Origin of the sequence: Aeromonas sp. R6-2 (assembly GCF_040908155.1) — a bacterium.
Classification (GTDB): Bacteria; Pseudomonadota; Gammaproteobacteria; order Enterobacterales; family Aeromonadaceae; genus Aeromonas; species Aeromonas schubertii.
Genome location: NZ_JBFODE010000028.1, coordinates 1 through 111,939, shown reverse-complemented (window position 1 = coordinate 111,939; position 111,939 = coordinate 1). Strand labels below are relative to the sequence as shown.

Here is a 111,939-nt window from a genome sequence, read left to right as displayed (position 1 = left end):
ATTCCGTTCATCACCGAGACCATCTGGAAGTCGGTGGCCCCGCTGGCCGGCATCCAGGCCGACACCATCATGGTGCAAGCCTTCCCGGCGTTTGACGCCGCCAAGGTGGACGACGCCGCCCTGGCTGACCAGGAGTGGGTCAAGGAGTTCATCGTCGGCATTCGCAACATCCGCGCCGAGATGAACGTGGCCCCGAGCGTACCGCTCGAGGTCCTGCTGGTCTGCAACGCCGAGGATGCCCGGCGTGCCGCCGACAACGAGACCTTCCTCAAGACCCTGGCCAAGCTCGCCTCCATCCGCGTGCTGGCCGAGGGCGAGGCTGCGCCCCTGTCGGTCAAGAAGCTGGTGGGTGACACCGAGCTGCTGATCCCCATGGCCGGCCTCATCGACAAGGAGGCCGAGCTGGCCCGCCTGGCCAAGGAGATCGCCAAGCTCGCCGGCGAGTGCGGCCGCATCGAAGGTAAACTCGGCAACGAGGGCTTCGTCGCCAAGGCCCCCGAGGCGGTCATCGCCAAGGAGCGCGAGAAGCTGGCCGACTACCGCAGCCAGCTGGTCAAGCTGGAAGCCCAACAGGCGGAAATCGCCGCCCTGTAACACGGTCGACCGAGAGAGCCCCCTCACCCGAGGGGGCTTTTCATTTGCGGTACAGGATCACAGTTCCAAGATGGTGCCTTGCCCGGCGGGGCAGGTTTTACAAGCGCAATCTCCCCAAATTCATTAGAATGCCAACGCGCTTCGATACAGGAATTGTCACATCCCTATGGAATTATTGATCCTCATCGGATTGATCCTGCTCAACGGCCTCTTCGCCATGTCAGAAATCGCCATCGTCACCGCCCGCAAGGCCCGCCTCGCCCGGCTGGCCGACGAGGGGAGCGGCGGTGCCCGGATCGCCCTGCGCCTGGCTGAAGATCCCACCAACTTCCTCTCTGCGGTGCAGATCGGCATCACCAGCATAGGGCTGCTCAACGGTATCTACGGGGAGTCCGTGCTGGCCAAGCCGCTCGCACTCTGGCTCACCGAGCTGGGCATGGGTGAGCGCGCCAGCGCCATGGTCGCGACCGTCTTCGTGGTGGTGGTGGTGACCTATATCTCCATCGTCATCGGCGAGCTGGTACCGAAACGGATCGGCCAGATCAGCGCCGAGCGCATCGCCTGTCTGGTGGCCCGCCCCATGCTGGGGCTGGCCATGCTGACCCGCCCCTTCGTCTGGCTGCTGTCGGCATCGACCCACACCACCCTGAGCCTGCTGCGGGTACGCCAGGATGGCGCCAACAATGTCACCGAGGAGGAGATCCACGCCATGCTGGTGGAGGGCTCCGAGGCCGGAGTCATCGAGGATGAGGAGCATCGCATGCTGCGCAACGTCTTCCGCCTCGACGAACGTACCCTCTCCTCACTCATGGTGCCGCGCAGCGACATTCACTTCCTCGACCTGGAGCAGCCTCTCGAGGAGAACCTGCGCCGCATGACCGCCGAGCAGCACAGCTACTACCCGGTGTGTGAGGGTTCCCTCTCCAACGTGGTGGGGATACTGCACGCCACCCGTGTGCTCGATGCCTTCGTACAGGGCAGGCCCATCGAACTGCGGGCCATGGTGCAGCAGGGCAGCCTGCTGCCGGAGACCCTGCACGGCTTCGAGCTGCTGAACCACTTTCGCACCCACTCCGAGCCCCTGGCCCTGGTGGTCGACGAATACGGTGAGCTGCAGGGGCTGGTAACCCAGCGCGATCTGCTGGAGGCGCTGGCCGGTGATTTCCCCGACAACGCCAGTGATGAAAACTGGGCGGTGCAGCGTGGCGATGGCAGCCTGCTGCTCGACGGACTGATCCCGCTGCCCGAACTCAAAGACAACCTCTCCCTCTCCCGCCTGCCGGAAGAGGAGAAACACCACTACCATACCCTTAGCGGTCTAATCATGTTTCTGCTTGGCCGAATTCCCCGGACCGGGGAGGTGCTGAACCTGGAGCAATGGCAACTGGAGATCGTCGATATGGATGGCCTGCGCATCGACAAGGTGCTGGCGACCCGACGCTCGGAACCTACGGAGCAGTCACTGCCATGATGGAGCAGTTCTCGCATCTGATTCATGCCTTCATGAATCTCGACCTGGTCGCCCTGTCCGACCCCCAGCTGGCCACCATGCTCTGCGTGGTGCTGGCCCTCTTCATGATTCTGGAGAACGGCTTTCTGCCCACCGCGTTTCTGCCCGGCGACAGCCTGCTGGTGCTGACCGGGGTGCTGATCTTCCAGGGGGTGGTCTCCTGGGCCGTGCTCCCCATGCTGATCGCCTGCTCCTTCTTCGGGACCTGGCTCGGCTACATGCAGGGGCGCTTCTTCGGCCACACCCAGATGTTCCACCGGCTGCTCTCCCATATCGACAAGCCACACCAGGAGAAGGCCTACTACCTGCTCAACAAGTACGGCATCCTGACCCTGATCACGGCGCGCTACATCGCCTTCGTGCGTACCGTCTACCCTTGCATCGTCGGTGCCGCCGAGATCCCCCAGGGGCGCTTCCTCATCATCAACCTCGTCAGCGCCATCATGTGGTGCACCCCCCTGGTCGGCTTTGGCTATTACATCAGCCACACCAAGCTGGCCGAGACCTATCAGGATCAGTTCCTCAGCTTCATTCTCTACCTGCCACTGGCCCTGTTGGTGCTGGGGCTGGGAGCCATCATCTGGCGCCAAATCCGCAAGCGTCAGGGCAAGTGATCCCCCGCGCCGGCAGCCTTGAAAAAAAGGTGCCGGCGCTCTTGTTTTCCCCCGGCAAAAATGAGTGAATCTAGCCCCTTTTCGGCCCCCCTTTTCCCGGCCCAGGAGTCATTGCTGTGTTCACTCTGCGTCTGGCACGCCCGCTCGGTGTGCTCCTCTCCACTCTTCTGCTGGCCCCGACCCTGTGGGCCAAACCGGCCACCGATCCCGGTATCAAGTCAGGCAATGCTCTGGTGATGGACGCCCGCAGTGGTGCCGTGCTCTATCAAAAGAACCCCAACCAGGCTCGCCCCATCGCCTCTCTCACCAAGTTGATGACGGCCCTGGTGGTGCTCGACGCCAGACAGGATCTCGACCAGCTGCTGACCATCGACGAGAACGACAGGGACAGGGTCAAGAGCACCCACTCACGGGTACGAATGGGCACCAAAGTGAGTCGCCGCGACGCCCTGCATCTGGCCCTGATGTCGTCGGAGAACCGCATGGCCTCGGCCCTTTCCCGCCACTACCCGGGCGGCCGCACCGCCTTTGTGCGCGCCATGAACAGCAAGGCTCGCCAGCTGGGCATGTTCCACACCCACTTCTACGACTCAACCGGCCTCTCTACCCGCAACGTCGCCACCGCCCGGGACCTGGCCAAGCTGGTAACCGCCGCCTACCGCCAGCCCCTGATCCGCCAATTTACCCAGGATGAGGATCAGGAGATGCGCTTTGCCAAGCCGGCCTACAGCCTGATGTTCAACAACACCAATCCCCTGGTGAAGAACAACGACTGGGATGTGCGCCTCTCCAAGACCGGCTACACCAATGAGGCGGGGCGCTGCCTGGTGATGCGTGCCAAACCCGATGCACGCGAGCTCACCATAGTGCTGCTCAATGCCCAGGGGAAGCTGACCCCGGTCGGGGACGCCAACCGCATCCGCAAGTGGCTCAAGAGCCAGGGATGAGCCAATGAGAAGAGGCCCCTCGGGGCCTCTTTGCTATCTTAATCGTCGTCATCCCAATGGCGATGTTTGCGCTTCTTCTTGTGGTAGTGGCGATGATCGCCATGACCCTCGTCACGATCGCCATTCTTGGCTCCGATCGCAGAACCCGCCCCGCCACCGATACCGGCCCCGATCAGCTGACCCGTGTCGCCCCCCAGACTCTTGCCGAGGGCGGCACCACTGAGGGCCCCCACGGCACCACCGAGGGCAGCTTCGTTCTTGTTACCCTTCTTGGCACCTATGCTGCCACCGGCTGCGCCTCCCAGCGCTGCCCCGATCAGGGCGCCGGTATCGCCTCCCAGATTCTTGCCGATCACGGCCCCCGCCGCCCCTCCGGCGCCACCGCCGAGCACTGTGCCCAGGGTTTCGGAGGCCTGCGCCGTTCCCAGCATCAGCATCAGGGTGAGAGGAAAGATACGCTTCATGAGTTGTCACCTGGTTATGAGTTTTGGCTCACTATGACAAATGGCCTGTGCAAAGGTGAGCCAGGCCCCCGACGCTCGCGACAACCCGTGTCACCACCTTACCTAACAACATGATTTTATTGTTAATGCCGATTAATTACCGGCCTGGGGAAGGAGACAGAAGTTGTCTTGAATGGATGCAAATGGGGCAAAAATTCTTGCCCTTGCCCCTTCACCTCCTTAGGCTGGGGTCGCGATTTCCACTCTGGAGGACTCCATGAAGCTCATCATCCCCGCCGCCCTGCTGGTGCTGCTCACCGGCTGTAGCAGCCAACCCGCCCCCGAGAAACCGGTGGGCATGGCCAATCCCGCCTCCGTCTACTGCCTCGATCAGGGGGGCAAGCTGGAGCTGCGCGACGAGCCGGGTGGCGTGACCGGCTACTGCCACCTCTCCGACGGTCGCGTCGTGGAGGAGTGGGCTCTCTACCACGCAGAACACGGCAAATAAGCGTAACGCTGACATGCAAACGGGGGCCAAAAGGCCCCCGTGTTGTTCTCTGCTCCCTTACTCGGCCAGGGCGGCCGCCAGATCGGCGATCAGGTCGTCGGCATCCTCCACCCCTATGCTCAGACGGATGAGATCGTCGCTGACCCCGGCCGCGGTGCGGCTCGCCGCATCCATGGCAGCATGGGTGGTGCTGGCCGGGTGACAGGCCAGACTCTCGAGATCGCCAAGGCTCACCGCCTGGGTAAACAGGCTCAGGCGATCGAGGAAGCGTGCGGCGCGGGCAAAGCCACCTTCGAGCTCTATGCTCACCATGCCACCGAAGCCCTCGGCCACCTCTCCCAGCACGGCGTGACCGGGATGTGTCTCCAGCCCCGGGTAGATGACCCGCTGCACGCCCGGGTGGGCGGCGAGGAAGGCCGCCACCTTGCCCGCATTGTGCAAGTGGGCGTCCATGCGCAGGGGCAGGGTCTTGACCCCGCGTTGCAGCAGGTAGGCCTCCTGGGGACCTATGGGAGAGCCGATATGCTTGAGCGCCACGGTGCGCACCCGGCTCATCAAGGCGCTGCCGCCCGCCACCACCCCGGCGATGATGTCCCCATGGCCGCCCAGATACTTGGTGCCGCTGTGCATCACCAGATCCACGCCGAGTTCGAGGGGCCGTTGCAGGTAGGGGGTGAGGAAGGTGTTGTCGCACACCGTGATGGCGCCAACGCGCCGGGCCGCCTCCACCACCAGACGCGGGTCGATCACCTTGAGGGTCGGGTTGGTCAGGGTTTCGAAGAGTACCAGCTTGGTGCCCGGTCTCAGGTTGGCATGCAGATCCCGATCGCTCTCGTAACCGGTCACAGTGACCCCGGCACGGGTGAAGGTCTGCTTGAGGAAGGCTTCGGTGCCGCCATAGAGGGGACCTATGTAGGCTATCTCGTCACCCTGGCTGGTGAGGGCATAGAGGATGGCGCTCACCGCCGCCATGCCGCTCGCCACCACCAGCGCCTCATCCGCCCCCTCGAGGGCCGCGAGTTTTAGCTCCAGCTCGGCGGTGGTCGGGTTGGCGAAACGGCTATAGATAAAGCCCGGATTCTGGCCGCTGAAGCGGGCTCGCCCCTCTTCGGCGGTGAAGTAGCTGAAGGTGCTGCTCTGGTAGAGCGGGGTGGTCAGGGCGCCGGTCTGGGGATCGAGACGCTGCCCGCTATGCACGCTCATGGTTTTGAATTTCATGGTATGACTCCGGGGGATTCCCTGCGCCCGTCCATGGCGGGGAACTCAATGGTACAAGTTGATAACCTTGATCATACAATTCGAAACATCAACCACGAAACAACAAATAATTCTTATTTATTCCGTATCCCCGAATGTTATTCGATATCTATCCCTCACCAAAGGGCGCCGGCTCTCCCGGCGCCCTTGCCTACGATTATTCCTGCGCCTTGATCCACTGGGCGTTCTTCTGCTCCAGCACCGACATGGGCAGCATGCCGTACTCCAGCACATGGTGGTGGAAGCCCTTGAGATCGAAGCGGCTGCCGAGGGCCTCCTCGGCGGCGGCCCGCATCCGCAGCAGGGTGAGCTGACCGGCTTTGTAGGAGGTGGCCTGACCCGTATAGGCCATGTAGCGCGGCACTTCCGAGCCGACGTCCCCATCTCCCAGGGCCGAATTTTCCTTCATGTACTGCACCGCCCTGTCATGGCTCCAGCCGTACCAGTGCAGACCGGTATCGACCACCAGCCGCATCGCCCTGAGCATCTCCTCGTTGAGACGACCAAAGTACTGGAGCTGATTGTTGAAGGCCTCCGATCCTTCGACCTTGGGATCGCCCTTGGCAGGGTCAAACAGTCCTCTTCCCTGATAGAGCCCCATGTCGTGATCGGCCAGATACTCGGTATAGAGAGCCCACCCCTCCGCATAAGCGGTGTAGTGGGAATTGGCCACATAGGCCGGGAAGTCGGGATCCTTGGCGGCCAACTCCTGGGCAATGGTGATCTGGAAGTGGTGGCCGGGCGCCGCCTCATGAGCCAACAGGGTGCTGATGTTCCAGCTCTGCAACCCGAACGGGTAGAAGGTGTTGAGGAAGAACTGCCCCTTGCGCCCGGTCTGGGGATTGCCGTCCTGATACCAGGCTACCCCACCATAGGGGGCCTCGTCGTAAGAGACAGGCACCACCTCGTAGTCGAGCCTGGGGATAGTCTTCTCGGCGTCGAAGAAGTCGGGTAGTACCAGTGCCGCCTTCTCCTTGAAACGGTTGTACTCGGCCAGCGCCCGATTGTGCTCGGCCAGGGCCGCCTGCCGGGCCTCGCTCAGGCTGCTACCGGGGTTGTCCGGATTGACGCTGGCGCTCCACACCTCATAGGGATTCTGATAGAAGAAGCCCGGCTGGTTAAGGTAGCGGAAGAAGGCGTAAATCTCGCCACTCTGTTTGGCTGCGGCCACATCGCTGCTGGCACACTTGCCCACCGTGTGGCACACCTGAACCATGGAGCCGAAGATGCGCTCCACCTCTCCAAGACCCAGTTTGTGCACCTCTTCGGGGGTCATGGTGGTGGTGGTATGTTTCTTCAGCAGCCAGCGATACCAGTTGCGTCCATCTGTCATACCGCAGAAGCCGTCGTCACACTCACCGCTACCGATACGGACCCCATAGGCCCCCCCGTTGCGATAGTCGAGATAGTCACGCAGGGCCACGAAGTGTTGATTGATGCGCTCCAGCACCCCCTTGTACTCCTCGCGCAGGGTGCTATCTATCTCTGCCGGCATGGCACTCCAGCCATCGTAGAGACCGCTCAGCTGCTCCCCCTCCAGCTTGCTGGAGAGCTGTTTGACCACCCGATCCACCAACTCGTCCGGCAGGGTATTGCCACGGGCGCTGCCAAGCTCAAACTGATGCTTCACCTCGACCAGATAGGTGTCATAGGCCTTGAGCCAGGTCAGATGCTCCTGATACCAGGCGGCCGGATCGCCGGCGCTGCGTGCCATCGCCTGCGGAGCCGGTCTGTCGTGGCGATCCAGATCCTGGCGCCAACGGGCCTCGGTCACGGCAAGTTGCGCCGGTGTGGTGTCGTCGAAGTAGTCAAAGCCACTGGCGGTGCGGGGGGCGGCCCGACGCCCCTGCTGCGGCCCCTCTCCCACGTCACCGGCCAGATCGGCGACCCGGTTACGGAAGTGATGGATGGGAATCTGGGACTGGGGCAGGCTTGCCCCCTCGATCGCCAGGGAGAGATCCCAGCTGATCATGTCGTAGAAGAGGCGATCCCGCTCCCCCAGCACGGAGGGATCCAATCCCTTGAGTCGATCCAGCAGCGACTGATCCAGCCGTTGCCTGGCCGCTATGCTGTCGGCATCGATGGCAAAGCCATAAGGATCCAGCTGGGCGGACTGAGTGACCGCCTCCTGCATCACGGTGAGCAGAGCGGCGCGGGTAGCCACAGGATCGGCCTTGGGTGCCGAGGAGTCGTTGCTACCGTTACAGGCAAGCAGGGGCAGGGTGAGGGCGCAGGCGAGCGCCACCCTGTTGAGGGTAAGAGTCATGGTGTGCATCCTTGTTGGTCTTGTTATGGGTTGCCTGCAAGCGTGCCGATCATGCCTGCTAACGGATGCGGTTTTTGTGACCTTAAAGACAAAAAATAATCATATTTTTCATGATGTTCCGCTCATGAAAACCTATTCAAAAAAAGAACAGGGGCCCGCCGTGGCGAGCCCCCTTTGACTCTATTTATTCAATAGTTATGCAAACATCATGATCCCTGATGATGGAGTTGGGACTGCTGGTAATTCTCGAGGCCGAGCCGATCGATAAGATCGAGTTGGGTCTCAAGCCAGTCCACATGTTCCTCTTCATCCTCGAGGATATCCTGGAACAGATCCCGGCTCACATAGTCCTGGATCGACTCGGCGTAGAGGATGGCCGCCCGCAGATCCCCAATGGCGGCAATCTCGAGATCCAGATCGCAGCGCAACATCTCCTCCACATGCTCCCCGATCTTCAGCTTGCCGAGATCCTGCAGGTTCGGGATCCCCTCGAGAAAGAGGATCCGCTTCACCAGTTCGTCGGCATGCTTCATCTCGTCGATCGACTCGTGATACTCCTTGTGACCCAGCCCCTTGAGGCCCCAGTCATCAAACATGCGGGCGTGCAGAAAATATTGATTGATGGCGATAAGCTCGTTACCGAGCACCTTGTTGAGATGAGCGATGAGTTTGCTGTCACCTTTCATGGCATGACCTCCCTGTGAATCAGACAAGGATAGCCAAGAAAGCGGGGTGAGGCGTCTCAGGCCACTTCGTAGTAGAGAGGCGCTTTATCGCGTTCCTGCGCGATGATCTCCATGGCCATACGCACACATTTTCCGCACTGGGCCCCCACCTCCAGCTCTTGCTTCAGCTGGCGAAACTCGCGCTTGCCCGACTGCACCGCTTTGCGGATTTGGGAATCTGTGATGCCCCGGCACAAACAGACATACATGGTGGCAGGATCCTGAGTCAGAACAGTGAACTGCCAAAAAAGTTAAATGAGAATGCTTTGCAATACAAATAACCATTGGTAATAAGTCCCTTGTCACTCCTCCTCCCCTTGGGGAGAATGCAGGCAAACGGAGGATTCCATGCTCAAGAAACTCTTTGGCGCCCTGTTTGGCAGCGCCGATAGCCACCAGCCCGCGGTCACCCCGACCGAATACCAGGGTTATCTCATCTACCCCGAGCCCATGGCCGAAGGGGGGCAATACCGCCTGGCCGGGCGCATCACCAGAGAGATCGACGGCGAGCTGAAAGAGCACCGCTTCATCCGTTCCGATCTCTTCGTCAATCCCGACGACGCCCGCGACTTCATGCTGCGCAAGGCGCACACCTTCATCGATCAGATGGGTGACAAGATGTTCGAACCCCGGAGCCAGCAGTGACCCTGCGTGAGGGGCTGCGCCAGGCCGGCGAACGTCGCCTCGTCTGGCTCGAGGGGGAAGAGCAGGAGTGTATCGCCAAAACCCGGGAGTGGCTGGACGGCCACATCGTCTGGCTGGGTGAGGGCCCTGCCGAACACTCCCCGCTGCCCGCCGCCAAGGCGCTGCAATACCTGGGACAGGAGTGCGACACCCTGGTCTGCAACGCCTTCAGCGGCTTGCACCCCGACGCCTTTGGCGCCCTGAGCGGTACCCTGCGCGCCGGTGGCCTGCTGCTCCTGCTCACCCCGCCCCGCGCCCAGTGGCCCGCCTATGCCGACCCGGATCGGCTGCGCCTCATCGCGGATCCCGTCGATCTTCCCCGCTGTGGCCAGGGTTTTATCGAGCGGATCGTGCGACTGCTGGACCAGGATCCCGCTCTGCACCTTGAACCCTCCGAAGAGAGGCCCGTCTGGCAGCCCCTGGGACCCGGACATCCACGCACGGCGGATCAGGAGGCGGCAATCCAGGCCATTGGTCAGGTGCTGCGCGGCCATCGCAAGCGCCCATTGGTGCTGAGCGCGGATCGCGGCCGGGGCAAGAGCAGCGTCCTCGGCATGGCCGCTGCCACACTGCTGGCCGAAGAGCCGGGGCTCAGGATCGGCGTCACGGCCCCCGCTCAGGCCACCCTCTCGACCCTGTTGCTGCACGCAGGGGAAGACAGGCGTCTGCTCTTCTTCAGCCCGGATCGCCTGCTCGAGGAGAAACCCGAGCTGGATCTCCTGCTGGTCGATGAGGCGGCCGCCATCCCCGCCCCCCTGCTGGAGGGGCTGCTGGCCCATTACCACCGCATGGTCTTCGCCACCACGGAGCACGGTTATGAGGGAACCGGCCGCGGCTTTCATCTTCGCTTCAAGCGTACCCTGGACAGACGCACCCCGGGGTGGCGCGAGCTGCATATGCAGGCGCCGATCCGCTGGAGTGACCACGACCCGCTCGAGCCGCTGATCAACCGCCTGCTGGCCCTCTCGGCGACCCCTCCGGAGCCCGCCATCACGGCGCAGCCCCGCTGGGAGAAGGTGGCGGCAGCCAGCCTGAGCCACGACGAGGCGCATCTTAACGCCCTCTTCGGACTGCTGGTGCTGGCTCACTACCAGACCACCCCAAGCGACCTGCGCGCCCTGCTGGAGTGCCCGGATCTCGACATTCACCGGCTCAGCAGCGGCGACAGCCTGCTTGGGGTCGCATTGGTGATGCGCGAGGGGCCCATTCCCTCTGCGCTGGCCGAGCAGATCTGGGCCGGTCGCCGCCGCCCCCGTGGCCAACTGCTGCCCCAGTCCCTGCTTGCCCACTCGGGAGTGTTGGCGGCAGCCGAGCGCCGCTTCGCCCGCATCATGCGCATCGCCATCCATCCGGCACTCCACCGTCATGGATTGGGGGCCCACCTGTTGACGGCCCTGGAGCAACACTACCGATCTGAGGGATTCGACTATCTGGGGAGCGCTTTTTCCGCCGGGAGCGATCTGCTCGCCTTCTGGCGCGCCTCGGCCATGAAGGTGGTGCGTATCGGTCTGCAGCGTGACGCCGCCAGCGGCTGTCACTCCTTGCTGATGCTCAAGCCGCTCAATCCAGCCCATGAGCCGGAGATAAGACAGTGGCAACGCCGCTTCCTGCTCGGCCTGCCCAGCCTGCTGGCCGGGGAGTTGCGCACCCTCCCTGCCGAACTGCTGGCCCTCAGCCTGCCGGACCATCCTCTTCCTGAACTCCCTGACCTCGACTCCTGGGAGCGCGAGGAGCTGTGCTGTTTTGCTCACCACCACAAGCCCTTCGAGCTGTGCCAGGGGACCCTGCAACGCTGGCTATTGCTCCGCCATGCGGAGCTCATGCTCTGGCCGAGGGACGATCAGGCGTTGGCAATAGGCGCCATCTGGCAATATCGGCCATGGGAAACGCTGGGGCGCGAGTTGGGCATGGTCGGGAAAGGGGCGCTGATCAAGCGACTCAGGACTCTGGTGGCGGCGAGGATCGCAGCAGATCCAACCCGGGGATAGATATCTATCATATTGTTGATAAACCATTTTCCCTGATCTTTCTCACATCTTCCTCACTCTCGACTGTTCCCTTTCGGCAAACGGCCGATAATCCCCAAACAGGCTCCTATACTGGAACACAGAGAGCCTGCAGTCAGGATCGAGGCAGTTAGGGAGTGAGCATGACAGAACAGGGGAACAGATCGCGCAGCGCGATCCTGACCGAAAGCGGAACCAACGAACTCGAGATCATCGAGTTCCATCTGCATAAGCTGCAGCCGGACGGCAGCCAGAAGGTGGCCTACTACGGCATTAACGTCGCCAAGGTACGCGAGGTGATACGGGTGCCGGATACCACGGACTATCCCAACGCCCAGCCGCACATGGTCGGGGTCTTCTCCCTGCGTGATCGCCTCATCCCCCTGGTGGATCTTGCTGGCTGGCTGCGGGTCAAGACCCGACCGGAGCATACCGGCAAGGTAGTGATCGTCACCGACTTCAACCGCATGGCCAACGGCTTCCTGGTCGACAGCGTCAGCCGTATCCACCGGGTATCGTGGGAAGACGTTGAGTCTCCCAGCCAGTTCCTCGAGGCCGGTGAGAACGACTGCGTGGTGGCCGTGGTGCGCCGCGATGGCAACCTCATCATGATCCTCGACTTCGAGAAGATCATCGCCACCATCAACCCCGAGCTCAGCATGGAGAAGTACGACGTCACCCAGGATCGCCGGGTGGTGATCAACGATCGCATGGTGGCACGCCGGGAGGCCAAGACCATACTGGTGGTCGACGATTCGGCCTTTATCCGCAAGCTGATCGAGAACACCCTCAGCACCGCAGGCTACAACATCATCACCGCCAAGGACGGGGGCGATGCCCTGGAGATGCTGACCGATATCGAGCAGCACGCCACGGCCGAGAACATACCGCTGCCCAACTTCCTCAACGCCATCGTCACCGATGTGGAGATGCCGCGCATGGACGGCATGCACCTGCTCAAGCGGCTGCGTGATAATCCGCTCTTCAAGGAGATGCCTATCGTGATGTTCTCGTCTTTGATGAGCGACGATAACCGCTCCAAGGCGCTGCAACTGGGGGCGAACGATACCATCACCAAACCCGAGCTGGGACGGATGGTGGGAATGATAGACGGGCTTGTGGGAATATCCGATTGAAACCCTGAGTGAATTCAGGTTATTAGAGCGAGACTATCACATCCAGCATGACATTATCAGTCTTGTAAAAAACGTTTCCCAGACTAGACTGTCGTAAACCGGAGGCCCTGAAAACCCCCGGTTTTTTTGTGCCTGCCAACTACCATTCAGTTGAAAGGACCCCACTCCATGCGTATCGAAGAAGACCTGAAACTCGGTTTCAAGGACGTACTGTTCCGCCCCAAGCGCTCCACCCTGAAGAGCCGTTCCCAGGTCAGCCTGACCCGCCAGTTTACCTTCAAGCACACGGGTATCCAGTGGCAGGGGGTCCCGGTCATCGCCGCCAATATGGACACGGTCGGCAGCTTCTCGATGGCCCGTACCCTGGCCGGTTTCGAGATGATGACCGCCGTGCACAAGCACTACAGCCTGGAACAGTGGCAACAGTTTGTGGCCCGCAGTGACGAGTCGGTGTTGCGCCACGTGATGGTCTCTACCGGCACCTCCGAGAGCGACTTCGCCAAGACCCGCGAGATCCTGGCCCTCTCCCCCTCCCTGCGTTTCATCTGCGTCGATGTGGCCAACGGCTACTCCGAACACTTCGTCGCCTTCGTCAGCAAGATGCGCGAGGCGTGCCCGAATCACGTCATCGTGGCTGGCAACGTGGTCACCGGCGAGATGGTCGAGGAGCTGATCCTGGCCGGTGCCGACATCATCAAGGTGGGAATAGGGCCAGGTTCGGTCTGCACCACCCGGGTCAAGACCGGGGTCGGCTACCCCCAGCTCTCCGCCATCATAGAGTGTGCCGACGCAGCCCACGGCCTCGGCGGTCAGATCATCGGTGACGGGGGTTGTACCTGTCCGGGGGATGTGGCCAAGGCCTTTGGCGGCGGTGCCGATTTCGTCATGTTGGGTGGCATGCTGGCGGCCCACGAGGAGTGCGGCGGCGAGATCGTCGATGTGGACGGCACCCCCTTCATGAAGTTCTACGGGATGAGCTCCTCAAGCGCCATGGACAAGCACTCGGGGGGCGTCGCCGAGTATCGCGCCTCGGAGGGTAAGATGGTGCTGCTCCCCTATCGCGGCCCGGTTGAGCACACGGTGCGCGACATCCTGGGGGGAGTGCGCTCCACCTGCACCTATGTGGGCGCCGCCCAGCTCAAGGAGCTGACCAAGCGCACCACCTTCATCCGGGTTCGTGAGCAGGAGAATAACGTCTACGGCAAGGAGTAGACCGGGACATAGAGCGAACCCGACCGGCGTGCTACCCTGCACGCCGGTTTTTTATTGCGCCGGAGTCAGCATGGCTTTTAACTTCGACATCTTCTGCACCGTGGTCGACAACTTCGGCGACATCGGCGTCACCTGGCGGCTCGCCCGCCAACTGCACGACGAGGGGCATGGTCCGGTGCGCCTCTGGGTGGACGATCTCGCCAGCTTCTCGCGGATCTGCCCAACCATAGATCCGGCGCAGGAGAGCCAGAGTGCCGGTGGCATCACCATACAGCACTGGCATGCGGACGCCGATCTCGCGCCGGCACGGGTCGTCATCGAGGCCTTCGCCTGCGAACTGCCCGCCCCTTACAAGGCACGCATGCAACACATGGCCCCGCCACCGGCCTGGCTCAATCTCGAGTACCTCAGCGCCGAGGAGTGGGTCGAAGGGTGCCATGCCCTCCCCTCACCCCAAGGGCGGCTCAACAAGCACTTCTTCTTTCCCGGCTTTACCGACAAGACGGGAGGCCTGCTCTGCGAACGGGATCTGATGGCGCAGCGTCAGGCCTGGCAGAGTGACAAAGACGGTCTTGCCGACTACTGGGAGAGCCTGGGTCTGCCCCCTCCAGGCAGGGATGAGCTGCGTATCAGCCTGTTTGCCTACGAGAGCGAGGCCATCCCCTCCCTGATCGAGGCCTGGCGCCAGGGCCCGGCCCCCATCACCCTGCTGGTGCCGGTCGGGCGCGCCCTGCCCCAGGTGCTGGCCACCCTCGGAGTGGAGAGTGCCCACCCCGGCGATCGGTTTGACGACGGCGCCCTGACCGTCGTGGTGCTCCCCATGACGGACCAGGTGGGCTATGACCGCCTGCTCTGGTCATGCGATCTCAACATAGTGCGCGGCGAGGACTCCTTCGTGCGGGCCCAATGGGCGGCCCGCCCTTTCCTCTGGCACATCTACCCCCAGGAGGAGGAGTACCATCTGGTCAAGCTGGAGGCCTTCCTCGATCGTTACCTGGCAAGCCACCCTCAATCCCGGGCAACGTGGATAAGAGGCCTGATGCTGGCCCTCAACCGGGAAGAGCCCTGTCAGGCCCTCTGGCAGGGATGGGATGCACAGTGCAACGGCTGGCAGGAGGAGGCCAGCCTGTGGCCCGATCGCCTGCTCGCTGGCGGCGATCTCGTCACTCGGTTAGTGAAATTTTTGGAAACGAAGATATAATCTGGCAGTTTTTATCCGTCCGTTTCACGAACAGGAAATTTTTTACATGAAAACCGCACAGGAAATCCGCGCTGGTAACGTGGTCATGGTCGGCACCGAGCCCATGGTGGTTCAGAAGACCGAGTTCAACAAATCCGGCCGTAACGCTGCCGTGGTCAAGATGAAGCTGAAAGGTCTGCTGACCGGCAGCGCTTCCGAGCCCGTTTTCAAGGCTGATGAGAAGATGGAAGTGGTCATGCTGGAGCGCAAGGAGTGCACCTACTCCTACTTCGCCGACCCCATGTATGTCTTCATGGACACCGACTACAACCAGTACGACGTTGAGAAAGACAACCTGGGCGACGTGCTGAACTACCTGGTAGACGGCATGGAAGACGTATGCGAAGTAACCTTCTACAACGAGAAGGCCATCTCCGTCGAGCTGCCGACCACCATCGTTCGCGAAGTCGAGTACACCGAGCCGGCCGCCCGTGGCGACACCTCCGGCAAGGTCACCAAGCCGGCCCGTCTGGCTGGTACCGGCTACGAGCTCTCTGTTGCTGCCTTCGTTGAGATCGGCGACAAGATCGAAATCGACTCCCGCACCGGTGAGTTCAAGCGTCGTATCTCCTGATAGCGCCTGACTTCGGTCGATGAAAGAGCGAGCCACCGGCTCGCTTTTTTTATGGTCCCGCGGCCCACCTGGCCGGCCTAAAGAAATACGCTCCCTGGCCGCTATCTGAAGGTGTTGGAGGACTCCTCATGCCGCTTCGCCCCTATCTGTTACTGCTCCTGCTCGCCTTCACCGCCCACGGTGCCGGGCAAGAGGAGGCTGCCCGGGAGGCGCCTCCCGCCACAGCCCAGGACACCCGCCAGGAGCCGGCATCGGCCGATCAGACCCTGCGCCTCGACTGGCAACACAATCCGGCCAGCAAGACCATAGAGCAGGAGCAGGTGCTGTTTGCCGAACACACCAGCGGCACCTATCTGGGGCTGGTGATCCTGCTCCCCGAGTGGCAGGGTACCGGACGCCTGTGGCAACTCTCGACAGCCCTGACGGCCCAGGGGTTTGATACCCTGTTGATCCTCCCTCGCTCCGCCCAGCCCCAACTCAACCCGGCCGGGGAGCAGAAAGACCAGGCGCGCGACGCCTTTCGCCAGGATCTCGCCGCCCGCATCAAGAGCCTGAGCGAAGCCAAGCTGCAGGAGGGGGGCTTTCGCCTGATCCTGGCCCAGGGGACGGCCGCCGCCTGGGCCAGCAATCTGATCGCCAGCGAGCAGCTCCCCGCCCCCGATGCCCTGGTGCTGCTCGATGCCTACTTCCCCGAACAGGGTGCCAATACGGTGCTGGCCAGGGACGTGGCCCAGAGCCAGGCCCCCATTCTCGATCTCGTTGAGGAGAGTGCCGCCGGCTGGCCCCTGGTCGCTGCCGAGGCGCGCCGGGTCGAGAGCCGGCGCAGCAACAAGCTCAACTACCGCCCCTACGCCCTGATGGAACGGGCCGAGATCCCGGAGCGGTTACAGGGGTGGTTGCGCCATCTTGGCTGGCTCTGACGCCGCCCCCTTGGCATGATGGAGCCTCACCCCAAGGAGGCTCCATGCAGATCGTCTTTCTCGACCGCGACACCCTGGCACCCTCGGTGCAATTGGCTCGTCCCGCCCTGCCCCACACCTGGATCGAATATCCCGCCACCGCCCCTCATCAGGTGGTCGAGCGGCTGCGCGGTGCCACCATCGCCATCGTCAACAAGGTTCGTCTCGGCACCGCCGAACTGGCCGAGCTGCCGTCCCTGCGACTCATCGCATTGGCCGCCACCGGTGCAGACAACCTGGATCTCGACGCCTGCCGAGCCCACGGCATCACGGTCTGCAACGTGCGTGGCTACGCCGGCCCCTCGGTGCCCGAACACGCCCTGGCCCTGATGCTGGCCCTGGCGCGTAACCTTAAGGGGTGGCAACGGGCCCTCGCCCAGGGGCGTTGGCAGGAGAGCGGCCGCTTCTGCTTTTTCGATCACGGCATCATGGATCTGGCCGGACGCCGACTCGGCATCATAGGGCGTGGCACCATAGGACGGGATCTGGGACGACGCGCCGAGGCTCTTGGCCTCGAGGTGTACTACGCCGAGAGCCTCTCGGGAGGAGATCCGGCACCGGATCGTCTGCCATTGGCGCAGCTGCTGCGAGACTCAGACATCATCAGCCTGCACTGCCCACTCACGGCGCAGACCCGTCATCTCATTGGTGCCGCCGAGCTGGCCGCCATGAAGCAGGGGGCCCTGCTCATCAACGTGGGACGCGGTGGCCTGGTCGACGAATCGGCCCTGCTCGACGCCCTGCGCAGGGGCCATCTCGGGGGGGCCGGGTTCGATGTGGCCAGCCAGGAGCCCCCCCCGGCGGATCACCCCCTGATGCAGGCCCTGGCCCTGCCCAACTTCCTGCTCACCCCTCATGTGGCCTGGGCCAGCGAAGGGGCAATGCAGCGTCTGGCCGACCAGGTGATCGAGAACATCGACGCCTTCGCCGCCGGCAGCCCCCTGCGCCGCCTCGCCTGAGCACAACAACAACAAGACCACCCTAGGGTGGTCTTGGTGCGTGCCTTAGCGTATTCCCCGCACTTCCCGGATCATCTCCCAGGCGCTCTGGATCTCCTGGGCCTTCTGTTTGGCCATCTCCATCATCTCCGGGGGGAGCCCCTTGGCTGCCAGCTTGTCCGGATGGTGCTTGGCCATCTCCTTGCGGTAGGCCTTCTTGACCTCCTGATCCGAGTCTCCCTCGTTCACCCCGAGCAACTGATAAGCATCCTTGAGACGATCCCGGGGCGGCTCACGACGCGCCTGCTGCCCACCCCACTGCTGCTGGCCGCTCCCGTGGCCCTGGCCATGGAAGAAGTTACGCTGCGCCTCGGCCATGGCCAGGATCCGATCCAGTTCGAAGCGACTGAAACCCAACTCCTCGGCCACCACCTGCAAGATGTGGCGCTCCTCCTGGGGAACCTCCCCGTCGGCAAACGCCGCCTGCAACTGCACCTCGAGAAAGAAGCGCAAGATGTCGCGCTGCCCCATGCAGGCGTCACGAAACTCGGCCAGGGTCGCACGCAGGGGAAAGTCTGCCGCCTTGCCCTGGCGAAAAGAGTCCTGGGCCCGGGTTCGCAGCTCGCCGGTGAGACGCATCCGGTCCATCAGATCGGAGGCGACCCGGATCTCGCTCTCGGTGACCTGGCCGCTCGCCTTGGCGATATGGCCCATGACCGAGAAGGTGGCATGGAAGAAAACCGCCTGCTGGGCCTCGGTGGGACGGCGACGGAAACCGCTCTGCAAGCCCATGCCGGTGTCGAAGCGATGACCGATCCAGAGGCCGATGAGGAGCCCGAACACGTTGCCGAGCAGGAAACCAAAGAAGGCGCCGAGCACCTTGCCCCAGATACGCATAAGAAGTTACCTCGTGGCCTCGCGGGCCAGCAGTTCACTGTCGAGTTGAGCCAGTCGCTCGGGCGTGCCGATATCGCGCCAGTCTCCAGGAAGATGGGTTCCCCCCACCCGTCCCGCCGCCATCGTCTCGCGCAGCAGGGGAGCCAGCTTGCGCGCACCGGGGGTCAACCCGGCGAAGAGGCGGGGATGATAGAGGCCGACGCCGCTGAAGGTGAGGCCAGGCCTGTCCACCACCCTCTCCCCCAGCAGGGAGAAGTCACCGCCCGGATGCTGGGGGGGATTATCCACCAACCAGAGGTGGGCGAGGTCTTCCCCCAGAGAGGGCGCGGTAAACTGGCGGTAGTCGACATCCAGCCAGGTATCCCCGTTCACCACCAGGAAGGGCTCCTTGCCAAGCAGCGGCAAGGCCTGCACTATGCCGCCTGCGGTCTCCAGGGCCGTCGCCTCTGCCGACCAGACGATAGAGACCCCCAGTCGGGAACCATCGCCGAGAGCCTCGACCAACTTGTGGCCAAGCCAGGCGTGATTGATCACCAGCTCGGTCACGCCGGCCGCCTTGAGGCGCTCGATATGGTGAACGATGAGGGGCCTGCCCCCTACCGCCAGCAGCGGCTTGGGCAACTGATCCGTGAGGGGGCGCATCCGCTCGCCACGTCCGGCGGCCAGTATCATCCCCTTCACGGCTGTCGCTCCGACACGGCAGCCAGGGCCGGCAGCACCCGCGCCTCCAGCCAATGGCCGAAGGAGGCCAGCTCGGGGTAGCGAGCGCACACCTCGACCACATAGTCGAGGGTACGGGGAATATCCTTGAGATAGCCCGACTTGCCATCCCTGTGATGCAGCCTGGCGAAAATGCCGGCGGCCTTCAGATGGCGCTGCATCCCGGTGAGATCGGCCTGACGGCGGAAGGTGGCATAGTCGGTGCTGCCAAGCAGGCCCGTCTGTTCCAGCACGGCAAAACCATGGCGCATCCCCGCCTCGATGACGGCATCGGGCCAACGCACGTAACAATCCTTGAGCAGGGAGACCAGATCGTAGGTGACCGGCCCCTGCACCATGTCCTGAAAGTCGATCACGGCCAGGGTGGCGCTCTCGGGCATACGGCCACCACACACCATCAGGTTGCGGCTGTGAAAGTCCCGATGCATCACCCCCTGCACCTGGCCAAGATTGTTCTCGGTGAGCAGATCGAAGGTGCGTCCCAGCAGGGACGACTCCTCTTCGCTCAGGGCCAGTCCCAGGTGGTGGTCAAGCAGCCACTCGGGCAGGATGCTGTTTTCCCGCGCCATAAAGGGGGCATCGAAGGGCTCCAGCTCCAGCTCGACCCGGGCCAGCCGGGGCAGCAGGTCGATGGCGAGGGCATACCAGGCGGCCACGCTCTGCTCGTCCAGCACCGAGAGCAAAGAGAGATCGCCAAGATCCGTCACACAGAGCAGGCCCTGTTCGAACTCCACCCCCTTGACCTCGGGAGCAAGCACTCCGGCTCGCAACAGTGCGGCGGCGTTACGCACAAACTCCCGGTTTTTCTCGGTGGCAGGTGGTGCATCCACCCAGATGAGGCCTGCCCCGCGATAGTAACGTCGGAAGCTGGCATCGCCCGAAATCAGGATGAGCTCGAGGCCGGGCTGTGCCGTCAACTGACGGGCCCAGGCGGTAAGAAGTGAAGCGCGATCGATCATGGAAACTAGGACCAAAGTGGGTGGCCTAAGCGGGAGGTTACCCTGGCCGCGATAATGCTTTATGATTGCCGGCTAACATAAAGCAATGACATGCAATGTCAACATGGTGGATCCTGTCGTAAAATGCGTGTCCTGTTTAGGCTGTTTCACATTCGCAAATCGAGTCTTCATCCCATGACCAAACGGATTGCGGGCATATCGGGCCCTCTCGCCCTGACCCTGGGGCTGATCCCTGTGCTCACCCCCACGGCGGGCTGGGCTGCCTCCCTGCCGACCCCACCGGCCACCGGCCTGCTGGACGGTCTCTGTTACGACTATGTACCCAAGGTGGAGAAGACGCCGGCCGGGGTCGATGCCAACGCCCTGCCGGTGGAGGTAGACGCCGACCGTCTCGACGCCAAACAGGGCGGCACCGCCGTCTATCAGGGGGATGTCAAGGTCCGTCAGGGGGTACGCAAGTTCGATTCCGACTATGCCCAGCTGGACCAGAAGACCCGCGACGTCATCGCCATCGGCAACATCTACTACAACGATGGCCAGATCACCGTCACCAGCGACAAGACCCTAAAGTCCAACCTGAACACCAAAGAATCAGAGTTGGAAGAGGGGCGTTATCAGGTGCACGGCTCGCCGGTCCGGGGCTCCGCCAAGCGGGTCACCATGACCAACGACAACCAGAACATCACCCTGGAGGGAGCCCAGTACACCACCTGCCCTCCTGGCCAGGAGGTGTGGACCCTCAAGGCCGGCAGCATCGATATCGATCAGAATGAGGTGTTTGGCGAGGCCTGGAACGCCAGTCTCTGGCTCTATGACTACCCGGTCTTCTACTTCCCCTATATCAACTTCCCCATCAAGGACGAACGCAAGACCGGCCTGCTCTACCCTGGCTATACCCAGAGCTCCAGCAACGGGATGGATATCGTCCAGCCCTTCTACTGGAACATAGCCCCCAATTACGACGCCACCATCACCTCCCGCTTCATGGACAGACGCGGCCTGATGGAGCAAGTCGAGTTTCGCTATATGCCGGAGCCCAACCACGCGGGCACCCTCTATTTCGAAAACCTGGCCAACGACAAACAGGTCCGACCCGATAACCCCCAGTACAACACCCTGAACGGGGACGGACATCGCTATCTGTTTAACGCCAACCATGGCTCAAGCCTGATGGACGGAGCCCTGCGCTTTGGCGTCAACTACACCCGGGTCAAGGCGCTCGACTACAACTACTTCAACGACTTCAGCCCTCCGGTCGGGGTCCAGGTCGATGGCCAGTTGCAGCAATCCTTTACCGCCGGCTACTACCAGCAGAACTGGAATCTGACCGCCGAGGCGCGCACCTACCAGATCCTCAACCCCAATGCGGTCCTGCCTCACTCCATGCTGCCGAGCCTGGGCTACAACTTCTATCACCAGCAGAAGTGGTTCGATCTCGCCCTCAACAGCGAGCTGACCAAGTTTGGCTACAGCGGCAATGATGCCAGTGCCCAGCAGGCCGGTGAGCGCTACACCGCCACTCGCCTGCACATAGCGCCAACCCTGACGGTGCCGCTCATCGATGCGCCGGGTTACTACCTCACCAGCCAGTACAAGCTGATGTTCAGTGCCTACGATCAGGAGGTGCCGACGACGTTTATGAATGCTGGTGCTCCTCCAAACAATGCTTTAACTGAATTGGGTAAAGACAGTAGGCGCTATTGGAAAGATGGGGAGTTCACCCTCAAGGAGGGGACCATCACCCGCACCCTCCCCTCGGTCCGCCTCAAGGGGGGCATGAACTTCGATCGCTCCCTCGACTGGTTTAATGGCAAGGGGACCCAGACCCTGGAGCCCGAGGTGCAGTATCTCTACGTCCCGTATGAGAATCAGGACGAGATCGGCATCTATGACTCCACCACTGTGCGTCAGGATTACTACAGCCTGTTCAGCGATCGCCGCTATGCGGGGATCGATCGCATCAGCGATGCCAATCGCATTACCCTGGGCCTCACCAGCCGGGTCTATGACGATGCAGGGGACGAGCGCCTGCGTCTGGCGCTGGGGCAAGCCTTCGAGCTGACCAAGCCCAGGGTTCGCCTCTACCCCAACGATCCCGAAAGCACCAATGCCCGCTCCCTGCTCTCCTTCGAGGGGGACGCCCGCATCACGGATCGCTGGTTTGCCCATGCCGGTGCCCAGTACGATACGGAAGAGAACGAGTTCAGCTCGGCCAACAGCGCGGTCGAATACCGTTTCGACAAGCTGGTCAGCCAGGTCAACTACCGCTTCCTGAAGGATGGCAACCGCAACATCTACAACACCGCCATGGCCGAAGACATCAGTCAGGCCGGCCTGGTACTGATGGCCCCCCTCAATCCCCAGTGGCAGCTCTACGGCGGCTACTACCGGGATGTGCAGCAGGATATCAACATAGACCGCAAGATAGGTCTCAAGTACGACTCCTGCTGCTGGAGCATCAACTTCAGCCTGGAGTGGCACAACCAGCCTGTGTGGGAAAACAGCATACTGCAGGCCCGCTCCGAGAAGAGCATAGGCGTACAGTTCGAGATGAAGGGACTGGGAAGCATAGGCACAGCAGGCCGCAATGTGACCCTGGATACGGAAAAGCTCCCCTACATTCGCCCGTTTAATCTGAAAGACCAGCAGTGATGCTGGCCAGCCTTGAGAGATGGATATGAAAAAGACCCTGATTGCCCTGCTGACTGCAGGCGTGTTTGGCGCCCTGAGCCAGGCGGCCGTGGCTGCCCCCGAGCTGGTGGATCGCGTGCTCGCCGTGGTCAACAAGGATGTGGTACTGGCCAGCCAGCAGGATGCGCTGGTCCAGAAGGTCAAGAACAACGCCCGTGAGCAGGGCCAATCCCTGCCCGACGATGCCACCCTGCGCCGTCAGGCGCTGGATCGCCTGATCCAGGAGAGCCTGGTGCTGCAACTGGCCGATCGCCAGGGCCTCAAGGTGAGCGATACCCAGCTCGAGCAGGCCATCGCCGGCATTGCCACCGAGAACCGCATGAGCGTCGAGCAACTGCGCGCCCAGCTGGATCGGGAAGGCATGACCTACCCCCAATACCGGGAAGAGGTGCGCCGCGAGATCCTGATGGGTGAAGTGCGCCGCAACCAGGTCCGCCGCCGGGTCAATATCTCCGAGCAGGAGGTCAAGCAGGTGGTGGAGATCCTCAAGAAACAGGGGCAACAGCAGAACGAGTTCCACGTCGGTCATATCCAGATCGCCCTGCCTGACAACCCCAGCGCCGCCCAGCTTGATGCCGCCAAGGCCAAGGCCCAGCGCATCATGCAAGCCCTTAGCAGCGGGGCCGATTTCCGCAAGCTGGCCATCGCCGAGAGTAACGGACCCAAGGCCCTGGAAGGGGGTGACTGGGGATGGATGAGCCTGCAAGAGATGCCTACCCTGATGGCCGAGGCGGTGCAAGGGGCCAGCAAGGGGGCCATCGTCGGCCCGCTGCGCTCCGGTGCCGGTCTGCACATCATCAAGGTGTTTGACACCAAGGGACAACAACAGGTGAGCCTGACCGAGGTGAAATCTCGCCACATCCTGATCAAGCCTTCCATCATACTGAGTGAGGAGAAGGCCAAGGGGATGCTGGACGGCTTCCTGCGGGATCTGCGCAGCGGCAAGGCCAACTTCGCCCAGCTGGCCGAGAAGTACTCCGAGGATCCGGGCTCCGCCGTTCAGGGCGGTGAGCTGGGCTGGTCCTCCCCCGATGTCTATGCCCCCGAGTTCCGTGACATGGTCAATCGCCTGCAACCGGGTCAGATCAGCCAGCCGTTCCGTACCAGCTTCGGCTGGCATATCGTCCAGTTGGAAGATCGCCGCAGCCAGGACGCCACCGACAAGGCACTGGAGCAGCGTGCCTATCAGCTCATCTACAACCGCCGCTTCGCCGAAGAGGTGCAGGGCTGGATGGATGAGCTGCGCGATGGCGCCTACATCCGGATCGAAGACGGCCAGAGCTGATGACCCGACGCATCGCCATCACCCCCGGCGAACCGGCCGGGGTGGGTCCCGATCTGGTGCTGCAGATCGCTCGCCAGAGCTGGCCACACCAGCTGGTGGTGATCGCAGACCCGGCCCTGCTCACCGAGCGAGCCCGCCACCTGGGACTCGAAGTGAGCCTGCAGCCCTACGATCCTGCGGCACCGGCCACGGCGCAGGCGGCCGGCACCCTGACCGTCTGCCCGGTACCGCTTGGAGTGCCCAGCGAGCCGGGCCATCTCGACGAAGGCAATGGCCACTACGTGCTCGAGACCCTGCAGCGAGCCTGTGACGGCAACATGAGTGGCGAGTTCGCCGCCGTCGTCACCGGCCCGGTGCACAAGGGGATCATCAACCAGGCCGGCGTCTCGTTTAGCGGTCATACGGAATTCTTTGCCCACCAGTCCGGCACGCCGGACGTGGTCATGATGCTCGCCACCGAGGGGCTGAGAGTGGCGCTGGTAACCACTCACATCCCGCTGGCCTATGTGGCCAAGGCCATCACGCCGGAGCGTCTCGACAAGATCATCCAGATCCTGGATGCAGACCTGCGCAGCAAGTTCGGGATCCCCCGACCCCGCATCTATGTGTGCGGCCTCAACCCCCATGCGGGAGAAGGTGGCCACCTGGGACGCGAGGAGATCGAGGTGATCGAGCCGGCGCTCGAACGGTTGCGCGCCCAGGGGCTGGATCTGGTCGGCCCCCTGCCGGCCGATACCCTGTTTCAGGAGAAATACCTCAAGGATGCGGATGCGGTACTCGCCATGTACCACGACCAGGGACTGCCGGTGCTGAAGTTCAAGGGCTTTGGCAACTCGGTCAATATCACTCTGGGTTTACCCTTTATCCGAACCTCGGTGGATCACGGTACCGCCCTGGATCTGGCCGGCAGTGGCCAGGCCGATCCGGGCAGCCTGCTGACCGCCATCCACCACGCCATCAAGATGGTAGAGAAAAGAACATGAGTAGTGACAAGGTGCACCTGGGCCACACGGCCCGTAAGCGTTTCGGCCAGAACTTCCTGCACGATCGTTATGTGATCGGCCAGATCGTCGACGCCATCAATCCCCTGCCGGGGCAGAATATGGTCGAGATCGGTCCGGGCCTCGCCGCGCTGACCGAGCCGGTGTGCGAACGCATCGACAGACTCACAGTGGTGGAGCTGGACCGGGACCTGGCCGCTCGCCTGCGCGAGCATCCGGTGCTTGCCAAGAAGCTGAACGTCATCGAGGCCGACGCCATGCGCTTCGACTTCAGCACCCTGATGCGCCCTGAGCACCCCCTGCGTATCTTCGGCAACCTGCCCTACAACATCTCCACCCCGCTCATCTTCCACCTCTGCGACTATGCCGAGCATGTACTGGACATGCACTTCATGTTGCAAAAAGAGGTGGTGCTGCGCCTGGCCGCCGGCCCCGGCAGCAAGGCCTATGGCCGCCTGAGCGTGATGACCCAGTACTACTGCCAGGTGATTCCGGTACTCGAGGTGGGCCCCGGCGCCTTCAAGCCGGCCCCCAAGGTCGACTCAGCCGTGGTGCGCCTGGTGCCCCACAAGGAGAAACCCTTCGTGGCCAAGGATGTGCGCCTGCTCAGCCGGGTCTGTACCGAGGGCTTCGGTCAACGCCGCAAAACCATCCGCAACAGCTTCGCCAACTTCATCAACAGCGAGCAGCTGGCCGAGCTCGGCATCGACGGCAACCTGCGCCCGGAGAACCTCTCTCTGGAGCAGTTCGTCAAGATCGCCAACTGGCTGGCAGATCAGAAGGCGGTCTGATGAGTGCGCCCCTCGTGCTGATCCGTGCCTTCCCCCACCATGTGGCGGGCAGCCACGACCCCTGGCAGTTTCATTACCGCATCGAGATCGAGAATCAGGGCTCTCTCTCGGTGCAACTGCTGCGCCGCCGCTGGCTCATCACAGATGCCAACGGCAAGCGGGTCGAAGTCGAGGGGGCCGGCGTGGTGGGCGAGCAGCCCATCATCGCCCCTGGCGATACCTTCAGCTACCAGAGCGGCGTTCCGCTGGAGACGCCACTCGGGGTAATGGAGGGCAGCTATGTGATGCAGGATGAAGAGGGGGAGGAGTTCTCCGTACCCATTCCCCCCTTCACTCTGGCGGTTCCGAACATCATCAACTGAGGACTCATGGCTAACTGCTTCGTCGGTGATATCCAGGGCTGTTACGACGACTTGCGCCGTCTGCTGGATCTCGCCCGGTTTGATCCCGCCCAGGATACCCTCTGGCTGTGTGGCGATCTGGTCGCCCGCGGTCCCGACTCCCTCTCGGTACTGCGCTTTGTCAAAGAGCTCGGCGAGCGGGCCATCAGCGTGCTCGGCAATCATGATCTGCACCTGCTGGCCGTGGCCGGGGGCCATGCACCGCTCAAGAAGAAAGACAGGATCGAGGAGATTATCAAGGCGCCCGATGGCCTCGAGTTGCTCGACTGGCTACGCCATCGCCCCCTGCTGGCCGAACACCCCGAACATCCGCTGCTGATGGTCCATGCCGGTATCTCCCCCGCCTGGGACGTGACCACGGCTCGCCGCTGCGCCCGTGAGGTAGAGAGCCTGCTGCAGGGCGATCAACATCAGTGGTTGCTCAAGCATATGTACGGGGATCAGCCGGATCGCTGGAGCGAAACCCTGACCGGCATCGAACGCTACCGCTACATCATCAACGTCTTCACCCGGATGCGTTTTTGCTACTTCGACGGTCGCCTCGACTTCAAGTGCAAGCTGGGCCCCAAGGAGTCGACCCCGGGCCTGCGTCCCTGGTTCGAGCAGCGGGAGCATCACAGGGACGATCCAGTGATCATCTTCGGCCACTGGGCCGCCCTGATGGGCCAGTGTCCGGTCGCCGATATCAAGGCGCTGGATACGGGGTGCGTCTGGGGTAACAGCCTCACCCTGTGGCGCTATGAGGACGATGCTCTCATCGCCACACCCTGCCCCACTCACGCCAAGTGACCCCATCAATAACAGAAGAGGCCACCCCAGGGTGGCCTCTCGCTTTCTACCGCTGCCGCTCCAGAGTCTCGAAGCGATAGGGGTAGGGATTGCGCTCATCCGGCTGATGGCACACCAGATCGCGCCGGTTCCAGGCATAGGCCTGATAATCGGGGAAGCGGGTATCCCCCTCCACGGTCAGATCGATATGGGTGAGGTAGAGCACATCGGCCCGCTCCAGCAGTTGGGTATAGAGCTTGCCACCACCGATGATCATCACTTCGGGCACCTCGCCAACGGCCGCCAGGGCCGCCTCGACCGAGGGGAAGACCTCGACGCCGGAGGGGGCGTAGTCAGGATTGCGACTGATCACCAGATTGCGCCGAGCCGGCAGGGGGCGGCCAATAGATTCGAAGGTGCGCCGCCCCATCAGGATCGGCTTGCCCAGGGTCACCTGCTTGAAGTGGGCCAGATCCGCCGGCAGGTGCCAGGGCATGGCATTGTCGCGGCCAATCACCCGATCCCGGGCCATGGCCGCTATCATGGCTATCTTCATCTTCTCCCCCTCACACTATGGGCCGGTTACGGTACACGACCAGCGAAGGGATCGCCAGACCGAAGCTCAGAGCCGCCACGATGAAGATGGCCTTGAGGCCGTTTTCGATGGCGCCCTCGAGCAGGGGCATGGAGGCCCCCCGGATATTGAGCTCGACGATGGCGATCATCGCCTTGAAGGCGTAGCTGCCGGGGATCATGGGAATGATGCAGGCGACGCTGAAGACGGGTCTGGGCACCAGCAAACGGCGCGCCCAATAGACGCAGACAAAGCCAACCGTGGTGGCCGCCGTCAGGGTGGCCCACTCGATAGGCAACCCCGAATGGATAAGCAAGGTGCGCAGACTGTGAGCCAGAGCCCCTCCCATGGCGCAGTACTTCAGCATCCGGGGCGGCACGTTGAAGATCATGGCGAACCCCACCGCCGGAACGGCAGACCAGAAGGCGTCCTTGGCCAATAACCAGAGCAGCTCCATCATACCTTCCACCCCCAGATGCCGGTGACAGACATGGCCATCAGAATGCCAAGCGCCGCGCTGATGGTCAGCAGGGTAGCGGTGCCCCAGCGGGCCAGCCCCATGTTGAAGTACCCCTTCACCATGTCGGAGACGGCGTTGATGAGCGGGAAACCGGGTACCAGCAGCAGCACACTGGCGGCCATGGCCAGATAGGGTTGCTCCCCCCAGCCGAAGAAGGTGGCACTGGATGCGAGCAGGGTGGCGATGAAACCGGTGACGGCAAAGTTGATGAGGGGGCTGTGGTGGTGGCGGGCCATCAGCTGGCGCACCCGCATGGCGACGGCCGCCGCCACCGAGGTTACGGCAAAGACGGGCCAGTCCCCCCCAAACAGCAGGCTGAAGGCGCCACAGGAGAGCCCCACCATCAACACCACCAACCAGGGGTGATAGTGGAAGGGGACGATGGCATCGAGCCGCTGACGTACCGCCTCGGCCCCGATCAATCCCTTCTCGGCGAGGATGCAGATCCGCTGGATCTCGCACACCACCGCCATGTTGATGCCATGTTCCCGAACCCGCCGCGTGGTGGTGATGCAACTGCCGCTGCTCAGGCTGGTGATCACGATGGCGCTTGAGGAGATGGCCATCTCCACACTCTCCAGACCCAGCGCCATGCCAACCCGCACTGTGGTCTGCTCGATAAGGCGGCTCTCGGCGCCAAACTGGGCCAGCATCTGGGCAATCTTGACGATAATGCGGGTGATCTCTGTCTGCTGTTCGCGTGACAATCCCCGTCCCGGTGTATTGGTATCCATCTTCCTGGGCATCCTTGCAGAAAAGGGCCCCATTCTATGTCAGGCAACCCCTGCCGTGGCTTGCCCTAACGCAAAAAAAAGCCGCCTCAGTGAGGCGGCTCTGGGGATACTTAGTCCCGGACGTAGATGATCTCGACCCCATCGTCGTCATCTTCATCCCAGTCATCATCATCGACATCATCTTCACTGCCCTGTTCGATCTGGGCAATCTGGTTGCGATGATAGTCATCCCACTTGAACTCGACCTTGTCGATGGCTTCTTTCGCATCTTGCTCGAGTTGACGGGGCATGGTGTCCAGCAGATCCAGGATGTCGTAGCACACCTTCTGGGTGCCTTCCTTGCTGATGGCGGTGATGGCGTAGGTCGGCCCTTCATGGCCGAGCGCCGCCTTGACGCGCTCCATCACCTCGACCGCCTCCTCCTCGAGCATCAGATCGAGCTTGTTGAAGACCAACCAACGCGGCTTGGCCGCCAGCTCGGGGCTGTACTTCTCCAGTTCATGGACAATGGTCACGGCATTTTCGGCCGGATCGGAGCCGTCGAACGGGCAGATGTCAACCAGATGCAGCAGCACACGGCAACGCTCGAGGTGCTTGAGGAAGCGGATACCGAGACCGGCCCCCTCGGCGGCACCCTCGATGAGCCCCGGAATGTCGGCAATCACGAAGGAGCGGCTGTTCTCGCCACGCACCACACCGAGGTTCGGAACCAGGGTGGTGAAGGGGTAGTCGGCAACCTTGGGCTTGGCGGCAGAGACGGCACGGATGAAGGTAGACTTGCCGGCGTTGGGTAGCCCCAGCATGCCGACATCGGCCAGCAGCAACAGCTCGAGGCGCAGGTTACGCACCTCACCCGGAGTACCGTTGGATTTCTGGCGCGGCGCGCGGTTGACCGAGCTCTTGAAGCGGGTGTTGCCGAGGCCATGGAAGCCCCCCTTGGCCACCAGCAGCTTCTGCTCGTGACGGGTGAGATCCCCCAGCAGTTCGCCGGTGTCCTCATCGATGGCGCGTGTTCCCACCGGCACACGCAGGGTGAGATCCTTGCCGCGACGACCGGTACAGTTCGCCCCACGGCCATTCTCACCACGCTCGGCGGCGTGGAAGCGCTCGAAACGGTAATCGATCAGGGTGTTGAGGTTCTCGTCTGCCAGCAGATAGACGTCACCACCATCACCACCGTCACCACCATCCGGGCCACCGAAGGGGATGTACTTCTCGCGACGGAAGCTCACACAGCCGTTACCACCGTCACCGGCATCGACTCGAATCAGGACTTCATCAACAAACTTCATGGGTTACCGTCACCTCAATTCGAAAAACCGATACGCAATTATAGTGATCTCCGCCACGGCGAGCGATCGAAACGCCACCGTCCCCGGCAGGCCAGCGCCATCAGTTTTCGTACACAAACAAAAGCCCCGCCAGTTGGCGGGGCCTCGGATCCTTGCGGTCCGTACTTACTCAGCAACGATGCTGACGTACTTACGGTTCTTCGGACCTTTAACTTCGAACTTCACCTTGCCGTTCGCGGTAGCGAACAGGGTGTGGTCCTTGCCCAGACCAACGTTGTTACCGGCGTGGAACTTGGTGCCACGCTGACGAACGATGATGTTACCAGCCAGTACAGACTCGCCACCGAAACGCTTAACGCCCAGGCGTTTGGCTTCAGAATCGCGGCCGTTGCGGGAGGAACCGCCAGCTTTTTTGTGTGCCATTTATCGGACTCCTAATCTATTAAGCGCTGATGCCAGTGATCTTGACTTCAGTGAACCACTGACGGTGGCCCATGTGCTTGCGATGGTGCTTACGACGACGGAACTTGATGATCTGAACCTTGTCGCCGCGGCCGTGAGCCACAACTTCAGCCAGAACCTTGCCGCCTTCTACGAAAGGAGCGCCAACCTTGAAAGTGTCGCCTTGGGCAACCATCAGTACTTTATCGAACTCGATGGCAGCACCGGTCTCGACGTTCAGCTTTTCCAGACGAACGATCTGACCTTCGGCTACACGGTGTTGTTTTCCGCCGCTTTGGAATACCGCGTACATTTTTTAACTCCGTATAGGCACATCTTTGCTCATGGCAGATGTGCACAAAAACTGAATAACAATGGGCCGGCATTTTACGCAAATTGATCCCCTCAGGCAAGGTCAATTTCAAAAAAAGTTTATTTTGTGCGCACCTCTGCCGGCGCATCAAACGCCTAACTGTAACCCATAGTGAATTCGTGTAAAATCCCCGCAACAGCAATCCGGGCAGTCCTGCTGCCGTCGAGTCAAAGAGAACTATGGACCAAACGGGAATTCGTGCGCTGACCGAGGCCGATATGACGGCCGTCAACGCCCTGATCATCGAACGGTTGCAGTCTGACGTCAGCCTGATCAACCAGCTCGGCTACTACATCATCAGTGCCGGTGGAAAACGTATGCGCCCCATGCTGACCGTACTGGCCGCCCGGGCGCTCGGCTATGAGGGCAGCGATCACCTCAAGCTGGCGGCCATCATAGAGTTTATCCACACCTCGACCCTGCTTCACGACGACGTGGTGGACGAGTCGGATCTGCGTCGCGGCCGTGAGACCGCCAACGCCATGTTTGGCAACGCCGCCAGCGTCCTGGTCGGGGACTATCTCTACAGTCGTTCGTTCCAGATGATGTCTGAGCTCTCCAACCTGCGCATCATGGAGATCCTCGCCGACGCGACCAATACCATCGCCGAGGGCGAAGTGCTGCAGTTGATGAACTGCAACGACCCGGATACCACGGAAGAGAGCTACATGACGGTCATCTACTGCAAGACCGCCAAGTTGTTCGAGGCCGCGACCCGCCTCGCCGCCGTACTGACCCATCAGTCGCCCGTCATCGAGCAGGCCATGACCGACTACGGTAAGTACCTGGGTACCGCCTTCCAGATCATCGATGACGTGATGGATTACTGCTCCGACAGCCAGGAGATGGGCAAGAACGTGGGCGACGATCTCTCCGAGGGCAAACCCACCCTGCCCCTGCTCTACGCCATGGCGGTGGGCAGCGCCGAGGAGCGCCAGATCATCCGCGAGGCCATCGAACTGCGTAACGGTATGGAGCGCCTCGATACCGTACTGGCAATTCTCGAGCGCACCGGCGCACTCGACTACGCACGGCAACGGGCCCGGGAAGAGGCGGACAAGGCCATCTCTGCCCTGACCATACTGCCGGCCGGCCCCCATCGGGAGGCGCTGGAGACCCTGGCCCATATGGCCGTTCAGCGCAGCGCCTGAGACCTGCCGCCTGAAGAAACCTGAAGAGAAAAGAGAGCCTGCGGCTCTCTTTTTTGCTCTCGCCTAACCCAGCGTCATCCAGAGAATGACGGCGCCACTCACGGCCAGACAACCACCGAGGCGGCGCAGGCTCTCGGGTGGCTGTTGTGCCAGTTGGCTCAACACCTGCTGCCAGAGCCTTGGCATCAGCAAGGGACCCAGCCCTTCAAACAGCAGAAGCAGCCCCAGGCCAATCAGTATTGCGTTCATCTTGGCTCCAAGAAGAAGGGCCTGCAGTGCAGGCCCTTCGGACTATTTGGCATTCGCATCCTTGAGGTAACGGAAGAACTCGCTGTCCGGCTTGATGACCATCATGTCATTGTTGCCGGCGAAGCTCTTGCGATAGGCCTCCATGCTGCGCACGAAGCTGAAGAATTCGGGATCCTTCTTGTAGCTCTCGGCGTAAATCTTGGCCGCCTCGGCATCCCCCTCACCACGCAGCTGACGGGCATGGCTCTCGGCATCGGCCAGCATCACGGTGACCTTGCGATCGATATCGGCACGCAGTACCTCCGCCTTCTCGCGGCCCTGGGAGCGATGCTCACGAGCCACGGCGTTACGTTCGGCGCGCATCCGTTGGTAGATGGAGTTGGAGACCTCAACCGGCAGGTTGATCTGCTTGATCCGCACATCCACCACCTTGATGCCAAGCTCGGAGGAGCGAGCCATCTTCTTGAGGGCATCCTCCATCACGGCACCGCGCTCACCGGAGACGATATCCTTGATGGTGCGGTTACCTATCTCGGAACGCAGACCGTTGTTGATCTTGCGCTTGAGCAGGGCCTCGGCTTGCATCCGGTTGCCACCACCGGTCGCCAGGTAGTACTTGGAAAAGTCCTCGATCTTCCACTTCACATAGGAGTCGATGATGAGGTCTTTCTTCTCGGAGGTGACGAAACGATCGGCCTGACCGTCCAGAGTCTGGATGCGGGCATCCATCTTGCGCACGTTGTCGATGAGGGGCACCTTGAAGTGCAAGCCCGGCTCATAGACCCTGGGCTGCCCTTCGGCGTCACGCTTCACCTTGCCAAACTGCACGACGATCCCGCGCTGCCCCTCGTCCACCACGAATACGGAGGTGAAACCCAGCAGGGCGATCACGGCCACGGCACCAATAGCCATCTTCTTCATCTATTAGTTCCTCCCGCTGAAACGATCGCCACCGCGGATGGGGGCGGGAGCCGAGTTAGCCCCCTCCATCACACCGCTACCCGACTGTTGAGAGTCGACGCCAGCCATGGGCACCTGTGGCGCCACGGGGCGTGCCGGCTTGCTGCCAGACCCCAGCTTGTCGAGAGGGAGGTAGATCATGCTGTTGTTACCCTGGGGCAGATCGACCAGTACCTTGTTGGCGTTCTGGTAGATTTCCTCCATGGTCTCGATATAGATACGCTGGCGGGTCAGTTCGGGGGCAGCCAGGTACTGGGGCAGCAACTCGTTGAAACGCGCCACCTCACCCTTGGCCTTCAGTACCACCTGAGACTTGTAACCCTCGGCCTCCTGCTCCAGGCGTTTCACCTGGCCACGGGCCTTGGGTTCGACCTCACGGGCATAGGCTTCCGCCTCACGAATGAAGCGTTGCTCATCTTCCTGGGCGGCGATGGCGTCATCAAACGCATCCTTCACCTCTTCCGGCGGGCGGGCCGGCAGGAAGTTTACGTCCACCACCTGCAGACCCATCTGATAGGGCTCAATGATCTGCTCGAGTCCTTCGCGCGTCTCGCTACGAACCCGTTCACGCCCCGTGGTCAGGATGTCATCCATGGAGTTATGGCCGACCACGTAGCGCAGGGCGCTGTCGGTGGCCTGGCGCAGGCTCTCGTCAGCATTGGTCACGCTAAAGAGATAGGCCTTGGGATCGACGACTCGGTACTGAACGTCCATCTCGACGCGCACCACGTTCTCATCCTGGGTCAGCATAAAGCCGGAGGCCGGCAGGGAACGCACGGACTCCACATCGACCGGGATCACCTTGTCGATAAAGGTCGGCTTCCAGCGCAGGCCAGGCTCGACGATATGGGAGTACTCACCAAAACGCAGTACCACGCCACGCTCGGCCTCCTTGATGGTATAGAAGCCGCTCACGACCCACACCACCACACCCACGGCGACGGCCACGGAGAGGCCCACCCGGCTGAATTCACCACCGGAGCGATTGCCCCCCCCGAGCAGACCACCCAGACGGCGGCTCAGGTTTTTAAAGAGATCATCCAGGTCCGGAGGACCCTGATTCTTGCCGTTATTCCCCCAGGGATCCCGGTCTTTGCCATTATTTCCAGGCTCATTCCAAGCCATCAGCGTCTCCATTAACTCATGCAGATGGAAGATGGACTCTATCAGCCCCTTCATGACTGATAAAGCGTTGTAACATGTCACCCTCTTGCTTCAGCAGGCGATTCCAGTCGGCTGCCGGCAGGCGAACCTCCAGCAGGCAATCCCCCTCCTCGTTGAAGCACTCCTGCTCTATCCCCTTGAGGCGATAGAAGATACTGCGCAACCGGGCCTGTGACGGGGGCAACCGCAACAGGTGGTGTACCATGGCTCCGGAGAGCAGTTCGGTCAACGCCTGATAGAGGAGCTCACACCCTTCACCGCTCTGGGCAGAGAGCCAGACCCGCATCGGCCGACCCTCTTCATCACGCTCCAGCATGGCGGGACGATCCGCCAGCTTGTCGATCTTGTTGCAGATCATCAGCTGGGGGCGATCATCGGCCTCAATCTCGGCCAACACGCTCTGAACCGATGCGATGTTCTCCTGCATCTGTTCGTCGGCGCAGTCCACCACGTGGAGCAGCAGGTCCGCCTCCCGGGTCTCTTGCAGGGTCGCCTTGAAGGCGGCCACCAGGTCGTGAGGGAGGTGGCGGATAAAGCCGACCGTATCGGCCAGGATCACATCGCCCACATCCTTTACATCGAGGCGGCGCAGGGTCGGATCAAGGGTGGCAAACAGTTGGTCGGCAGCATACACGCTGGCGGCTGTAAGTTGGTTGAACAGAGTGGACTTGCCGGCGTTGGTGTAACCCACCAGAGAGACGGTCGGTACCTCGTTGCGATTGCGGGCGCGGCGCCCCTGTTCGCGCTGCTTGGCCACCTTGTCGAGACGGCGCAGTATGTACTTGATGCGTTCACGCAGCAGACGACGGTCGGTCTCGAGCTGGGTTTCACCCGGACCGCGCAGGCCGATACCGCCCTTTTGACGCTCCAGGTGGGTCCAACCACGAACCAGTCGGGTCGAAAGGTGACGCAATTGGGCCAGCTCAACCTGCAACTTACCCTCGTGGGTGCGAGCGCGCTGGGCAAAGATATCGAGGATGAGACCGGTACGATCCACCACCCGACACTCGATCAGACGCTCGAGGTTGCGCTCCTGGGCCGGAGTCAGGGCGTGATTGAAGATGACTACATCGGCACCGAGCATACGCACCTGCTCGGCGATCTCTTCGGCCTTACCGCTACCGACGAAGTATTTGGAACTGGGTGCACCCCGACTGGTGGTGACGACGGCCAGCGTATTGACCCCGGCAGAGCTGACCAGCATTCTGAGCTCTTCGAGATCTTCCCGCTCACCCTCGTCGCTGAAGTTGACGTGCACCAGAACAGCCTGTTCGCCTCCTTCATAACGGTCAAACAAGCGAAAACTCCTTCAATGTCAGTGGGCTATCGTTAAAGAAAGCCCGAATCGGGTCAGGCTTCACTCTCACCCTGCTGCTCGTCGGACTGACCGCCCTGGGCAGCATGCTGATGATGGTTAACGGCGCGAGCCGGCACCACGGTGGAGATGGCATGCTTGTAGACCATCTGGCTGACGGTGTTCTTGAGCAGGATAACGAACTGGTCGAAGGACTCGATTTGACCTTGCAGTTTGATGCCGTTCACCAAATAGATAGAAACCGGAATACGCTCACGGCGCAGCGCATTCAAAAACGGGTCTTGGAGAGATTGCCCCTTAGCCATCTTTCTTTCCTTCATTTAATTGTGTTTGTTGTTGTAAGACGTTGGTCGTCGATATAACAACCTGATTATACAAGGAGTGTCAAGCTACACCAACGACGCTGAGCACTCGCTGAACATTATCCTCATCACCCGTTGTCAACCAGGTCACATCGGGCCAACCCCGCAGCCAGGTCATCTGACGCTTGGCCAGTTGCCGGGTCGCTACTATGCCACGATACCGCATCTCATCATAACCGACCTCCCCGATCAGGTAGTCCCACATCTGGCGATAACCGACACAGCGGATGGAGGGGAGATCCGGCGTCAGGTCTCCCCGCTCGAGGAGTCGACGCACCTCCTCTTCGAGCCCCCCTTGCAGCATCAGATCGAAACGCAGTTCGATGCGCCGGTGCAACTCACTGCGCTCCTCGGGGGCGATGGCGAACTGGCTCACCCGATAGGGAAGCGCCTCCCCCTGAGTGCGCGTCAATTCGGTGAGGGTCTTGCCGCTCACCCGATAGACCTCGAGGGCCCGGGTCAGACGCTGGGGATCGTTGGGATGAATACGGGCACCGGCCACCGGGTCGACACGACTCAACTCATCGTGCAGCGCCTGCCAGCCGAGACGCTCGGCCTCCTCTTCCAGCTGGCGACGCACCTCGGGATCGGCCGAAGGGAGCGGCGAGAGCCCCTCCAGCAAGGCCTTGAAATAGAGCATGGTGCCACCAACCAGCAGAGGAATACGGCCACGGCCGGCGATCTCGGCCATCTCGCGCAGGGCGTCGCGGCGAAAGTCGGCGGCCGAATAGCTCTGGGACGGATCCAGTATGTCGATGAGCCTGTGGGGGGCTGCGGCCAGCTCGGCCGCGCTCGGCTTGGCGGTGCCGATGTCCATCTCCCGGTAGATCAGCGCCGAATCGACGCTGATGATGTCGCATGGCAGCACGCGGGTGAGCGCGATGGCGAGATCCGTCTTGCCCGAGGCGGTCGGCCCCATCAGAAAAATAGCCCGGGGCAACTCAGCCACGTTCAAACTCCTCTATCAGTTCGGCCACTGGCAGCAGGCGCGTCAACGACGGCCCATCCAGCAGGTCGGAATAATCGCAGGCCAGCTCCTGTAACAGACGACTGGCGGTGGTGAAGTCATAGACCTTGCCCGTACCACAGCCCTGTTCGATGAGCCAACGACAGAGCTGATCCCGCTCCGACTCACCGATGGCCTCCGGCAGACTGGCCAGCATTTGCAACAGCTCGGGGAAGAGCCGTGCCAGGTCGCAGCTACGCAGCAGGGCCGGCACCCGGGTCAGGATAAGGGTCTCACGCCCCCCGCCCTTCGACTCGAAGCCCATGCGTCTGAGCACCTCGCCACGCAGCTCGCTTTGCTCGAGCAAACTCGCCGGGAGCTTGAGGGAGACCGGCAGCAGCAGCGGTTGGGTGGTGAGCCCCTGGGGCCACTGCTCTTGCAGATGGGCCAGCAGCAACACTCCTTCGGCACGACGCAGGGAGAGCAGGCCAAGCCGACCTCCCTGCTCCCACAAGAGATAGCGCCCCTGCACCAGGGAGAGGGCGCGCGCCCCCGTCGTCACCGAGGCCGGCTCCGGCAGAGCCACAGGCTCCGCAGCCGGCAGCGTACTCATCAGGGCCTGCATGCCGCGCACGGCACGGGGATCAACCCCCTCACGGGGACCGCGGCCAACACCCGCACCCGCGGAAAAACCACCCGGGGACTCCTGCACCGACGCCGGAGCTCGATAGGCGTGTTCCGCCTCATACCACTCGCCCCTGGCGGCCTGACCGGGGTAAACAGGCGCCGGCGCACTGGGTAACTCCACCTGGCTCTCGGCCAGGGGCAGCTCGGCATCGGCCGCCTGACGCAGGGCCGTGTAGAGCGCCTGGAAGATAAAGTCGTGTACCAGACGAGCCTGATGGAAACGCACCTCATGCTTGGCCGGATGCACGTTTACATCCACCTGGCGCGGGTCGAGTTCGATATAGAGCACATAGGCGGCGTGGTGATCGGAGGGCAACAGCTCGTCATAGGCCTGGCGAATGGCGTGGTTGATGAGCTTGTCGCGCATCATGCGGCCGTTGACATAGGTGTATTGCAGATCGTTTTGCGCCCTGGCCCCCTGAGGGGTCGAGATCCAGCCACGCAGGCGCACATCGCTGTGCTCGCTCTCCACCGCCAGGGCGTGATGCATAAAGGGGGTACCGCACACGGCGGCGAGGCGCCGCTCCTGCTCCTGCACCGTCTGAGCCGCCTTGTACTGGCGCACCACCTTGCCGTTGTGGCGCAGGATCAGGGTGATATCGAAGCGCGACAGGGCGATGCGGCGGATCAGCTCGTCGATATGGGCGAATTCGGTCTTCTCGCTGCGCAGAAACTTGCGTCGGGCCGGGGTGTTAAAGAAGAGGTCGTTCACCTCCACCGTGGTCCCCACTGGATGAGCCGCCGGGCGCACCGCTACCTGCATCTCCCGTCCTTCGGCCTGGGCCTGCCACGCCTCTGACTGGGCTGCGGTTTTGGAGGTAAATGTCAGGCGCGACACCGAGCTGATGGAGGCAAGGGCCTCGCCGCGAAAACCCAGGCTGGCAATCCCCTCCAGATCGTCCAGAGTCGCCACCTTGGAGGTGGCATGGCGAGAGAGCGCCAGCACCAGCTCATCCTGGGGGACACCGCAGCCGTTATCACGGATGCGGATCAGCTTGGCCCCCCCCTTCTCGATATCGATCTCAACCCGATCGGCACCGGCATCGAGACTGTTCTCGACCAGCTCCTTGACCACGGAAGAGGGGCGCTCGACCACCTCACCGGCGGCGATCTGGTTGGCGAGAATGGGAGGAAGGATACGGATCGGCATGGCTTACTCCTGAGGGATCTTCAGCACCTGGCCAATCTGGATCTCGCGCGACTTCAGGTTGTTATATTCGACCAGCCTGGCCTGGGTCACGCCATAGCGCTCGGCCAGACGGGACAGGCTCTCCCCCCGTTTCACCTGGTGGCGGATCGGCGGTTTGGCCGCACTGGCGACCCCGCTGGCCGGGACCTTGAGTGTCTGTCCAATCTGGATTTCCCGCGACTTCAGGTTGTTGAGCTCCACCAGGGCCGCCTGGGTCGTGCCATATCGAAACGCCAGCAGAGAGAGGCTCTCTCCCCGTTTGACAACATGCCGAGAGGTGGCCTGGGACCCACCGCTGACGGGGCGGGCCGTCGCGACCTCACTGTAAGGTTTGATCACCCCGGCCGCCGACCCTGACGATGCCGCCGGAGTTGCAGAAACAGCCGGACGCGGCGCGGCAGCCACACTCTGGGCTGGCTTGCCCTTGAGCATGGGCCCCTTGGTGGGATGAGTGAGATAGTAGGAGCGAATCCCCTGGAAGATGGCCCGGGCCACCTTCTGCTGATAGGCGGAGGAGCCGAGCAACTTCTCCTCCTCGTGGTTGGAGATAAAACCGGTTTCGACCAGCACAGAGGGGATATCGGGCGACTTGAGCACCGCCAGACTGGCGTGCTGGGGCGCCTTCTTGTGCAGACGCGCTACCTGACCGAGGTGGCGCAGGATCTGGCGGCTCACGTCGTACCCTTCGGCCCGGGACTTGTCCATGGAGAGATCCAGGAAGGTGCGCGCCAGGTAGGGGTTGGGATCGGACTCGGCGATCACCTTGCCTACCCCGCCGAGCAACTCGGACTGCTTCTCCTGCTGCTCCAGCCAGCGACCCATCTCGCGGTTGGCGCGGTTGGTCGAGAGCACCCAGACCGAGGCTCCGCGCGGGGCCGAGCTGTTGAAGCTGTCCGCATGCACCGAGATGAGCAGATCCGATTTCCCCTTGCGGGCGATTTCGGAGCGTCGGTTGAGGTCGACGAAGTAGTCCCCGCGACGGGTCATCACGGCGCGCATGCCCGGCTCCTTGTCGATGAGGGCCGCCAGATGCTGGGAGATGGCCAGGGTCACCCGTTTCTCGAAGGTACGCCGCGGCCCGATGGAGCCAGGATCTTCGCCCCCGTGTCCGGCATCGATGGCGATGACGATCTCGGGATGACCACTGCGGGCCACCGGCTTGCTGCTGGGCTGACTCCCCTTCTCCTCATAGGGCAGATCGATCACCAGACGGTGACCATAAGGGCCTGCCGGCGCCAACGGGAAGACCACCGGCTTGATCGGCTCGCTCAGGTCCAACACCAGCCGGATGCTACCGCTCTGGGTCGGCGTGCTCTCGCGCAGCCGGCGCACCACCTGGCTCTTGTTTTCAATACGAGCCAGATTGGTCCCATTGCTGGTGCTCTTGATGTCGATGACCAGCCGGGCCGGATTGGTCAGGGTCTGAAACTGGTAGTCGGGAGCACTGGCCATGTCGAACACCACTCGGGTGCTGTCGGGAGAGGGCCAGATACGCACTCCCTTGAGCTGGTTGGCCCAGGCAGGCAGGGCGGCGATGGCAAGCAGGCAGGCGAGAAGTAGGCGCACGTATCAGATCCGTTGTAACAGGGCTTCACCAATGGCAGTCCGGGCAATGAGCTCGGCCTCCCGCTGCTCTCCCACATAACGCAGGGTGATCTCGAGATCCGGGGCGGGCAACCAGCCCTCACCCTTTTCGGGCCACTCTACCAGACAGAGGGTCTGCTCGGCGAAGTAGTCGCGGATCCCCATGAACTCCAGCTCTTCCGGATCGGCCAGGCGATAGAGATCAAAGTGATACACCTGCCAGTCGGCCAGCTCATAGGGCTCGACCAGAGTATAGGTGGGGCTCTTTACCTTGCCGGTATGGCCCAATCCCTGTACCCAGCCGCGGGTCAGGGTGGTCTTGCCGGCCCCCAGATCCCCGTGCAGGAATACAGTAGTCGCCCGCTCCAGGGCACGGGCCAAACGCCCGCCGAGATCTACGGTGGCCGCCTCGTCGGACAGCGACACCAACAACTGTTTGGTCATGTTCTCAATCGTTTCTTGTGGTTATGACGGATTGGCGAGCCGGCGTATCCAGGGCAACAGATCCGAGGCTAGCAGCCCTCGCTCACCCTCTGCCGCGGCCCGGTCGGCCGCCTCCCCATGGAGGGCGACGGCGAGACAGACGGCGTCACTTGGTGCCAACCCCTGTGCCAGCAGGGCGCCGATTATACCAGATAACAGATCCCCCATGCCGCCCCCGGCCATGCCGGGATTCCCCTCGTTGCAGAGCCAGCAATGGAGTCCGTCGTGGATCAGGGTACCTGCTCCCTTGAGCAGTACCACGCCGCCATAGCGCTGCTGCAGCGCCGCCACGGCGGCGAAGCGGTCGGCCTCAACCACCGCCACGGCGCAATCCAGCAACCTGGCCGCCTCACCCGGGTGAGGCGTAAGCACCCAATTATCCTGATGATGGGGGGCCTGTGCCAGCAGATTGAGGCCATCGGCATCGACCACCAGCGACCGCTCCTGACACAAGAAGCGCTCAAAACAGCCCCTGGCCCACTCATCCTGACCGAGACCGGGGCCGATGACCCGCACCGTGTCCCATCGACCATCCTGCAGATCCCCTTGCATCAGCTCGGGCTGGCTCAAGGCTGGCGAGGGCAAGCCGGGGTGCTGGCATACCCGCACCAGGCCGGCGCCGGCTCGCAGGGCAGCACGTCCCGCCAGCAAAATAGCCCCCCCCATGCCGGAATTACCACCGACCAGCAACACCCGGCCGTGATCGCCCTTGTGGGCAGAGCGACGTCTTGGTACCAGTCGGGGTGCGAGGAGCGGATAGTCGATACGCAGGGCCGCGGGGCGCCCCCAGCGCTCGATCTCGAGTCCCAGACTGGCCACGGCCAGCTCCCCTACCTGATCCGGGCCGCGTCCGGTCAACAGCCCCTGCTTGAGGCCGATAAAGGTGAGGGTATAGGTAGCCTGCACGGCACAGCCGAGCACGCTGCCGGTATCGGCCTGCAAGCCGGAGGGGAGATCCACCGCCAGCACGGGCACGCCGGCCGCTCGCCAGCGATTGATCGCCTCGATGAGCATCGCCTCTGGCCCCGTCACCTGATGAGCCAGACCGGTGCCGAGCAGGGCATCGACCAGCAGGTCGGGATTCTCCAGCCCGCCCATCGACTCCAGCACCTCTCCCCCTGCGGCCAACCAGGCGCTGGCGGCACGCCCGGCATCCCCCTTGAGACGCGCCGGCTCACGGGTGGCCACCAGCTGCACTCGCAACCCACGCTCGCGCAGCAGACGGGCCAGTACATAGCCATCGCCGCCGTTGTTGCCCGGACCACAGCAGATGAGAATACGCCGCGCCTCGGGCCAGTTGCGCTGAATGATCGACAGCAGCGCCGCGCCTGCCCGCTCCATCAGGGTATAGAGAGAGAGCCCGGCCGCACTCGCCAGCTCGGCCTCGGCCTGGCGTATCTGTTCGGCACGCCACAGGGCCTGTGGTAGACTTGATGGCGTCTCCATGCCACACCGATAGTGCTCGCCCATGAGTTCCCTCCCGCAACCCTCTTCCGAGTCCGATCTGCACGCTCTGGCCCACCATATCAAGCTCTGGGCGAGGGAGCTAGGCTTCGACCAGGCCGGCATCACCGACACCGATCTGAGTATCGAGGAGCCACGCCTGCAGGCCTGGCTCGACGCCGGCTATCACGGCAGTATGGAGTACATGGAGCGCCACGGCATGCTGCGCGCCCGACCCGACGAGCTGCTGCCGGGGACCCTGCGGGTCATCTCGGTGCGGATGAACTATCTCCCCTTCGAGGCGGGATTCGCCGCCACCCTGCGCGACCCGCGTCTCGGCTACATCAGTCGCTACGCCCTCGGCCGCGACTATCACAAGGTGCTGCGCAATCGTCTCAAACAGCTCGGCGAGCGCATCGAGCAGGCCTGTGCAGGGCTGGGTTACCGCCCCTTCGTCGACTCGGCACCGATCCTCGAGCGCCCCCTGGCGGCCAAGGCGGGGCTCGGTTGGGTGGGCAAACACTCCCTGCTGCTCAACGCCGAGGCGGGCTCCTTCTTCTTCCTCGGGGAGCTGCTGGTCAACATCCCGCTGCCCCTCGACGCCCCGGTGGAGAAAGCGCAGTGCGGCAAGTGCACCGCCTGCCTCACCATCTGCCCCACCGGTGCCATCGTCGCCCCCTATGTGGTGGACGGACGACGCTGCATCTCCTATCTCACCATAGAGAGCGACGAGCCCATCCCGGTCGAACTGCGACCGGCGCTCGGCAACCGTATCTATGGCTGCGATGACTGCCAGCTGATCTGCCCCTGGAACAGCTACGCGGACGCCACCCCCGAGCCGGACTTCACCCCGCGCCCCAATCTGCACCGCCCCCCCCTGCTCACCCTGTGGAGCTGGGATGAACCGACCTTTCTCAAGCACACCGAGGGGAGCCCGATCCGCCGTATCGGCTACCAGCGCTGGCGTCGCAACCTGGCGGTAGCGCTCGGCAACGGACCGGCCGACGGGGCGGTCATCACGGCTCTCGAACAGGCACGCCCCCATGCTACGCCCCTGGTGGCCGAGCATGTCGACTGGGCCCTCGCCACCCTCCAGAGTCGCGCCGAAGAAGAGAACAAGAAGACTCAAAGGCTGATCCGCTGCATCGAAAAAGGTCTACCGGATCACGCCTAGCCATCGCAGGGCTTGCACCGGGATATCCGCTTTTTCATCCTGTGCCGTCACCCGTGCAGACAAGGAGTAGAGCATGCACATTTTGGGAGTCGATATCGGTGGAAGCGGCATCAAGGGATGCCTGGTCGATACCACAACGGGAGAGCTCATCGGCGAACGCCACCGCATCCCCACCCCGCAGCCGGCAACCCCGGCGGCCATCGCCCACACCCTCAAGGCGCTGGTCGAGCACTTCGACTGGAAAGGCCCGGTAGGGTGCGGCTTTCCGGCCATCATCCATCACGGGATTGCCAAGAGTGCCGCGAATATAGACCCGAGCTGGGTCGAGACCGACGCCGAGCGACTGTTTGGCGAGATCACCGGCCTGCCCTGCTTTGTACTTAACGATGCCGATGCGGCAGGCATTGCCGAGATGCGCTTCGGCGAGGGCAAGGGGCACGAGGGGGTGGTCATCCTGATTACGGTCGGCACCGGCATCGGCACCGCCGTGTTTGTGAACGGCCATCTGCTGCCCAACACCGAGCTGGGCTATCTGATGCTGGAGGGGATGGTCGCCGAGCACTACTGCTCCGACGCGGTACGCAAGCGCGAGGATCTGGGCTGGGGCAAATGGGGCAAGCGCTTCAATCACTATCTGGCGCGACTCGAATTTCTCTTCTCCCCGGATCTCTTCATCCTGGGTGGCGGCAGCGCCGCCAAGATGGACAAGTTCATCGACAAGATAGCCACCCGGGCTCCCCTGTTGCCGGCGGCCAGCCTGAACCAGGCCGGTATCATAGGGGCAGCCCTCTATGCCGCCAGCCGCCAGGGGCGCAAGCAGAGCCGTCGCGGATGACAGAAGAGGGCGCCACGCCCTCTTCCCATGTCATCAGATATCGTCGAGACGGTGGGCACCGTGGATCAGGCGGTGACGCCGCTGCTGCTCCAGAGCGGCCAGGGTGTCGAGCAGGCTGGCGGTCCCCTCGGTCGGGCATTCGCGCGCCAGACGGGAGAGCTCGCTCACCAGCCGGCTCTCGATGCCATCGGCCAGAGAGACGATATGATCCGTGGTCATGGTGGCCGGCAGCTCGCTCTGATTGATGAGGGGGATCAGGTCGTCGGCAAACCCCAGCTCCAGCCAGGTATCTGAAACACCCTCGCTCATCTGCCGCCGGTACTCCTGCAGATGGACCAGCGCCGACTCCTCGCGCCCCCTGAGGTAGGCCAGCAGCAGGCGGCTGCGCTCGGCATCCGCCTGTCGTTCGAGGCGGCCATAGAGGCGTGACAACATCTGATGCACCTGCTCCAGGTAGTGCAGCAAGTCCTTGATCTGTTGGAAGCGCATGATGAACTCCTCCGGTCATTGACTCGATCCCAGTATCTACAGAGGGAAAAACGGCGCCAAGCGGTCCCGAGAGAGGGATTGCGACAAGTCAAAGAAGTGGCGAATAAATCGACAACCGGGAGAAAGTGGAACAAAACGTGCCGCAAGGGGCGAAGAGCCATTCGAGAGAATGGAGATTTTGGAGCGGGAAACGAGACTCGAACTCGCGACCCCGACCTTGGCAAGGTCGTGCTCTACCAACTGAGCTATTCCCGCAACGGAGTGTTATCGGCGATGGTTTGGAGCGGGAAACGAGACTCGAACTCGCGACCCCGACCTTGGCAAGGTCGTGCTCTACCAACTGAGCTATTCCCGCAACGGAGTGCCATCGGCGATATTTTTGGAGCGGGAAACGAGACTCGAACTCGCGACCCCGACCTTGGCAAGGTCGTGCTCTACCAACTGAGCTATTCCCGCAAAACAGATTGTCATCGCGATGGATTGGAGCGGGAAACGAGACTCGAACTCGCGACCCCGACCTTGGCAAGGTCGTGCTCTACCAACTGAGCTATTCCCGCAACGGAGTGCCATCGGCGATATTTTTGGAGCGGGAAACGAGACTCGAACTCGCGACCCCGACCTTGGCAAGGTCGTGCTCTACCAACTGAGCTATTCCCGCAAAACAGATTGTCATCGCGATGGATTGGAGCGGGAAACGAGACTCGAACTCGCGACCCCGACCTTGGCAAGGTCGTGCTCTACCAACTGAGCTATTCCCGCAACGGAGTGCCATCGGCGATATTTTGGAGCGGGAAACGAGACTCGAACTCGCGACCCCGACCTTGGCAAGGTCGTGCTCTACCAACTGAGCTATTCCCGCAACAGATTGTCTTCGCGATGAGTGGAGCGGGAAACGAGACTCGAACTCGCGACCCCGACCTTGGCAAGGTCGTGCTCTACCAACTGAGCTATTCCCGCAACGGGCATCACCGACGAAATTTGGAGCGGGAAACGAGACTCGAACTCGCGACCCCGACCTTGGCAAGGTCGTGCTCTACCAACTGAGCTATTCCCGCAACGTACGGCAGCTTGCGCTACTGCACGGGAGCCGAATTATACGAGGGGGCACTTCAATTGCAAGGGCTTTTTCGGCCACGCTGGTGCGAATGCCTAAAAGCTCGCCGAATTGGCGGGCCTTTCACCCGCCCCCCGATGGCCGAGGATCAGATGGTAAAGATCCGCTCCCGATAGAAACGCAGCTCGGCCACCGACTCACGAATGTCATCGAGGGCCTGGTGGGTCCCCTGCTTCTTGAACTCCCCGAGGATCTCCGGTTTCCAACGACGCACCAGCTCCTTGATGGTGCTGACGTCGACGTTGCGGTAGTGGAAGAAGGACTCCAGCTCCGGCATGTGGCGAACCATGAAGCGGCGATCCTGGCCGATGCTGTTGCCGCACATGGGGCTGGTTCGCTCGGGCACCCACTGGCGCAGGAAGGCCAGGGTCTCGGCCACGGCGGCCGCCTCGTCGTGCCGGCTGGCACGCACCCGGTCGATCAGGCCCGAGGCGCCGTGGGTGTTCTGGTTCCACTCGTCCATCTTGGCCAGCTCGGCCTCGCTCTGATGAATGGCCAGCACAGGCCCCTCGGCCAGCACATTGAGATCCTTGTCGGTGACGATGGAGGCGATCTCCAGCACCACGCACTCATCGGGATCGAGGCCGGTCATCTCCATATCGATCCACACCAGATTCTGCTCTGAAACGGTCATCTTGCTTACTCTTGGCGGCATTTTGTGAATTTGCATGTATCATACTGGCTTTGTTTTTAGCAGCAAAACGGCGAATCGCGTGGCAAAGAGAGCGAAACTCAATCTGGGACAGCAGCGGCGGGTACAAGCCAACCGCGACAAGCGCCTGAACGACCTCAAAAAAGAGAAGGCGCCGCAGATCGATGACAGCCTGCTGGGCGCCCCCGAGGAGGGGGTGGTCATCAGCCGCTTCGGCCAGCATGCGGATGTGGAGTCCCAACATGGCACCCTGGGCCGCTGCAACCTGAGACGCACCCTCGGCAGCGTGGTGTGCGGCGACAAGGTGATCTGGCGACCGGGCAGCAACGAAGGGGTTCCGGGGGTCATCGAGGCGGTCCATCCTCGCCACTCGGTGCTGACCCGTCCCGACTTCTATGACGGGGTCAAACCGGTGGCGGCCAACATCGATCAGATCGTCATCGTCTCCTCCGTCATGCCGGAGTTCTCCAGCAATATCATCGACCGCTACCTGGTAGCCGCCGAAGACGTGGAGATCACCCCCTTTATCGTCCTCAACAAGGTCGACATGTTGGGGGACGCCGATCGCGTCGCCATCGAGCGTCAACTCGATATCTACCGTGGACTCGGTTATCCGGTGCTGCTGGTGAGCAGCAAGAGCGGCGAGGGTATTGACGCCCTCAAGGCCGCCCTGGCCGACAAGGTGAGCATCTTCGTAGGCCAGTCCGGGGTAGGCAAGTCATCGCTGACCAATGCCCTGCTGCCCGGGCTGGATGTGCTGACCGGCGAGATCTCCGAGGTCTCGGGTCTGGGCCAGCACACCACCACCACGGCGCGCCTCTACCACTTCCCAAGCGGCGGCGATCTCATCGACTCCCCGGGGATTCGCGAGTTCGCCCTCTGGCACCTGGAGCCGGAGCGGGTCACCTGGTGTTTCGTGGAATTTCGCGACTACCTGGGGGGGTGCAAGTTCCGGGACTGCAAGCACAAGGATGACCCCGGCTGCGTCCTGCGCGAGGCGGTCGAGCGGGGCGAGATCACCCGCGAGCGCTTTGGCAACTATCACCGGATCCTGGAGTCGATGCAGGAAACCCGTCACGGCCGGCAGCAAGCCCGCCTCTGATCCACTTTTCGAATGAGAGCATCATGAGCTTCACCGATACCCTGAAAATTGCCGGTCAATACTGCCTGCCCAAACACGCCCTCTCCCGTCTGGTGGGCAAACTGGCGGCGGCCGAGGCGGGCACCCTGACCACCCGCATCATCGAATACTTCATTGGTCGCTACGGCGTGGACATGAGCGAGGCCCTGCATGAAGAGGCCGCTCACTACAAGAGCTTCAATGCCTTCTTCACCCGTCCGCTCAAGGAGGGAATCCGCCCCGTGGTCGAGGATCCCATGACCCTGGCCCTGCCGGTGGACGGCACCGTCAGCCAGCTCGGCCCCATCAGCCAGGGCCGCATCATCCAGGCCAAGGGCCACGACTACAGCGCCCGCGAGCTGTTGGGGGGCTATGACGATCTGGTGGCCCCGTTCAAAGACGGTGACTTCGCCACCATCTACCTGGCGCCCAAGGACTACCACCGCATCCATATGCCGTTGGACGGTGTGCTTGAAAGCATGGTGTTCGTGCCGGGGGATCTCTTCTCGGTCAATCCCCTGACCGCCGAAAACGTGCCCAACCTGTTCGCCCGCAACGAGCGGGTGGTCGCCACCTTCCGCACCGAACACGGCCCCCTGGCCATGGTGCTGGTCGGCGCCACCATAGTCGCCAGCATCGAGACCAGCTGGGCCGGATGCATCGCCCCGTGCGGTCGCAAAGAGGTCAAGCGCTGGGACTACCCGGGTGAGCAGGCTATCACCCTGAAGAAGGCCGAGGAGATGGGGCTGTTCAAGCTTGGCAGCACGGTCGTCTGCCTGTTCGGACCGGGCATGCTCGAGCAGTTCGAGCCGCACCTGCAACCGGGCGTGGTCACCCGCATGGGCGCCCCGTTTGCCCGCCTCAAGGGATGAGTCTATGAGCCAGTCGAACAACCCCCTGCACGGGGTGACCCTCGCCATGATGGTCACCGAACTGGTGGATCACTACGGCTGGCCCGAGCTGGGGCGGCAGATCCCGGTGCGCTGCTTCACCCATGACCCCAGCATCAAGTCGAGCCTCACCTTCCTGCGCCGCACTCCCTGGGCCCGCGAGAAGGTAGAGGCCCTCTATCTGCTGACCCGGCAGCAGGCCACTATCTGGCAAAAACCATAAATCAGAGAACGATCATGGCATTCACCATCACCTATCAGTATCGTAAACAGCTGAAGTCGATTGGCTACGCCAACGACAAACACCACAGCATCTTTGACGCGATTGCCGCCGCCGAGGGTATCGATATGGTGCGCTACCGCGCCATGGAAGAGCAGGTGGCCAACATCAGCCGCCGCGACAAGAAGATGCTCAAGGAGTTTCGCGAGAACTACTTCCGTGAACTCGGTTTCAGCGACATCGTCATCGTGAGAGACGAACAGGAGTAACCCATGTTACGCATGACAGGGATCGTCATGATGATCACACTACTGCCCGGCTGCAGCCTGCTGCCCTGGTGGGATGATGAGGCCCTGGTCCGCGACCAGCACGGCTGCCTGCGCAGCGAAGGATATCGCTGGTCTCCCCTGATGGAACGCTGCCTCATCCCCGCCGAGCAGGCGGTCCGACTCGGCTCTCTCAAGTATGGCGATGACCGAACCGCCTGGGTGCTGGTCGCCCGGGACAACAGCGAGGCCGAAGTCTATCTGCCGGAGCGTGACGCCATCGTATTGCCCCGTCGCAACCGGGGTGACAAACCCATGTGGGAGAGCGGCGACTGGTCTCTGCTGCGCAGCCGCGGCTTCGTGCTGAGCGAGGATGGCCACGCCCGATTCCACAACTACGGCGCCCCATAACCCGGAATTCCCCTGTGCTGCACGAGATCTGGATCAGCGGCTACCGCTCGGTACGCAAACTGCGCATGTCCCTCGGTCGTATCAATCTGGTGCAGGGCCCCAACGGCTGTGGCAAGAGCAACCTCTATCACGCCCTTCGCCTGCTGACCCGCAGCGCGGCAGGCGATCTCGCGCAAACCCTCAGCGCCGAGGGAGGCATCAGCCAGGCCCTGTGGGCAGGCGGCTGGCGCCGCGGAGACAAGGCGGGATCCCCGCGCCGTATCATACTCGGCATGCAGAGCGAGCAGTTTGGGTACGAGCTGCAGATTGGTTTGCCGCCCCCCATCCCCGGTTTTTCCCGCTTCACCCAGGATCCCCAGATCAAACAGGAAGAGGCCTGGCTCGGCCTGCGCCGCTCTCCTGCCAACCAGCTGCTGCTGCGCCGCAACCAGGCCGTCATGGCTCAGAATCTGGACGGGGAGAAGGTGGAGTATGCCCCCGGCATGCTCCATCATGAATCGGTGTTCGGACACCTGGCCGAGCCGGATCGCTACCCCGAGTTGGCCAAGCTGCGCCACCTGATGAGTCAGTGGCGCTTCTATCACCACTTCGATACCCACCCCGGCTCTCCCCTGCGCCATCCCAGGCCGGGCATACTCACTCCCGTGCTGGGCCACGATGGCCAGGATCTGGCGGCGGCCTTCGCGACGGTGGAAGACATTGGCGACAAAGAACTGCTGCATCGCATCCTGGGTGAGGCTCTACCCGATACCCGCTTCGGAGTCACCCGATTCGAGACCGGCTTTGCCGTTCAGATGGAGCGTCGGGGACTGGTCCGCCCCCTCGATGGCCGAGAGCTCTCCGATGGCACCCTGCGGCTACTCTGCCTGACCGTTGCGCTGCTCAGCCCCCGCCCGGCGCCCCTGCTCGTTCTGAACGAACCCGAGAGTAGCCTGCACCCGGATATGCTGCCGGCGCTGGGGCGCCTCATTGCCGAGGCGGCCCGCTACTCACAGCTCTGGATCACCACGCACAGTCCGGTACTGGCCTCCTGCATAGAGGCTCACGCCTCCTGCAAGCGATTCCCGCTGCAAATGGTCGAAGGAGAAACTTGCCTGGAAGACCCACGGCGACGGGAGTGGTACTTCGATGAAGAGTGACAGGCGGTCATCCCGCCTGTCGGGAGAGATCAGTTGCCCAGTGTGGCAAACAGACCATTTTCGAGCTCGCCACGAGAGACGCAGACAGGCTTGAGGGAAGGCGCAGCGATACGCTCGCCGGATGACTCCACATAGTAGAGACGGGTATTGCCCTTGACGTTGACGGTCGCCACGCTGTTGTCACCGCTCTGGGTGATGATGAGGTTCACCTGCACATTGGGTTCACCCGCCACCACCTTGGCCCCCATGGAGCCACAGTCGAGCCACTTCAGGCCGTCGGCCGCCTCGGGCAGATAGGCCGTCATCAGACCGGCACCACGCTGGCTGTTTTCGATCTGCAGGCCGTGATCCTTGAACCATTTCTCGGCCCGGGACCACACCAGATCCACCGGGATCTGCATGGTCTGGGTGTTGTTGGTGGCCATCGCCTGGGGGGGCGTGTAGCGATAGTCCTCATTGCTGCCATTGTCACCGGCACAACCGCCCAGCAGCAGGGCTACCAGCGCGGCACCATAAGCCTTCTTCATTTTCTTTTCTCGTTTGGATGACTGGCCCTCTGGCCAGGCCGGTATTATCCACCGCCCCGTAAAAACTGTCAGCCTCTCACGGTTTTGCATGAGCCTTTCTTTACAAGCCCGCGACGCTCGCTTAGATTGCGGACAAACCGTAGCCTGAGTCTTCCCGTGACCACCCTGATCCTTCCCGACTGGTTGCAACAGGTCTTCGACCAACTGCCTATCAGCCTCTTCTGCCGTGACCCAGAGGGACGCTATCTCTTCTGTAACCTCACCTTTGCCCGGCAGGCCGGTTTCGCCACTCCGGATGACCTGGTAGGACGCTACGATCACGAGCTGCCCTGGGGAGATCGCTACCGGGAAGAGGATCATCGGCTACTGGCCCACGGCGCCCCCTTGATCGGGCAGCAGACGCGTTGTCAGGAGGGTGGCCAAGAGTGCTGGATCAACAGCCACAAACTGCCTCTCTTCGGCACACAGGGAGAGGCGTTGGCCGTGCTCGGCATGGTGGAGGAGATCACTCACTTCAAGGGGGTTGAGGAGGCACTCTCTCTTCATCAGCACTTGCTGCGCAGGGTACTCGACGCCATTCCGGATCTCATCAGCCTGACCCGGGAGGACGGCCAGTTAGTGGAGTGCAACCACGCCCTGCTGCAGTTTCTCGGGGCTCACCGCGAGGATCTCCCGCTCCCTCTGGCCGGACATCCACTCCATGAGCTCCCCGCTGCCGAAGTCGAAATCTCCCTCAAGGATGCCGTCGGGCGCCTCCACCAACTGGCCGTGACCCGACTCTGCGTCCCCGGCCTGGGAGAGCCCGCCCTGCTGACCCTCTATCGGGACGTCACCGGACTGCGCTCGACCCAGAAGCAGCTCAAGCGCGCTCACCATTTCGACAGCCTGACCGGTTTGATGAAACTCTCGACCCTGCTCGAGCAGACCCAGCGTCTGCCACGTCAAGCGGTCGGCCTGGTGATGCTGGACGTTCAGCATTTTCGCGAGATCAATGACCGCTTCGGTATTCGAGTGGCAGATCAGTTACTGAGCCAGATTGCCGTGCGCCTGCAGCAGTTGGCCCCCAGAGAGGCGTTGATCGGGCGTCTCGCCGCCGATGACTTCTGCCTGCTGCTGCCCTTGCACCATCTGACACTGCCTCTGGCCAGTTGGGTCAAGGCGCTCCACCGCCAGCTTCTCCCTCCCTATCAGGTACAGGATCACCTGATTCAGATTGAGTGCCATCTGGGTTATGCCGAAGGTGAGAGCAGTGAGGCCGAACTTCTGCTGGGACATGCGGAGGCGGCCCTGGCTCAGGCCAAGCGCGAGCGCATCACCTGCCACCCCTTCGATCCCCAGTTGGCCGCCCGCATCCGACGCAGCCGTCATCTGGAACAGGCCCTGCCCGTGGCCATTCGTCAGGAGCGCCTGCATCTGGTCTATCAACCCATCATGGGCGCCCCCCGGGGAGAGCTGCTGGGCACAGAGGTGCTCTGCCGCTGGCACGATGACGAGTTGGGCCCCATCTCTCCCGATGAGTTCATCCCGCTGGCCGAATCACTGGGACTCATTGGGATTCTTGGCTTGCAGGTAATGAGGCGAGCCTGCGCCCAGCTTGCCCGCTGGCAGCCGCATCACCCCGGGCTGCTGCTCTCGGTCAACCTCTCGCCGCTGCAGTTTCGCCACCCCGGACTCTGCCTTGAGCTATGCCGCATCATCGATGAGTGCGGCCTCTCCACCGGGAGAGTGGAGCTGGAGATCACCGAGAGCGTCTTGATGGAGAATGCCGAGGAGATCGACAGCAATCTTCGTCAGTTGCTGGCCGCCGGCTTCTCCCTGGCCATCGACGACTTCGGCACCGGCTATTGCTCCCTCGCCTACCTCTCCCGCCTCAAGGTGCACAATCTGAAGCTGGATCGCAGCTTCATTCGCGAGCTGGAGAGCAATCCGACCACCACCGCCATCGTTCGCTCCGTGATAGGCCTGGCTCAGGAGCTGGGCATTCAGATCACCGCCGAGGGGGTCGAGACAGAGGCACAGCACGGCTGGTTGGTGGCTGCCGGCTGTCAACGGCTGCAGGGCTATCTGTTTAGCCCTCCCCTGCCTCCGATACAGTTTGCCGAGCGCTTCCTGACGCTTGCGAAAAATCAAGAGGCCGCTCAATGAGCGGCCTCTTGGCAAGGATCACTTACTCCTGGAAGTAGGTTCCCCAACCGTCGTACTCCACACCATGCTTGGCGATGATGGGCAGCATGGCTTCCACATCGGCCATGATGGCGTCGGCATTGAGGGGCTTCTGGGTGATCGCATCGAAGCAGAGGATGGTGGCGCCGTCGTCCAGCTCCATCTCCTCGGCATCGGTCACCTCGTAACCGGCCTTGAACAGATCCACCGCGGCCTTCTCCAGACGGGCAAAGTCCTGACAGGCGAAGTGGTGCTCAATCTCGTACTCCGCGTCGGGATTGCTGCCATCGGCCAGCAGCTCGTCGATGATGGCGAGAGTCTCTTCACGCCACTCTTGCAGGTTGGTGCTCATAACGCCTCCAGGGCAGGAAAGTTGGGCGCAAGGATAACGCGCCCCCCTCTTTGGCTCAATCGCTTCTCCCTCCCCCCGAATGGGGGAGAGAGAAAAAAGGCCAGATCGAAACCTTATTCCACAACAACCCATCCGACCAGTGGATCCAGATGCTCAGCCAGCGTTCAGTCACAACATATCGTTAACTTTCAGGCTCAATACCACAGCATCCCCTGATGACAGCACGATGACAAGGGGCGCACGGGAGGTTATCAAGGGACGGCGAGCGAAGACTCGCGCCATATCCATCGTGTGAAGGAGCACATGAACGATGACAAGAAAAACAATAGTGAGCCTGGCAATAGGCTCCACCCTTATGATTGGAAGCCACGCATTTGCCGCCCCGGTTCACGGCCCCTTTGACGCCCCGTTGGCAGACGAGGAGAAGGTGCTGCAAATGCTGCGCGACAGTGGACGCATACCGGCACTGGCTACCCCGGAGGCGGAGCAGAACATCCTCTCCCGCTTCTATCGGGATAAAGCCAGCGCCTACAATGGTCACAGCGGCGATCTCGCCTTTCAGGAGTCCCGCGTTCGCGCCAAAATCCTCAAGAAGGTGAAGCTCAACGGTACGGCGCGCCTGCGCGATCGTATCCCGACCCTGTTGCTCAAGGGGATCGAGAAGGAGCAGTGGAGCGGCGGCAAACGAACCGACCGCATCCTGGCCATCCTGATCGACTTCCCGGACTACCCGAAAAACAGCATCAAGCCTGACCAGACCAAGATGTACTACCCGGACTATGCGCCGGAGCACTATCAGGATCTGCTCTTCTCCTCCAAGGGCTATGCCGGCCCGAGTGGCGAGAAGTTCATCTCCATGCGCCAGTTCTACGAGCAGCAGTCCGGCCAGAGTTATAGCGTGGCCGGTCAGGTCGCCGGCTGGTACACAGCGAGCCAGAATGCCGCCTATTACGGCAGCAACAAGAACCAGACTGCCGTCCGGGAGTTGGTGCGGGAAGCCCTCAACCAGGTGGCCAACGATCCCTCTATCGACCTGTCCGAGTTCGACCAGGAGGATCGCTACGATCTGGACGGAGATGGCAACCGCAACGAGCCCGATGGCCTCATCGACCACCTGATGATCTTCCACTCCAGCATCGGGGAAGAAGCCGGGGGCGGCGATCTGGGTGAAGATGCCATCTGGGCCCACCGCTGGAACCTCGGTAAGGTCTATCAGCTGCCGGGTACCAACTTCTCGGCCTATAACTACACCATCCAGCCCATCGATGCGGCGGCCGGCGTCTGCTCTCATGAGTACGGTCACGACCTGGGGCTGCCGGACGAGTACGACACCAAGTACACCGGCAAGGGTGAACCCATCGCCACCTGGTCCGTCATGTCGTCGGGCTCCTGGGCCGGCGTCATCGGTGGCACCGAGCCGACCGGTTTCTCACCCTGGGCCAAAGAGTTCCTGCAAGCCTCTCTGGGCGGTAACTGGCAGCATGGCAGCAATGTTCACGTCGACGATCTCGGCGCCCGTGGCAACGTCTACATGCTGGATCAGGCCAACGACAAGGGGCGTAACAACGACGTGGTGCGTATCAATCTGCCCGCCAAAAAGGTGCCGCTCAATGCCCCCTACGCCGGCCAGTTCCAATACCATGGCGGCAAGGGCAACAACCTGGATAACCGGATGAGTGTATCGCTCGATCTCACCGGTCGCAGCCAGGCCACCCTCTCGTTCAAGACCTGGTACCAGATCGAGCAGGACTATGACTACGCCAGGGTGCTGGTCAATGGCCAACCCATCACGGGTAACCTGACCACCAGCAACGATCCCAATGGCGTCGGTTTTGGCGCAGGTATTACAGGTAACTCGGATGGCTGGAGTGATGCCGAGTTTGACCTCACTCCCTGGGCCGGCCAGCGCATCGAGCTGACCCTGCAGTACCTGAGTGACGGTGGCGTGGCCGAGAAGGGCTTCTTCGTGGATGAGCTGACCGTCCGAGCCGACGGCGACCTGGTACTGAACGACGGAGCCGAGGGGACGAGTGCCTTCACCCTGGCCGGTTTCGCCCGGAATGACGGCAGCGAAGCCAAGGAGCACTATTACCTGGCCGAATGGCGTAATCACGCCGGTGTCGACAAGGGACTGGCCCACATCAACGTTGCCGGACAGATGATGCGCTACGAGCCGGGCATGCTGCTCTGGTACGTGGATGGCAGCCAGGAGAATAACTGGGTCGGGGTCCATCCCGGTGAAGGCTTCCTCGGCGTAGTCGATGCGGATCAACACACCCTGAAATGGAGCGACGGCGCCGTCGCCAGTACCCGTTACCAGATCCACGATGCCACCTTCAGCCTGGGCTTCCAACGCCCGCTGGAGATCAAGCACTCGAGCGGGTCTTTCCTGCGGGATCTGTGGCTGGCTCCGCGTCGGGTCTTCAAGGACAGCAAGCGCTACATCAGCGACGACATTCCCGATGCGGGCCGCAAGTTGCCCGAATACGGACTGAAGATCCAGGTCACGGGCCAGGCTCGCAACATGACCACGGGTCGCATCATCATCAGCCAGCATCCCTGATAGTCACCCTCTGCCGACACGGCAGAATATAAAAAAATCCGAAACCCGGAGACGGGTTTCGGATTTTCTATGTCAATTCGGCGTCCCGAAACGCCAAACCGATCTCGGTGCTTACTTCTTGCTCTCTTCGGCAGCCTTCTCGACGGTCGCGGCGGCATCGCTCACGGCGGCGGCGGCTTCGGTCTTGGCGGCATCGGCGGCCTGCTCAACCTTCTCGGCGGCCTTGTCGGCAGCCTGCTCAACGGTCGCAGCAGCGTCGCTCACGGCGGCAGCGGCGGCTTGAGCCGGCTCGGCGGCAGGGGCCTTGGCCTCTTCTTTTTGGCCACAAGCGGTCAACATCAAACCCAGGATACCGGCTACCAGTACTTTGTTCATCAGTCATTCCTCGAAGACAGGTTGAGAGATGGTCGGCACCATCCCTGTGCGCCGGATCACATTCCGGCCTGACACGGCGCGCACTATATCCCTATGGAACCGGAAGTAAAACGTGTCTTTCAATGAGATTTTTTTCTTCGGTGGATGAAAGATGGCTATATTTGCATGCGTTGTAGGATCTTCCACTAATCTGGCGTTATTTACGCCCCAGATGGCTCATTATTTCATCTGCCGAGCAACAACTCCCCTCACAGCAATAAATTGCCCAAGGGTGATGAGTTCAGACAGAAGCTGACCCGCAGGGCAGGCGCAACCCCTGCCCGGCGCTGTCACGAGCCAGGGCCAGCAGGGCCATCACCCGCAGCGCCTCGCCAGCCGGCACCGGGTTGGCCCCCTCCCCCTGCACCGCGCGGGCAACGGCCGGATAGTAACTGGCGTAGGCCCCTGCCTCGGGGGCAATGGTCACCTCACCGATCTGCTCCTCCTGTCGGGTGTAGAGTCTCCCCCGGGATTCCCCCTCGCCCCAGCCAGGCTGGCCGGGCAAGAGCCCGGCCTTAAGCCAGCTCTCCTGTTGATCCAGACCCGACTTGACATAGCTGGCACGGGTACCGTGTACCGTGAAGCGCTGCACCGCATGGGAGACCAGGGAGCCGGCACGCAGCAGCACCCGACACCGGCCATAGCCCAGGATCACCTCGAAGTAGTCATCGCTCATGGCGCCTTCGCGCTGGCCGGCGATGTCCGCCTGCAACCAGTCTGGCTCGCCAAACAGCTGCAATACCTGATCGAGCAGATGCGGGCCAAGATCGAACCAGAGCCCGGCACCGGGCCCACTCCCTTCGCGCCAACGCTGACGCACCGTGGGGCGGAAGCGATCGAAGCGACTCTCCAGCACCCTCACCTCGCCAAGCAGCCCCTCATTGATGAGACGGCACAGGGTCAGGAAGTCGGCGTCCCAGCGGCGGTTGTGAAAGATGCTGAGCAGTAGTCCCTGCGTCTCGGCCAGGGCGATCAGCGACTCGGCCTCACGGGTATCGAGGGCAAACGGCTTGTCGATGACCACATGCTTGCCGGCCAACAGGGCCTGCCGCGCCAACGGGGCATGGGTGTCGTTCGGCGTGGCGATAACCACCAGCGCAATCTCGGGGTCAGCCAGCATGGTGGCCATGTCACACACCCGCACTCCGGGCAGGTCGGCATGCACCTTGTCAGCATCCCGGCTGACCACAGTGGTGAACCTTATGCCCTCGGCGCTGCGCAGCAGCGGGGCGTGGAAGGTCTTGCCGGCATAGCCATAGCCGACCAGAGCGGTATTCAGCGCCATCACGAACTCCTCTCTCAGACTCCGGTATCACACAGGCGGCGACCACGTCGAGTCAGTAGCAACAACAGGGGCAGCAACATCAGCCACATGTGCATCTCAAGCTGCTGCATGGACGAGGCGGCAAGCGCCCCCGTGACCCCGACCAGGGCTCCGGCACCGCTCATCTGCAGCAGGCCAAGCAGGGCGGCAGCGGTGCCGGCACAGTGGCCGAACGGTGCCAGGGCCATGCCGGCAGCCGAGCCCATCACCATGGCAAAGCCAATGCTGGAGAGGAAGACGGGCCCCATCATGGCGAGCGGCGTCTCGACACCGCGCAGCCAGGTCAGCAGCAGTGCCGACGAGGATATCACGAGCAGACCGGCACGCAGGGTTCGACGCGGCCCAAAACGGCCGATGAGGCGCGGCGCCATGAAGCAGGCGATGATGTTGAGGGCGGCGTTGGCGGTAAACCAGTGGCTAAAGCCATTCATGTCCAGTCCCAACTTGACCATCAGTTGCACCGGAGCTGCCGTGACGTAGGCGAGGATGACCGCCATCGCCAACATACACAGTGAGGCATTGAACAGGAATCTGCTGTCTCCCAGCACCGGGCGATACCGTTCCCAGGCGATCAATGGCCCCTCGCTGCGGGTCTCGGCCGGGCGGGTCTCGGGCATGGTGAACCAGAGCCAGCTGCCGACGATCGCGGCATAGCCGGCCATAAACCAGAAGTTGGCCTCCCAGGCGAAGCGGGCGGTAAGCCAGCCACCGAGCAGAGGCGCGAGCGCCGGAATAAAGCAGATGGCACCGTTCAGGTAGGAGATCATCTGGCCACTCTTTTTCGGGCCATAGCTGTCACGAACCACAGAGAAGGCGGCCACCGAGGTGGCGCAGGCTCCCAGGCCTTGCAACACCCGAGCCATCATCAGGGCGCCCAGACTGCTGGCAAAGCCCGCCAGCACGGCGCTGGCACAATAGAGCAGGATACCGCACAGGGCCACCGGTCGACGCCCGTGGCGGTCGGCCAGCGGGCCGGCCAACAACTGGCCCACTCCCATGCTGAACAGGAACCAGGTGATGGTGCCCTGCATCCACTCCACCGGTGCGCCGAGAGACTCGGCCATCTGGGGAATAGCAGGCAAGTAGATATCGATGGCCAGAGGACTGAACAACACCAGCAGCACCAAAAGAGACAACAATCCCATCTTCAATCCCTCCTTCTTGACCCATGAGTGAAAGTCGGCGCAGTCTACGGGCTCAATGACATGAATGGAAATGGCATTTGTTCACCGCTGTTATTCCAAAAGGGAAATACTGCAATCGTTTGCACCGGAGTCATCGTTGACAGAACCCAATCATCCCTACCAAACCCTGAAGGTCGATGGCAGAGCCTGGTTCATGGGAGACCTGCACGGCTGTTTCTCCCTGCTTCGCGAGAAGCTGGCCGACGCCGGGTTCAATCCTGGGCGGGGGGACATGCTCATCGGCGTGGGGGACCTCATCGACCGGGGCCCCGATAGCCTCGCCTGCCTCTCTCTGCTCGAGCGCCCCTGGTTTCGCACCGTCTTGGGTAATCACGAAGCCATGATGCTGGGGGCACTGCAGGGCAGTGAAGAGGAGTGGCTACGCTGGCGACGGAATGGGGGGGAGTGGTTCGATCGACTGAATGCCGAACAGCAGCAGCAAGCCAGGCGTTTCCTGCCACGCCTCGCAGCCCTGCCTCTTGCACTGACGGTCGAGACCTCGAGGGGGGCCCGCATTGGTGTGGTACATGCAGACCCGGGCAGCAGCGACTGGAACGACCTCGACGAGACATTCTGCCTGCAGCACAGGCGGACCCTGCTCTGGGAGCGGGGCCGCCTGATGGGATGGCAACTGGGGGGACAACATCCGGAGGAGGTGAGCGGCATCGACCGGGTGGTGATGGGCCACACTCCTCTGCGCGATAGCCGCTGGCTGCGCCTTGGCAACCTGTGCTGGCTCGATACCGGCGCCACCTACAACGGTGAGCTCACCCTGGTGAGTGACCTTACCCTGCTTGGCTGACGAGGCCGTCGAGACGAAAACGCCGGGTCAGTCCTTCCAGCTCACAGGAGAGCTCGACCAGCGCCTGGCTTGCCGCCGCTGTCTGCCTGGCCCCTTCGCGGCTCTGCTCGGCCACCACGCCGATCCCGTTGATCGCCCTTGCGATCTCCTCGGCTGCACTGGCCTGCTGTTCGGCCGCGGTGGCCGTGTGAAGGGCGTGACCATTGATCTCGGAGACGGCATCGGCCACCCGTCCCAATGCGCCCTGCAAGCCCGCCGTCCCCTCCAGAGTCAGGTGTGACAGCTCCACACTGTGGCGGATCCCCCCCAACACCTTGCCGGCACTGCCATTGAGGCTGGTGACCAGGTGCTCTATGTCACGGATGGAGGATTGCACCTGCTCGGCCAGGGTCTTGACCTCACCGGCCACCACGGCAAATCCCCTCCCTTGCTCACCCGCACGGGCCGCCTCAATGGCGGCATTGAGTGCCAACATGTTGGTCTGATCGGCGATACCGGTGATGATGCCCAGGACACCACTGATGGCACCGGCATCCCTCTCCAGTTGCGTCATGGAGGCATTGGCCTCGACGGCCGCCGTCTCGGCCTGCTCGACCCGGGTCCGGGTCACCGCCACCGATTGGCCCATCTCCCTGAGGCTCTCCTCGATCTGTTGCACATCGCTCGCCGCCGCCTGGGCATGCTGGCTGATCTCCGCCGCCGAGGCGGCCATCTCGTCCATGGTACTCGCCAACACCTCGATCTCCCGGCTCTGTGCCGTGATGGCCCCGGTACTCTGGGAAGAGACGGTGCTCGTCTCCTCCGCCTTCTGGGCGATCAGGGTACTGGCCCGACTGATGCTGCCAATGAGTTCCCGCAGGCTATGTTGCATCACCCCAAGAGCACCGCAGACACTTTCGTCCCTGCTTGCCTCCAGCTTGCCCGTGAGATCGCCACTGGCGATAGCCCGGGTCAGCGAGAGCATCTGCTCGGGCTCACCCCCCAGAGGATTGGTGACACTGCGGGCAACCCAGAGGGAGATCCCCAGAGAGAGCAGAGAAGCAGCGGCCAGGATCCCCCAGAGCAAGTGCTGCAGGCTCTGAACAGGCGCCAGCGCCTCGCTCTCGTCCTGCTCTGCGACAAGGCTCCAGGAGATCCCCTCAAAATGCAGTGGTGCATAGGCAGAGAGTACCCGGTTACCCCGATAATCCAGGATGAGGCGAGTTGCCTTCTCACCGGACTGGCTCCCTCTCACCGCCTCGGTCATGACACCGTTTTGCTCCAGCGTGCCGGCAAATGAGGCTCGAATCGAGTGTTGCTCCGGATCCAGCAGGGAGTCGGAACGCATACGGCCATCGGGACCGACCAGATAGCTCTCGCCGGTCTGACCCATCCCCTCTCGCGTCTGCATGATGCGGTTGATGGCATCGATAGAGAGCTGTAGTGCCAGCACCAGGGTGCGGCCATCGGCCAGACGAAGGGGCTGGCCGATAAAGGCGGCAGGCTCATCCTTGCTGGGGGCATAGGGGGCAAAGTCGACCATGGCAAAGGCGCCGCTCCCGGTCACCTTCCGAAAGAGCTCGGCCAGTCCGGACTCCCGGTAGGGGCCATTCACCAGGTCGGTGCCATAATCGGGCTCCCTGGCCACCGTGTAGACGACCCGGCCAGTCTCATCGATCACGAAGAGATCGTAGAAGTGAAGCTGCTTCACATAGCCGTCGAGCAGATCGTGGTGATGCTGCCAGTCGCTGCCATCCTCCGAGAGATCAGAGAGGGTATCGGACAGTACCCTGAGCATCTCCTTCTGCCGTGCCAGGTATTCAGCAATCTGGGTCAGCTTGATCTCCCGCACCGAGGTGAGATGGCCGAACACCTGCTCCTGCAAGGCTCGGCTGGCACTGCGCTCGATAAGCAGGGCCCCCAATAGCGCCGGAATCAGGGCTATCAACAAACAGATCGCCATCAATCGGTAATGCAACGGCCAACGCGTCCCTTCTCTCATCCTTGCCTCCCGCGAACACCTGCTCCTGAGCACTCAGCCCACTCGTCAGTGGTTACAAATTAGTCAACAGCCCCTGCCTTTTCTGACACCCCTCCCCATACGGGGGGTGGACCCACCCCATCACCGTACAGATGGTGTGAAAAATGCAGCTTTCCCCGCCAGCCCCCTGGCCCTAGAATGCGGGGGTCTAAATTTCGGAGGTGGATGATGAACAAACTCGTACTGGCGACCGGCAATCAGAAGAAGGTCAAGGAGCTGGCAGCCATGCTGGCGGATCTCGACATCCAGGTGGTGCCCCAGAGCGAGTTTGCGGTGAGTGAGGTGGCCGAGACCGGCACCACCTTCGTCGAAAACGCCATCATCAAGGCCCGCCATGCGGCCAAGGTAACCGGTCTGCCAGCGGTGGCCGATGACTCTGGCCTCGAGGTGGATCTGCTGCAGGGGCGCCCCGGCGTCTACTCTGCCCGTTTCGCCGGCGATCAGGCCAGCGATCGGGAGAACATCGACAAGCTGCTGGCCGAGCTGAGCGGCGTACCGGCCGACCTGCGCACCGCCCGCTTCTGGTGTGTGCTGGTCTTCATGCGCCACGAGAACGATCCCACCCCCCTCATCTGCCAGGCCAGCTGGGAGGGTCTCATCACCGAGGAGCTGCGCGGCCAGAACGGCTTTGGCTACGACCCTGTCTTCTTCGTCCCCGGTGAGGGGTGCACCAGTGCCGAGCTGCCGGCCGAGCGCAAGAACCAGCTGAGCCACCGCGGCCAGGCCCTGGCCCGACTCAAGGCCGCCCTCGCCGCCGCCGACTGACCCTCACAAAGTGCGATAAACTGGGGTCCATGGGCCCCGTTTTGTTGATTGGAACCGCCATGTTGCAACTGCCTCCCCTCTCCCTCTATATCCACATCCCCTGGTGCGTGCAGAAGTGTCCCTACTGCGACTTCAACTCCCACGCCCAGAAGGGGGAGCTGCCCCATCTCGAGTACGTGGCCGCCCTGCTCGATGACCTGGATCAGGATCTGCCGATGGCCCAGGGTCGCCCCCTGCACTCCATCTTTATCGGCGGTGGCACCCCCAGCCTGCTCAGCGTCGAGGCGATGCAGGCACTGCTGGACGGGGTGCGCGCACGCATTCCCCTGGTCGATGGGTGCGAGATCACCATGGAGGCCAACCCGGGCACGGTCGAGGCGGGCAAGTTCGCCGGTTTTCGCACCGCCGGGGTGAACCGCCTCTCCATCGGGGTGCAGAGCTTCCAGCAGGAGAAGCTGGCCCGACTCGGCCGCATTCACGGCCCCGAAGAGGCGCGTGCCGCCGCGGCGCTGGCCCATGCCATTGAGCTGCCCACCTTCAATCTGGATCTGATGCACGGCCTGCCGGATCAGAGCCTGGACGACGCCCTGTACGATCTGGAGCAGGCCATCGCCTGCGCCCCGCCCCATCTCTCCTGGTACCAGCTCACCATAGAGCCGAACACGGCGTTCGCCTCAAAGCCACCACGCCTGCCCGAAGACGAGGTGCTGTGGGATATCTATGAACGTGGCCACGCCCTGCTCACCGCCAGCGGCTACCGCCAGTACGAGATCTCGGCCTACGCCAAAGAGGGGTATCAGTGCCATCACAACCTCAACTACTGGCGTTTCGGGGATTACCTCGGCATCGGCTGTGGTGCCCACGGCAAGCTGACCCTGCCCGCCGAGGGACAGATAGTGCGCACCGCCAAGGTCAAACATCCCAAGGGGTATCTGGATCCGGGCCGGCCCTATCTGGATCAACGCTGGGTGGTGGAGGAGGACGATCTGCCGCTGGAGTTCTTCATGAACCGCTTCCGCCTGTTTGAACCGGTGCCCAAGGCGGAGTTCACCGCCTACACCGGGCTGGCGCTGGAGCGAGTCGAGAGTGTGCTGGCGATCGCCAGGACCAAGGAGCTGATCATCGATCACGGGGATAGCTGGCAGCTGACCGCACTGGGTCACCGTTATCTCAACGTGCTGCTCGAGCTGTTTATGGACGAATAAGAGGGGGAAGTGCGGTCAGCAGGCGACGAACATCATCGACTGCTGACCGCACTCCCACCCCTTGCGGTGCTTGGGGGTGCGCTGGAAGCTGCCCTTTCCCTTGCCGCTCTTATCGACCCGCACCTGGAACAGGGGCGAAGTCACCAGCGCCTTAAGGTGGTTGTCATTCACGGTGCCACGCTGATGATCGTGGGCGATGGTGGCGTCGACCACCGGCGTCTTCCTGGCCATATCGGCTCCTCTCTGTCTCGGTTACATGCCCCGCGGGGCGGTCAAAAAACGCGCCGATTGTGCGCCCAAGCCGCCCACTATGCAAGGGCGCTCGCCCTTACTCCTCGCAGTGGCTGTGGTGCTCGTGGCTGCTTGCCCCCCCCGACTCCAGGGTCTCGAGGATGGCGCAGTGCTCGGCCGAGCGTGGCCCACCGCAGCAAATATCCGAGAGCGCCTTGAGATTCTCGCGAAAACGGGTCAACTCGCGGATCTTCTCCTCCACCTGGACGAGCTTGGCGTCGGCCACCCCCTTGACCTCCTGGCAGGTGACATTGGCCTTGTTCTGCTCCAGGGCGAGCAGCTCGCCGATATCGGCCAGAGAGAAACCCACCGACTTGGCCCGCAGAATAAACTCGAGACGGCGCCGATCCGCCTCGCTGTAGAGCCGGTAACCCGCCTCACTGCGAATGCTCGGGGCAATCAGGGCACTCTTCTCGTAAAAGCGCAGGGTGTCGGCCTTGATGCCGCACACCTTGGCCAGTTCACCAATTCGGTACATGTTCCCTCCTCTGTGGTGGCACCACTCTACACGTCAATGCCCACCGACCCAACCCGCGCCATGCCATCAACGTCCGAATAAGGAGCAGAAGACAATCGTTTTCCGCAAAATCAAAGACAAACGTTTACCGCCGCACCACACAAGGCTTTGCCGCTTTAAAAAATCCCCCACGGCTCACATTTTTTGTGTAGAATGCGCGCCGACAACGCAGCCTCACCCTCAAGCGGGTATTTCCTAAAGTCGACTGGTCCAGTCGCCTTTGAGAAATTCCCCCATCACAGTCACGGGGACTCTTGCTGTGCGTGCGCGTGCCGGGTCCCTATCACCTTGAGGACGATAGAGTAATGGAACAAGCCAGGCCCATCCGCCGTGCCCTGCTGAGTGTCTCGGACAAGACCGGAATCCTTGAGTTCGCCCGCGCCCTGAGCGAGCGTGGTGTCGATCTGCTCTCCACCGGTGGTACCGCCAAGCTGCTGGCCGACGCCGGCTTGCCGGTCACCGAAGTCTCCGACTACACCGGCTTCCCCGAGATGATGGATGGCCGCGTCAAGACTCTGCACCCCAAGGTTCACGGTGGCATCCTCGGCCGTCGCGATCGTGACGACGCCATCATGAGCGAACACGCCATCGCCCCCATCGACATGGTGGTGGTCAACCTCTATCCCTTCGCCGCCACCGTCGCCAAGCCCGGCTGCACCCAGGAAGACGCCGTCGAGAACATCGACATCGGCGGGCCGACCATGGTCCGCTCCGCCGCCAAGAACCACAAGGATGTCACCATCGTCGTCAAGGCGGCCGACTATGACCGCGTGATCCGCGAGATGGACGGCAACGGCAACAGCCTGCGCCTTGCCACCCGCTTCGATCTGGCGATCAAAGCCTTCGAGCACACCGCCGCCTACGACGGCATGATCGCCAACTACTTCGGCACCCTGGTTCCCTCTTATGGCGATAACAAGGAGGGCGACGAGGAGTCTCGCTTCCCGCGCACCTTCAACAGCCAGTTCGTGAAGAAGCAGGACATGCGCTACGGCGAAAACAGCCACCAGGCCGCCGCCTTCTATGCCGAAGAGCAGGCTGCTCCGGGTTCGGTGGCAAGCGCCATCCAGCTGCAGGGCAAGGCCCTCTCCTACAACAACATCGCCGACACAGACGCTGCGCTCGAGTGCGTCAAAGAGTTTGACCAGCCGGCCTGCGTCATCGTCAAGCACGCCAATCCGTGCGGCGTGGCCATAGCTGACGACCTGCTGGCCGCCTACGAGCGCGCCTGGCAGACCGACCCCACCTCCGCCTTTGGCGGCATCATCGCCTTCAACCGTGAACTGGATGGCGCCACCGCCAAGGCCATCGTCGATCGCCAGTTCGTCGAGGTGATCATCGCCCCGATCGTGAGCCAGGCAGCCCGCGACGCGGTCGCTGCCAAACAGAACGTGCGCCTGCTCGAGTGCGGCCAGTGGAGTGCGCCGGCCCAGGGCTTTGACTTCAAGCGCGTCAACGGCGGTCTGCTGGTGCAGGAGCGCGATCTCGGCATGGTGACCCTGGGGGATCTCAAGGTAGTCAGCAAGCGCCAGCCCACCGAACAGGAACTCAAGGATCTGCTCTTTTGCTGGAAGGTGGCCAAGTTCGTCAAGTCCAACGCCATCGTCTACGCCAAAGAGGGGCAAACCATCGGCGTCGGCGCCGGCCAGATGAGCCGCGTCTATTCCGCCAAGATAGCCGGCATCAAGGCCGAGGATGAAGGGCTGACCGTGGCGGGCTCCGTCATGGCCTCCGATGCCTTCTTCCCGTTCCGCGACGGCATCGATGCGGCCGCCGCCGCCGGCATCTCCTGCGTCATCCAGCCCGGTGGCTCGATGCGCGACCAGGAGGTGATCGACGCCGCCGACGAACACGGCATGGCCATGGTCTTCACCAAGATGCGCCACTTCCGCCACTGATAAACGGACACAGGGCAGCCAAGGCTGCCCTGCTGATAACTACGACGACAAGAGCAACGGAAACAGACCATGAAAGTACTGGTGATCGGTAACGGCGGCCGCGAGCACGCCCTGGCCTGGAAGGCCATGCAGTCCCCCCTGGTGACCCGAGTGTTCGTCGCCCCCGGCAACGCCGGCACGGCCCACGAAGGGAGCATCGAGAACGTGGCCATCTCGGCCACCGACATCCCGGCCCTGCTGGCGTTCGCCAAGGAGCAGCGCATCGGCCTGACTATCGTCGGGCCGGAAGCGCCGCTGGTGAAGGGGGTGGTCGATGCCTTCCGTGCCGAGGGGCTGGCCATCTTCGGCCCGACCGCCGCCGCGGCCCAGCTGGAAGGCTCCAAGGGCTTTGCCAAGGACTTCCTGGCGCGCCACGCCATCCCGACCGCCGAGTACCAGAACTTCACCGAGGTGGAGCCGGCCCTGGCCTATCTGCGCGAGAAGGGCGCCCCCATAGTAGTCAAGGCCGACGGCCTGGCCGCCGGCAAGGGGGTGATCGTCGCCATGACCCTGAACGAGGCCGAAGAGGCGGTGCGTGACATGCTCTCCGGCAACGCCTTCGGCGACGCCGGCGCCCGGGTGGTGATCGAGGAGTTCCTCGAGGGGGAAGAGGCGAGCTTCATCGTCATGGTCGACGGCGAGCACGTGCTGCCGATGGCCACCAGTCAGGATCACAAGCGGGTCGGCGATGGCGACACCGGCCTCAACACCGGCGGCATGGGCGCCTACTCCCCGGCCCCCGTGGTCACCGACGAGGTGCACCGCAAGGTGATGGAGCAGGTGATCCTGCCGACCGTGCGCGGCATGGCCGCCGAGGGCAACGTCTACACGGGTTTCCTCTACGCCGGCCTGATGATCGACGGCAACGGCAACCCCAAGGTGATCGAGTTCAACTGCCGCTTCGGCGACCCCGAGACCCAACCCATCATGCTGCGCATGCGCTCGGATCTGGTGGAGCTGTGCCTGGCGGCCTGCGCCGGCAAGCTGGATCAGGTCGAGGCCGTCTATGACCCGCGCACCGCCATCGGCGTGGTGCTGGCCGCCGGTGGCTACCCGGGTGACTACGTCCAGGGGCTGCCCATCAGCGGTCTGCCGGTGGAAGAGGCGAGCGGAGAGAAGGTGTTCCACGCCGGCACCCGCCTCGAGGGGGACACTGTCGTCACCGCCGGCGGCCGCGTGCTGTGCGCCACTGCGCTGGGCCACACGGTCGCCGAGGCGCAGAAGCGCGCCTACCAGCTGGCGGCCCGCATCCAGTGGAACGGCGTCTTCTACCGACGCGATATCGGCTGGCGCGCCATCGCGCGCGAACAGGGCGAGTAACGCCCACCGAAACAGGGCCCGCATTGCGGGCCCTTTCATTACCCCATTCCACCGACTCGCGTCTCCAGGCGCGAGCGGTCTCTTGCAACCCGAAGACAGAGAAGTACCATCATGACCAGTGCCCGCCCCCATGCGCCCAGCGACCTCATCTACGGCCTCGAGGCCAGGCCACCCCTGCCCCAGACCCTGTTCGCGGCCCTCCAGCACATGCTCGCCATGTTCGTCGGCATCATCACACCGCCGCTCATCATCGCCTCTTCCCTGGGGCTGAGCGCCGGGGAGAGCCGTTACATCGTCTCCATGTCGCTGCTGATGTCAGGGATCGCCTCCTTCATCCAGACCCGCCGCTTCGGCCCCGTAGGCTCCGGACTCCTGTCGGTACAGGGCACCAGCTTTAACTTCCTCGGCCCCATCATCGCCTCGGGGCTGGCCCTCAAGCAGGCCGCCATGCCCGAGGAGCAGATGCTGGCCACCCTGTTTGGCACCATATTGGTCGCCTCCCTCAGCATGATCGTCGTGAGCCGCTGCCTGCACCTGATCCGCCAGGTGATCACCCCGTTGGTGACCGGCATCGTCGTGCTGCTGATCGGCCTGACCCTGATCAAGGTGGGACTGGTGAGCATGGGCGGCGGCTTTGCCGCCATGCAGGACGGCAGTTTTGGCAGCCTGCAAAACCTCGGCCTCTCCCTGCTGGTGTTGCTCACCATAGTTCTGCTGCAGCGCAGTCAGAACCCCTGGTTGCGCCTGTCGGCCATCGTCATCGCCATGATGCTGGGCTACGGGGTTGCCTTCCTGCTCGGGCGTGTCACCCTGCCGACCCTGCCAGAGGAGTGGATCGCCCTGCCGCGCATCCTGCATGTGGGACTGGCATTCGACTGGTATCTCTTCATCCCCATCACCGTCATCTTCGTGGTGACGGCCCTTGAAGCCATCGGTGACATGACCGCCACCTCGGACGTCTCTGGCGAGCCGGTGGAGGGGCCTGTCTACATGGCCCGCATCAAGGGGGGCGTGCTCTCTGATGGTCTCAACTCCATGCTGGCCGCCCTGGTTGGCACCTTCCCCATGTCGGTGTTCGCCCAGAACAACGGGGTGATCCAGCTGACCGGGGTGGCCAGCCGCTACGTGGGCTTCTTCATCGCTGCCATGCTGGTGTTGCTCGGCCTGCTGCCCGGGGTCGCAGCCCTTATCCAGCAGATCCCCGAGCCTGTGCTGGGGGGGGCCACCATCGTCATGTTTGGCACCATAGCCGCCGCCGGGGTACGCATCATCTCCCGCGAGGCTCTGGATCGCCGCGCCCTGATGATACTGGCTGTGTCGCTGGCCATGGGCCTCGGCGTCGCTCAGGTACCCGAGGTGCTGCAACACCTGCCGGATCTGCTCAAGAGCGTGCTCTCGTTCGGGGTCGCCACCGGCGGTATCACCGCCATGTTGCTCAACCTGCTGCTGCCCCGTGGTCACATGACGGCCGTCGTGGAGAAGCAGGAGTGATCCTGTGAGGGGGAGCCGGGCTCCCTCTTTTCCCCCAATGCAGCCATTTGCGCTACCATGCCCCTTCATTGATGCAGGAGTGAAGCGATGAAGAAAATTGCCCTGATCACGGGGGCCAGCCGGGGGATCGGCAGGGCCCTGGCCGTCTATTTTGCCGACCAGGGGTATGATCTGCTGCTGGTTGCACGCTCGGCCGACCAGCTGGCATCGTGCCGCCAGGCACTGCAAGCGAGCCATGAAGGGATCGTCATCGAGACACTGGCGACTGACTTTGCCTCACCTGATGTGGCGCTCAGGGAGGTTGAGGCTCTGCTGGCACGCCATACCAGACTGGATGTGCTGGTCAGCAGCGCCGGAGTCCTCAACGCCGGTCATGTGGAGATGGATCTGGCGCAGCTCGGCACCATGGTTAACATCAACCTCATCACCACCATGGCTATCTGTAATCTGGTGGCACGCAAGATGAAAACCCAGGGCCGGGGGGAGATCTACAACATCGGCTCCATGGCCGGGCTCGAGCCGGTTGGCAAGATTGGCGCCTATGCGGCCACCAAGGCCGCCATCGTCAGCTATAGCCAATCCCTCTACCAGGAGCTGCTGCCCCATGGGGTGCGAGTCTGCTGCCTCTGTCCCAGCGTGGTCGATACCGACATGACCAACGACGGCCGCATTCCCAACGAGCTGAAAATCGCCACCGGGGATCTGGTCAAGGCCGTCGCCTTCGTACGTAGTCTGTCGGCAGGCTGTGCCATGGCTACCCTGCCGATCCGCTGCCGGGTCATCGATCAGGAGAAGGGCTAGTCTCGGGTCGGTTGACATGCCTTGAGCAGGTGGTGGAGCGCATCCATCACCTGACGACGGCCAATCACCCCGATGACGATCCCTCCCTCAACCACGGGATAGAGGCGCGGAGCCGAAGCGGTCATTCGCTCTGCCAACGCGAGCAGACTCTCTTTTCCCTCCACGGCGAGAGGCTCCTGGCTCATCAGATCCCCCACCCGGGTACGAACGTCGCAGTGATAGCTGGCGCTCAGCAGGGTGGGCAGGCAATCCCGTTCCGAGAGGAAACCGATCAGTTGCCGCCCACCGTTAACCACGGGCAAGCCTCCCAACCCGCTCTGACGCAAGGCATCCAGCGCCAGGGAGAGGGGAGTATCCACCTCGAGCAGGGGGAATTGATGCAGCATATGGTGGCGTACGGTCAGCATGAGTGACTCCTGGTATCAGATTGAGGAGGCCAGTGTGCAGGGAGACAGGTGGGATGAGCCAATGGCTCTTTCCTTGCGGATAAATAGGCGGGGACTATGGCCGGCAGCCATCAAAGAAAAAGGGCAGCGCGATGCGCTGCCCTCTGGAATCTGGTGGCCCCTCCCAGACTTGAACTGGGGACCAAGCGATTATGAGTCGCCTGCTCTGACCACTGAGCTAAGGGGCCGAAACTCTTGCGAGTGGCGGCGATTATAGGGGAATCACCAGGGGCAGTCCATAGGCATATCAATCACTTGAGCAAGGATTAGCCAGCCAGAGGACAATAAAAAAGGCCTCGAGAGAGGCCTTTTCATCTTGGCGGTTTAGTCGTCCAGGAAGCTTCTCAGCACCTCTGAGCGGCTCGGGTGACGCAGCTTGCGCAGCGCCTTTGCCTCGATCTGACGGATACGCTCACGGGTAACGTCGAACTGCTTGCCCACTTCCTCAAGGGTGTGGTCGGTGTTCATGTCGATCCCGAAACGCATGCGCAGTACCTTGGCTTCACGGGCGGTCAGACCGGCCAGCACGTCGCGGGTCGCGTTGCGCAGGCTCTCGCTGGTGGCCGCATCGGCCGGCAGGGCAAGGGTGGTGTCCTCGATGAAGTCGCCCAGGTGGGAGTCTTCGTCATCACCGATGGGAGTCTCCATCGAGATGGGCTCCTTGGCGATCTTCAGCACCTTGCGGATCTTGTCTTCCGGCATGCCCATGCGCATGGCCAGCTCTTCCGGGCTCGGCTCGCGGCCCATCTCCTGCAGCATCTGACGGGAGATACGGTTGAGCTTGTTGATGGTCTCGATCATGTGCACCGGGATACGGATGGTGCGGGCCTGATCCGCGATGGAGCGGGTGATGGCCTGACGGATCCACCAGGTGGCATAGGTCGAGAACTTGTAGCCACGACGGTATTCGAACTTGTCGACGGCCTTCATCAGACCGATGTTGCCCTCCTGGATCAGATCCAGGAACTGCAGGCCGCGGTTGGTGTACTTCTTGGCGATCGAGATAACCAGACGCAGGTTGGCCTCAACCATCTCCTTCTTGGCACGGCGAGCCTTGGCTTCACCTATGCTCATGCGGCGGTTGATATCCTTGATCTGGGCGATGGAGAGACCGGTCTCCTCTTCGATCTGCTGCAGTTTGCCGATGGAGCGCAACACCTCTTCTTCCATGGCTGCGAGCGGGGCAGACCAGGCCTTGCCAGCCTGCTTCTGGTACTCGAACCAGGCGGTCTCGCACTCGTTGTTGGTGAAGGCGGAGACGAAAGTCTTCTTCGGCATCTTGGCCTGCTCGACACACATCTTCAGGATGAGGCGCTCTTGCACGCGCACGCGCTCCATCATCTCGCGCATGTTGTTGACCAAGCGGTCGAACTGCTTGGGCATCAGACGGAATTGACGGAACACATCGGCCAGCTGGGCAATGGCGGCCTGAGTCTCTTCGTGAGCACGACCGTTAGAGCGGATCGACTGACGAGTGATCTCGTACTGGGCGCGCAGCTCGGCAAACTTCTCGCGAGCCACTTCCGGATCCGGACCACCGTCACCGTCATCGTCGTTACCGTCGCCCTCTTCGTCCTCGTCTTCCTCCTCTTCGTCGGAGCTGTCCTCGTCGGCGAGGTCATCCTCACCCAGCTCGGAGCCGATGTGAGTGGCGGTCGGGCCCATCTCATCGGCCTCGTCGGGATTGACGAAACCGGAGATGATGTCGGAGAGACGAAGCTGCTCGGCCTCAAACTTGTCGTACTGCTCGAGCAGGTAGGTGATCGCTTCCGGGTATTCGGCCACGGAGCTCTGCACCTGGTTGATACCGTCTTCGATCCGCTTGGCGATGTCGATTTCGCCTTCACGGGTCAACAGTTCGACGGTACCCATTTCACGCATGTACATGCGGACCGGATCGGTGGTACGGCCAATCTCGGATTCAACAGATGCCAGCGCCTGGGCTGCCGCTTCGGCAGCATCCTCGTCGGCGGTGGCGTCGGACATGATCAGGTCGTCGGCATCGGGGGCGTTTTCCACCACCTGGATACCCATGTCGTTGATCATCTGAATGATGTCTTCGATCTGATCGGAGTCGACAATGTCCTGCGGAAGGTGATCATTCACCTCGGCATAGGTCAGGTAGCCCTGTTCTTTACCTTTGGCGACAAGGAGTTTAAGCTGCGACTGCGGGGTTTGCTCCATAGAACTCATCCGGTTGGTGATGCTAGGTTGCGCGATTCAATGCGCTGACGCGCAAATAGCCAATTCTAATAGAAAACCGCCAGACATGCTATGCCCGGTGGCTACGTAGCGGTGAGAAACCCCTGCCCTCGCTCTGCTCAGGGCCAGGTGGTCATTGTTCATATTGCTTCTTTTCATCCCGTCAATTCGGGCAACAGCACTGGTATAGGGGCTAGCCCTTTAAATATCAAGCCCCGTTGTCACTTCTTTTTTCAAGCGAAACTTCCTTGAGCAGCAACAGCAGCTCCCGGGTCTCCTCCGGTGTCAGCCCCTCTTGACCCACCTTCCCCTGCAGCTCTTCGATGCGCTGCTTGAGAAAGAGGTTAATAAAACCGACGAAGGTATCTTCCAGCTCTTGCTGAACGGCCCCCTCTTCGGTTTCTATTCCTTCATAGAGATCATGCATGGCGAGCTGGGCCAGGATCTCTCCTTCTTTGGTACCACGCCAATGTTCGAGCAAGATAGCAGTCGTCACCTCGGGCCACTTGCAGATCTGGCTGTGCAGCTGCAGCAGGAAGGGAATACCCGCCACCTTGAGGCCAGCCAGCTCCGGCATTACCGGCAGCTCGGCGGCCAGAGCCGGATACTGCACCATCAGCGCCAGCGCCCGGCGCAGCGGGGTCAACTTGCCCTTCTGGAGACGCGGCGTATCCGCCTTGGGCTGGCTGTGACGGGCAAACAGCTCGTCGATACGCTGTTTGTTCTCACCCCAGCGCATCATGCGCGACAGCCGGGTGATGAGCCCCTCGCGGGTGAAACCTTCCGGCACCCGGCGGATCAGCTCAGCCGCCTTGTTGGCGACCTCGAACTTGCCCGCCTCTCCCGAGAGGGCGGCATCCCGCTCGAGGCGCTCGAACATAAACTCGGCGAAGGGCTGGGCCTGCTCGAGCAGAGTCTCGAAGTCGTCCTTGCCAATCTGGCGCACCAGAGAATCGGGGTCCTCGCCGTCCGGCAGAAAGACAAACTTGAGCTCGCGCCCGTCCTGCAGGTGGGGCAAGGCGTTATCAAGCGCCCGCCAGGCGGCTTCCCGTCCGGCGTTATCCCCGTCGTAACAGCAGACCACCTCGGCGGTGGTGCGAAACAGGGTGTGGATATGATCGCTGGTGGTCGCGGTACCGAGTGCCGCCACCGCATAGTCGATGCCGTACTGGGCCAGGGCCACCACATCCATATACCCTTCGACCACCAGGATCCGGCGCAGATCCTTGTGGGCCTGTCGCACCTCATAGAGGCCGAACAGCTCGCGCCCCTTGTGGAAGATGGGGGTCTCGGGAGAGTTCAGATACTTGGGCGTCCCCTCCCCCAGCACCCGACCGCCGAAGCCGATCACCCGGCCCCGTTTGTCGCGGATCGGGAACATGATGCGATCGCGGAAGCGATCATAGCTGCCCGGGCCGTTGTCACGCGGGATCAGCATGCCGCCGGTGATAAGCTGCTGTTCCTGTTCGTGACCGGCACCAAAGCGGCGGCGCACCTGATCCCACTCGTTGGGGGCATAACCGATGGCAAACTTCTTCACCACCTCACCGGTGAGTCCCCGCCCCTTGAGGTACTCCACCGCCTGGGGAGCCCCCTTGAGGTTGGACTCGTAGAAACGGGCGATCTGGGCCATCAGATCGAACAGATCCTTGCTGACCGCAGGCTGGGATCCGTAGGATCCGCTACCGCCGCCACTCTGCTCACGCGGCACTGTGAGGCCATGCAGGCTGGCCAGCTCCTCGATGGCATCGGGAAACTCGAGGCCGTCGTACTCCATCAGGAAACCGACGGCGGTGCCATGGGCACCACACCCGAAGCAGTGATAGAACTGCTTCTCGGGGCTGACCGAGAAGGAGGGACTCTTCTCGTTGTGAAAAGGGCAGCACGCCTGGTAGTTCTTACCGGCTTTCTTGAGGCGCACCCGACTGTCGATCAGCTCGACAATATCGGTGCGGGCCAGAAGGTCATCGATAAAGGATTGGGGGATCCTGCCTGCCATGGTTGCCCTTTTTCAGAGAATAAAAAAGCCGCGCATCCTGGGAAGCACGGCTTCTTTTGACTAACGCGGTCGCCTTATGCCAGACGGGCTTTTACCTGTGCGCTGACAGCGCCAACGTCGGCACGTCCCTGGATCTTCGGCTTGAGAACACCCATCACCTTGCCCATGTCCGCCATGGCGGCGGCGCCGGTATCGGCAACGGCTTGCTCAATCAGAGCGGCGATCTCTTCGGCGGTCAGCTGCTGCGGCAGGAACTCCTGCAACACCACGATCTCGGCGGATTCAATATCGGCGAGATCCTGACGGCCGGCGGCCTCGAACTGAGCGATGGAATCCCGGCGTTGTTTGACCATCTTGGTCACCACGGCCAGGATCTCCTCGTCACCCAGTTCGGTGCGAGTGTCTACTTCGCGCTGCTTGATCTCGGCCATCAACAGACGAATAGTGCCAAGGCGAGCCTTTTGTTTGGCCAGCATGGCAGCTTTCTGTTGATCCTTGAGCAGATCCTTCAGAGACACGGCAGTGAATCCGGATTAGTACAGACGGATGCGACGTGCGTTTTCGCGAGCCAGCTTCTTGGCGTGACGCTTAACAGCGGAAGCCTTGGCGCGCTTGCGGATGGTGGTCGGCTTTTCGTAGAACTCACGGCTACGAACTTCGGACAGGATACCGGCCTTTTCGCAAGAACGCTTGAAGCGACGCAGAGCTACGTCAAACGGCTCGTTTTCACGGACTTTAATTACGGGCATGTGCCTTTCACCTCGGTGATAAATGGGTTGCTGGGCGCAAGGCGCGAACAGCATGACTTAAAATGGTGCGAAATTATACTCAGTTTCGGGAATGAAAGTAAACCCGGCAGAGATCGCTGGTCTAAAAAACCCGCGAAGGGTACCATAGCCGCCTCATTTTAGCAGTGAAAATTTAAAGCAATGCGAGTATTGGGAATCGAGACGTCCTGTGACGAAACCGGGATCGCGATCTTCGACGATCAACGTGGGATCCTCTCCCACCAGCTCTACAGCCAAGTCAAGCTCCACGCGGATTACGGCGGTGTCGTCCCCGAGCTGGCGAGTCGCGATCATGTGCGCAAGACGATCCCCTTGATCCAGGCCGCATTGAAAGAAGCCGGCCTCGGCAAAGAGGATATCGACGGCATCGCCTACACCGCCGGTCCCGGCCTGGTCGGCGCCCTGCTGGTCGGGGCTACCATAGGCCGCTCCCTGGCCATGGCCTGGGGCAAACCCGCCGTGGCGGTACACCATATGGAAGGGCACCTGCTCGCCCCCATGCTGGAAGAGAGTGCCCCCGAATTTCCTTTTGTTGCCCTGCTGGTCTCCGGCGGTCACTCCATGCTGGTACGGGTCGATGGCATCGGCCGCTATCAGGTGCTCGGCGAATCCATCGATGACGCAGCCGGCGAGGCCTTCGACAAGACCGCCAAGCTGATGGGGCTCGACTATCCCGGCGGCCCGCTGCTGTCGCGTCTGGCCGAGAAGGGCACCCCGGGCCGCTTCCTCTTCCCTCGTCCCATGACCGATCGCCCCGGGCTCGATATGAGCTTCTCCGGCCTCAAGACCTTCGCGGCCAACACCATCGCCGCCGAGGGGAGCGACGAACAGACCCGCGCCGATATCGCCCACGCCTTTCAGGCGGCCGTGGTCGACACGCTCGCCATCAAGTGCCGCCGCGCCTTGAAGGAGACCGGCCTCAAACGTCTGGTGGTAGCGGGCGGCGTCAGTGCCAACCGCTACCTGCGCGCCCAGCTGGCCGAGATGATGCAAGCTCTCGGCGGCGAAGTGTTCTATCCGCGCACCGAATACTGTACCGACAACGGCGCCATGATCGCCTACGCCGGTATGCAGCGCCTCAAGGCCGGCGTATTCGAGACGCTCGAGGTCAAGGCCGTGCCACGCTGGCCACTGGACACCCTGGACCCGGTCTGATCGAGCGCCTCTCCTGCCTGAAGATGCCACTCCCCGGGGAGTGGCATCTCTGTTTGGGAAGCGGGTCTATGGGGGATATCTGCATGGTTTCTCGACGAACGGGATAAAAAAACAGCGAACGAATCGAAACGACGAGAAAAGTGCATCTCGCGGTTGACACTCAAAGGCATACGGGGTTTAATGCGCGCCGTTGCCCAGATAGCTCAGTCGGTAGAGCAGGGGATTGAAAATCCCCGTGTCGGCGGTTCGATTCCGTCTCTGGGCACCAAGACTCTTCCTCCGTAGTTCAGTCGGTAGAACGGCGGACTGTTAATCCGTATGTCACTGGTTCGAGTCCAGTCGGAGGAGCCAAATTTGAAAAGCCCGCTCAACAGAGCGGGCTTTTTGTTTTTCCGGCGCCGAGCACGAAAAAGGCCCGCGTCGCGGGCCCTCTCTCAATATACATTGGCAACGGCATGGAGCATGCACGGCCCCACACAGGGAAGAAAAAAGCAACATGCCACATCCCAACACGGTGGCCGGAGAGACCCTCCACCCCCTGTGAACACCTCGCCTGCGACTCACTCTCATGACCACTCCCGCAACCCCACTCCCTGTGGGGGTGCGGCATGATGCTGCGGTCTGACAGGTTAGTCAATTGGTAGCCAGTGCCTTATTGTCAGTGTTCCTGATGTTGTGTCAGCAGCTTGTCGGTAAAGGCGATGGCGGCCGCCGACAGCAGGAAGGCCAGGTGAATGAAGAGCTGCCACTTGATGGTGTGCTCGTCGAGCCGGCTGGCGTTGATAAAGGTCTGCAACAAGTGGATCGACGAGATGCTGATGATGGCCATGGAGAGCTTCACCTTGAGCACAGAGGCATTGACGTGACCGAGCCACTCGGGCTGATCCGGATGATTCTGGATGCGCAGCCGTGACACGAAGGTTTCATAGCCCCCGACAGTCACCATCAGCAGCAGATTGGCGATCATCACCACATCGATCAGCGCCAGCACCGAGAGCATGATTTCGGTCTCGGTCAGCCGGGTCAGGTTGTGCAGCAACTCCCACAGGGAGGCGAGGAACTTCCAGGCATAGACCCCCTGCACCACGATCAATCCCAGATAGATGGGCAGCTGTAGCCAGCGGCTCCAGAAGATCACTCGCCCCAAACGGCTTCCCTGCATCGCAACACCGGCTACTTCTTCTCTACTCATTACCCAACCTCTCACTCGAATCAGTCGTCCCTAGATAGAGGTGAACCCTACCCTATTCAAGGGTTTATTAACAATCCGGTGACCCCGCCCTAGCCTCCCGCTATCATGACGCCTTTCCCTTGCCAGGATGCATCCATGACCCCCTACCAGCTCGACGGCATGTACTGCCAGCCCATGACCCTTGAGGTTCCCCTCGACCACACCAAACCGGACGGGGCGCAGCTCACCCTGTTCGCCCGCACTCTGGTGGACGCGCAGCGGCGCGACGAGGATCTGCCCTGGCTGCTGTTCCTGCAAGGGGGGCCGGGCTTCGGAGCGCCGCGTCCGACTGCCCGCAGCGGCTGGATCAAACGGGCGCTGCAGGAGTTTCGGGTGGTGCTGCTCGATCAGCGCGGCACCGGCAGCTCCATGGCGGTGAGCGCCCGAGGGCTCGCCCACCTCAGCGTGGAGGAGCAGGCCGAGTACCTGAGCCATTTTCGCGCCGACAGCATAGTACGCGACGCCGAGTGGCTGCGCGCAAGGCTCAGCCCCGACCGTCCCTGGAGCCTGCTTGGTCAGAGCTTCGGCGGTTTTTGCTGCCTCACCTACCTCTCCCTCTTCCCCGAGGCTCTGCATGAGGTCTACATCACGGGCGGGATCCCGCCCGTGGGGCGCAGCGCCGACGAGGTCTACGAGGCCACCCTGCGCCGGGTGGCCGACAAGCAGGCAGCCCTGTGCGCGCGCTTCCCGGCCATGCAGGGGATGCTGGATCGCCTCGCCGGGCATCTCTATCACCACGACGTGCGCCTGCCGAACGGTCAGCGCCTGACGGTGGAGCAGTTCCAGCAGCAGGGGCTGGATCTCGGCGCCAGCGGCGGCCCCGAGTCCCTCTACTTCCTGCTCGAGGGGGCCTTCGACGGGGAGCGCCTCAGTGACGCCTTCCTCTATCAGCTGCAGGGGATGCAGCCGTTCAACGGTCACCCCATCTTCGCCATCCTGCACGAGGCCATCTACGCCGAAGGGGTCGCCACCGGCTGGGCGGCAGAGCGGGTGCGCGGCCGTCACCCCGAGCTCGACTGGGCGCCGGGCAAGCCGCTGCACTTCACCGGCGAGATGATCTACCCCTGGATGTTCGAGCAGTTTCGCGAGCTGCTGCCCCTGCGCGCGGCGGCCCAGCGGCTCGCCATGAAGAGCGACTGGGGCCCCCTCTACGACCGGGCGCGCCTGGCCGCCAACCGGGTGCCGGTCGCCTGCGCCGTCTACGCCGACGACATGTATGTGGAGTTCGACTACAGCCGCGACACCCTCAAGGGCCTTGGCAACAGCCGCGCCTGGATCACCAACGAGTACGAGCACAACGGCATCCGCGCCGACGGTGAGCGCATCCTGGATCGCCTCATCACGCTCAATCGCGACCGTTGATCGGGAGCCAGAAAGCCCCGATAGTAGAGGGCCGCCCACGGAAGAGGCGGCCCAAGACAACGACAAGGAAGCAAACGTGAACCACCCGGAACGCTCGGCCTCCTGGCTGAGCCGCCTGCTCTATCGCTGGGCGCACCCCCTGGTGCAGAAGGGCTATCAGCCCGGCGCCGTCAGCCAGGACGATCTCTATCCCCTGCTCCCCCAGGATCGCCGCGGCCACCGTGCCGACGCCTTTCTCGCCCTCACCGCCCGCCCCGGCACCAGCGCCTGGGGACTGTGCCGTTTCGCTCTCGGTACCGTGCGCCGCCGCTTCCTGCTCGGCACCCTGTTGCAGGGACTGGCGGTGCTCGCCAGCCTCGCCAGCCCTTGGCTGCTCAACCGGGCCATGACGGATCTGGGCGGTACGGCCCCCCTGTGGGAGAATCTCGGGCTCGCCCTGGCGCTCACCCTGAGCGTGCTGGCGAGTGGCCTGCTGGCCGAGCACGCCCTGCAGCTTGCCCTCAAGTCCCACATTCCGCTGCGCCGCCTCTTCACCGAGGCCCTGCTTGCCAAGGTGCTGCGCATCGGCGGCAAGGCGTTCGACGACCGTGCCGGAGGCCGGGTACAGAATCTTATCAACAAGGATGTGTGGGATGTCTCCTGGATGCTGGCCGAGCCCCTCAGTCTGCTGTTCACCCTGCTCCAGCTGATCGGCACCGTCGCCCTGCTGGTGTGGCAAGTGGGCGAGGCCGGGCTGGTCGGCTGCGCCATGCTGGCCCTGCTGCTGATCGGCTCCTCCGAGCTGGTGCGCCGCATGAACCGTCAGGAGAGGGTGCTCAAGCAGCGTCAGGATGAGCGCAACGGCATCCTGGCCGAGTACATCAAGAAACTGCGGCTGGTGCGCCAGAATGGTCTCGGCCCCTTCTTCATCCGCCGCGCCGAGGCACGCCGTGCCGAGGAACTCACCAGCCTGCGCCGCATCCTGCGCCTCGATGCCCTCCACGACACACTGAGCCACGGTGCCGCCCTGCTGGTGACCCTGGCCACCTTCGCCACCTATCTGCTGGCGGGGCAGGCCCTCACCATGCCCCAGGTATTCACCACCATTGCCCTGTTCGCCGTACTGCGCATGCCCATGATGCGCCTGCCCCATCAGGTGCGCCTGGCGATTAACTTCAACACCGCCATCCGCCGCGTCACCGACTTCCTCGACACCCCGGAGCAGCACAGGGTGCTCGATGACCCCGCCCTGCCCACCGGGGCCCTGGTGCTCGAAGGGGTCGGAGTGCGTCACCAGGATCGCACCGTACTTCAGAACGTTGACCTGCGGGTCCCCCCCGGAGAGATCATCGGCATCACGGGGGAAACCGGCAGCGGCAAGAGCTGCCTGTTGCACCTCATCGCCGGCTTCGACGACGACTTCTCCGGCTCCCTGCGCCGCGCCGGCCAGGTAGGACTGCTGGGACACAAGCCCTGGCTGATGAACGATACCCTGCGCAACAACATACTGTTCGGCCAACCCTGGAACGAGGCGCGCTACCAGTGGGTACTGGGGGCCAGCGCCCTCGAGACCGACCTCGCCCTGCTCGCCCACGGTGACCAGACCCTGGTGGGCGAACTCGGCACCCGCCTCTCGGGCGGCCAACAGCAACGGGTGGCCCTGGCCCGTGCCCTCTACACCCGGGCCGACATCCTGCTGCTCGACAACCCCCTGTCGGCCCTCGATCCCCTGGTGGCCGAGCAGGTGCTGGCGCGCGGCCTCACCTTCCGCCCCGGGCCGACCCGACTGCTGGTGAGCCACGATCCCCGAGTGCTGGCCCGTTGCGACCGGGTCTTCGCGGTGCGTGGCTGCGCCCTGGTCCCGCTGCCCCGCGAGCAGGTGGATGAGCTGCCCCTGCCCCCCTCCCTCCCCCCGACGGCCCGTGCCGACGAGGCAGAGCAATTCAGTGACGAGACGGTGGCCCAGGGGGGCGTCGACTGGGGGCTGCTCGGCTTCTTGTGGCGCCAGGTGGCGGCACCGGCCATGGTGCTCGGGGTGGTGCTACTCACCGTGCTGCAGGAGGGGCTGCGTATCGGCTCGGACCTCTGGCTCGGCAGCCAGGGGGCACGTGACGCCGCTACCCTGCTGACCGGCTATGCCCTGCTCGGTGGCGGAGCCCTGCTGGCCCTGGCCCTGGGCCGGGTACTCGACTACCGGCTCGCGCTGCGGCTCGCCTGGCGCCTCTTTCAGGGCATGTTGGGGAGGATCTCGCGTGCCCCCATGGCCTTCTTCGACAAGGTGCCCCAGGGGCGCATCCTCAACCGCTTCGACCACGATCTTGGGGAGGCCCAGGAGGCCCTCATCTCCATGATGACGGCCCTGCTCGCCATGGGAGTGACCATAGTGCTGCAGATGGGGGTGATCGGCAGCCAGATGCCCCTGCTGCTGCCCCTGTTCGCCCTGCTGGCTCTGGCACTCTACCGGCTACAGCGTGGCTATCGCCGGGTTCAGCTCAAGCTGCGCCGCTACTCGTCGGTGCTGCGCTCCCCCCTCTATGTGGCCATCGGTGAAACCATTCGTGGTGCCCCCTCCCTGCGCCTGGCGGGGGCCGAGCGCTTCGCCCTGGACCAGGTGCTGACCCACTTCGACCGTAACCTGCAGAGCTGGTACACCACCACCTCCATCAACCGCTGGCTCGGCATCCATCAAACCCTGGTCTCGGCCAGCCTGGTGGGTAGCGTGGCGCTGCTGGTCGCCTTCGGTGCCAGCCCCCTCATCGGTGGCCTCGCCATCACCTATGCCTTCACCACCTCGAGCATGCTCAATGCCCTGATCCGCACCCTGGCGGAGGTAGAACAGGTAATGAATGCGGTGGAGCGGGTGCGCGAGTACAGCGAGATAGAGACCGAGCGGGCGGGCGGTGAACTCCTCACCGAACCCCATCCGGTGGTGCGCTTCGAAGGGGTGGGGCTGCGCTACCCCGAGGCGCCCCAATGGGCCCTGCGCGAGGTGAGTTTCACCCTGGGACGCGGGGAGAAAGTGGGCGTGTGCGGGCGCACCGGCGCCGGCAAGAGCTCCCTGCTCGGCCTGCTGCAGGCCATGTACCCGGCCGCCGAGGGAGAGATACTGTTCGCCGGACACCCCTTGTCACGGCTCGACCCTGAGGCGGTGCGCTCCCTCTTCGACACCGTCTCCCAGACCCCGCTTACCTTCTTCGGCTCCCTGCGCGAAAACCTGGCCCCCCTCGGCGGGCAGGAGGAGGCCACTCTGCTCGCGGCACTGGATCGGGTCGGTCTGGCCGATCGCTGCCTGGGGCAGCTGGACCAGCCCCTCGACGCCCTGCAGCTGTCGGCCGGTGAGACCCAACTGCTGGTGCTGGCGCGTATCCTGCTTTCACGCCGCCCCCTGATCGTGCTCGACGAGGCCACCTCGGATCTCGATCCCCAGGCCATGGCACGCGCCGCCGAGCTGCTCTACCGCTGGCGCGGCGAGGCAAGCTTCCTGGTGATCGCCCACCACCTGGCCCCCCTGCTGGCCATGGACAGGGTCATCGTCATGGAGGCGGGCCGGGTGGTGGAGCAGGGCTCACCGGTGGCCCTGCTGGCCAACCCGAGCTCCCGCTTCGCCCGCCTCTTTGCCACCCAGCAAGAGGCGGCCACCACGGCCCTCTCTCGCGGGCAGGCCTGCTAGCAGTGGAACTGGCCGACCTTGGCCTTGAGCCCGGCGGCCAGATCCTCCAGCTCGCTGCTGCGCCCCATCAGGGTATCCGCCGACGCATTGGTCTCACTGGCAATGTGGGAGATGTTGGAGACATTGCGGGAGATCTCTTCGGCCACCTTGCTCTGCTCTTCGGCCGCCGTGGCGATGTGGGTGTTCATCTCGCTAATGAGATCCACGGCCCCCACTATCTCTTCCAGCGCCGAGCCGCACTGGCGGACCGTCTCAGTGGTCTGATCGACCATGGCCAGCCCCTGCTGCATGCTCTCCGCCGCCTGGCTTGCCCCCTGCTGCAACTTGTCGATGGTCTGGGCAATTTCGCTGGTGGAGTTCTGGGTACGCTGGGCCAGGGTGCGCACCTCATCGGCCACCACCGCAAAGCCACGCCCCTGATCCCCGGCCCGAGCGGCCTCGATGGCGGCGTTGAGAGCCAGCAGGTTGGTCTGCTCGGCGATGCCGCGGATCACATCCATCACGCTGCTGATATCGTTGCTGGCGTTGGTGAGCTGGGTAATGAGGTCGGCCGTGCTGCGGATCTGACTTGAGAGGGTCTCGGAGCCCTTGATCGCCTCGCGCACCACACTCTGACCGCGGCGGGCACTCTGATCCGCCCGGGCGGCGGCATCGGCTGCGCTGGTCGAGCTGTGGGCCACCTCGGAGACGGTGGCACTCATCTGATTCATGGCCGTCGCACTCTGTTCGGTCTCGGCCTGCTGGCGATTCATCAGGTTACGGCTCTCTCCCGACAGGGTCGAGAGGGCCCGCGCCGAGTCGGCCAGGGTGCGGGTCATGCCCGAGATCTCCCCTATGGTCAGGCGAAACTGCTGGCTTACCCCGTTGAGCCCCCTGGCCAGAGAGCCCAGCTCATCCTGCCGTACTATGGGGATCTGCTGACTCAGATCCAGATCCCGCTCCATCCTGGAGAGGCCACTGGCCATCAGGGCAAGGGGCTGGCTGACACTGCGCCCGATCCAGAGCCCAACCAACACCAGCGCCACCATGGCGGCACCTCCCAATACCATCAGCAGACCCAATCTGGCGCTCTTGAGGCCATTGAGAGCGGCCATACTGCGCTCTGCGGAGAGAAGTTGGTACTCCACCAGGTTACTCACCGCCGTGCTGAAGGGATCGACCGTGTTATAGAGGGGCATGATATAGGGGGCAAGCTCTCCCGGCTTGATGCCATCGAGCACAGCCACAATGCGATCGACCTCCCGATCGGCCGGGGTCAACAACCGCTCCACCTCATCGGCGAGCCGGTTCTCCTCATCGGACATAGAGGCACTGCGGTAGGTGCGCCAGATGGTTTGCGTCTGGCTGCGGGCATCGAGCATCCCCTGGCGAGCCTCAACGCCGGTCATGCCTCCCACATTGGTCTTGTTGGCCGCGTCTATGATGTTGACGGCGTAGAGATCGGCGATCTGTTTGAGCTCCTTGAGCTGGACCACCTCCCCCTGATACATGGCGTTCATACCATCCATCATTCGGTTGGCCAGGTGAAATGCCCCCATCATCAGGGCGGCCAGTACCAAGAGGGGCAAGATGATCCCCAGCCCCAGTTTCTGCCTTATCGACATGATGCGCTCCTTGCGACAACCCGGTTTCGAGAGGAGCACTCTGCATATCACACGCCACACCGTTAACACTGCCGCTCGAAGCGAGGTCGATAGCCAATCGGTGCATTCTGCATCGCAGAATGAGGAGACCCTGTTGAGAAAGACGCAAAAAAAGAGGCCGAACATGGGTTCGGCCTCTGTCTCTCACCCCGGTTGACGCTCACCGGTCACGACGGGGTTTTTGGGGTCAGCGCTCCATTCGTACCAGCCCCCGTCATAGACGCTGATGCGTCGCCAGTCCATCAGCCAGGCGTAGAAGAAGGCCTCGGAGGCACGCCAGCCGGTACCGCAGTAGAAGGCCGCCTGCTTGTCGGCCGTGATCCCCCACTGCTGCCACATGGCCAGGAGCTGGCTGGCATCCTTCATGGTGCCATCCGGGTTGTGGTAGTCACTCATGTCGTTGGCATCGGCTCCCGCATGACCCCACTTGGCGCCGGGGATCTCTCCCTTGGGCTCGATATAGCTGTAACCCGAGGTCTCACCGATAAACTCGGGCCAGCTGCGCACGCTGACCAGAGCCCCATCCTTGGCAGCCAGCACCTGCTTGGCGCCAGGTACGTCGGTCAGGTACTCGGGATGCAGGGGGATCTTGACCCCGAACGCCTTGGCCGCCGGATAATCGTGGGGCAAGCCGGTCTCGGTCGGCAGCATCCGCATATATTGGTTGGTCCAGGCGTTAAAACCGCCGTCGAGCAGACGAACATCCTTGACCCCGGCATAGAGCATCAGATGCGCCGCACGGGCTGCCGCCATGGTATTGCGGCTGTAGAGGATGACGGTGGTGTCGTGACGGATTCCCTTCTCCAGCAGCAGCTTCTCGAGCTTGTCGTCAGAGACCTTGTTCCACAGGGGCTCGGCCTCGAGACCGTTGGTATCGATGTAACCTGCACCGGGAATATGGCCGATGAGAAATGCCTTGGGGGCACCCCAGTCCACCTCAAACAGGCGCCACTCCCCCTTGGGAGCGGCAACCACCTTTTCGCCCTTGCGCAGCGCCTCCAGCCACTGGGGATACACCAGCTGCTGCCAGCGCGGCAGGCGCTCGAGGGGTGCCTTCTGCCAGTCGCTCAGCTCATAGAGCTGGGTGAAGCCGTGCTGCTTCTCCAGCATCATGGCGATCTCGGCCACCTGACGCTTGTCGCCGTAGAGGGCGACCGGCTTGTTCTTGTCGAGCCCCTTCTCGGCCAGGAGACGGGGCCACTGATCCTCGGGGATCTTCCAGTCACCGGAGAGGTTGACGGCCCCCTTCACATGGCCCCCCACCTGCTCACCCGCTGCCGGCCAGCCCTGATAGAGGTTGCTGGGACGCACATCTATGATGCCCGCGCCCCTGGTGTGTGCCTCTTGATAGCTCAGGGTGAGCAGCTCACCGGCCAGGGCTCCTGCACTCCAGGCCAGGCCGGCGCAGAGCAGGGTTGTCAGACGAACCAGGTTTATCTTCATCATGCAGTTTCCGTTGAATGACGTTAAATCAGAAAATCGAGCGCCCCAGCCGTTCGGCCAAGCACTCCAGTGCCGCCGTTCCCGCCAGGGAGTTGCCCGCCTTGTTAAGCTCGGGAGACCAGACACAGACCGACAGCTCACCCGGGATCACGGCGACGATACCACCACCGACCCCCGATTTGCCCGGCATCCCCACCCGGTAGGCAAAATCCCCCGCCTCGTCATAGAGGCCGCAGGTCGCCAGCAGGGCATTGACCTGCTTGGTGGTTCGCGGAGCCAGCAGAGCCTGGCCATCGAGGGGGGTTCCCCGATTGGCCAGATAGACGAAGGCGCGAGCAAGATCGACACAGCTCATGCGGATCGCACAGGCATTGAAGTAGCTCTGCAGCACCTTGTCCACCTCATTGTGGAAGTTGCCATAGGCCTTCATCAGATAGGCAATGGCCGAATTGCGGGCCGAGTGCTGATACTCGGAGCGGGAGACCACCGCATCGGCAATGATGGCGGGGTTACCAGCCAGCCGGCGGGCCAGCTCCAGGGTGCGTTGACGCGGCGCCGTGAGACGGGTCTCGAGCAGATCGCTCACCACCAGAGCCCCGGCGTTGATAAAGGGGTTGCGGGGAATACCCTGCTCGAACTCGAGCTGGACCAGGGAGTTGAAAGGCTGTCCCGAAGGCTCCTTGCCGACCCGGCTCCAGATCTCCTCCTCCTCATAGAGGGTGAGGGCCAGCGTCAGGCTGAGCACTTTCGAGATACTCTGGATCGAGAAGGGTTCGGTGGCATCCCCGGCTGTGTAGAGGGTGCCGTCCACGGTACAGACAGCGATACCGAGGCGATCGGCCGGCACCTGGGCCAGGGCCGGAATATAGTCGGCCACCCGCCCCTCACCGAGCAGGGGTCGCACCTCGCTCAATATCGAGTCGAGCAGGGCATCTGAAAGCATGGAATCTCCCTTTCTTGCCAGACAAAAATCCCGCCGATGGCGGGATTTTTCAGGGCGATAGCGGCTTAGGCCGGTTCGCCATACCAGAGGTCGAACAGGGAAGAGGCGGCGACTTGCTCCATCCCCTTGCCCTTGAGCCAGCCCTCGACGAGCTGACGATCTTCATCGGTACACTTGCCGATGGCCTGGGTGCAGATCATCCCCTCCCAGGAGAGGTGGCCGGAGCCCGCGAAGGCCAGCTTGCGCGGCTCGATCACCTCATCGATGAAGGCGTCGACCAGGGCATCGATCTGCGCCTCGGACGTGCCGACCGGGAAGGCCCAGTTGAGGTCAAAGCCCAGCTCCTGGAACTCGTCTACCCGCAGTTTCTTGCGCAGACGACGGCTACGATTGGCCATGAGAGATCTCCTGCTAGTTAGTTGATACGTTTGAAAATCAGATCCCAGACACCGTGGCCAAGGCGATGGCCGCGCTGCTCGAACTTGGTCAGCGGGCGCCACTCGGGACGCTCCACCCAGTTGCCGGTGGTGGAGGTGTTCTCATACCCCTCGGCGGCGCTCATCACCTCGAGCATGTGCTCGGCATAGTTCTCCCAGTCGGTGGCCATGTGGAAGACGCCACCGACGGCGATCTTCTGGCGGATCTTCTGGGCAAACTCCGGCTGTACGATACGGCGCTTGTGGTGACGCTTCTTGTGCCAGGGATCCGGGAAGAAGAGTTGCAGGCAGGCGAGAGAGGCGTCCGGGATCATCAGGTCCAGCACCTCGATGGCGTCGTGGCAGAAGACACGCAGGTTGGTGACACCCGCCTCTTCGGCGGCGCTCAGACAGGCGCCGACTCCCGGGGTGTGTACCTCGATGCCGATGAAGTTCTTCTCAGGGGCATGCTTGGCCATCTCGACCAGGGAGGCGCCCATGCCGAAGCCGATCTCCAGTACCACAGGAGCCTCGCGGCCGAAGAGGGTGGTCAGATCCAGCTTGGCCGGGGCGAAGTCGACCCCCATGACGGGCCACAGGTCGGCCAGGGCCTTCTCCTGACCCTTGGTCAGGCGGCCTTCACGACGGACGAAGCTGCGCACCTTGCGCATGAACTTGCCGTCTTCATTGAACTCGTCTTGGGTTACTGACATAGGGGAACTCTTCGCTTTGGATTAACACAGTCAAACAGGGTAGCGAATTATCCCAAGAAAGCCCGGGAGTGCAACTGTTTCGCACACTTTCTCTGCGTAAATAGCCCCCCTCTGTTCCCCCCTGCATATTCTCCCACCAGAACGACCCCATGCCGGTGCAAGCCCCGCGACACCCCACACGAAAAGACTCGATAAACAAAAATATTGAATTTTAATTCACCCAAGAGTTACTCTCGGCAGGCTAAAAATATGAAAACAGCGGTCAGATCACACACATATGACTGATTATTGGGCAATGTGTCGATGTTTTACCCAGTACTCCTCAATAATAAAGAAAGGAAGCGAAAATGAATAAGACCGTGCTAGCCCTGCTGCTCTCTACCCTGTTGCCGGGATGCAATGAATCCGCCAATGACTCCCAACCCCCCGCTCCCGGCGTCAAGGCCTATGACTACCTGATCGAGTTGAGCTCCGGCACCCAGGGGATCGGTGCCCGGCCGACCGGTAGCACCGCCGAGACCCGGGCCGCCAACTGGCTCGCCGACAAGTTGATCGGCTGGGGCTATGATGTGACCCGTCAACCCTTCACCTACCAGAAGAAAGGGGTCGAGATGCGTTCGGAAAACCTCTCGGTGGTGATCCCGGGCAAGAGCGATCGGATCATCGTCGTCGGTGCTCACTACGACAGCACGGGAGAGACGAAGGGATCGGAGGGGGCAACCGACAACGGTGCCGGCGTCACCGCGCTGCTGGCCACTGCCGAAGCACTCAAGGGACAGACCCTCCCCTATACGGTGCGCATTCTCTTCTTCGGAGCCGAAGAGAATGGCCTCAACGGCTCCAAGGCCTATGTGGCCACCCTGACCAACGACGAGGTGAGCCGGATCAAGGCCATGGTCAACTACGACACCATCGCCGGCGGCGATATCCTCTACGTCCACTCCGCCCACTCCGACGTGGCCGAATACGAGTGCGCCGATCCGGGCCGCTACAGCTTCGATCCCAAGGTGCGCGATCGCCTGCTGGCCCTCTCCGCGACCGGTGGCATGGATGCCTACCAGCTGCACCCGGCCTTCCCCGGCTACCCCCAAGGGGAGACAGGGGGCTGGTCCGATCATGCCGGCTTCGCCTGCCTCGGTATTCCGGTTGCCTATGTGGAGGCCACCAACTTCACCATCAACGGGCATGACGGCTATGACGGCTACTCCCAGACCACCAATCCAGCGCTGTGGGACTGCTACGACCCGGCCACCACAAGCGCCTGCGATCGCACCGCCGAGACCCAGTGGGGCAAGATATGGCATACCCAGTACGATCGTCTCGACAAGATGGATGAGCTGTTCCCCGGCCGGGTGCAGAAGCAGATCGCCGATGGCACAGAGCTGCTGCTGCGCTATCTGAAGGCGCCGGAATAGGGGTGAGAAAAAAGCGACAAATGGCGCCCTCATGGGCATAAAATTCGGGCAGGATTTCTCCTGCCCGTTTTTATTCTCACCGCTTGCCGGTTGCCTCATTTTTTAAATCTGCTACAAACGGATAACCTGGTGGCCAAATGGAGTGGCTGCCCCATGCAGAGAGAGACCCAATGCAACCGTTTTTTGCCCAACGCTTCGAGAAGGTCGAGCCCTCCTTCATCCGCGAGATCCTCAAAGTAGCGACCCGTCCCGAGATCATCTCGTTTGCCGGCGGCCTGCCCAATCCGAACCTGTTTCCGGTCAAGGAGATCGAAGAGGCCTGCCAGGCTGTGCTGCAGGAGCAGGGAGCCGCAGCCCTGCAATATGCCACCACCGAGGGCTATGCCCCCCTGCGCCACTACATCGCCGACCGCTACCTGAGCCGTTATGGCATGCAGGTGGATCCGGACAACATCCTCATCACCAGTGGCTCCCAGCAGGCCTTGGATCTGCTTGGCAAGGTGCTGGTCGATGAGGGACAAGATCTCATCATCGAGGAGCCCGGCTACCTCGGCGCCATCCAGGCCTTCTCGGTCTATCAACCGGTGTTCCGTCCCATCACCCTGGGTGAGGAGGGGCTGGATCTCGCCGCCCTCGACGCCCTGCTGGCGAGCGGTACCTCGGCCCGTATCCTGTATGGGGTGCCCAACTTCCAGAATCCGTCCGGGGTGAGCTACAGCCCGGCCAACCGGGTGGCGGTCGCCGAGCGTCTGGTGCGCCACGATCTGCTGATGGTGGAAGACGACCCTTACGGCGAGCTGCGCTTCGAGGGGGAGCTGGTCGATCCCATCGCCAAACTGGCACCGGACAATACCGTGTTGCTGGGCTCCTTCTCCAAGACGGTCGTGCCCGCCTTCCGCCTCGGCTGGATGGTGGTACCAAGCTGGCTGCGCAAGAAGGTGACCATCGCCAAGCAAGCCACCGATCTGCACAGCAATGCCTTCAGCCAACAGGTGTTGCACCGCTTCCTCACCACTCACTCTCTCGATGCACATCTGGAGAAGATCAAGGCCGTCTACGGCCGTCAGCGCGCCGCCATGGAGGCCTCGCTGGCCCGCCACTGTCCGCCCGGCGTACGCTGGACCCGACCCGAGGGAGGCATGTTCCTCTGGCTGACCCTGCCCGAGTCGGTCTGTGCCATGACCCTCTTCGATCTGGCCATCGAGGAGAAGGTGGCCTTCGTGCCGGGGGCCCCCTTCTACGTGCGTCCCGAGATCAAGAACACCTTGCGTCTGAGCTTCTCCTGCGTCGATGAGGCCACCATCGAAGAGGGAGTACAGCGACTGGCGCGAGCCCTGCGCAAGGTGCTGTAACACCGCATGAAAAGGTGCTGTAACACCAGATGAAATAAGAGAGGGGGCCAGTGGCCCCCTCTTCTATTTCGACCTGCCTGGCAGTCAGGCCCGTAACGCCTTCTCCGCACGGGCGATGCCACACACGCCGGAGCGCACCACCTCGACGATCTCGTTGGTCTGGGCCGCCGTCTTGATGAAGGCATCCAGCTTCTCGCTGGTCCCCACCAACTGCACCGTGTAGAGCTCGGGAGTGACATCGACGATCTGGCCACGGAAGATATCCGCCAGACGCTTGAGCTCGTCACGACCCGCCCCGGTGGCGCGCGCCTTGATGAGCGCCAGCTCCCGTTCGATATGCTCCCCTTCGGTGATATCGGAGACCTTGAGCACATCCACCAGCTTGTGCAACTGCTTGTTGATCTGCTCGAGTACCCGCTCGTCGCCCATGGTCACTATGGTCATGCGCGACAGGGTGGGATCCTCGGTCGGCGCCACCGTCAGGGTCTCGATGTTGTAGCCACGCTGGGAGAAGAGGCCTACCACCCGGCTCAGGGCGCCGGACTCGTTCTCCAGCAGTACCGATATGATGTGTCTCATCAGCTCCTCTCCGTCTTGCTTAGCCACATTTCGTCATAGATGGAGCCAAACTTGATCTCCATGGATTCGACCGGAAAAGTGTGCCCCATTGTCAGGTCCTCTCCGTCTTGCTCAGCCACATTTCATCCATGGCGCCAAACTTGATCTGCATGGGGTAGACATGCTCGTCCGGATCGACCGAGATATCCATAAACACCAGGCGATCCTTGAGGGCGAACGCCCGCTCCATGGCCCCCTCCAGCTCGGCCGGATCGCTCACTGCGATGCCCACATGACCATAGGCCTCGGCCAGCTTGACGAAGTCGGGCAGGGATTCCATGTAGGAGTGGCTGTGACGGCCGCCGTAGAACATCTTCTGCCACTGCTTGACCATGCCCAACGCACGGTTGTTGATGGAGATGATCTTGATGGGGATGCCGTATTGCAGGCAGGTCGAGAGCTCCTGAATGTTCATCTGCACCGAGCCATCACCGGTGACGCAGCAGACCACCGCATCCGGGTTGGCGAACTGGGCACCCATGGCGGCCGGAATACCAAAGCCCATGGTGCCGAGGCCACCCGAGTTGATCCACTGGCGCGGCTTGGCAAACGGGTAGTAAAGCGCGGCAAACATCTGGTGTTGACCCACGTCGGAGGCGACGAAGGCCTCACCCCGGGTCACCTTGTAGAGGGTCTCGATTACCTGCTGCGGCTTGATCATGCTCTCGCTACGCTGGTAGCCCAGGCACTTGCGCTCGCGCCACTGATTGATCTGGCTCCACCACTCATCCAGCGCCTGCTTGTCGTTGTCAAAGCCGTTCTCGGCGATGGCCTCGAGCATCTGCTCGAGCACCGTCTCCACCGAGCCGACGATGGGGATGTGTGCCTGCACCGTCTTGGAGATGGAGGTGGGATCGATGTCGATATGAACCACGGTAGCGTGGGGGCAGAACTTGGCCACGTTGTTGGTCACCCGGTCATCGAAGCGCGCCCCGACCGCCAGGATCAGGTCCGAGTGATGCATGCTCTTGTTTGCTTCGAAGGTACCGTGCATGCCGAGCATGCCGATAAACTGCGGGTGGGTACCCGGGAAGGCGCCCAGCCCCATCAGAGTGGTGGTCACCGGCAGGTTGAACAGCTCGGCCAGCCTGGTCACCAGACCATCGGCGTTGGCGGCGATAGCCCCGCCCCCCACATACATGACCGGGCGGGTCGCCTCGGCCAGGGCCTTGGCGGCCCGCTTAATCTGTCCCTTGTGCCCCGCCTTGGTGGGGTTGTAGGAACGCATGTAGACCGACTCGGGATACTGGTAGGGGAATTTCTCCTTCGGATTTTGCACATCCTTGGGGAGATCCACCACCACGGGCCCCGGGCGGCCACTGGCAGCGATGAAATAAGCCTTCTTGATGGCCTCGGGGATATCGGTCGCCTTCTTGCACAGGAAGCTGTGCTTCACCACGGGACGGGAGATGCCGATCATGTCGGTCTCCTGAAAAGCATCTTCACCGATCATGCCGGTCGGCACCTGGCCAGAGAGGATCACCAGGGGGATAGAGTCCATGTAGGCGGTGGCAATCCCCGTGATGCAGTTGGTGGCACCGGGACCCGAGGTCACCAGCACGGTCCCCACCTGGCCGGTAGAGCGGGCATAGCCATCGGCCATGTGCACGGCCGCCTGCTCATGGCGTACCAGCACGTGTTCGATCTTGCTGTTTTCGAAGAGAGCGTCGTAGATGTCGAGCACCGAGCCACCGGGGTAGCCAAATATGTGCTCAACCCCCTGATCCTCCAGCGCACGAACCACCATCTGGGCGCCTGATAACATCTCCATGATAAAGCCCTCCAGGCTTTGCTCCGTTTTAGCAATGGATACCGGCCCCTGCGGCTTCCCGGCACGCTCTCATCCCCGGCCAGCAGGGACAAGAACGAGTGCAGGAGACGGTACTGTCTTCTCGATTCTGTTCACACCCTCGTAAAAGGGTTGAAAAACCAACTTAACCCGCCGCCTGGGCCTTGTCCATGAGTTTATGGTGACGGGGGTAGTCAGATCTGTTGGCGATTGCCACTATTTCAGAGAGCTGGCGGGATAGTTTGCGATGAAACTGCCATTTTAGCGGAGGCTGTCAGCATTTATATCTAACACTGGTGGACTAAATGGAGCGCCCGGCGAAGCCGGGCGCGAGGAAGAGATCTATTTCTGCCGCCCCTGCTCATCGGGCTCGGCCAACCAGATCTGCTGCTCGGGATCGGTCTCTTCGCTGACCGAGATGCTGATCCCCATGTCCAGCAGCTCCTTGAGGGTGAGGTTGTCGGCCAGGGTCATGGACTCGCCGTGTTCATTGGTAAAGCGCATGGTTATCACTCCTTGATTGCCGCCGTGGCTCCTCAAGCTTAGTCAATGGCCACGCTCGGTCGCCAGCCAACCGGCCCCGCTCCCCTCCTTCGCCCCCAGCTCACACAATCGCTCACTCACCTCTTCAGGAAACTGGGTCTGCAACCACAGGCGTCGGGAGAGGCTCTCCAGTGGCTCACTGGCGCCGGCCACCAGCCACTGCGTCAGCGCCTGGGCCACGTTTGGCCAGACGACCCTGCCTGCCCCCTCCTCGTCGAGCCAGCGGCGCAAGGTGTTGGCATCCAGGCTGTCCATCAGAGTAGCCAATCCCATCAGGGCCAGGCTGCGGCCGTTGGTCAGTTGTTCAAACTGCCCCCGCAGGGGTTTGACCAAGAGCTTCTTGCCCAGGGAGAGCGCCTCGCTGGCCAACTCGAAACCGGCGTTGCTGATGACGCCCCGACACCCTCTGAGGGCATCGATGAATCCCTGCCGACAGGGGGGACGAAACTCGATGTTGCGCCACTGACAGGGTGTCTGAACCTCGGGGTGAAAACAGACGAAGCGATGCAGGGTAAAACGGGAGAGCAGCCCCTGGATCTGCGCCACCCCCTCGAAGGGGAGGTAAACCAGCAGGGTGCCATTATCCGGCGACGGCTGTAACGCATCTATGATGGGGGGCAGCAGGGGTGCGCCGAAGTGGAACCAGTGTAAACCGATCTGACGCTGCACCGGGGCAAAGTGGCGCATCAGCCAGCGATTGAAGCCATTCTCCCCCCAGCGTGGCACCGGCCACTCGAAGCTGGCCTGATGGCTGATCCCGAGAGTGGGGCAACCGGCTCGCCTGGCCGCATAGGCCGTCAGGGGCTCGAAGTCGCTGATCACCAGATCGTAGCCACGGCAGTCGATGGCCGAGAGATCATTCCAAAAACGCATGGGATGACTGGCGGTCAGCGTTCGCCAGGGGGAGATGCGCCCCTCATGGCTGACGAAGGTCAGCCCGGCAAAGGCGCGGTAGTCACCGAAGGCCTCCATGTCGAAATAGCCTTCGGGCTCTCGCCCACTCAGCAGATAGTCCACCTGGACGCCGGAGCCCGCCAGGGCCCGGGCCAGAGTGCGGGAGCGTGCGATATGGCCGTTCCCCGTTCCCTGTACACCGAAGAGGATACGCATCATGCCCACTCCAGTGCGAGCCGGGCGCATCCGGTGCCAAGCAGGGCGCCGGCCAGCAGATCGCTCGGGTAGTGTACCCCCAGCAGCAGCCGTGAGGCCCCGACCAGCGCCGCCCATAGCAGCAAGGGGAGCAGCAGCACGGGATAAAGGCTCCCCAGCACCACGGCCACCAGAAAAGCGGCGGCAGTGTGGCCCGAAGGAAGGCTGTAACGATCGGAGGGGGTAATAAACACCGGCAGACCGGCCGGGCGCCGGCGCCGGATCAGGTTCTTGAGGAGCAGATAGCAGGGCAGCTCAAGGGCGAAGGCAAGCAGCAGCACCCTCACCCAGTGCCAGTGGCTCTCCATGTCGCTCCACAGCGCCGCGGCCGCTACCAGCGCATAGAGTGGACCATCGCCGGTGCGTGACACCAGCCGGCTGATCCGGGCCTGTACCCGATTGTAGGAGTGAGTGAGACAGAGGCGGCTGACCCGCTCGTCCCAGCGTTGTACCCGATTCATGTCCAGCCCTCCCTGCCGATGATGAGTGCAGCATGGCGAGCGCAGATGACAGTTCGTTGAAGAGGGGGTAACAGAATGATGAAAGGGCCCGCAGGCCCTTTCGCTTAATGAGCGGCGGCGCCGCGTAGCCCCGAGGAGATGAGGCGGCAGTTGTGCTGGGCCAGGCGGGACATGAAGCCCTCATCCATGGTGACCCCAAACACCTTCTCATACATCTCGCGCATCATCAGCGGTTGCCACATCAGGTTCAGGAACGAGAGGCGCAGCAGGGTCGGATCCAGGGTCTGATCCAGTTCACCCTTGGCCTCCATCTGCTCGATGAGCTGATCGAACTGGGGCAGTTGACGACTGATAAGCTGGTTAAGCACAAATTCCCGGCCCGGGCTGCTCTCGGCGGCCAGCGCACTGGTGAGTGTGGTATTGAGCTCCCCCTCCGGCCCCATCACCTGATAGTGGGTAGCCACCAGCTCCTCGAGGGAGCGTTGGCTGCACTCATCCCGCCACACCTGATCGAGCGGCTCGGTCAGCTCACCCAGTACGGCCTGGTAGAGCCCCTCCTTGCTGCCGAAGTAGTAGTGGATCATGGCCAGGTTGGAGCCAGCCAGCTCGGCGATCTCACGGGTAGTCACCTTGCTGTAGGGATTCATGCGAAAGCATTCACGGGCAGCAGACAGCAACTTGTCGCGGATGTCAGAACGTCCGACCGGACGTCCGGGTCTACGTTTTTCCATCGTGGAACCTCGATTTTTCTGGAAAGGGCTGCACCAGTCGTTCCGGTTACGGGCGCGCTGAGGGGCAGCAGGAATGGCCGAATAATCGTGGTAACACCGTCGATGGAACAAGAAAATTTGCACTCCTTTACAATCCGATTAAATAAGTTGCCTGGTCCGCGCTGAGGGATAGCGGTTGACACGGCGCCCTATTCCCGATATTGCTAAAAGCGTTTTCGACCAAGGATTGAAGCCGTGATGCGTATTGCCACCCCGCTACTACTAATTTCCCTAATCGCGTTCATTCGCGCGGGATCCTTGTAGCCGGGCCGCAGGCATAACCGGAATTTACAAAAACCCGTGCGTCCCGCACGGGTTTTTTTATCGCCGCAGCAGGACGCACACACCACACAGGAAGAGGTAAGCGACATGTCTAATCGGGTCATCATCTTCGACACCACACTGCGTGACGGTGAGCAGGCCCTGGCGGCCAGCCTGACGGTCAAGGAGAAGCTGCAAATCGCCCAAGCCCTGGAGCGTCTCGGCGTCGACGTGATGGAGGTGGGCTTCCCCGTCTCCTCCCCCGGTGACTTCCAGTCGGTGCAGACCATTGCCCGCCACATCAAGAACAGCCGGGTGTGCGCCCTGGCCCGCGCCCTGCCCAAAGACATCGACGCCGCCGGTGAGGCGCTGCGGGTGGCCGAGGCCTTCCGCATCCACACCTTCATCTCCACCTCCTCCATCCATGTGGAGAGCAAGCTCAAGAAACGCTTCGAAGATGTGCTGGAGATGGGCGTCGGCGCCATCAAGCATGCCCTGCGCTACACCGACGACGTGGAGTTCTCCTGCGAAGACGCCGGCCGCACCCCGATTGACAACCTCTGCCGTATGGTCGAGGCCGCCATCAAGGCCGGCGCCCGCACCATCAACATTCCCGACACCGTCGGCTACACGGTACCGACCGAGTTTTCCGGCATCATCCAGACCCTGTTCAACCGGGTGCCCAACATCGACCAGGCCATCATCTCGGTCCACTGCCACGACGATCTGGGCCTCTCGGTGGCCAACTCCATCGGCGCCGTGCAGATGGGGGCCCGTCAGATCGAGTGCACCATCAACGGTATCGGCGAACGCGCCGGTAACTGTTCACTGGAAGAGGTGGCGATGATCCTCAAGACCCGCGCCGACATCCTGGGCCTCGAGACCGGTCTTCGTCACAACGAGATCCATCGCACCAGCACGCTGGTCAGCCAGCTGTGCAACATGCCGGTGCAACCCAACAAGGCGATCGTCGGGGCCAACGCCTTCTCCCACAGCTCCGGCATTCACCAGGACGGCGTGCTCAAGGCGAAAAATACCTATGAAATCATCACCCCCGAGAGCATTGGCCTGACCCAGAACAACCTCAACATGACCTCTCGCTCCGGCCGTCATGTCATCAAACACCGCATGGAGCAGATGGGGTACGACGAGAGCAGCTACAGCCTCGACGATCTCTATGCCAAGTTCCTCACCCTGGCCGACAAGAAGGGGCAGGTGTTCGATTACGACCTGGAGGCGCTCGCCTTCTTCAGCCAGATCCATGAAGAGCCCGAGCACTTCAAGCTGGAGTATCTGGGGGTGCAGAGTGGCAGCTCCGTGCTGGCCACCGCCTCGGTCAAGCTCAAGGTAGGTGACGAGGTCATCAGCGAGGCCGCCACCGGCAACGGCCCGGTCGACGCCGTCTACCAGTGCATCAACCGCATCATCGGCTATGAGATCCGCATCGACAAGTACGCCCTCAAGGCCAAGGGGGAGGGGGAAGATGCCCTCGGCCAGGTCGACATCGTCGCCGAGTACAAGGGGCGCAAATTCCACGGCATGGGCCTGGCTACCGACATCATAGAGTCGTCGGCACACGCCCTGCTTCACGTCATCAACAGCATCTGGCGCGCCGATCAGGTGGCCGAACAGATGGAACGCAACAACAAGATCAAGACGGAGACTGTGTAAACATGACGAGCTATCGGATCGCGGTATTACCGGGGGACGGCATTGGCCCCGAGGTGATGGCCGAAGCCATCAAGGTGCTGGCGAAGGTACAGGCCAAATTTGACTTCAGCCTGGAGTACAGCTGGCACGACGTGGGCGGCATCGCCATCGACAACCACGGCACCCCGTTGCCCCACGGCACCATCGCCGGCTGCGAGGCGGCCGAGGCCGTGCTGTTTGGCTCGGTGGGTGGCCCCAAGTGGGAGCATCTGCCCCCCAACGATCAGCCGGAGCGCGGCGCCCTGTTGCCCCTGCGCGCCCACTTCAAACTCTTCTCCAACCTGCGTCCGGCCCGTCTCTACACCGGCCTCGAGCACTTCTCGCCCCTGCGCGCCGACATCTCGGATCGCGGCTTTGACATCCTCTGCGTGCGCGAGTTGACCGGCGGCATCTACTTCGGTCAGCCCAAAGGCCGCGAGGGAGAAGGCACCACCGAGAAAGCCTTCGACACCGAGGTTTATCACCGTTTCGAGATCGAGCGTATCGCCCGCCTCGCCTTCAACACCGCCCGCGGCCGCCGTGGCAAGGTGACCTCCATCGACAAGGCCAACGTGCTGGCCTCCTCCGTGCTGTGGCGCGAGGTGGTCAACCAGGTGGCCAGGGAGTTCCCGGATGTGGCGGTGAGCCACATGTATATCGACAACGCCGCCATGCAGCTCATCAAGGATCCGGCCCAGTTTGACGTACTGCTCTGCTCCAACCTGTTTGGCGACATCCTCTCTGACGAGTGCGCCATGATCACCGGCTCCATGGGGCTGCTCCCCTCCGCCAGCATGAGCGAGTCGGGCTTCGGCCTCTACGAGCCGGCCGGTGGCTCGGCGCCGGACATCGCCGGCAAGGGCATCGCCAACCCTATCGCCCAGATCCTCTCTGCCGCCCTCTTGCTGCGCCACAGCCTGGGGCAGCACGAAGCGGCCGACGCCATCGAGCAGGCGGTCGCCCAGACCCTGGCCGAGGGCTGGTTTACCGGTGATCTGCACAGCGAGGGGGCCCGCCACCCGGTGCAGAGCACGGCCGAGATGGGCAGCCAGATCGCCGCCCGCATCTGAGCGAAGCGCACATAACAAGGACACAGAGCAATGGCCAAAACCCTTTACCAGAAAGTCTTCGACGCCCACGTAGTGCGCGAGGTGGACGGCGAAACCCCCCTCATCTACATCGACCGCCATCTGGTGCACGAGGTAACCAGCCCACAGGCCTTCGACGGTCTGCGCGCCATGAATCGCCGGCTGCGTCGCCCGGATCTGACCTGGGCCACCATGGACCACAACGTCTCCACCACCACCAAGGACATCGCCGCCTCCGGTGAGATGGCACGCATCCAGATGGAGACCCTGGCCACCAACTGCAAGGAGTTCGGGGTTCGCCTCTACGATCTCAACCATCAGTACCAGGGCATAGTCCATGTGATGGGGCCCGAGCTCGGCATCACCCTGCCCGGCACCACCATCGTCTGTGGTGATTCCCACACCGCCACCCACGGCGCCTTCGGGGCCCTGGCCTTTGGCATCGGCACCTCCGAGGTGGAGCACGTGATGGCCACCCAGACCCTGAAGCAGGGGCGCGCCAGGACCATGCGCATCACGGTGCGCGGCAAACTGGCCGAGGGGATCAGCGCCAAGGACGTGGTGCTCGCCATCATAGGCAAAGTCGGCCACGCCGGTGGCACCGGCTATGTGGTGGAGTTCGCCGGTGAGGCCATCGAGGGGCTCACCATGGAAGGGCGCATGACGGTGTGCAATATGGCCATCGAGCTCGGCGCCAAGGCGGGCATGATAGCCCCCGACCAGACCACCATCGACTACATTCGCGGCAAGGTGTTCGCCCCCCAGGGCGAGGCACTGGAGCAGGCCATCGCCGACTGGCAGAACCTCAAGAGCGACGAAGGTGCCCACTTCGATGCCGAGGTAGTGCTCGACGCCGCCGACATCGCGCCGCAGGTGACCTGGGGCACCAATCCGGGCCAGGTGATCGACGTCAACACCCCGATCCCTTCCCCCGAGAGCTTTGACGATCTCATCGAGCAGCAGTCCGCCCGCAAGGCGCTCGAATACATGGGGCTGAGCGCCGGTCAGAAGCTCACCGACGTGGCCATCGACAAGGTGTTCATCGGCTCATGCACCAACAGCCGCATCGAGGATCTGCGCGCCGCCGCCGCCATCGCCCAGGGGCGCAGGGTCGCCGCCGGCGTGCAGGCGCTGGTGGTGCCGGGCTCCGAACAGGTGAAGGCCCAGGCCGAGGCCGAGGGGCTCCACAAGATCTTCATCGAAGCCGGTTTCGAGTGGCGTCTGCCGGGGTGTTCCATGTGCCTGGCCATGAACAACGACCGCCTGCAACCGGGGGAGCGCTGCGCCTCCACCAGCAACCGCAACTTCGAAGGGCGTCAGGGACGTGCCGGCCGCACCCATCTGGTGAGCCCGGCCATGGCCGCCGCCGCCGCCGTGACCGGTCACTTCACCGATATCCGCACCCTGTAAGGAGAGAGCGATGACAGGATTTACCCAACACACCGGGCTCGCCGCACCGCTCGACAGCGCCAATGTGGATACCGACGCCATCATCCCCAAGCAGTTTCTGCAGAAGGTGAATCGCATCGGCTTTGGCAAGCACCTGTTCCACGACTGGCGCTTCCTCGATGATGCCGGGCAGCAGCCCAACCCCGAGTTCGTACTGAACCAGCCCCGTTTTGAGGGTGCCAGCATACTGTTGGCTCGCGAGAACTTCGGCTGCGGCTCGAGCCGTGAGCATGCCCCCTGGGCGCTGGCGGATTATGGCTTCAAGGCGATGATTGCCCCGAGCTTTGCCGATATCTTCTACGGCAACGCCATCAACAATGGCATGGTGCCGGTACGTCTGAAGGAGGAAGAGGTAGACGCCCTGTTCCAGCTGGTCGCCGCCCACCCGGGCCAGACCATCACGGTGGATCTGGAGGCCTGCCAGGTGCGCGCCGGGAATCTCTGCTTTGACTTCGAGATTGACCCCTTCCGCCGTCACTGCCTGCTCAACGGACTGGACAGCATCGGCCTGACCCTGCAGCACGACGACGCCATCAAGGCGTACGAGGCCAGGCAGCCGGCCTGGCTCTGAGAGCGGCCGACACACTAGAATGGGAGCGTTTGCTCCCATTTTTTATGGATGACTATGCGCCTGCTCCCCCTGATCTGCCTCCTGCCCCTGCTGGTGACGGCCAAACAGCTCTCCTTCACCCACCAGGGTGAAGAGGTGCGGGTGCGCTGGGAGCAAGGCAAGGAGGCAAAGAGCCTGAGCTACCAGCTGGCCCCGGGCAAGATCCCCCCTCTCATCGCCTTTCCTCCCGAGCGGTTTCGCCGGGAGATACTGCAAGGGCTGCTGCAGCAGGGGCAGAGCCAGTTTCCCACCGTCGCGTTCCGGCTGGGGCGGGATGGGGAGCTCAACCTGTCGGCCCGCCGTCAGGAGAGCGTCAACCAGGCGATGGAGTGGCTCAACAAGCGCCGCCCCGAACTCGAGCAGGCCTGGCTCAGTCGTTACTACTTTCAGACCTTCACCGATCCGGCCGGTGCCGAGGCGGTCAAGCAGGATCATGTGCGCATCGCCATGGAGAGCCGGGAAGAGCTGGCCCCCCTCGCGAGTCAACTCAAGCAGGAGGGGGGAGACGAGATGGCCGCCAGACGCAAGAGTGCCGAGGCGGTGCTCGCCTTCGTCCAGGCCATCCCCTATGCCCTGCTCGACAACAGTGGCGTGCGCGGTGGCCGCGGCTTCTTGAGCCCGCGCCAGGTGTTGCTGCAAAATCGGGGGGACTGTGACAGCAAGGTGACGTTGATGGCGGCCCTGCTCGGACAGATCCATCCAGAGATGAGACAGTTGATGATCTTTACGCCGGATCACGCCCTGCTGGGCCTGGCCCTGCCGGCGAGTGCCGGGGAGCAGAAGCTGGAGTGGGAGGGAGAGAATTATCTCTTGATGGAACCGACGGGCCCGGCCGAGCTGCCCATCGGGCAGTTGGCGCGGACCAGCCAGGTGATGGTAGAGAGCGGGCAGTTTCGTGCCCAGCCGGTTCAGGCGACGGTGAGAAACTCCACCGCCAGTCGATAACCCCCCTCCTCATCCGTGATGCGGATGATACGCGCCTCCGCTGCGAAGGGAGGCAGCAGATTGCTGGAGGTCGCGAGGTTGATCCTGATGGGCTCGTCCGGATTAATCTGATCCGTCTCGATAAAGATCCCCATGCCGTTGGCGCTGAGATCCCGGCAGATGCCGGTCAGGTGTTGCGCCCCCTGATGCAAGGACACTGGCGCATTGATCACCATGCGCTGAAAGGCCCTTCTCTCCCTGCTCGAATCGATCACGCTCACTCCTCCATTTGTTCTGGCTCACCCCATCAAACGTTAATACAATGTGCCGCGTCGCTCAAACGGGGTGCAGTCACCTGCTGAGATTATACCCGTCGACCTGATCCAGATAATGCTGGCGGAGGAATTTGAGGCACGGCGCTCACTTTGCGCCCCCATCCGTCGGCTCCTGACAAGGAGTTTCCCCATGATTCGTTCTGCCCTGGCCACCCTGGCCCTGATCTCGAGCCCGCTCATGGCCGAGACCCTGACCGTCTATACCTACGATTCCTTCACCGCCGACTGGGGACCGGGTCCCAAGATCAAGCAGGCCTTCGAGAAGGAGTGCGGCTGTACCCTCAACTTTGTGGCGCTGGAAGACGGAGTCGCCATCCTCAACCGGCTGCGTCTGGAAGGGAAACACGGCAAGGCAGACCTGGTGCTGGGACTCGACGATGGGCTCATCGGCGAGGCTCGCCAGAGTGGCCTGTTTGCACCTCACCAGACCGATCTCGCCCCGCTGACCCTGCCGGGCGGCTGGCAGGATGACACCTTCCTCCCCTACGACTACGGCTGGTTTGCCTTCGTCTATGACGGCAGCAAGCTCAAGAACCCGCCAACCAGCATGAAGGCCCTGCTCGAGCGCGATGATCTCAAGGTGATCTACCAGGATCCGCGCACCTCCACTCCGGGCCAGGGATTGATGCTGTGGATGAAGTCCCTCTATGGGGATGAGGCCGCCAGCCAGTGGCAGAAGCTGGCCGCCAAGACGGTCACCGTCACCAAGGGATGGTCCGAAGCCTATGGCATGTTCCTCAAGGGAGAGGCGGACATGGTGCTCTCTTACACCAGCTCCCCGGCCTATCACCGCATCGCCGAGAACCAGCAGCAATACCACGCGGCCATGTTCGACGAGGGGCACTACCGCCAGGTCGAAGTGGTGGCCCGGCTCACCGGCAGCCAACATCCTGAACTGGCCCAGCGTTTCCTCAACTTCGTGCTGACGCCGGCCTTTCAGGAGGCAGTGGCCACCGGCAACTGGATGTACCCGGTGACCCAGGCCACTCTGCCAGGGCCCTTCGCTACCCTGCCTACCCCGGCCAAAACCCTCAGCATAGCCCCGGCCAGGGTGGCCGAAGAGCGCAAGGGGTGGATCCGTGAGTGGCTGCAGGCCGTCACCCGCTGATGCGTTCGCTCTGGTGGCTGCCGGGGAGCCTCTCCGGCAGTCTGATCCTGCTGCTTGGCTTGGCCCCTCTCGGGGCCCTCTTGTGGCAGGCGGGGGAACTGACCCCCCTGGCGCTGTTGCAAGACCCCTATCTGCGCCATGTGCTGATCTTCAGCCTGAGTCAGGCCGCCCTCTCCACCGTGCTCAGCCTGGGGCTGGCCATTCCCCTGGCCCGCGCCCTGTCGCGCCGCCACTTTCCGGGGCGACGCCTGCTCATCAAGCTGTTCGGCCTCTCCCTGGTGCTGCCGGTCATCATCGCCATCTTCGGCATCGTCACGGTGCACGGCCAGCAAGGCTGGGTCGCCTGGCTGCTGCGGCACGCCGGCATCGAGGTGGGCAACTACCTCTACGGCCTCACCGGCATACTGCTGGCTCACGTCTTCTTCAACATGCCCCTGGCGGCGCGTCTGCTGCTGCAGGCCATCGAGGGGATCCCCGACTCGAGCTGGCGACTGGCCAGCCAGCTGGGACTGAACTCGGGTCAGCTGTTTCGGGTGCTGGAGTGGCCCGTGATACGCAGTCACCTGCCGGGGCTTGCCAGCCTCATCTTCATGCTCTGCTTCACCAGCTTCACGACCGTGCTGGCCCTGGGGGGTGGCCCCAAGTCGACCACCCTGGAGGTAGCCATCTATCAGGCCCTGCGCCTCGACTTCGATCTGGCCACGGCGGGCTCCCTGGCCCTGCTACAACTGATCCTGAGCGGCCTCATCCTGTGGGGTCAGCACAAGCTGCAACGCTCGACCCCCAGCCGGATCGCACCGGACCGCCGGGCCGAGCGCCCGGATCGACACCACTGGCAGACCCGGCTCTGGGACGCCCTGATCCTCACCCTGGCCATCGGGATCTTTTTGCCCCCCTTGCTCGCCATCACAGGCGCCGGATTGACCCCTGATCTGCTGACGGCGCTCGCCAGCGAGCGCCTCTGGCAGGCGACAGCTCTCTCCCTGCAGATCGCCTTGCTGGCCGGCCTGCTGGCGCTGCTGTTAGGGGGAGGCCTGCTACTCACCAGCCGCCACCTGAGGCTGCGTCGTCGGGAACGGCGCCATGCCGCCCTGTGGGAGGCGAGCGGTTCGCTGATTCTGATGCTGCCGGCCGTGGTGATGAGTACAGGTCTCTTCATCCTCTTCATGCCCTGGGTCGATGTCTTCGCCATTGCGCCCTGGCTGGTGATCCTGGTCAATGCCCTGATGGCACTCCCCTACGTGATCCGCACCCTGTCCGGCCCCATGCAGCTGGTAGCCCGCCAGTACGATCGCCTGGGCGACAGCCTGGGCGTGCTCGGCTGGCAGCGCCTGCGACTCATCGAGTGGCCCCTGCTGCGCCGCCCGCTGGCTCTGGCCCTGGCCTTGGCCATGACCCTCTCCCTCGGGGATCTCGGCGCCATCGCCCTGTTTGGCAGCAGTGAGCTGGCGACCCTGCCCTGGCTGCTCTATCAGCAGCTCGGCAGCTATCAGCTGGGGCCGGCCGCCGCCACGGCCCTGCTGCTGCTGCTCCTGTGCCTGGCCCTGTTTGTGCTGACCGAGCGTATGCTTGGAGGTAAAGATGCTCATTCTTGACAACCTGACGGCTCGCTACCCGGACTGGAGCGTCACCTTCTCCACCCGGATCGAGTGCGGGGAGATAGTCGCCCTGACAGGGCGCAGCGGCGCCGGCAAGTCGACCCTGCTCGGCATGCTGGCGGGCTTTGTGCCCGTCACCGCCGGACGGCTCACCTTCTCCGGCCGCGACCTCTTGCCCCTGACACCGGCCGAACGTCCCCTCACCACCCTGTTTCAGGATCACAACCTGTTCTTGCACCTGACGGTGCACGACAACATCGCCATCGGCCTGCACCCGGGTCTGCGACTGAGTCATGAGCAGCGAGAGCAGGTCACCCGGGCCGCCGCACGGGTGGGGCTGGAATCCATGCTGGATCGCCTGCCCGAGCAGCTCTCCGGTGGCCAGCAGCAACGGGTCGCCCTGGCCCGCGCCCTGGTGCGAGATCGCCCCCTGCTGCTGCTCGACGAGCCCTTCTCGGCGCTGGACCCGGCCCTGCGCCGGGAGATGCTGGATGAGGTGACCCTGCTGGCGCGCAGCCGCGCCACGACCGTGTTGATGGTCACTCACCACCCGGAAGATGCTGCGCTCATCGCCGACCGGCTACTCTTCGTCGATGAGGGGCGCATCGCCTTCGACGGTACGCCACAAGCCCTGGCCAATCCCCCCCTGCCGGCCCTGGCCGCCTATCTGGGCAAACGCCCATAGAGAAAGGGGAGCCCGGGCTCCCCTTCTCGCTTACCGCCAGCTGGCAGCGGTTTACAGGTTCTCTTCGGCGAAGGAGGCGAGGCGACTTCGCACCACGCCGTTGAGATAGACGTTGGCACTCCCCTCGAAGTCCTTGAATCGCTCCACTATGTAGGTGAGACCCGAGGTGACCGGACTGAGGTAGCTCGAGTCGATCTGCGCCAGGTTGCCCGAGCAGACGATCTTGGTCCCCTCGCCACAACGGGTGATGATGGTCTTGATCTGGGAGGCGGTCAGGTTCTGGCACTCGTCCAGTAGCACGAAGGTGTTCTGGATGCTGCGCCCACGCATGAAGTTGACCGATTTGAACTGGATATTGGCCTTCTCCATGATGTAACTGAGCGACCCGCTCATGTTCTCGTCCTGCTTGTGCAGCACCTCCAGGGTATCCGTGATGGCCGCCAGCCAGGGCATCATCTTCTCTTCCTCGGTGCCGGGCAGGAAGCCGATGCTCTCGGCAATTTCCGGGGTATTACGGGTGACGATGATCTTGTCGTAGATCCCCTTCTCGATGACCAGCTCGAGGGCTGCCGCCATCGCCAGCAGGGTCTTGCCGCAGCCGGCAGGCCCGGTCAGGATCACCAGATCGATATGGGGATCGAGCAGGGCGTCGAGGGCCATGCCCTGATAGACGTTCTTGGGGTGCACTCCCCACGCCTTGCGCGACATCAGGCGATCACGGCTGATATCCCGCAGACGAACCTTGCCCCCCTCATGGCTCAATACCCGGGCCGCGAAGAATTGCTCCTCATCGATGAGATACTGATTCACATGCACCGGTTCGAGCAGCCCCTCGTCGATGACGTGTACCGTCTCTCGGCCATGGGTCTCGCTGTCGCACTCTCCGACCCGCTCCCAGAAGCTGCCGGGCACTTCCTGAAAGCCCTTGGCCAGCAGGTGGATATCATCGATCAACTGGTCGCTGCGATAGTCCTCCACATGAGCCAGGCCCGCCCCCTTGGCCTTGAGGCGCATGTTGATGTCCTTGGTCACCAACACCACCTGGCGCTTGTGCTCATGTTTTTGCAGGTAGAGAGCCGCATTGATGATGCGGTTGTCTGCCTCCTTGTTGGTGAAGAGCTCCTCATCCTGCGGCAGATGGTGATCGCTGAAGATAGAGATACACCCCGTCGCCTCTCCCGCCAGTGCCACCCCTTGGGCGATCTGCTCGGGCGTGGCACTGCGGAATACATCCTCCAGCGCCCGGATGGCGACCCGGGCATCCCGGCTGACATCCTTGTGGCGATCCTTGATGTTGTCGAGCTCTTCGAGCACCGTCATGGGGATGAGCACGTCGTGCTCTTTGAAGGAGTAGATAGAGAGGGGTTCGTGCAAGAGTACGTTGGTGTCCAGGATAAACAGCTTCCGGTCGGTGTTATCCATAAGCATCCTCCTTGGCCAAGAGGCCATGCGGTATAGTCCAGATGACATTCAAACCACACCGGCATGACACTTCTATTACCCTTCACGCTACGCCCGATTTAACCAGGGCGCAACATGCCAACGTTCAAGCGTTCAATTAATACCCATTCAGCCACACTTGGAGTCGCCGCAATTGAGGCAGGTCGTGCAGCCATCCTGCAGAACGACGGCCCTGTAGTGGCACTTGGGGCAGAGGCTGGCCGAGGCGGGAAAGCCAGTACTTTCATCATAGTTTTCAGCTAGATATGCCTTCTTAGCCGAGTCCATCTCGGGAGCCGCCAGCATACCGATCTCGATCAGATGGGTTTCGATCACATTGCCAATACCGGCGATCAGGGAGGGAACGTAGCGCCCGTGATCCCAGTATCCCCCCTTGGGATCGAAGACACTGCGCAGCTCTTCAACCAGAAAAGTCACATCACCCCCCTTGCGAAAAACCGCCGAGATGATGCGGGTGAGAGCCACGATCCACTGATGATGCTCGAGGCTCTTGGTGTTGATGAAGATCTCGAAGGGGCGCCTGACCTCATGCTCGCTCCCTTCGTTGAGCACCATGTCGTTGATGGTGATAAAGAGGGAGTGCTCGCAGACATGTTGCGGGGTCTTGAGCTTGTAGGTGGTGCCCGTCAGGCGTTCGGGACGCACCACCGTCTCGTGCATCTGGATCGGTGGCGCCTCACCCTCTGGAGCTACCAGCCGATAGGCCACTATCTTGCTGTCGATCTTTCTTGCCATCCAGCCCCCCTTAAAGCTTGCCGTAATAGCCCTCCTTGAGGGCATCAAACAGGTTGGCCGCCGTATGCAGCTCACCGTCGTACTCGATCTCCTCGTTACCCTGGGCGGTGACCCGCGAGCCATCCTCCAGAGTGAATTCATAACGGGTCGCGGCAAGATCCTTCTCGCGCACCAAGACGCCCTGAAAGGCCTCTGGATTGAATCGGAAGGTGGTACACCCCTTGAGCCCGGCCCCCACCGCATCGAGATAGATCGCCTTGAAGGCATCGAAGGGGTAATCCGTCGGCACATTGGCCGTCTTGGAGATGGAGGAGTCGACCCAGCGCTGGGCGGCAGCCTGCATCCCTATATGCTGAGCCGGCGTTACCTGCTCAGCCGTCACAAACCAGTCGGGCAGACCTGATTCGGGTGTGGCATTCGAATCGACCAGAACACGGTAAGCCATGAGCTCAAAGGAGTAGACGTCGACGCTCTCCTTGCTCTTGCGCCCGGGCCGGATCAGGTTGCGCCGGTAGTGATGGGCGAAACTCGGCTCTATGCCATTGCTGGCGTTGTTGGCAAGGGACAGGGAGATGGTGCCCGTCGGCGCTATGCTACTGTGGTGGGTAAAACGCCCTCCCACCCTCGCCAGTTCATCGACGAGTTCGGGCTCCACACTGGCCAGCTGCTGCATGTAGCGGCTGTAGCAGGCGTGCAGCACCTTTCCCTTCACCCTGTCCCCCACCTTGAACCCATCGCCGGCCATCTCGGGACGCAGCCGTAACATCGCGGCCGTCACCTCAAACTCCTCCTCCATCACGGGAGCCGGCCCCTTCTCTTTGGCCAGGACCAACGCCGTCTTCCATCCGGTGACGGCCAGTACCCGGGCCATTCGCTCGGTAAAGGCGATGGCATCGGAAGAACCATAAGCCAGCCGCAGCAGCGCCAGGGCCGACCCCAGACCGAGGAACCCCATGCCATGGCGCCGCTTGCGCCTAAGCTCTTCGCGCTGCTCGTGCAGCGGCAAACCGCTAATCTCCACCACGTTATCGAGCATACGGGTAAATAGTTCGACCACGCGGGTAAAACGCGCCCAGTCGAAGCTGGCTTGACCCCCAAGTGGATCCAGCACGAAGCCGGTGAGGTTGATAGAGCCCAACAGGCAGGCCCCGTAGGGAGGGAGAGGCTGCTCTCCACACGGGTTGGTCGCCCGAATGGACTCACAGAACCAGTTGTTGTTCATCTCATTGACCCGATCGATCAGGATGAAGCCCGGCTCTCCATAGTCATAGGTGGAGGTCATGATGAGATCCCACAGGCGGCGGGCAGGCAGGGTCCGGTAGATTCGGCAAGCCACCTCCCCCTGTTCGTTACGGATCCCCTCCCCCGTTGGCCAGTCGGTCCACACCACCCGAGTGCTATCACCCAAAGCCACCCCCTCGCTCTTGAGCTGAGACTCAGACCAGGGGAAGATCAGCGCCCACTCTCGCTCCTCACGAACCGCATCGATAAAAGCCCCGGTGATCAACAAGGAGAGGTTGAACTGGCGCAGGCGCCCATCCTCACGCTTGGCCCGGATGAAATCGAGCACATCGGGATGGCGCACATCCATCACTCCCATCTGGGCTCCACGTCGACCACCTGCCGAGGAGATGGTCGAGCACATCTTGTCGAAGATATCCATAAACGAGAGGGGGCCCGAGGTCGCGGCACCGGCACCCGCAACGGGGGCGCCCTTGGGCCTCAGGGTCGAGAAATCATAACCGATGCCGCAGCCAGCCTTGAGCGTAAGGCCGGCTTCCCGCACCTTGGTCAGGATGTCATCCATCGAGTCGGCAATGGTGCCGGAGACGGTACAGTTGATGGTCGACGTAGCGGGCTTATAGACCAGCGCATCGGCATTGGAGAGGATCCGCCCTGCGGGTATGGCCCCTTGCCGCAGCGCCCAGAGAAACTCGGGATACCAGCGCTCACTCTCCTTCTCCTGGCTCGCCAGAGAGCGGGCCACCCGCTTCAGGGTATCGTCCGGGGTCTCGTCGAGTGGCGAACCGCTACCATCGTGCAGACAATATTTGCTGCGCCAGATCTCGAGAGAGGTGGGCTGTAGTGGTAGCATCAGCGGGTCATTATCGGTTCGAAACCGGGTTGTCATACACGCCTCAACACTATATGCTGTGCCAACAATAAAAACATAACACAAAATGATGGAGTATCCGGGGTATGCATCACATCCATAAAAACAAACCCCCGACACCAGGGCCGGGGGCTTTCAAGTCATCTGCCGCGCTTAGGGCTTCTTGACGTAGACGGTGGGCTGCTCACCATTGAGGTCGAGATAGAACTCGTAGACGCCGTCGGCATCAGGAGAGAACTTCATATCCTCATACTTGGAGCAGGGGTTGGCAGGCACCGGGGCCCCACCCAGGGTCGCGACGCCATCGCTCGGGCTGGCATAACCGTAGTTGGTACCACAGCTCCAGTTGGCATCGGCAAACTTGAACTTATAGGGCGCCCACTCCTTTTTCAGGGTTCCCTTGGCCATGTAGATCTTGTCACTCACCTTGACGATCTTGCTCTCATCCAGAGCCTGCCAGTCATTCATCTCCCCACGCAGGAAGACTGCCTTGCCACCAAAGTCACCCGCATCAGCAGCCTGATCACCATTAGATGCGCAGCCGCCCAATACCAGGGTTCCCGCCGCCAGTATCATCGTTACTGTTTTTTTGAACATCTGTCCTTTCCTCGGATCCTAATTGTTGTTCCTGCCGCCCATATAGCGGTCATGCTATTTAAGCAGAGCCACGTAGAAGAGAAGGTTAGCGGGGTCACACTCCCTCAACCTCATTACGGCAGAACAAAAAAGAAACCGATTTCAAGGTACAGCCATCACCAATGAAGCCCGTAGAGCCGGTGATCGAGAACAGAGTAAACTAGGAAAATAGGGGCGGTTCGGTGTGAGTGACTGTGCGCCAGCGGCTGATGCAGAGGGTACAGCCCGAGCGCCTTCAACCGTCCGGCGACGCCATATAGCTAACTGCACCAATGCAAAAAGGCCTTCCCGTTTGGGAAGGCCTTCGAAATGAGTGGCGGAGCGGCAGCCGCGCCAGCGGCTGAAGTGGAGGGCGCAGCCCGACCTCCTTCAGCAGTCCGGCTCAAGCACAAGGGACAACAGACAGGGACCGAGTTGCCAGCAGCAAGTCGCAGCCCAGTCTGTTGTCCCTTGTTTCCTTATTCCTGTCCGCATACGCCAGAAAGTAAAAAGGCCTTCCCGTTTGGGAAGGCCTTCAAATTTAGTGGCGGAGCGGACGGGACTCGAACCCGCGACCCCCGGCGTGACAGGCCGGTATTCTA

The 111,939-nt window shown here is 62.5% G+C and carries 106 protein-coding genes, 12 tRNA genes and 1 riboswitch (1 of these 119 only partly in view); of the genes, 52 read left to right on the top strand and 66 right to left on the bottom strand.

All coding sequences use genetic code 11. The annotated features are described in order from the left end of the window. The 4 genes from AB5Y48_RS04715 to pbpG all read left to right on the top strand — a co-directional run. Positions 1-594, top strand: partial view of a valine--tRNA ligase gene (locus AB5Y48_RS04715; protein WP_368163847.1) — the end only. The gene continues 2,259 nt to the left of window position 1, outside the view; only the last 594 of its 2,853 coding nucleotides appear in the window; its start codon lies beyond the left edge, outside the window; it ends in the stop codon at positions 592-594. 166 nt (positions 595-760) lie between these two features. Beyond that, positions 761-2,065, top strand: coding sequence for a hemolysin family protein (locus AB5Y48_RS04710; protein ID WP_368163846.1), 1,305 nt, complete (start codon positions 761-763; stop codon positions 2,063-2,065). Then, positions 2,065-2,718 (top strand): DedA family protein, encoded by a 654-nt coding sequence (locus AB5Y48_RS04705; RefSeq protein WP_224161043.1) that lies wholly within the window; start codon positions 2,065-2,067, stop codon positions 2,716-2,718. The genes AB5Y48_RS04710 and AB5Y48_RS04705 overlap by 1 nt, the downstream gene beginning before the upstream one ends. A 167-nt stretch (positions 2,719-2,885) precedes the next feature. Further along, positions 2,886-3,665 (top strand): D-alanyl-D-alanine endopeptidase, encoded by a 780-nt coding sequence (gene pbpG, locus AB5Y48_RS04700; RefSeq protein WP_368163857.1) that lies wholly within the window; start codon positions 2,886-2,888, stop codon positions 3,663-3,665. A 38-nt stretch (positions 3,666-3,703) separates the two neighbouring features. On the opposite strand, the gene AB5Y48_RS04695 is transcribed toward pbpG, so the two are convergent. Continuing rightward, positions 3,704-4,129: a glycine zipper domain-containing protein gene (locus AB5Y48_RS04695; protein ID WP_050667697.1), complete on the bottom strand. Its 426-nt coding sequence runs from the start codon at positions 4,127-4,129 to the stop codon at positions 3,704-3,706. Positions 4,130-4,385: 256 nt separating this feature from the next. Here AB5Y48_RS04695 and AB5Y48_RS04690 point away from each other — a divergent pair, with 256 nt between their 5' ends. Next, positions 4,386-4,616 carry a DUF333 domain-containing protein gene (locus AB5Y48_RS04690; protein ID WP_050667696.1) on the top strand — a complete coding sequence of 77 codons (231 nt, stop codon included), beginning with the start codon at positions 4,386-4,388 and terminating at the stop codon, positions 4,614-4,616. A gap of 57 nt (positions 4,617-4,673) precedes the next feature. On the opposite strand, the gene AB5Y48_RS04685 is transcribed toward AB5Y48_RS04690, so the two are convergent. The 4 genes from AB5Y48_RS04685 to AB5Y48_RS04670 form a co-directional block, all read right to left on the bottom strand. Continuing rightward, positions 4,674-5,834 (bottom strand): PLP-dependent aspartate aminotransferase family protein, encoded by a 1,161-nt coding sequence (locus AB5Y48_RS04685; RefSeq protein ID WP_060587539.1) that lies wholly within the window; start codon positions 5,832-5,834, stop codon positions 4,674-4,676. 196 nt (positions 5,835-6,030) lie between these two features. Further along, positions 6,031-8,148, bottom strand: a complete 2,118-nt coding sequence (locus AB5Y48_RS04680; protein WP_368163844.1) for a DUF885 family protein — start codon at positions 8,146-8,148, stop codon at positions 6,031-6,033. A 197-nt stretch (positions 8,149-8,345) separates the two neighbouring features. Further along, on the bottom strand, positions 8,346-8,825 hold the full coding sequence (gene bfr, locus AB5Y48_RS04675) for a bacterioferritin (protein ID WP_050667693.1): 480 nt from the start codon (positions 8,823-8,825) through the stop codon (positions 8,346-8,348). A 56-nt stretch (positions 8,826-8,881) separates the two neighbouring features. Then, complete coding sequence (locus tag AB5Y48_RS04670; RefSeq protein ID WP_050667692.1) at positions 8,882-9,073, bottom strand: bacterioferritin-associated ferredoxin; 192 nt, start codon at positions 9,071-9,073, stop codon at positions 8,882-8,884. Positions 9,074-9,212: 139 nt separating this feature from the next. Here AB5Y48_RS04670 and AB5Y48_RS04665 point away from each other — a divergent pair, with 139 nt between their 5' ends. The 8 genes from AB5Y48_RS04665 to AB5Y48_RS04630 all read left to right on the top strand — a co-directional run bounded on the left by AB5Y48_RS04665 (position 9,213) and on the right by AB5Y48_RS04630 (position 17,634). Beyond that, positions 9,213-9,509, top strand: coding sequence for an HlyU family transcriptional regulator (locus AB5Y48_RS04665; RefSeq protein ID WP_050667691.1), 297 nt, complete (start codon positions 9,213-9,215; stop codon positions 9,507-9,509). Beyond that, positions 9,506-11,536, top strand: coding sequence for a tRNA(Met) cytidine acetyltransferase TmcA (locus AB5Y48_RS04660; RefSeq protein WP_368163842.1), 2,031 nt, complete (start codon positions 9,506-9,508; stop codon positions 11,534-11,536). Before AB5Y48_RS04665 ends, AB5Y48_RS04660 begins: the two co-directional genes overlap by 4 nt. Positions 11,537-11,697: 161 nt before the next feature. Continuing rightward, the gene (locus AB5Y48_RS04655; RefSeq protein WP_136614337.1) at positions 11,698-12,690 is read left to right on the top strand and encodes a chemotaxis protein; all 993 of its coding nucleotides are present in this window, start codon (positions 11,698-11,700) and stop codon (positions 12,688-12,690) included. A gap of 168 nt (positions 12,691-12,858) precedes the next feature. Continuing rightward, positions 12,859-13,902, top strand: coding sequence for a GMP reductase (locus AB5Y48_RS04650; protein WP_368163840.1), 1,044 nt, complete (start codon positions 12,859-12,861; stop codon positions 13,900-13,902). 70 nt (positions 13,903-13,972) lie between these two features. Next, positions 13,973-15,103: an elongation factor P maturation arginine rhamnosyltransferase EarP gene (gene earP, locus AB5Y48_RS04645; RefSeq protein ID WP_368163839.1), complete on the top strand. Its 1,131-nt coding sequence runs from the start codon at positions 13,973-13,975 to the stop codon at positions 15,101-15,103. A 46-nt stretch (positions 15,104-15,149) separates the two neighbouring features. After that, positions 15,150-15,716 carry an elongation factor P gene (gene efp, locus AB5Y48_RS04640; protein WP_050667686.1) on the top strand — a complete coding sequence of 189 codons (567 nt, stop codon included), beginning with the start codon at positions 15,150-15,152 and terminating at the stop codon, positions 15,714-15,716. Positions 15,717-15,844: 128 nt separating this feature from the next. Beyond that, complete coding sequence (locus AB5Y48_RS04635; protein WP_136614339.1) at positions 15,845-16,636, top strand: DUF3530 family protein; 792 nt, start codon at positions 15,845-15,847, stop codon at positions 16,634-16,636. Positions 16,637-16,680: 44 nt separating this feature from the next. Further along, positions 16,681-17,634, top strand: coding sequence for a D-2-hydroxyacid dehydrogenase (locus AB5Y48_RS04630; RefSeq protein ID WP_224161024.1), 954 nt, complete (start codon positions 16,681-16,683; stop codon positions 17,632-17,634). 45 nt (positions 17,635-17,679) lie between these two features. Here AB5Y48_RS04630 and djlA read toward each other — a convergent pair whose 3' ends face one another. Genes djlA through AB5Y48_RS04615 form a run of 3 tightly spaced genes read right to left on the bottom strand, consistent with a single transcriptional unit; the run spans position 17,680 to position 20,189 of the window. Continuing rightward, positions 17,680-18,510 (bottom strand): co-chaperone DjlA, encoded by an 831-nt coding sequence (gene djlA, locus AB5Y48_RS04625; protein ID WP_060587554.1) that lies wholly within the window; start codon positions 18,508-18,510, stop codon positions 17,680-17,682. 6 nt (positions 18,511-18,516) lie between these two features. Beyond that, the gene (gene murU / locus AB5Y48_RS04620; protein ID WP_060587556.1) at positions 18,517-19,191 is read right to left on the bottom strand and encodes an N-acetylmuramate alpha-1-phosphate uridylyltransferase MurU; all 675 of its coding nucleotides are present in this window, start codon (positions 19,189-19,191) and stop codon (positions 18,517-18,519) included. Further along, positions 19,188-20,189 (bottom strand): aminoglycoside phosphotransferase family protein, encoded by a 1,002-nt coding sequence (locus AB5Y48_RS04615; protein ID WP_368163838.1) that lies wholly within the window; start codon positions 20,187-20,189, stop codon positions 19,188-19,190. The genes murU and AB5Y48_RS04615 overlap by 4 nt, the downstream gene beginning before the upstream one ends. A 174-nt stretch (positions 20,190-20,363) precedes the next feature. Between AB5Y48_RS04615 and lptD the strand changes: the two genes are divergently transcribed. The 6 genes from lptD to AB5Y48_RS04585 are packed head-to-tail and all read left to right on the top strand — an operon-like array spanning position 20,364 to position 27,147. Beyond that, positions 20,364-22,841: an LPS assembly protein LptD gene (lptD, locus tag AB5Y48_RS04610; protein ID WP_368163837.1), complete on the top strand. Its 2,478-nt coding sequence runs from the start codon at positions 20,364-20,366 to the stop codon at positions 22,839-22,841. 25 nt (positions 22,842-22,866) lie between these two features. After that, entirely contained in the window at positions 22,867-24,165 is a 1,299-nt protein-coding gene (surA, locus tag AB5Y48_RS04605; protein ID WP_136614341.1) for a peptidylprolyl isomerase SurA, read from the top strand. Next, positions 24,162-25,148 carry a 4-hydroxythreonine-4-phosphate dehydrogenase PdxA gene (pdxA, locus tag AB5Y48_RS04600; RefSeq protein WP_136614342.1) on the top strand — a complete coding sequence of 329 codons (987 nt, stop codon included), beginning with the start codon at positions 24,162-24,164 and terminating at the stop codon, positions 25,146-25,148. Before surA ends, pdxA begins: the two co-directional genes overlap by 4 nt. Beyond that, entirely contained in the window at positions 25,145-25,957 is an 813-nt protein-coding gene (gene rsmA, locus AB5Y48_RS04595) for a 16S rRNA (adenine(1518)-N(6)/adenine(1519)-N(6))-dimethyltransferase RsmA (RefSeq protein WP_050667677.1), read from the top strand. The genes pdxA and rsmA overlap by 4 nt, the downstream gene beginning before the upstream one ends. Further along, positions 25,957-26,319 (top strand): Co2+/Mg2+ efflux protein ApaG, encoded by a 363-nt coding sequence (gene apaG / locus AB5Y48_RS04590; protein WP_060587562.1) that lies wholly within the window; start codon positions 25,957-25,959, stop codon positions 26,317-26,319. The genes rsmA and apaG overlap by 1 nt, the downstream gene beginning before the upstream one ends. Before the next feature lie 6 nt (positions 26,320-26,325). Next, entirely contained in the window at positions 26,326-27,147 is an 822-nt protein-coding gene (locus AB5Y48_RS04585) for a symmetrical bis(5'-nucleosyl)-tetraphosphatase (RefSeq protein WP_060587564.1), read from the top strand. A gap of 46 nt (positions 27,148-27,193) precedes the next feature. Here AB5Y48_RS04585 and folA read toward each other — a convergent pair whose 3' ends face one another. The 6 genes from folA to rplU all read right to left on the bottom strand — a co-directional run bounded on the left by folA (position 27,194) and on the right by rplU (position 31,000). Further along, on the bottom strand, positions 27,194-27,682 hold the full coding sequence (gene folA, locus AB5Y48_RS04580) for a type 3 dihydrofolate reductase (protein WP_368163836.1): 489 nt from the start codon (positions 27,680-27,682) through the stop codon (positions 27,194-27,196). 10 nt (positions 27,683-27,692) lie between these two features. Continuing rightward, a complete protein-coding gene (locus tag AB5Y48_RS04575; RefSeq protein ID WP_050667673.1) occupies positions 27,693-28,160 on the bottom strand; it encodes a threonine/serine exporter family protein in 468 nt (155 codons plus the stop codon). Further along, positions 28,157-28,954: a threonine/serine exporter family protein gene (locus tag AB5Y48_RS04570; RefSeq protein WP_050667672.1), complete on the bottom strand. Its 798-nt coding sequence runs from the start codon at positions 28,952-28,954 to the stop codon at positions 28,157-28,159. Before AB5Y48_RS04570 ends, AB5Y48_RS04575 begins: the two co-directional genes overlap by 4 nt. Positions 28,955-29,064: 110 nt before the next feature. Beyond that, complete coding sequence (cgtA, locus tag AB5Y48_RS04565) at positions 29,065-30,246, bottom strand: Obg family GTPase CgtA (RefSeq protein WP_136614343.1); 1,182 nt, start codon at positions 30,244-30,246, stop codon at positions 29,065-29,067. 165 nt (positions 30,247-30,411) lie between these two features. Beyond that, complete coding sequence (rpmA, locus tag AB5Y48_RS04560; RefSeq protein WP_050667670.1) at positions 30,412-30,669, bottom strand: 50S ribosomal protein L27; 258 nt, start codon at positions 30,667-30,669, stop codon at positions 30,412-30,414. A 19-nt stretch (positions 30,670-30,688) separates the two neighbouring features. Next, positions 30,689-31,000 (bottom strand): 50S ribosomal protein L21, encoded by a 312-nt coding sequence (rplU, locus tag AB5Y48_RS04555; RefSeq protein ID WP_005345816.1) that lies wholly within the window; start codon positions 30,998-31,000, stop codon positions 30,689-30,691. A gap of 239 nt (positions 31,001-31,239) precedes the next feature. Between rplU and ispB the strand changes: the two genes are divergently transcribed. Next, positions 31,240-32,211 (top strand): octaprenyl diphosphate synthase, encoded by a 972-nt coding sequence (gene ispB / locus AB5Y48_RS04550; RefSeq protein ID WP_050667669.1) that lies wholly within the window; start codon positions 31,240-31,242, stop codon positions 32,209-32,211. A gap of 63 nt (positions 32,212-32,274) precedes the next feature. On the opposite strand, the gene AB5Y48_RS04545 is transcribed toward ispB, so the two are convergent. The 10 genes from AB5Y48_RS04545 to AB5Y48_RS04500 all read right to left on the bottom strand — a co-directional run bounded on the left by AB5Y48_RS04545 (position 32,275) and on the right by AB5Y48_RS04500 (position 42,620). Then, positions 32,275-32,460, bottom strand: coding sequence for a DUF2065 family protein (locus tag AB5Y48_RS04545; protein ID WP_050667668.1), 186 nt, complete (start codon positions 32,458-32,460; stop codon positions 32,275-32,277). Positions 32,461-32,502: 42 nt separating this feature from the next. Beyond that, positions 32,503-33,381: a protease modulator HflC gene (hflC, locus tag AB5Y48_RS04540; RefSeq protein ID WP_050667667.1), complete on the bottom strand. Its 879-nt coding sequence runs from the start codon at positions 33,379-33,381 to the stop codon at positions 32,503-32,505. Between the two features lie 3 nt (positions 33,382-33,384). After that, positions 33,385-34,545: an FtsH protease activity modulator HflK gene (hflK, locus tag AB5Y48_RS04535; RefSeq protein WP_060587571.1), complete on the bottom strand. Its 1,161-nt coding sequence runs from the start codon at positions 34,543-34,545 to the stop codon at positions 33,385-33,387. Positions 34,546-34,561: 16 nt separating this feature from the next. Continuing rightward, the gene (gene hflX / locus AB5Y48_RS04530) at positions 34,562-35,881 is read right to left on the bottom strand and encodes a ribosome rescue GTPase HflX (protein ID WP_050667665.1); all 1,320 of its coding nucleotides are present in this window, start codon (positions 35,879-35,881) and stop codon (positions 34,562-34,564) included. 53 nt (positions 35,882-35,934) lie between these two features. Then, positions 35,935-36,204, bottom strand: a complete 270-nt coding sequence (gene hfq, locus AB5Y48_RS04525; RefSeq protein ID WP_050667664.1) for an RNA chaperone Hfq — start codon at positions 36,202-36,204, stop codon at positions 35,935-35,937. Between the two features lie 79 nt (positions 36,205-36,283). Then, complete coding sequence (miaA, locus tag AB5Y48_RS04520; protein WP_368163855.1) at positions 36,284-37,201, bottom strand: tRNA (adenosine(37)-N6)-dimethylallyltransferase MiaA; 918 nt, start codon at positions 37,199-37,201, stop codon at positions 36,284-36,286. 1 nt (position 37,202) lies between these two features. Next, on the bottom strand, positions 37,203-39,044 hold the full coding sequence (mutL, locus tag AB5Y48_RS04515; RefSeq protein ID WP_368163835.1) for a DNA mismatch repair endonuclease MutL: 1,842 nt from the start codon (positions 39,042-39,044) through the stop codon (positions 37,203-37,205). Positions 39,045-39,047: 3 nt separating this feature from the next. After that, positions 39,048-40,649, bottom strand: coding sequence for an N-acetylmuramoyl-L-alanine amidase (locus AB5Y48_RS04510; protein ID WP_368163834.1), 1,602 nt, complete (start codon positions 40,647-40,649; stop codon positions 39,048-39,050). Between the two features lie 3 nt (positions 40,650-40,652). Next, the gene (tsaE, locus tag AB5Y48_RS04505) at positions 40,653-41,111 is read right to left on the bottom strand and encodes a tRNA (adenosine(37)-N6)-threonylcarbamoyltransferase complex ATPase subunit type 1 TsaE (RefSeq protein WP_050667661.1); all 459 of its coding nucleotides are present in this window, start codon (positions 41,109-41,111) and stop codon (positions 40,653-40,655) included. 21 nt (positions 41,112-41,132) lie between these two features. After that, the gene (locus AB5Y48_RS04500) at positions 41,133-42,620 is read right to left on the bottom strand and encodes an NAD(P)H-hydrate dehydratase (protein WP_368163833.1); all 1,488 of its coding nucleotides are present in this window, start codon (positions 42,618-42,620) and stop codon (positions 41,133-41,135) included. Here AB5Y48_RS04500 and queG point away from each other — a divergent pair. Next, complete coding sequence (gene queG / locus AB5Y48_RS04495; protein WP_368163832.1) at positions 42,619-43,767, top strand: tRNA epoxyqueuosine(34) reductase QueG; 1,149 nt, start codon at positions 42,619-42,621, stop codon at positions 43,765-43,767. The genes AB5Y48_RS04500 and queG overlap by 2 nt on opposite strands. 73 nt (positions 43,768-43,840) lie before the next feature. Next, positions 43,841-44,602 carry a polyphosphate--glucose phosphotransferase gene (gene ppgK / locus AB5Y48_RS04490; RefSeq protein WP_368163831.1) on the top strand — a complete coding sequence of 254 codons (762 nt, stop codon included), beginning with the start codon at positions 43,841-43,843 and terminating at the stop codon, positions 44,600-44,602. Between the two features lie 33 nt (positions 44,603-44,635). Here the strand turns inward: ppgK and AB5Y48_RS04485 are convergent, their stop codons facing one another. The 11 genes from AB5Y48_RS04485 to orn all read right to left on the bottom strand — a co-directional run bounded on the left by AB5Y48_RS04485 (position 44,636) and on the right by orn (position 46,839). Next, positions 44,636-45,091: a hypothetical protein gene (locus tag AB5Y48_RS04485; RefSeq protein ID WP_050667550.1), complete on the bottom strand. Its 456-nt coding sequence runs from the start codon at positions 45,089-45,091 to the stop codon at positions 44,636-44,638. Positions 45,092-45,270: 179 nt separating this feature from the next. After that, positions 45,271-45,346: transfer RNA gene (locus AB5Y48_RS04480), tRNA-Gly, on the bottom strand. A gap of 24 nt (positions 45,347-45,370) precedes the next feature. Beyond that, positions 45,371-45,446, bottom strand: a tRNA-Gly gene (locus AB5Y48_RS04475). A gap of 25 nt (positions 45,447-45,471) precedes the next feature. Continuing rightward, positions 45,472-45,547 (bottom strand) — tRNA-Gly (locus AB5Y48_RS04470). Positions 45,548-45,572: 25 nt separating this feature from the next. After that, positions 45,573-45,648: transfer RNA gene (locus tag AB5Y48_RS04465), tRNA-Gly, on the bottom strand. Between the two features lie 25 nt (positions 45,649-45,673). Then, positions 45,674-45,749 (bottom strand) — tRNA-Gly (locus AB5Y48_RS04460). A 25-nt stretch (positions 45,750-45,774) separates the two neighbouring features. Then, a tRNA-Gly gene (locus AB5Y48_RS04455) sits at positions 45,775-45,850 on the bottom strand. 24 nt (positions 45,851-45,874) lie between these two features. Beyond that, positions 45,875-45,950 (bottom strand) — tRNA-Gly (locus AB5Y48_RS04450). Positions 45,951-45,972: 22 nt separating this feature from the next. Continuing rightward, positions 45,973-46,048: transfer RNA gene (locus AB5Y48_RS04445), tRNA-Gly, on the bottom strand. 22 nt (positions 46,049-46,070) lie between these two features. Next, positions 46,071-46,146 (bottom strand) — tRNA-Gly (locus AB5Y48_RS04440). Between the two features lie 147 nt (positions 46,147-46,293). Next, a complete protein-coding gene (gene orn / locus AB5Y48_RS04435; protein WP_050667551.1) occupies positions 46,294-46,839 on the bottom strand; it encodes an oligoribonuclease in 546 nt (181 codons plus the stop codon). Between the two features lie 79 nt (positions 46,840-46,918). Here orn and rsgA point away from each other — a divergent pair, with 79 nt between their 5' ends. Genes rsgA through AB5Y48_RS04405 form a run of 6 tightly spaced genes read left to right on the top strand, consistent with a single transcriptional unit; the run spans position 46,919 to position 50,903 of the window. Then, complete coding sequence (gene rsgA / locus AB5Y48_RS04430) at positions 46,919-47,959, top strand: small ribosomal subunit biogenesis GTPase RsgA (protein ID WP_050667552.1); 1,041 nt, start codon at positions 46,919-46,921, stop codon at positions 47,957-47,959. Between the two features lie 23 nt (positions 47,960-47,982). Further along, a complete protein-coding gene (gene asd, locus AB5Y48_RS04425) occupies positions 47,983-48,849 on the top strand; it encodes an archaetidylserine decarboxylase (protein WP_050667553.1) in 867 nt (288 codons plus the stop codon). Between the two features lie 4 nt (positions 48,850-48,853). Further along, positions 48,854-49,090 carry a VF530 family DNA-binding protein gene (locus AB5Y48_RS04420; protein WP_050667554.1) on the top strand — a complete coding sequence of 79 codons (237 nt, stop codon included), beginning with the start codon at positions 48,854-48,856 and terminating at the stop codon, positions 49,088-49,090. A gap of 14 nt (positions 49,091-49,104) precedes the next feature. Beyond that, positions 49,105-49,356, top strand: a complete 252-nt coding sequence (locus tag AB5Y48_RS04415; protein WP_368163830.1) for a DUF2960 domain-containing protein — start codon at positions 49,105-49,107, stop codon at positions 49,354-49,356. Positions 49,357-49,359: 3 nt separating this feature from the next. Next, positions 49,360-49,764, top strand: a complete 405-nt coding sequence (locus AB5Y48_RS04410; protein WP_050667556.1) for a hypothetical protein — start codon at positions 49,360-49,362, stop codon at positions 49,762-49,764. A gap of 14 nt (positions 49,765-49,778) precedes the next feature. Next, positions 49,779-50,903 carry an AAA family ATPase gene (locus AB5Y48_RS04405; protein ID WP_368163829.1) on the top strand — a complete coding sequence of 375 codons (1,125 nt, stop codon included), beginning with the start codon at positions 49,779-49,781 and terminating at the stop codon, positions 50,901-50,903. A gap of 29 nt (positions 50,904-50,932) precedes the next feature. Here AB5Y48_RS04405 and AB5Y48_RS04400 read toward each other — a convergent pair whose 3' ends face one another. Further along, the gene (locus AB5Y48_RS04400) at positions 50,933-51,430 is read right to left on the bottom strand and encodes a hypothetical protein (RefSeq protein WP_060587587.1); all 498 of its coding nucleotides are present in this window, start codon (positions 51,428-51,430) and stop codon (positions 50,933-50,935) included. 156 nt (positions 51,431-51,586) lie between these two features. On the opposite strand from AB5Y48_RS04400, the gene AB5Y48_RS04395 reads away from it, so the two are divergent. Then, entirely contained in the window at positions 51,587-53,575 is a 1,989-nt protein-coding gene (locus AB5Y48_RS04395; protein ID WP_368163828.1) for a putative bifunctional diguanylate cyclase/phosphodiesterase, read from the top strand. Between the two features lie 22 nt (positions 53,576-53,597). Here AB5Y48_RS04395 and rraB read toward each other — a convergent pair whose 3' ends face one another. Further along, positions 53,598-53,945 (bottom strand): ribonuclease E inhibitor RraB, encoded by a 348-nt coding sequence (gene rraB / locus AB5Y48_RS04390; RefSeq protein ID WP_193556651.1) that lies wholly within the window; start codon positions 53,943-53,945, stop codon positions 53,598-53,600. 310 nt (positions 53,946-54,255) lie between these two features. On the opposite strand from rraB, the gene AB5Y48_RS04385 reads away from it, so the two are divergent. Next, a complete protein-coding gene (locus AB5Y48_RS04385) occupies positions 54,256-56,508 on the top strand; it encodes an immune inhibitor A domain-containing protein (protein ID WP_368163827.1) in 2,253 nt (750 codons plus the stop codon). A gap of 111 nt (positions 56,509-56,619) precedes the next feature. On the opposite strand, the gene AB5Y48_RS04380 is transcribed toward AB5Y48_RS04385, so the two are convergent. The 3 genes from AB5Y48_RS04380 to AB5Y48_RS04370 form a co-directional block, all read right to left on the bottom strand. Next, entirely contained in the window at positions 56,620-56,883 is a 264-nt protein-coding gene (locus AB5Y48_RS04380; protein WP_060587591.1) for a hypothetical protein, read from the bottom strand. A 280-nt stretch (positions 56,884-57,163) separates the two neighbouring features. Further along, positions 57,164-58,207, bottom strand: a complete 1,044-nt coding sequence (locus tag AB5Y48_RS04375; protein WP_368163826.1) for an oxidoreductase — start codon at positions 58,205-58,207, stop codon at positions 57,164-57,166. A gap of 14 nt (positions 58,208-58,221) precedes the next feature. Further along, complete coding sequence (locus AB5Y48_RS04370) at positions 58,222-59,391, bottom strand: multidrug effflux MFS transporter (RefSeq protein WP_368163825.1); 1,170 nt, start codon at positions 59,389-59,391, stop codon at positions 58,222-58,224. Between the two features lie 136 nt (positions 59,392-59,527). On the opposite strand from AB5Y48_RS04370, the gene AB5Y48_RS04365 reads away from it, so the two are divergent. Beyond that, positions 59,528-60,232 carry a metallophosphoesterase gene (locus AB5Y48_RS04365; protein ID WP_136614355.1) on the top strand — a complete coding sequence of 235 codons (705 nt, stop codon included), beginning with the start codon at positions 59,528-59,530 and terminating at the stop codon, positions 60,230-60,232. Here the strand turns inward: AB5Y48_RS04365 and AB5Y48_RS04360 are convergent. Further along, positions 60,216-62,162, bottom strand: a complete 1,947-nt coding sequence (locus AB5Y48_RS04360; RefSeq protein WP_368163824.1) for a methyl-accepting chemotaxis protein — start codon at positions 62,160-62,162, stop codon at positions 60,216-60,218. The genes AB5Y48_RS04365 and AB5Y48_RS04360 overlap by 17 nt on opposite strands. Before the next feature lie 258 nt (positions 62,163-62,420). On the opposite strand from AB5Y48_RS04360, the gene AB5Y48_RS04355 reads away from it, so the two are divergent. Together AB5Y48_RS04355 and hemW are read left to right on the top strand one after the other, a co-directional pair. Then, a complete protein-coding gene (locus AB5Y48_RS04355; RefSeq protein WP_050667565.1) occupies positions 62,421-63,017 on the top strand; it encodes an XTP/dITP diphosphatase in 597 nt (198 codons plus the stop codon). Between the two features lie 59 nt (positions 63,018-63,076). Beyond that, complete coding sequence (hemW, locus tag AB5Y48_RS04350; RefSeq protein WP_368163823.1) at positions 63,077-64,222, top strand: radical SAM family heme chaperone HemW; 1,146 nt, start codon at positions 63,077-63,079, stop codon at positions 64,220-64,222. 15 nt (positions 64,223-64,237) lie between these two features. Here the strand turns inward: hemW and AB5Y48_RS04345 are convergent, their stop codons facing one another. Both AB5Y48_RS04345 and zntR read right to left on the bottom strand, forming a co-directional pair. Further along, positions 64,238-64,453, bottom strand: coding sequence for a ribosome alternative rescue factor ArfA (locus tag AB5Y48_RS04345; RefSeq protein WP_368163822.1), 216 nt, complete (start codon positions 64,451-64,453; stop codon positions 64,238-64,240). A gap of 97 nt (positions 64,454-64,550) precedes the next feature. Further along, a complete protein-coding gene (zntR, locus tag AB5Y48_RS04340; RefSeq protein WP_050667568.1) occupies positions 64,551-64,991 on the bottom strand; it encodes a Zn(2+)-responsive transcriptional regulator in 441 nt (146 codons plus the stop codon). A 344-nt stretch (positions 64,992-65,335) separates the two neighbouring features. Between zntR and purH the strand changes: the two genes are divergently transcribed. The 4 genes from purH to AB5Y48_RS04320 all read left to right on the top strand — a co-directional run bounded on the left by purH (position 65,336) and on the right by AB5Y48_RS04320 (position 70,579). Then, positions 65,336-66,928, top strand: coding sequence for a bifunctional phosphoribosylaminoimidazolecarboxamide formyltransferase/IMP cyclohydrolase (gene purH, locus AB5Y48_RS04335; RefSeq protein WP_368163821.1), 1,593 nt, complete (start codon positions 65,336-65,338; stop codon positions 66,926-66,928). Between the two features lie 69 nt (positions 66,929-66,997). Beyond that, on the top strand, positions 66,998-68,287 hold the full coding sequence (gene purD / locus AB5Y48_RS04330) for a phosphoribosylamine--glycine ligase (RefSeq protein WP_368163820.1): 1,290 nt from the start codon (positions 66,998-67,000) through the stop codon (positions 68,285-68,287). Positions 68,288-68,398: 111 nt separating this feature from the next. Next, the gene (locus AB5Y48_RS04325; protein ID WP_050667571.1) at positions 68,399-69,778 is read left to right on the top strand and encodes a nucleobase:cation symporter-2 family protein; all 1,380 of its coding nucleotides are present in this window, start codon (positions 68,399-68,401) and stop codon (positions 69,776-69,778) included. 87 nt (positions 69,779-69,865) lie between these two features. After that, positions 69,866-70,579 (top strand): SDR family oxidoreductase, encoded by a 714-nt coding sequence (locus AB5Y48_RS04320; RefSeq protein WP_050667572.1) that lies wholly within the window; start codon positions 69,866-69,868, stop codon positions 70,577-70,579. Here AB5Y48_RS04320 and AB5Y48_RS04315 read toward each other — a convergent pair. The 6 genes from AB5Y48_RS04315 to rpsU form a co-directional block, all read right to left on the bottom strand. Then, positions 70,576-70,986: a CBS domain-containing protein gene (locus tag AB5Y48_RS04315; RefSeq protein WP_136614362.1), complete on the bottom strand. Its 411-nt coding sequence runs from the start codon at positions 70,984-70,986 to the stop codon at positions 70,576-70,578. The two genes, AB5Y48_RS04320 and AB5Y48_RS04315, sit on opposite strands and share 4 nt — an antisense overlap. A 151-nt stretch (positions 70,987-71,137) precedes the next feature. Then, positions 71,138-71,213: transfer RNA gene (locus AB5Y48_RS04310), tRNA-Ile, on the bottom strand. Between the two features lie 136 nt (positions 71,214-71,349). After that, positions 71,350-73,218: an RNA polymerase sigma factor RpoD gene (gene rpoD, locus AB5Y48_RS04305; protein ID WP_224163584.1), complete on the bottom strand. Its 1,869-nt coding sequence runs from the start codon at positions 73,216-73,218 to the stop codon at positions 71,350-71,352. A gap of 217 nt (positions 73,219-73,435) precedes the next feature. Beyond that, positions 73,436-75,226: a DNA primase gene (dnaG, locus tag AB5Y48_RS04300; protein ID WP_368163819.1), complete on the bottom strand. Its 1,791-nt coding sequence runs from the start codon at positions 75,224-75,226 to the stop codon at positions 73,436-73,438. A 74-nt stretch (positions 75,227-75,300) separates the two neighbouring features. Continuing rightward, complete coding sequence (locus AB5Y48_RS04295; RefSeq protein ID WP_224160989.1) at positions 75,301-75,744, bottom strand: GatB/YqeY domain-containing protein; 444 nt, start codon at positions 75,742-75,744, stop codon at positions 75,301-75,303. 15 nt (positions 75,745-75,759) lie between these two features. Beyond that, positions 75,760-75,975: a 30S ribosomal protein S21 gene (gene rpsU, locus AB5Y48_RS04290; RefSeq protein WP_005350755.1), complete on the bottom strand. Its 216-nt coding sequence runs from the start codon at positions 75,973-75,975 to the stop codon at positions 75,760-75,762. A 180-nt stretch (positions 75,976-76,155) separates the two neighbouring features. Between rpsU and tsaD the strand changes: the two genes are divergently transcribed. From tsaD to AB5Y48_RS04275, 3 genes are all read left to right on the top strand, one after another. Continuing rightward, complete coding sequence (gene tsaD, locus AB5Y48_RS04285) at positions 76,156-77,169, top strand: tRNA (adenosine(37)-N6)-threonylcarbamoyltransferase complex transferase subunit TsaD (RefSeq protein ID WP_060587621.1); 1,014 nt, start codon at positions 76,156-76,158, stop codon at positions 77,167-77,169. 192 nt (positions 77,170-77,361) lie between these two features. Further along, a tRNA-Phe gene (locus AB5Y48_RS04280) sits at positions 77,362-77,437 on the top strand. A 7-nt stretch (positions 77,438-77,444) separates the two neighbouring features. Beyond that, positions 77,445-77,520: transfer RNA gene (locus AB5Y48_RS04275), tRNA-Asn, on the top strand. Between the two features lie 307 nt (positions 77,521-77,827). Here AB5Y48_RS04275 and AB5Y48_RS04270 read toward each other — a convergent pair. Then, complete coding sequence (locus AB5Y48_RS04270) at positions 77,828-78,361, bottom strand: TIGR00645 family protein (RefSeq protein ID WP_050667578.1); 534 nt, start codon at positions 78,359-78,361, stop codon at positions 77,828-77,830. 135 nt (positions 78,362-78,496) lie between these two features. On the opposite strand from AB5Y48_RS04270, the gene AB5Y48_RS04265 reads away from it, so the two are divergent. Then, a complete protein-coding gene (locus tag AB5Y48_RS04265; RefSeq protein ID WP_368163818.1) occupies positions 78,497-79,762 on the top strand; it encodes an alpha/beta fold hydrolase in 1,266 nt (421 codons plus the stop codon). A 76-nt stretch (positions 79,763-79,838) separates the two neighbouring features. After that, positions 79,839-83,411 carry an ATP-binding cassette domain-containing protein gene (locus AB5Y48_RS04260; protein ID WP_368163817.1) on the top strand — a complete coding sequence of 1,191 codons (3,573 nt, stop codon included), beginning with the start codon at positions 79,839-79,841 and terminating at the stop codon, positions 83,409-83,411. Here AB5Y48_RS04260 and AB5Y48_RS04255 read toward each other — a convergent pair. From AB5Y48_RS04255 to trmB, 5 genes are all read right to left on the bottom strand, one after another. Beyond that, on the bottom strand, positions 83,408-85,015 hold the full coding sequence (locus tag AB5Y48_RS04255) for a methyl-accepting chemotaxis protein (protein ID WP_368163816.1): 1,608 nt from the start codon (positions 85,013-85,015) through the stop codon (positions 83,408-83,410). The genes AB5Y48_RS04260 and AB5Y48_RS04255 overlap by 4 nt on opposite strands. Positions 85,016-85,198: 183 nt before the next feature. Then, positions 85,199-86,497, bottom strand: a complete 1,299-nt coding sequence (locus tag AB5Y48_RS04250; RefSeq protein WP_368163854.1) for a rhodanese-like domain-containing protein — start codon at positions 86,495-86,497, stop codon at positions 85,199-85,201. A 28-nt stretch (positions 86,498-86,525) separates the two neighbouring features. Then, positions 86,526-87,440, bottom strand: a complete 915-nt coding sequence (gene glsB, locus AB5Y48_RS04245; protein WP_368163815.1) for a glutaminase B — start codon at positions 87,438-87,440, stop codon at positions 86,526-86,528. Positions 87,441-87,505: 65 nt separating this feature from the next. Then, complete coding sequence (locus AB5Y48_RS04240; protein ID WP_050667170.1) at positions 87,506-87,838, bottom strand: YggL family protein; 333 nt, start codon at positions 87,836-87,838, stop codon at positions 87,506-87,508. Between the two features lie 17 nt (positions 87,839-87,855). Then, positions 87,856-88,569, bottom strand: coding sequence for a tRNA (guanosine(46)-N7)-methyltransferase TrmB (gene trmB / locus AB5Y48_RS04235; protein ID WP_368163814.1), 714 nt, complete (start codon positions 88,567-88,569; stop codon positions 87,856-87,858). Positions 88,570-88,916: 347 nt separating this feature from the next. Between trmB and AB5Y48_RS04230 the strand changes: the two genes are divergently transcribed. Continuing rightward, complete coding sequence (locus AB5Y48_RS04230) at positions 88,917-89,984, top strand: M28 family metallopeptidase (RefSeq protein ID WP_224163591.1); 1,068 nt, start codon at positions 88,917-88,919, stop codon at positions 89,982-89,984. A gap of 170 nt (positions 89,985-90,154) precedes the next feature. Further along, the gene (locus AB5Y48_RS04225) at positions 90,155-91,336 is read left to right on the top strand and encodes a PLP-dependent aminotransferase family protein (RefSeq protein ID WP_060587640.1); all 1,182 of its coding nucleotides are present in this window, start codon (positions 90,155-90,157) and stop codon (positions 91,334-91,336) included. An 84-nt stretch (positions 91,337-91,420) separates the two neighbouring features. On the opposite strand, the gene ilvN is transcribed toward AB5Y48_RS04225, so the two are convergent. From ilvN to AB5Y48_RS04195, 6 genes are all read right to left on the bottom strand, one after another. After that, positions 91,421-91,915, bottom strand: a complete 495-nt coding sequence (ilvN, locus tag AB5Y48_RS04220) for an acetolactate synthase small subunit (RefSeq protein ID WP_050667174.1) — start codon at positions 91,913-91,915, stop codon at positions 91,421-91,423. A 91-nt stretch (positions 91,916-92,006) separates the two neighbouring features. Then, entirely contained in the window at positions 92,007-93,725 is a 1,719-nt protein-coding gene (locus tag AB5Y48_RS04215) for an acetolactate synthase 3 large subunit (RefSeq protein ID WP_050667175.1), read from the bottom strand. A 360-nt stretch (positions 93,726-94,085) separates the two neighbouring features. After that, on the bottom strand, positions 94,086-94,247 hold the full coding sequence (locus AB5Y48_RS04210) for a hypothetical protein (protein WP_136614369.1): 162 nt from the start codon (positions 94,245-94,247) through the stop codon (positions 94,086-94,088). A 42-nt stretch (positions 94,248-94,289) separates the two neighbouring features. Next, complete coding sequence (locus tag AB5Y48_RS04205) at positions 94,290-95,396, bottom strand: MJ1255/VC2487 family glycosyltransferase (RefSeq protein ID WP_060588341.1); 1,107 nt, start codon at positions 95,394-95,396, stop codon at positions 94,290-94,292. After that, a complete protein-coding gene (locus AB5Y48_RS04200; RefSeq protein ID WP_136614370.1) occupies positions 95,396-95,896 on the bottom strand; it encodes a phosphatase PAP2 family protein in 501 nt (166 codons plus the stop codon). The genes AB5Y48_RS04205 and AB5Y48_RS04200 overlap by 1 nt, the downstream gene beginning before the upstream one ends. 104 nt (positions 95,897-96,000) lie before the next feature. After that, complete coding sequence (locus AB5Y48_RS04195) at positions 96,001-96,627, bottom strand: TetR/AcrR family transcriptional regulator (protein WP_050667177.1); 627 nt, start codon at positions 96,625-96,627, stop codon at positions 96,001-96,003. Positions 96,628-97,035: 408 nt separating this feature from the next. On the opposite strand from AB5Y48_RS04195, the gene leuA reads away from it, so the two are divergent. Genes leuA through AB5Y48_RS04170 form a run of 5 tightly spaced genes read left to right on the top strand, consistent with a single transcriptional unit; the run spans position 97,036 to position 102,708 of the window. Next, a complete protein-coding gene (gene leuA / locus AB5Y48_RS04190; protein WP_368163813.1) occupies positions 97,036-98,598 on the top strand; it encodes a 2-isopropylmalate synthase in 1,563 nt (520 codons plus the stop codon). A gap of 2 nt (positions 98,599-98,600) precedes the next feature. Beyond that, positions 98,601-99,686, top strand: a complete 1,086-nt coding sequence (leuB, locus tag AB5Y48_RS04185) for a 3-isopropylmalate dehydrogenase (RefSeq protein ID WP_368163812.1) — start codon at positions 98,601-98,603, stop codon at positions 99,684-99,686. Between the two features lie 30 nt (positions 99,687-99,716). Beyond that, entirely contained in the window at positions 99,717-101,114 is a 1,398-nt protein-coding gene (gene leuC, locus AB5Y48_RS04180) for a 3-isopropylmalate dehydratase large subunit (protein WP_050667180.1), read from the top strand. Between the two features lie 10 nt (positions 101,115-101,124). Continuing rightward, a complete protein-coding gene (leuD, locus tag AB5Y48_RS04175) occupies positions 101,125-101,724 on the top strand; it encodes a 3-isopropylmalate dehydratase small subunit (RefSeq protein ID WP_050667181.1) in 600 nt (199 codons plus the stop codon). 48 nt (positions 101,725-101,772) lie between these two features. Beyond that, the gene (locus tag AB5Y48_RS04170; protein ID WP_368163811.1) at positions 101,773-102,708 is read left to right on the top strand and encodes a transglutaminase domain-containing protein; all 936 of its coding nucleotides are present in this window, start codon (positions 101,773-101,775) and stop codon (positions 102,706-102,708) included. Here the strand turns inward: AB5Y48_RS04170 and AB5Y48_RS04165 are convergent. After that, the gene (locus tag AB5Y48_RS04165) at positions 102,672-102,962 is read right to left on the bottom strand and encodes a PilZ domain-containing protein (RefSeq protein ID WP_050667183.1); all 291 of its coding nucleotides are present in this window, start codon (positions 102,960-102,962) and stop codon (positions 102,672-102,674) included. The genes AB5Y48_RS04170 and AB5Y48_RS04165 overlap by 37 nt on opposite strands. A gap of 56 nt (positions 102,963-103,018) precedes the next feature. Continuing rightward, positions 103,019-103,109, top strand: a riboswitch (TPP riboswitch). 58 nt (positions 103,110-103,167) lie between these two features. Here AB5Y48_RS04165 and thiB point away from each other — a divergent pair. The 3 genes from thiB to thiQ are packed head-to-tail and all read left to right on the top strand — an operon-like array spanning position 103,168 to position 106,413. Further along, positions 103,168-104,130 (top strand): thiamine ABC transporter substrate binding subunit, encoded by a 963-nt coding sequence (thiB, locus tag AB5Y48_RS04160; RefSeq protein WP_082178017.1) that lies wholly within the window; start codon positions 103,168-103,170, stop codon positions 104,128-104,130. Further along, on the top strand, positions 104,130-105,725 hold the full coding sequence (thiP, locus tag AB5Y48_RS04155; protein ID WP_368163852.1) for a thiamine/thiamine pyrophosphate ABC transporter permease: 1,596 nt from the start codon (positions 104,130-104,132) through the stop codon (positions 105,723-105,725). The genes thiB and thiP overlap by 1 nt, the downstream gene beginning before the upstream one ends. Further along, positions 105,712-106,413 (top strand): thiamine ABC transporter ATP-binding protein, encoded by a 702-nt coding sequence (thiQ, locus tag AB5Y48_RS04150; RefSeq protein ID WP_050667186.1) that lies wholly within the window; start codon positions 105,712-105,714, stop codon positions 106,411-106,413. The genes thiP and thiQ overlap by 14 nt, the downstream gene beginning before the upstream one ends. Before the next feature lie 51 nt (positions 106,414-106,464). Here thiQ and AB5Y48_RS04145 read toward each other — a convergent pair whose 3' ends face one another. From AB5Y48_RS04145 to AB5Y48_RS04130, 4 genes are all read right to left on the bottom strand, one after another. After that, on the bottom strand, positions 106,465-107,835 hold the full coding sequence (locus AB5Y48_RS04145; protein ID WP_368163810.1) for a PhoH family protein: 1,371 nt from the start codon (positions 107,833-107,835) through the stop codon (positions 106,465-106,467). 147 nt (positions 107,836-107,982) lie between these two features. Further along, positions 107,983-108,609: an NrdJb gene (locus AB5Y48_RS04140; RefSeq protein WP_368163809.1), complete on the bottom strand. Its 627-nt coding sequence runs from the start codon at positions 108,607-108,609 to the stop codon at positions 107,983-107,985. Between the two features lie 10 nt (positions 108,610-108,619). Further along, positions 108,620-110,704, bottom strand: coding sequence for an adenosylcobalamin-dependent ribonucleoside-diphosphate reductase (locus tag AB5Y48_RS04135; protein ID WP_368163808.1), 2,085 nt, complete (start codon positions 110,702-110,704; stop codon positions 108,620-108,622). A gap of 171 nt (positions 110,705-110,875) precedes the next feature. Then, the gene (locus tag AB5Y48_RS04130; RefSeq protein WP_050667190.1) at positions 110,876-111,319 is read right to left on the bottom strand and encodes a pullulanase; all 444 of its coding nucleotides are present in this window, start codon (positions 111,317-111,319) and stop codon (positions 110,876-110,878) included. Positions 111,320-111,939: the final 620 nt, after the last annotated feature.

Excerpts from the sequence above, each read along its gene's own strand:
- leuA (WP_368163813.1), top strand. The coding sequence starts at position 97,036 with ATGTCTAATCGGGTCATCATCTTCGACACCACACTGCGTGACGGTGAG.
- glsB (WP_368163815.1), bottom strand. The coding sequence starts at position 87,440 with ATGCTTTCAGATGCCCTGCTCGACTCGATATTGAGCGAGGTGCGACCC.
- leuD (WP_050667181.1), top strand. The coding sequence starts at position 101,125 with ATGACAGGATTTACCCAACACACCGGGCTCGCCGCACCGCTCGACAGC.
- asd (WP_050667553.1), top strand. The coding sequence starts at position 47,983 with ATGAGCTTCACCGATACCCTGAAAATTGCCGGTCAATACTGCCTGCCC.
- AB5Y48_RS04630 (WP_224161024.1), top strand. The coding sequence starts at position 16,681 with ATGCAGATCGTCTTTCTCGACCGCGACACCCTGGCACCCTCGGTGCAA.
- AB5Y48_RS04545 (WP_050667668.1), bottom strand. The coding sequence starts at position 32,460 with ATGAACGCAATACTGATTGGCCTGGGGCTGCTTCTGCTGTTTGAAGGG.
- AB5Y48_RS04655 (WP_136614337.1), top strand. The coding sequence starts at position 11,698 with ATGACAGAACAGGGGAACAGATCGCGCAGCGCGATCCTGACCGAAAGC.
- AB5Y48_RS04240 (WP_050667170.1), bottom strand. The coding sequence starts at position 87,838 with ATGGCCAATCGTAGCCGTCGTCTGCGCAAGAAACTGCGGGTAGACGAG.
- AB5Y48_RS04680 (WP_368163844.1), bottom strand. The coding sequence starts at position 8,148 with ATGCACACCATGACTCTTACCCTCAACAGGGTGGCGCTCGCCTGCGCC.
- lptD (WP_368163837.1), top strand. The coding sequence starts at position 20,364 with ATGACCAAACGGATTGCGGGCATATCGGGCCCTCTCGCCCTGACCCTG.
- bfr (WP_050667693.1), bottom strand. The coding sequence starts at position 8,825 with ATGAAAGGTGACAGCAAACTCATCGCTCATCTCAACAAGGTGCTCGGT.
- AB5Y48_RS04420 (WP_050667554.1), top strand. The coding sequence starts at position 48,854 with ATGAGCCAGTCGAACAACCCCCTGCACGGGGTGACCCTCGCCATGATG.
- tsaE (WP_050667661.1), bottom strand. The coding sequence starts at position 41,111 with ATGACCAAACAGTTGTTGGTGTCGCTGTCCGACGAGGCGGCCACCGTA.
- tsaD (WP_060587621.1), top strand. The coding sequence starts at position 76,156 with ATGCGAGTATTGGGAATCGAGACGTCCTGTGACGAAACCGGGATCGCG.
- AB5Y48_RS04315 (WP_136614362.1), bottom strand. The coding sequence starts at position 70,986 with ATGCTGACCGTACGCCACCATATGCTGCATCAATTCCCCCTGCTCGAG.
- AB5Y48_RS04635 (WP_136614339.1), top strand. The coding sequence starts at position 15,845 with ATGCCGCTTCGCCCCTATCTGTTACTGCTCCTGCTCGCCTTCACCGCC.
- AB5Y48_RS04255 (WP_368163816.1), bottom strand. The coding sequence starts at position 85,015 with ATGTCGATAAGGCAGAAACTGGGGCTGGGGATCATCTTGCCCCTCTTG.
- purD (WP_368163820.1), top strand. The coding sequence starts at position 66,998 with ATGAAAGTACTGGTGATCGGTAACGGCGGCCGCGAGCACGCCCTGGCC.
- ppgK (WP_368163831.1), top strand. The coding sequence starts at position 43,841 with ATGCACATTTTGGGAGTCGATATCGGTGGAAGCGGCATCAAGGGATGC.
- efp (WP_050667686.1), top strand. The coding sequence starts at position 15,150 with ATGAAAACCGCACAGGAAATCCGCGCTGGTAACGTGGTCATGGTCGGC.
- AB5Y48_RS04325 (WP_050667571.1), top strand. The coding sequence starts at position 68,399 with ATGACCAGTGCCCGCCCCCATGCGCCCAGCGACCTCATCTACGGCCTC.
- AB5Y48_RS04215 (WP_050667175.1), bottom strand. The coding sequence starts at position 93,725 with ATGGAGATGTTATCAGGCGCCCAGATGGTGGTTCGTGCGCTGGAGGAT.
- folA (WP_368163836.1), bottom strand. The coding sequence starts at position 27,682 with ATGAAGATAGCCATGATAGCGGCCATGGCCCGGGATCGGGTGATTGGC.
- hflK (WP_060587571.1), bottom strand. The coding sequence starts at position 34,545 with ATGGCTTGGAATGAGCCTGGAAATAATGGCAAAGACCGGGATCCCTGG.
- thiP (WP_368163852.1), top strand. The coding sequence starts at position 104,130 with ATGCGTTCGCTCTGGTGGCTGCCGGGGAGCCTCTCCGGCAGTCTGATC.
- ispB (WP_050667669.1), top strand. The coding sequence starts at position 31,240 with ATGGACCAAACGGGAATTCGTGCGCTGACCGAGGCCGATATGACGGCC.
- AB5Y48_RS04355 (WP_050667565.1), top strand. The coding sequence starts at position 62,421 with ATGAACAAACTCGTACTGGCGACCGGCAATCAGAAGAAGGTCAAGGAG.
- AB5Y48_RS04140 (WP_368163809.1), bottom strand. The coding sequence starts at position 108,609 with ATGGCAAGAAAGATCGACAGCAAGATAGTGGCCTATCGGCTGGTAGCT.
- AB5Y48_RS04375 (WP_368163826.1), bottom strand. The coding sequence starts at position 58,207 with ATGGCGCTGAATACCGCTCTGGTCGGCTATGGCTATGCCGGCAAGACC.
- AB5Y48_RS04345 (WP_368163822.1), bottom strand. The coding sequence starts at position 64,453 with ATGGCCAGGAAGACGCCGGTGGTCGACGCCACCATCGCCCACGATCAT.
- zntR (WP_050667568.1), bottom strand. The coding sequence starts at position 64,991 with ATGTACCGAATTGGTGAACTGGCCAAGGTGTGCGGCATCAAGGCCGAC.
- apaG (WP_060587562.1), top strand. The coding sequence starts at position 25,957 with ATGAGTGCGCCCCTCGTGCTGATCCGTGCCTTCCCCCACCATGTGGCG.
- AB5Y48_RS04370 (WP_368163825.1), bottom strand. The coding sequence starts at position 59,391 with ATGGGATTGTTGTCTCTTTTGGTGCTGCTGGTGTTGTTCAGTCCTCTG.
- AB5Y48_RS04320 (WP_050667572.1), top strand. The coding sequence starts at position 69,866 with ATGAAGAAAATTGCCCTGATCACGGGGGCCAGCCGGGGGATCGGCAGG.
- AB5Y48_RS04135 (WP_368163808.1), bottom strand. The coding sequence starts at position 110,704 with ATGCTACCACTACAGCCCACCTCTCTCGAGATCTGGCGCAGCAAATAT.
- cgtA (WP_136614343.1), bottom strand. The coding sequence starts at position 30,246 with ATGAAGTTTGTTGATGAAGTCCTGATTCGAGTCGATGCCGGTGACGGT.
- hflC (WP_050667667.1), bottom strand. The coding sequence starts at position 33,381 with ATGAAGAAGATGGCTATTGGTGCCGTGGCCGTGATCGCCCTGCTGGGT.
- earP (WP_368163839.1), top strand. The coding sequence starts at position 13,973 with ATGGCTTTTAACTTCGACATCTTCTGCACCGTGGTCGACAACTTCGGC.
- ilvN (WP_050667174.1), bottom strand. The coding sequence starts at position 91,915 with ATGAGACACATCATATCGGTACTGCTGGAGAACGAGTCCGGCGCCCTG.
- AB5Y48_RS04130 (WP_050667190.1), bottom strand. The coding sequence starts at position 111,319 with ATGTTCAAAAAAACAGTAACGATGATACTGGCGGCGGGAACCCTGGTA.
- purH (WP_368163821.1), top strand. The coding sequence starts at position 65,336 with ATGGAACAAGCCAGGCCCATCCGCCGTGCCCTGCTGAGTGTCTCGGAC.
- AB5Y48_RS04650 (WP_368163840.1), top strand. The coding sequence starts at position 12,859 with ATGCGTATCGAAGAAGACCTGAAACTCGGTTTCAAGGACGTACTGTTC.
- dnaG (WP_368163819.1), bottom strand. The coding sequence starts at position 75,226 with ATGGCAGGCAGGATCCCCCAATCCTTTATCGATGACCTTCTGGCCCGC.
- thiQ (WP_050667186.1), top strand. The coding sequence starts at position 105,712 with ATGCTCATTCTTGACAACCTGACGGCTCGCTACCCGGACTGGAGCGTC.
- rraB (WP_193556651.1), bottom strand. The coding sequence starts at position 53,945 with ATGAGCACCAACCTGCAAGAGTGGCGTGAAGAGACTCTCGCCATCATC.
- djlA (WP_060587554.1), bottom strand. The coding sequence starts at position 18,510 with ATGCGTATCTGGGGCAAGGTGCTCGGCGCCTTCTTTGGTTTCCTGCTC.
- AB5Y48_RS04210 (WP_136614369.1), bottom strand. The coding sequence starts at position 94,247 with ATGCGCTTTACCAATGAACACGGCGAGTCCATGACCCTGGCCGACAAC.
- AB5Y48_RS04170 (WP_368163811.1), top strand. The coding sequence starts at position 101,773 with ATGACTATGCGCCTGCTCCCCCTGATCTGCCTCCTGCCCCTGCTGGTG.
- hemW (WP_368163823.1), top strand. The coding sequence starts at position 63,077 with ATGTTGCAACTGCCTCCCCTCTCCCTCTATATCCACATCCCCTGGTGC.
- rsmA (WP_050667677.1), top strand. The coding sequence starts at position 25,145 with ATGAGTAGTGACAAGGTGCACCTGGGCCACACGGCCCGTAAGCGTTTC.
- AB5Y48_RS04265 (WP_368163818.1), top strand. The coding sequence starts at position 78,497 with ATGACCCCCTACCAGCTCGACGGCATGTACTGCCAGCCCATGACCCTT.
- AB5Y48_RS04575 (WP_050667673.1), bottom strand. The coding sequence starts at position 28,160 with ATGATGGAGCTGCTCTGGTTATTGGCCAAGGACGCCTTCTGGTCTGCC.
- AB5Y48_RS04585 (WP_060587564.1), top strand. The coding sequence starts at position 26,326 with ATGGCTAACTGCTTCGTCGGTGATATCCAGGGCTGTTACGACGACTTG.
- rpsU (WP_005350755.1), bottom strand. The coding sequence starts at position 75,975 with ATGCCCGTAATTAAAGTCCGTGAAAACGAGCCGTTTGACGTAGCTCTG.
- AB5Y48_RS04705 (WP_224161043.1), top strand. The coding sequence starts at position 2,065 with ATGGAGCAGTTCTCGCATCTGATTCATGCCTTCATGAATCTCGACCTG.
- AB5Y48_RS04685 (WP_060587539.1), bottom strand. The coding sequence starts at position 5,834 with ATGAAATTCAAAACCATGAGCGTGCATAGCGGGCAGCGTCTCGATCCC.
- queG (WP_368163832.1), top strand. The coding sequence starts at position 42,619 with ATGAGTTCCCTCCCGCAACCCTCTTCCGAGTCCGATCTGCACGCTCTG.
- rplU (WP_005345816.1), bottom strand. The coding sequence starts at position 31,000 with ATGTACGCGGTATTCCAAAGCGGCGGAAAACAACACCGTGTAGCCGAA.
- mutL (WP_368163835.1), bottom strand. The coding sequence starts at position 39,044 with ATGCCGATCCGTATCCTTCCTCCCATTCTCGCCAACCAGATCGCCGCC.
- AB5Y48_RS04250 (WP_368163854.1), bottom strand. The coding sequence starts at position 86,497 with ATGAAGATAAACCTGGTTCGTCTGACAACCCTGCTCTGCGCCGGCCTG.
- surA (WP_136614341.1), top strand. The coding sequence starts at position 22,867 with ATGAAAAAGACCCTGATTGCCCTGCTGACTGCAGGCGTGTTTGGCGCC.
- AB5Y48_RS04415 (WP_368163830.1), top strand. The coding sequence starts at position 49,105 with ATGGCATTCACCATCACCTATCAGTATCGTAAACAGCTGAAGTCGATT.
- AB5Y48_RS04380 (WP_060587591.1), bottom strand. The coding sequence starts at position 56,883 with ATGAACAAAGTACTGGTAGCCGGTATCCTGGGTTTGATGTTGACCGCT.
- AB5Y48_RS04690 (WP_050667696.1), top strand. The coding sequence starts at position 4,386 with ATGAAGCTCATCATCCCCGCCGCCCTGCTGGTGCTGCTCACCGGCTGT.
- AB5Y48_RS04615 (WP_368163838.1), bottom strand. The coding sequence starts at position 20,189 with ATGATCGATCGCGCTTCACTTCTTACCGCCTGGGCCCGTCAGTTGACG.
- AB5Y48_RS04665 (WP_050667691.1), top strand. The coding sequence starts at position 9,213 with ATGCTCAAGAAACTCTTTGGCGCCCTGTTTGGCAGCGCCGATAGCCAC.
- AB5Y48_RS04270 (WP_050667578.1), bottom strand. The coding sequence starts at position 78,361 with ATGAGTAGAGAAGAAGTAGCCGGTGTTGCGATGCAGGGAAGCCGTTTG.
- AB5Y48_RS04570 (WP_050667672.1), bottom strand. The coding sequence starts at position 28,954 with ATGGATACCAATACACCGGGACGGGGATTGTCACGCGAACAGCAGACA.
- AB5Y48_RS04200 (WP_136614370.1), bottom strand. The coding sequence starts at position 95,896 with ATGAATCGGGTACAACGCTGGGACGAGCGGGTCAGCCGCCTCTGTCTC.
- orn (WP_050667551.1), bottom strand. The coding sequence starts at position 46,839 with ATGACCGTTTCAGAGCAGAATCTGGTGTGGATCGATATGGAGATGACC.
- AB5Y48_RS04485 (WP_050667550.1), bottom strand. The coding sequence starts at position 45,091 with ATGCGCTTCCAACAGATCAAGGACTTGCTGCACTACCTGGAGCAGGTG.
- AB5Y48_RS04500 (WP_368163833.1), bottom strand. The coding sequence starts at position 42,620 with ATGGGCGAGCACTATCGGTGTGGCATGGAGACGCCATCAAGTCTACCA.
- AB5Y48_RS04225 (WP_060587640.1), top strand. The coding sequence starts at position 90,155 with ATGCAACCGTTTTTTGCCCAACGCTTCGAGAAGGTCGAGCCCTCCTTC.
- rpmA (WP_050667670.1), bottom strand. The coding sequence starts at position 30,669 with ATGGCACACAAAAAAGCTGGCGGTTCCTCCCGCAACGGCCGCGATTCT.
- AB5Y48_RS04695 (WP_050667697.1), bottom strand. The coding sequence starts at position 4,129 with ATGAAGCGTATCTTTCCTCTCACCCTGATGCTGATGCTGGGAACGGCG.
- AB5Y48_RS04145 (WP_368163810.1), bottom strand. The coding sequence starts at position 107,835 with ATGGATAACACCGACCGGAAGCTGTTTATCCTGGACACCAACGTACTC.
- AB5Y48_RS04710 (WP_368163846.1), top strand. The coding sequence starts at position 761 with ATGGAATTATTGATCCTCATCGGATTGATCCTGCTCAACGGCCTCTTC.
- rpoD (WP_224163584.1), bottom strand. The coding sequence starts at position 73,218 with ATGAGTTCTATGGAGCAAACCCCGCAGTCGCAGCTTAAACTCCTTGTC.
- AB5Y48_RS04410 (WP_050667556.1), top strand. The coding sequence starts at position 49,360 with ATGTTACGCATGACAGGGATCGTCATGATGATCACACTACTGCCCGGC.
- leuC (WP_050667180.1), top strand. The coding sequence starts at position 99,717 with ATGGCCAAAACCCTTTACCAGAAAGTCTTCGACGCCCACGTAGTGCGC.
- AB5Y48_RS04670 (WP_050667692.1), bottom strand. The coding sequence starts at position 9,073 with ATGTATGTCTGTTTGTGCCGGGGCATCACAGATTCCCAAATCCGCAAA.
- AB5Y48_RS04385 (WP_368163827.1), top strand. The coding sequence starts at position 54,256 with ATGACAAGAAAAACAATAGTGAGCCTGGCAATAGGCTCCACCCTTATG.
- hfq (WP_050667664.1), bottom strand. The coding sequence starts at position 36,204 with ATGGCTAAGGGGCAATCTCTCCAAGACCCGTTTTTGAATGCGCTGCGC.
- AB5Y48_RS04195 (WP_050667177.1), bottom strand. The coding sequence starts at position 96,627 with ATGGAAAAACGTAGACCCGGACGTCCGGTCGGACGTTCTGACATCCGC.
- trmB (WP_368163814.1), bottom strand. The coding sequence starts at position 88,569 with ATGTCAGTAACCCAAGACGAGTTCAATGAAGACGGCAAGTTCATGCGC.
- AB5Y48_RS04230 (WP_224163591.1), top strand. The coding sequence starts at position 88,917 with ATGAATAAGACCGTGCTAGCCCTGCTGCTCTCTACCCTGTTGCCGGGA.
- AB5Y48_RS04400 (WP_060587587.1), bottom strand. The coding sequence starts at position 51,430 with ATGAAGAAGGCTTATGGTGCCGCGCTGGTAGCCCTGCTGCTGGGCGGT.
- AB5Y48_RS04205 (WP_060588341.1), bottom strand. The coding sequence starts at position 95,396 with ATGCGTATCCTCTTCGGTGTACAGGGAACGGGGAACGGCCATATCGCA.
- leuB (WP_368163812.1), top strand. The coding sequence starts at position 98,601 with ATGACGAGCTATCGGATCGCGGTATTACCGGGGGACGGCATTGGCCCC.